The sequence below is a fragment of the Aliiroseovarius sp. YM-037 genome (assembly GCF_048060095.1).
Classification (GTDB): domain Bacteria; phylum Pseudomonadota; class Alphaproteobacteria; order Rhodobacterales; family Rhodobacteraceae; genus JBLUOA01.
In genome coordinates, this window is record NZ_JBLUOA010000002.1 from 1 (window position 1) to 111,644 (window position 111,644).

At 59.0% G+C, this 111,644-nt stretch carries 106 protein-coding genes, 1 tRNA gene and 1 pseudogene (1 of these 108 running past the window's edge); 47 read left to right on the forward strand and 61 right to left on the reverse strand.

Going from position 1 to position 111,644, the window contains the following annotated elements; all coding sequences use genetic code 11:
- Window positions 1–230: 230 nt before the first annotated feature.
- Entirely contained in the window at window positions 231–833 is a 603-nt protein-coding gene (locus tag ACEWPJ_RS10595; protein WP_416513039.1) for a thermonuclease family protein, read from the reverse strand.
- Window positions 834–1,561: 728 nt separating this feature from the next.
- Here ACEWPJ_RS10595 and ACEWPJ_RS10600 point away from each other — a divergent pair.
- From ACEWPJ_RS10600 to ACEWPJ_RS10615, 4 genes are read left to right on the forward strand one after another with little or no spacing between them, the layout of a single operon-like run.
- Window positions 1,562–2,824: an imelysin family protein gene (locus ACEWPJ_RS10600; RefSeq protein ID WP_416513040.1), complete on the forward strand. Its 1,263-nt coding sequence runs from the start codon at window positions 1,562–1,564 to the stop codon at window positions 2,822–2,824.
- A gap of 12 nt (window positions 2,825–2,836) precedes the next feature.
- Window positions 2,837–4,390 (forward strand): di-heme oxidoredictase family protein, encoded by a 1,554-nt coding sequence (locus ACEWPJ_RS10605; RefSeq protein WP_416513041.1) that lies wholly within the window; start codon window positions 2,837–2,839, stop codon window positions 4,388–4,390.
- Entirely contained in the window at window positions 4,390–5,376 is a 987-nt protein-coding gene (locus ACEWPJ_RS10610) for an imelysin family protein (RefSeq protein ID WP_416513042.1), read from the forward strand. Before ACEWPJ_RS10605 ends, ACEWPJ_RS10610 begins: the two co-directional genes overlap by 1 nt.
- Window positions 5,342–6,454 carry a DUF1513 domain-containing protein gene (locus tag ACEWPJ_RS10615; RefSeq protein WP_416513043.1) on the forward strand — a complete coding sequence of 371 codons (1,113 nt, stop codon included), beginning with the start codon at window positions 5,342–5,344 and terminating at the stop codon, window positions 6,452–6,454. The genes ACEWPJ_RS10610 and ACEWPJ_RS10615 overlap by 35 nt, the downstream gene beginning before the upstream one ends.
- 690 nt (window positions 6,455–7,144) lie before the next feature.
- Here the strand turns inward: ACEWPJ_RS10615 and ACEWPJ_RS10620 are convergent.
- The 5 genes from ACEWPJ_RS10620 to ACEWPJ_RS10640 form a co-directional block, all read right to left on the reverse strand.
- Window positions 7,145–7,918 carry a FadR/GntR family transcriptional regulator gene (locus ACEWPJ_RS10620; RefSeq protein ID WP_416513044.1) on the reverse strand — a complete coding sequence of 258 codons (774 nt, stop codon included), beginning with the start codon at window positions 7,916–7,918 and terminating at the stop codon, window positions 7,145–7,147.
- Window positions 7,878–8,834 carry an ABC transporter ATP-binding protein gene (locus ACEWPJ_RS10625; protein ID WP_416513045.1) on the reverse strand — a complete coding sequence of 319 codons (957 nt, stop codon included), beginning with the start codon at window positions 8,832–8,834 and terminating at the stop codon, window positions 7,878–7,880. Before ACEWPJ_RS10625 ends, ACEWPJ_RS10620 begins: the two co-directional genes overlap by 41 nt.
- Window positions 8,821–10,701 carry a dipeptide/oligopeptide/nickel ABC transporter permease/ATP-binding protein gene (locus ACEWPJ_RS10630; RefSeq protein ID WP_416513046.1) on the reverse strand — a complete coding sequence of 627 codons (1,881 nt, stop codon included), beginning with the start codon at window positions 10,699–10,701 and terminating at the stop codon, window positions 8,821–8,823. Before ACEWPJ_RS10630 ends, ACEWPJ_RS10625 begins: the two co-directional genes overlap by 14 nt.
- Window positions 10,698–11,645 (reverse strand): ABC transporter permease, encoded by a 948-nt coding sequence (locus ACEWPJ_RS10635; protein ID WP_416513047.1) that lies wholly within the window; start codon window positions 11,643–11,645, stop codon window positions 10,698–10,700. Before ACEWPJ_RS10635 ends, ACEWPJ_RS10630 begins: the two co-directional genes overlap by 4 nt.
- Before the next feature lie 61 nt (window positions 11,646–11,706).
- On the reverse strand, window positions 11,707–13,284 hold the full coding sequence (locus tag ACEWPJ_RS10640; RefSeq protein WP_416513048.1) for an ABC transporter substrate-binding protein: 1,578 nt from the start codon (window positions 13,282–13,284) through the stop codon (window positions 11,707–11,709).
- A 102-nt stretch (window positions 13,285–13,386) separates the two neighbouring features.
- On the opposite strand from ACEWPJ_RS10640, the gene ACEWPJ_RS10645 reads away from it, so the two are divergent.
- Both ACEWPJ_RS10645 and ACEWPJ_RS10650 read left to right on the forward strand, forming a co-directional pair.
- On the forward strand, window positions 13,387–14,049 hold the full coding sequence (locus ACEWPJ_RS10645; protein ID WP_416513049.1) for a DUF1028 domain-containing protein: 663 nt from the start codon (window positions 13,387–13,389) through the stop codon (window positions 14,047–14,049).
- On the forward strand, window positions 14,042–15,265 hold the full coding sequence (locus ACEWPJ_RS10650) for a M20 family metallo-hydrolase (protein WP_416513050.1): 1,224 nt from the start codon (window positions 14,042–14,044) through the stop codon (window positions 15,263–15,265). The genes ACEWPJ_RS10645 and ACEWPJ_RS10650 overlap by 8 nt, the downstream gene beginning before the upstream one ends.
- Before the next feature lie 563 nt (window positions 15,266–15,828).
- Here the strand turns inward: ACEWPJ_RS10650 and ACEWPJ_RS10655 are convergent.
- A pseudogene (locus ACEWPJ_RS10655) lies at window positions 15,829–16,307 on the reverse strand (IS3 family transposase); the annotation flags it as partial.
- 39 nt (window positions 16,308–16,346) lie between these two features.
- Window positions 16,347–17,231, reverse strand: a complete 885-nt coding sequence (locus ACEWPJ_RS10660; protein WP_416513051.1) for an MBL fold metallo-hydrolase — start codon at window positions 17,229–17,231, stop codon at window positions 16,347–16,349.
- A gap of 184 nt (window positions 17,232–17,415) precedes the next feature.
- Here ACEWPJ_RS10660 and ACEWPJ_RS10665 point away from each other — a divergent pair, with 184 nt between their 5' ends.
- The 5 genes from ACEWPJ_RS10665 to ACEWPJ_RS10685 are packed head-to-tail and all read left to right on the forward strand — an operon-like array spanning window position 17,416 to window position 22,278.
- Complete coding sequence (locus ACEWPJ_RS10665; RefSeq protein ID WP_416513052.1) at window positions 17,416–18,795, forward strand: 3-deoxy-D-manno-octulosonic acid transferase; 1,380 nt, start codon at window positions 17,416–17,418, stop codon at window positions 18,793–18,795.
- Window positions 18,792–19,838: a hypothetical protein gene (locus ACEWPJ_RS10670; protein WP_416513053.1), complete on the forward strand. Its 1,047-nt coding sequence runs from the start codon at window positions 18,792–18,794 to the stop codon at window positions 19,836–19,838. Before ACEWPJ_RS10665 ends, ACEWPJ_RS10670 begins: the two co-directional genes overlap by 4 nt.
- Window positions 19,838–20,884: an N-acetylneuraminate synthase family protein gene (locus tag ACEWPJ_RS10675; protein ID WP_416513054.1), complete on the forward strand. Its 1,047-nt coding sequence runs from the start codon at window positions 19,838–19,840 to the stop codon at window positions 20,882–20,884. Before ACEWPJ_RS10670 ends, ACEWPJ_RS10675 begins: the two co-directional genes overlap by 1 nt.
- Window positions 20,881–21,612: a WbqC family protein gene (locus ACEWPJ_RS10680; RefSeq protein WP_416513055.1), complete on the forward strand. Its 732-nt coding sequence runs from the start codon at window positions 20,881–20,883 to the stop codon at window positions 21,610–21,612. The genes ACEWPJ_RS10675 and ACEWPJ_RS10680 overlap by 4 nt, the downstream gene beginning before the upstream one ends.
- Before the next feature lie 33 nt (window positions 21,613–21,645).
- Window positions 21,646–22,278, forward strand: coding sequence for a class I SAM-dependent methyltransferase (locus tag ACEWPJ_RS10685; protein ID WP_416513056.1), 633 nt, complete (start codon window positions 21,646–21,648; stop codon window positions 22,276–22,278).
- A gap of 9 nt (window positions 22,279–22,287) precedes the next feature.
- Here the strand turns inward: ACEWPJ_RS10685 and pseF are convergent, their stop codons facing one another.
- From pseF to pseB, 3 genes are read right to left on the reverse strand one after another with little or no spacing between them, the layout of a single operon-like run.
- On the reverse strand, window positions 22,288–22,974 hold the full coding sequence (gene pseF, locus ACEWPJ_RS10690) for a pseudaminic acid cytidylyltransferase (RefSeq protein ID WP_416513057.1): 687 nt from the start codon (window positions 22,972–22,974) through the stop codon (window positions 22,288–22,290).
- On the reverse strand, window positions 22,971–24,116 hold the full coding sequence (gene pseC / locus ACEWPJ_RS10695) for a UDP-4-amino-4,6-dideoxy-N-acetyl-beta-L-altrosamine transaminase (protein ID WP_416513058.1): 1,146 nt from the start codon (window positions 24,114–24,116) through the stop codon (window positions 22,971–22,973). The genes pseF and pseC overlap by 4 nt, the downstream gene beginning before the upstream one ends.
- Window positions 24,113–25,111, reverse strand: a complete 999-nt coding sequence (gene pseB / locus ACEWPJ_RS10700) for a UDP-N-acetylglucosamine 4,6-dehydratase (inverting) (RefSeq protein ID WP_416513059.1) — start codon at window positions 25,109–25,111, stop codon at window positions 24,113–24,115. Before pseB ends, pseC begins: the two co-directional genes overlap by 4 nt.
- Before the next feature lie 204 nt (window positions 25,112–25,315).
- Between pseB and ACEWPJ_RS10705 the strand changes: the two genes are divergently transcribed.
- The 4 genes from ACEWPJ_RS10705 to ptsP all read left to right on the forward strand — a co-directional run bounded on the left by ACEWPJ_RS10705 (window position 25,316) and on the right by ptsP (window position 29,853).
- Window positions 25,316–25,786: an NUDIX hydrolase gene (locus ACEWPJ_RS10705; protein WP_416513060.1), complete on the forward strand. Its 471-nt coding sequence runs from the start codon at window positions 25,316–25,318 to the stop codon at window positions 25,784–25,786.
- Between the two features lie 64 nt (window positions 25,787–25,850).
- On the forward strand, window positions 25,851–26,285 hold the full coding sequence (locus ACEWPJ_RS10710; protein WP_416513061.1) for a DUF1178 family protein: 435 nt from the start codon (window positions 25,851–25,853) through the stop codon (window positions 26,283–26,285).
- A gap of 85 nt (window positions 26,286–26,370) precedes the next feature.
- On the forward strand, window positions 26,371–27,609 hold the full coding sequence (locus ACEWPJ_RS10715; RefSeq protein ID WP_416513562.1) for an aspartate kinase: 1,239 nt from the start codon (window positions 26,371–26,373) through the stop codon (window positions 27,607–27,609).
- A gap of 6 nt (window positions 27,610–27,615) precedes the next feature.
- Entirely contained in the window at window positions 27,616–29,853 is a 2,238-nt protein-coding gene (ptsP, locus tag ACEWPJ_RS10720) for a phosphoenolpyruvate--protein phosphotransferase (RefSeq protein ID WP_416513062.1), read from the forward strand.
- Here ptsP and ACEWPJ_RS10725 read toward each other — a convergent pair.
- On the reverse strand, window positions 29,848–30,357 hold the full coding sequence (locus tag ACEWPJ_RS10725; RefSeq protein ID WP_416513063.1) for a GNAT family N-acetyltransferase: 510 nt from the start codon (window positions 30,355–30,357) through the stop codon (window positions 29,848–29,850). The two genes, ptsP and ACEWPJ_RS10725, sit on opposite strands and share 6 nt — an antisense overlap.
- A 94-nt stretch (window positions 30,358–30,451) precedes the next feature.
- On the opposite strand from ACEWPJ_RS10725, the gene ACEWPJ_RS10730 reads away from it, so the two are divergent.
- The 3 genes from ACEWPJ_RS10730 (at window position 30,452) to ACEWPJ_RS10740 (ending at window position 32,558) form a co-directional block, all read left to right on the forward strand.
- A complete protein-coding gene (locus ACEWPJ_RS10730) occupies window positions 30,452–31,057 on the forward strand; it encodes a flavin reductase family protein (protein WP_416513064.1) in 606 nt (201 codons plus the stop codon).
- Between the two features lie 11 nt (window positions 31,058–31,068).
- A complete protein-coding gene (locus ACEWPJ_RS10735; protein ID WP_416513065.1) occupies window positions 31,069–31,941 on the forward strand; it encodes an S-methyl-5'-thioadenosine phosphorylase in 873 nt (290 codons plus the stop codon).
- 89 nt (window positions 31,942–32,030) lie between these two features.
- Window positions 32,031–32,558, forward strand: a complete 528-nt coding sequence (locus ACEWPJ_RS10740) for an adenine phosphoribosyltransferase (RefSeq protein ID WP_416513066.1) — start codon at window positions 32,031–32,033, stop codon at window positions 32,556–32,558.
- 116 nt (window positions 32,559–32,674) lie between these two features.
- Here ACEWPJ_RS10740 and ACEWPJ_RS10745 read toward each other — a convergent pair whose 3' ends face one another.
- The 10 genes from ACEWPJ_RS10745 to coxB form a co-directional block, all read right to left on the reverse strand.
- Complete coding sequence (locus ACEWPJ_RS10745; RefSeq protein ID WP_416513067.1) at window positions 32,675–34,096, reverse strand: FAD-binding oxidoreductase; 1,422 nt, start codon at window positions 34,094–34,096, stop codon at window positions 32,675–32,677.
- A gap of 30 nt (window positions 34,097–34,126) precedes the next feature.
- On the reverse strand, window positions 34,127–34,711 hold the full coding sequence (locus ACEWPJ_RS10750) for a GNAT family N-acetyltransferase (RefSeq protein WP_416513068.1): 585 nt from the start codon (window positions 34,709–34,711) through the stop codon (window positions 34,127–34,129).
- The gene (locus tag ACEWPJ_RS10755) at window positions 34,711–35,973 is read right to left on the reverse strand and encodes a M16 family metallopeptidase (protein WP_416513069.1); all 1,263 of its coding nucleotides are present in this window, start codon (window positions 35,971–35,973) and stop codon (window positions 34,711–34,713) included. Before ACEWPJ_RS10755 ends, ACEWPJ_RS10750 begins: the two co-directional genes overlap by 1 nt.
- Window positions 35,970–37,358: a threonine synthase gene (gene thrC / locus ACEWPJ_RS10760; RefSeq protein ID WP_416513070.1), complete on the reverse strand. Its 1,389-nt coding sequence runs from the start codon at window positions 37,356–37,358 to the stop codon at window positions 35,970–35,972. Before thrC ends, ACEWPJ_RS10755 begins: the two co-directional genes overlap by 4 nt.
- Window positions 37,359–37,371: 13 nt before the next feature.
- Window positions 37,372–38,049 carry an SURF1 family protein gene (locus ACEWPJ_RS10765; protein ID WP_416513071.1) on the reverse strand — a complete coding sequence of 226 codons (678 nt, stop codon included), beginning with the start codon at window positions 38,047–38,049 and terminating at the stop codon, window positions 37,372–37,374.
- 91 nt (window positions 38,050–38,140) lie between these two features.
- Window positions 38,141–38,941: a cytochrome c oxidase subunit 3 gene (locus ACEWPJ_RS10770; protein WP_416513072.1), complete on the reverse strand. Its 801-nt coding sequence runs from the start codon at window positions 38,939–38,941 to the stop codon at window positions 38,141–38,143.
- 23 nt (window positions 38,942–38,964) lie between these two features.
- On the reverse strand, window positions 38,965–39,543 hold the full coding sequence (locus tag ACEWPJ_RS10775) for a cytochrome c oxidase assembly protein (protein ID WP_416513073.1): 579 nt from the start codon (window positions 39,541–39,543) through the stop codon (window positions 38,965–38,967).
- Window positions 39,540–39,713, reverse strand: a complete 174-nt coding sequence (locus ACEWPJ_RS10780) for a hypothetical protein (protein ID WP_416513074.1) — start codon at window positions 39,711–39,713, stop codon at window positions 39,540–39,542. The genes ACEWPJ_RS10775 and ACEWPJ_RS10780 overlap by 4 nt, the downstream gene beginning before the upstream one ends.
- 2 nt (window positions 39,714–39,715) lie before the next feature.
- Complete coding sequence (cyoE, locus tag ACEWPJ_RS10785) at window positions 39,716–40,654, reverse strand: heme o synthase (RefSeq protein WP_416513075.1); 939 nt, start codon at window positions 40,652–40,654, stop codon at window positions 39,716–39,718.
- Window positions 40,655–40,705: 51 nt separating this feature from the next.
- Window positions 40,706–41,575 (reverse strand): cytochrome c oxidase subunit II, encoded by an 870-nt coding sequence (coxB, locus tag ACEWPJ_RS10790; protein WP_416513076.1) that lies wholly within the window; start codon window positions 41,573–41,575, stop codon window positions 40,706–40,708.
- 210 nt (window positions 41,576–41,785) lie between these two features.
- Here coxB and tldD point away from each other — a divergent pair, with 210 nt between their 5' ends.
- The 10 genes from tldD to ACEWPJ_RS10840 all read left to right on the forward strand — a co-directional run bounded on the left by tldD (window position 41,786) and on the right by ACEWPJ_RS10840 (window position 53,623).
- Window positions 41,786–43,207: a metalloprotease TldD gene (tldD, locus tag ACEWPJ_RS10795; protein ID WP_416513077.1), complete on the forward strand. Its 1,422-nt coding sequence runs from the start codon at window positions 41,786–41,788 to the stop codon at window positions 43,205–43,207.
- Window positions 43,208–43,273: 66 nt separating this feature from the next.
- A complete protein-coding gene (gene dprA / locus ACEWPJ_RS10800; protein ID WP_416513078.1) occupies window positions 43,274–44,416 on the forward strand; it encodes a DNA-processing protein DprA in 1,143 nt (380 codons plus the stop codon).
- Window positions 44,417–44,603: 187 nt separating this feature from the next.
- Window positions 44,604–47,138: a type I DNA topoisomerase gene (gene topA / locus ACEWPJ_RS10805; protein ID WP_416513079.1), complete on the forward strand. Its 2,535-nt coding sequence runs from the start codon at window positions 44,604–44,606 to the stop codon at window positions 47,136–47,138.
- A 129-nt stretch (window positions 47,139–47,267) separates the two neighbouring features.
- Window positions 47,268–47,963 carry a CoA transferase subunit A gene (locus ACEWPJ_RS10810; protein ID WP_416513080.1) on the forward strand — a complete coding sequence of 232 codons (696 nt, stop codon included), beginning with the start codon at window positions 47,268–47,270 and terminating at the stop codon, window positions 47,961–47,963.
- A 75-nt stretch (window positions 47,964–48,038) separates the two neighbouring features.
- A complete protein-coding gene (locus tag ACEWPJ_RS10815; RefSeq protein ID WP_416513081.1) occupies window positions 48,039–49,022 on the forward strand; it encodes a GSCFA domain-containing protein in 984 nt (327 codons plus the stop codon).
- Entirely contained in the window at window positions 49,019–49,798 is a 780-nt protein-coding gene (locus tag ACEWPJ_RS10820) for a hypothetical protein (protein ID WP_416513082.1), read from the forward strand. Before ACEWPJ_RS10815 ends, ACEWPJ_RS10820 begins: the two co-directional genes overlap by 4 nt.
- A gap of 37 nt (window positions 49,799–49,835) precedes the next feature.
- Complete coding sequence (locus ACEWPJ_RS10825) at window positions 49,836–50,462, forward strand: 3-oxoacid CoA-transferase subunit B (RefSeq protein ID WP_416513083.1); 627 nt, start codon at window positions 49,836–49,838, stop codon at window positions 50,460–50,462.
- Between the two features lie 128 nt (window positions 50,463–50,590).
- Entirely contained in the window at window positions 50,591–51,592 is a 1,002-nt protein-coding gene (locus tag ACEWPJ_RS10830) for a lysylphosphatidylglycerol synthase transmembrane domain-containing protein (protein ID WP_416513084.1), read from the forward strand.
- Window positions 51,576–52,889, forward strand: a complete 1,314-nt coding sequence (locus ACEWPJ_RS10835) for an FAD-binding oxidoreductase (RefSeq protein WP_416513085.1) — start codon at window positions 51,576–51,578, stop codon at window positions 52,887–52,889. The genes ACEWPJ_RS10830 and ACEWPJ_RS10835 overlap by 17 nt, the downstream gene beginning before the upstream one ends.
- Window positions 52,886–53,623: an SDR family NAD(P)-dependent oxidoreductase gene (locus tag ACEWPJ_RS10840; protein ID WP_416513086.1), complete on the forward strand. Its 738-nt coding sequence runs from the start codon at window positions 52,886–52,888 to the stop codon at window positions 53,621–53,623. The genes ACEWPJ_RS10835 and ACEWPJ_RS10840 overlap by 4 nt, the downstream gene beginning before the upstream one ends.
- A gap of 13 nt (window positions 53,624–53,636) precedes the next feature.
- Here the strand turns inward: ACEWPJ_RS10840 and ACEWPJ_RS10845 are convergent, their stop codons facing one another.
- Window positions 53,637–55,073, reverse strand: coding sequence for a UbiA family prenyltransferase (locus ACEWPJ_RS10845; RefSeq protein WP_416513087.1), 1,437 nt, complete (start codon window positions 55,071–55,073; stop codon window positions 53,637–53,639).
- Entirely contained in the window at window positions 55,066–55,962 is an 897-nt protein-coding gene (locus tag ACEWPJ_RS10850; RefSeq protein ID WP_416513088.1) for a lytic transglycosylase domain-containing protein, read from the reverse strand. Before ACEWPJ_RS10850 ends, ACEWPJ_RS10845 begins: the two co-directional genes overlap by 8 nt.
- A 349-nt stretch (window positions 55,963–56,311) precedes the next feature.
- Here ACEWPJ_RS10850 and ACEWPJ_RS10855 point away from each other — a divergent pair, with 349 nt between their 5' ends.
- From ACEWPJ_RS10855 to cpaB, 4 genes are all read left to right on the forward strand, one after another.
- Window positions 56,312–56,503, forward strand: coding sequence for a Flp family type IVb pilin (locus ACEWPJ_RS10855; RefSeq protein WP_416513089.1), 192 nt, complete (start codon window positions 56,312–56,314; stop codon window positions 56,501–56,503).
- Window positions 56,504–56,543: 40 nt separating this feature from the next.
- Window positions 56,544–56,729, forward strand: a complete 186-nt coding sequence (locus ACEWPJ_RS10860; RefSeq protein ID WP_416513090.1) for a Flp family type IVb pilin — start codon at window positions 56,544–56,546, stop codon at window positions 56,727–56,729.
- Between the two features lie 196 nt (window positions 56,730–56,925).
- Window positions 56,926–57,111 (forward strand): Flp family type IVb pilin, encoded by a 186-nt coding sequence (locus tag ACEWPJ_RS10865; RefSeq protein WP_416513091.1) that lies wholly within the window; start codon window positions 56,926–56,928, stop codon window positions 57,109–57,111.
- Window positions 57,112–57,273: 162 nt separating this feature from the next.
- Window positions 57,274–58,110 carry a Flp pilus assembly protein CpaB gene (gene cpaB / locus ACEWPJ_RS10870; protein WP_416513092.1) on the forward strand — a complete coding sequence of 279 codons (837 nt, stop codon included), beginning with the start codon at window positions 57,274–57,276 and terminating at the stop codon, window positions 58,108–58,110.
- A 72-nt stretch (window positions 58,111–58,182) separates the two neighbouring features.
- Here the strand turns inward: cpaB and ACEWPJ_RS10875 are convergent, their stop codons facing one another.
- The 4 genes from ACEWPJ_RS10875 to ACEWPJ_RS10890 all read right to left on the reverse strand — a co-directional run bounded on the left by ACEWPJ_RS10875 (window position 58,183) and on the right by ACEWPJ_RS10890 (window position 63,193).
- Window positions 58,183–60,069 carry an acyl-CoA synthetase gene (locus ACEWPJ_RS10875; RefSeq protein WP_416513093.1) on the reverse strand — a complete coding sequence of 629 codons (1,887 nt, stop codon included), beginning with the start codon at window positions 60,067–60,069 and terminating at the stop codon, window positions 58,183–58,185.
- Window positions 60,070–60,158: 89 nt separating this feature from the next.
- On the reverse strand, window positions 60,159–61,952 hold the full coding sequence (locus ACEWPJ_RS10880; RefSeq protein ID WP_416513094.1) for an ABC transporter transmembrane domain-containing protein: 1,794 nt from the start codon (window positions 61,950–61,952) through the stop codon (window positions 60,159–60,161).
- 84 nt (window positions 61,953–62,036) lie between these two features.
- Window positions 62,037–62,110: transfer RNA gene (locus ACEWPJ_RS10885), tRNA-Gly, on the reverse strand.
- Between the two features lie 165 nt (window positions 62,111–62,275).
- Window positions 62,276–63,193 carry a LysR substrate-binding domain-containing protein gene (locus ACEWPJ_RS10890; protein WP_416513095.1) on the reverse strand — a complete coding sequence of 306 codons (918 nt, stop codon included), beginning with the start codon at window positions 63,191–63,193 and terminating at the stop codon, window positions 62,276–62,278.
- A gap of 78 nt (window positions 63,194–63,271) precedes the next feature.
- Between ACEWPJ_RS10890 and ACEWPJ_RS10895 the strand changes: the two genes are divergently transcribed.
- Window positions 63,272–64,408: a hypothetical protein gene (locus ACEWPJ_RS10895; RefSeq protein ID WP_416513096.1), complete on the forward strand. Its 1,137-nt coding sequence runs from the start codon at window positions 63,272–63,274 to the stop codon at window positions 64,406–64,408.
- Here the strand turns inward: ACEWPJ_RS10895 and ACEWPJ_RS10900 are convergent.
- From ACEWPJ_RS10900 to ACEWPJ_RS10915, 4 genes are read right to left on the reverse strand one after another with little or no spacing between them, the layout of a single operon-like run.
- A complete protein-coding gene (locus ACEWPJ_RS10900) occupies window positions 64,391–65,263 on the reverse strand; it encodes an amino acid ABC transporter permease (RefSeq protein ID WP_416513097.1) in 873 nt (290 codons plus the stop codon). The two genes, ACEWPJ_RS10895 and ACEWPJ_RS10900, sit on opposite strands and share 18 nt — an antisense overlap.
- A 57-nt stretch (window positions 65,264–65,320) precedes the next feature.
- A complete protein-coding gene (locus tag ACEWPJ_RS10905) occupies window positions 65,321–66,157 on the reverse strand; it encodes a transporter substrate-binding domain-containing protein (RefSeq protein WP_416513098.1) in 837 nt (278 codons plus the stop codon).
- Between the two features lie 38 nt (window positions 66,158–66,195).
- Window positions 66,196–67,038: an amino acid ABC transporter permease gene (locus tag ACEWPJ_RS10910; protein WP_416513099.1), complete on the reverse strand. Its 843-nt coding sequence runs from the start codon at window positions 67,036–67,038 to the stop codon at window positions 66,196–66,198.
- A gap of 1 nt (window position 67,039) precedes the next feature.
- Window positions 67,040–67,786, reverse strand: a complete 747-nt coding sequence (locus ACEWPJ_RS10915; protein WP_416513100.1) for an amino acid ABC transporter ATP-binding protein — start codon at window positions 67,784–67,786, stop codon at window positions 67,040–67,042.
- A gap of 183 nt (window positions 67,787–67,969) precedes the next feature.
- Here ACEWPJ_RS10915 and ACEWPJ_RS10920 point away from each other — a divergent pair, with 183 nt between their 5' ends.
- From ACEWPJ_RS10920 to ACEWPJ_RS10930, 3 genes are read left to right on the forward strand one after another with little or no spacing between them, the layout of a single operon-like run.
- Entirely contained in the window at window positions 67,970–68,941 is a 972-nt protein-coding gene (locus ACEWPJ_RS10920) for a fatty acid desaturase family protein (RefSeq protein ID WP_416513101.1), read from the forward strand.
- Window positions 68,913–69,248, forward strand: coding sequence for a non-heme iron oxygenase ferredoxin subunit (locus tag ACEWPJ_RS10925; RefSeq protein ID WP_416513102.1), 336 nt, complete (start codon window positions 68,913–68,915; stop codon window positions 69,246–69,248). Before ACEWPJ_RS10920 ends, ACEWPJ_RS10925 begins: the two co-directional genes overlap by 29 nt.
- A gap of 29 nt (window positions 69,249–69,277) precedes the next feature.
- Window positions 69,278–69,859: a carboxymuconolactone decarboxylase family protein gene (locus ACEWPJ_RS10930; protein WP_416513103.1), complete on the forward strand. Its 582-nt coding sequence runs from the start codon at window positions 69,278–69,280 to the stop codon at window positions 69,857–69,859.
- On the opposite strand, the gene ACEWPJ_RS10935 is transcribed toward ACEWPJ_RS10930, so the two are convergent.
- From ACEWPJ_RS10935 to ACEWPJ_RS10975, 9 genes are all read right to left on the reverse strand, one after another.
- Window positions 69,856–70,947, reverse strand: a complete 1,092-nt coding sequence (locus tag ACEWPJ_RS10935) for an ABC transporter ATP-binding protein (RefSeq protein ID WP_416513104.1) — start codon at window positions 70,945–70,947, stop codon at window positions 69,856–69,858. The two genes, ACEWPJ_RS10930 and ACEWPJ_RS10935, sit on opposite strands and share 4 nt — an antisense overlap.
- Window positions 70,944–71,735, reverse strand: coding sequence for an ABC transporter permease (locus tag ACEWPJ_RS10940; RefSeq protein ID WP_416513105.1), 792 nt, complete (start codon window positions 71,733–71,735; stop codon window positions 70,944–70,946). Before ACEWPJ_RS10940 ends, ACEWPJ_RS10935 begins: the two co-directional genes overlap by 4 nt.
- Window positions 71,732–72,721, reverse strand: a complete 990-nt coding sequence (locus tag ACEWPJ_RS10945; RefSeq protein WP_416513106.1) for an ABC transporter permease — start codon at window positions 72,719–72,721, stop codon at window positions 71,732–71,734. Before ACEWPJ_RS10945 ends, ACEWPJ_RS10940 begins: the two co-directional genes overlap by 4 nt.
- Before the next feature lie 115 nt (window positions 72,722–72,836).
- Complete coding sequence (locus ACEWPJ_RS10950; protein WP_416513107.1) at window positions 72,837–73,943, reverse strand: ABC transporter substrate-binding protein; 1,107 nt, start codon at window positions 73,941–73,943, stop codon at window positions 72,837–72,839.
- 49 nt (window positions 73,944–73,992) lie between these two features.
- On the reverse strand, window positions 73,993–75,132 hold the full coding sequence (locus tag ACEWPJ_RS10955) for an NAD/NADP octopine/nopaline dehydrogenase family protein (RefSeq protein ID WP_416513108.1): 1,140 nt from the start codon (window positions 75,130–75,132) through the stop codon (window positions 73,993–73,995).
- On the reverse strand, window positions 75,129–75,722 hold the full coding sequence (locus ACEWPJ_RS10960) for a peroxidase-related enzyme (RefSeq protein ID WP_416513109.1): 594 nt from the start codon (window positions 75,720–75,722) through the stop codon (window positions 75,129–75,131). The genes ACEWPJ_RS10955 and ACEWPJ_RS10960 overlap by 4 nt, the downstream gene beginning before the upstream one ends.
- On the reverse strand, window positions 75,719–76,204 hold the full coding sequence (locus ACEWPJ_RS10965) for a CMD domain-containing protein (protein ID WP_416513110.1): 486 nt from the start codon (window positions 76,202–76,204) through the stop codon (window positions 75,719–75,721). The genes ACEWPJ_RS10960 and ACEWPJ_RS10965 overlap by 4 nt, the downstream gene beginning before the upstream one ends.
- Window positions 76,201–77,700: an NAD(P)-binding domain-containing protein gene (locus ACEWPJ_RS10970; protein ID WP_416513111.1), complete on the reverse strand. Its 1,500-nt coding sequence runs from the start codon at window positions 77,698–77,700 to the stop codon at window positions 76,201–76,203. The genes ACEWPJ_RS10965 and ACEWPJ_RS10970 overlap by 4 nt, the downstream gene beginning before the upstream one ends.
- A 60-nt stretch (window positions 77,701–77,760) precedes the next feature.
- Window positions 77,761–79,218 (reverse strand): aminotransferase class V-fold PLP-dependent enzyme, encoded by a 1,458-nt coding sequence (locus ACEWPJ_RS10975; RefSeq protein ID WP_416513112.1) that lies wholly within the window; start codon window positions 79,216–79,218, stop codon window positions 77,761–77,763.
- Between the two features lie 118 nt (window positions 79,219–79,336).
- Here ACEWPJ_RS10975 and ACEWPJ_RS10980 point away from each other — a divergent pair, with 118 nt between their 5' ends.
- Entirely contained in the window at window positions 79,337–79,810 is a 474-nt protein-coding gene (locus ACEWPJ_RS10980) for an Lrp/AsnC family transcriptional regulator (protein ID WP_416513113.1), read from the forward strand.
- Window positions 79,811–79,859: 49 nt separating this feature from the next.
- Here the strand turns inward: ACEWPJ_RS10980 and ACEWPJ_RS10985 are convergent, their stop codons facing one another.
- From ACEWPJ_RS10985 to ACEWPJ_RS11000, 4 genes are all read right to left on the reverse strand, one after another.
- Entirely contained in the window at window positions 79,860–81,107 is a 1,248-nt protein-coding gene (locus ACEWPJ_RS10985; RefSeq protein ID WP_416513114.1) for a glycosyltransferase family 4 protein, read from the reverse strand.
- Complete coding sequence (locus ACEWPJ_RS10990; protein WP_416513115.1) at window positions 81,100–82,122, reverse strand: NAD-dependent epimerase/dehydratase family protein; 1,023 nt, start codon at window positions 82,120–82,122, stop codon at window positions 81,100–81,102. The genes ACEWPJ_RS10985 and ACEWPJ_RS10990 overlap by 8 nt, the downstream gene beginning before the upstream one ends.
- Window positions 82,119–83,240, reverse strand: a complete 1,122-nt coding sequence (locus ACEWPJ_RS10995; RefSeq protein ID WP_416513116.1) for a Gfo/Idh/MocA family protein — start codon at window positions 83,238–83,240, stop codon at window positions 82,119–82,121. The genes ACEWPJ_RS10990 and ACEWPJ_RS10995 overlap by 4 nt, the downstream gene beginning before the upstream one ends.
- Window positions 83,241–83,442: 202 nt before the next feature.
- Window positions 83,443–84,585 (reverse strand): hypothetical protein, encoded by a 1,143-nt coding sequence (locus ACEWPJ_RS11000; protein WP_416513117.1) that lies wholly within the window; start codon window positions 84,583–84,585, stop codon window positions 83,443–83,445.
- Window positions 84,586–84,663: 78 nt separating this feature from the next.
- On the opposite strand from ACEWPJ_RS11000, the gene ACEWPJ_RS11005 reads away from it, so the two are divergent.
- From ACEWPJ_RS11005 to ACEWPJ_RS11020, 4 genes are all read left to right on the forward strand, one after another.
- Entirely contained in the window at window positions 84,664–85,680 is a 1,017-nt protein-coding gene (locus tag ACEWPJ_RS11005; RefSeq protein ID WP_416513118.1) for a glycosyltransferase family 2 protein, read from the forward strand.
- Window positions 85,677–86,609, forward strand: coding sequence for a glycosyltransferase (locus ACEWPJ_RS11010; protein WP_416513119.1), 933 nt, complete (start codon window positions 85,677–85,679; stop codon window positions 86,607–86,609). Before ACEWPJ_RS11005 ends, ACEWPJ_RS11010 begins: the two co-directional genes overlap by 4 nt.
- Window positions 86,606–88,564: a Wzz/FepE/Etk N-terminal domain-containing protein gene (locus ACEWPJ_RS11015; RefSeq protein WP_416513120.1), complete on the forward strand. Its 1,959-nt coding sequence runs from the start codon at window positions 86,606–86,608 to the stop codon at window positions 88,562–88,564. The genes ACEWPJ_RS11010 and ACEWPJ_RS11015 overlap by 4 nt, the downstream gene beginning before the upstream one ends.
- Before the next feature lie 160 nt (window positions 88,565–88,724).
- Complete coding sequence (locus ACEWPJ_RS11020) at window positions 88,725–88,952, forward strand: hypothetical protein (protein WP_416513121.1); 228 nt, start codon at window positions 88,725–88,727, stop codon at window positions 88,950–88,952.
- Window positions 88,953–88,960: 8 nt separating this feature from the next.
- On the opposite strand, the gene ACEWPJ_RS11025 is transcribed toward ACEWPJ_RS11020, so the two are convergent.
- Both ACEWPJ_RS11025 and ACEWPJ_RS11030 read right to left on the reverse strand, forming a co-directional pair.
- On the reverse strand, window positions 88,961–89,956 hold the full coding sequence (locus ACEWPJ_RS11025) for a glycosyltransferase family 2 protein (RefSeq protein WP_416513122.1): 996 nt from the start codon (window positions 89,954–89,956) through the stop codon (window positions 88,961–88,963).
- Complete coding sequence (locus tag ACEWPJ_RS11030) at window positions 89,957–91,324, reverse strand: glycosyltransferase family 2 protein (RefSeq protein WP_416513123.1); 1,368 nt, start codon at window positions 91,322–91,324, stop codon at window positions 89,957–89,959. It abuts the gene before it with no gap.
- A 165-nt stretch (window positions 91,325–91,489) separates the two neighbouring features.
- Between ACEWPJ_RS11030 and ACEWPJ_RS11035 the strand changes: the two genes are divergently transcribed.
- Together ACEWPJ_RS11035 and ACEWPJ_RS11040 are read left to right on the forward strand one after the other, a co-directional pair.
- Window positions 91,490–92,302, forward strand: coding sequence for a family 16 glycosylhydrolase (locus ACEWPJ_RS11035; protein ID WP_416513124.1), 813 nt, complete (start codon window positions 91,490–91,492; stop codon window positions 92,300–92,302).
- 43 nt (window positions 92,303–92,345) lie between these two features.
- Window positions 92,346–93,524, forward strand: a complete 1,179-nt coding sequence (locus ACEWPJ_RS11040; protein WP_416513125.1) for an O-antigen ligase family protein — start codon at window positions 92,346–92,348, stop codon at window positions 93,522–93,524.
- On the opposite strand, the gene ACEWPJ_RS11045 is transcribed toward ACEWPJ_RS11040, so the two are convergent.
- The 4 genes from ACEWPJ_RS11045 to ACEWPJ_RS11060 all read right to left on the reverse strand — a co-directional run bounded on the left by ACEWPJ_RS11045 (window position 93,521) and on the right by ACEWPJ_RS11060 (window position 97,985).
- A complete protein-coding gene (locus tag ACEWPJ_RS11045) occupies window positions 93,521–94,417 on the reverse strand; it encodes a polysaccharide pyruvyl transferase family protein (RefSeq protein ID WP_416513126.1) in 897 nt (298 codons plus the stop codon). The two genes, ACEWPJ_RS11040 and ACEWPJ_RS11045, sit on opposite strands and share 4 nt — an antisense overlap.
- On the reverse strand, window positions 94,414–95,919 hold the full coding sequence (locus tag ACEWPJ_RS11050) for a lipopolysaccharide biosynthesis protein (RefSeq protein ID WP_416513127.1): 1,506 nt from the start codon (window positions 95,917–95,919) through the stop codon (window positions 94,414–94,416). Before ACEWPJ_RS11050 ends, ACEWPJ_RS11045 begins: the two co-directional genes overlap by 4 nt.
- Before the next feature lie 23 nt (window positions 95,920–95,942).
- Window positions 95,943–96,635, reverse strand: coding sequence for a sugar transferase (locus tag ACEWPJ_RS11055; RefSeq protein WP_416513128.1), 693 nt, complete (start codon window positions 96,633–96,635; stop codon window positions 95,943–95,945).
- 327 nt (window positions 96,636–96,962) lie between these two features.
- Complete coding sequence (locus ACEWPJ_RS11060) at window positions 96,963–97,985, reverse strand: glycosyltransferase (protein WP_416513129.1); 1,023 nt, start codon at window positions 97,983–97,985, stop codon at window positions 96,963–96,965.
- 565 nt (window positions 97,986–98,550) lie between these two features.
- On the opposite strand from ACEWPJ_RS11060, the gene ACEWPJ_RS11065 reads away from it, so the two are divergent.
- Window positions 98,551–98,784 (forward strand): hypothetical protein, encoded by a 234-nt coding sequence (locus ACEWPJ_RS11065; protein WP_416513130.1) that lies wholly within the window; start codon window positions 98,551–98,553, stop codon window positions 98,782–98,784.
- Between the two features lie 140 nt (window positions 98,785–98,924).
- On the opposite strand, the gene ACEWPJ_RS11070 is transcribed toward ACEWPJ_RS11065, so the two are convergent.
- The 9 genes from ACEWPJ_RS11070 to ACEWPJ_RS11110 all read right to left on the reverse strand — a co-directional run bounded on the left by ACEWPJ_RS11070 (window position 98,925) and on the right by ACEWPJ_RS11110 (window position 107,327).
- Entirely contained in the window at window positions 98,925–99,944 is a 1,020-nt protein-coding gene (locus ACEWPJ_RS11070; protein WP_416513131.1) for an NAD-dependent epimerase/dehydratase family protein, read from the reverse strand.
- An 85-nt stretch (window positions 99,945–100,029) separates the two neighbouring features.
- The gene (locus ACEWPJ_RS11075; protein ID WP_416513132.1) at window positions 100,030–100,464 is read right to left on the reverse strand and encodes an ion channel; all 435 of its coding nucleotides are present in this window, start codon (window positions 100,462–100,464) and stop codon (window positions 100,030–100,032) included.
- 254 nt (window positions 100,465–100,718) lie between these two features.
- Window positions 100,719–101,504, reverse strand: a complete 786-nt coding sequence (locus ACEWPJ_RS11080; RefSeq protein WP_416513133.1) for an MBL fold metallo-hydrolase — start codon at window positions 101,502–101,504, stop codon at window positions 100,719–100,721.
- A gap of 116 nt (window positions 101,505–101,620) precedes the next feature.
- On the reverse strand, window positions 101,621–102,544 hold the full coding sequence (locus ACEWPJ_RS11085; RefSeq protein WP_416513134.1) for an HAD-IIA family hydrolase: 924 nt from the start codon (window positions 102,542–102,544) through the stop codon (window positions 101,621–101,623).
- Entirely contained in the window at window positions 102,508–103,323 is an 816-nt protein-coding gene (phnE, locus tag ACEWPJ_RS11090) for a phosphonate ABC transporter, permease protein PhnE (protein ID WP_416513135.1), read from the reverse strand. The genes ACEWPJ_RS11085 and phnE (ACEWPJ_RS11090) overlap by 37 nt, the downstream gene beginning before the upstream one ends.
- Before the next feature lies 1 nt (window position 103,324).
- The gene (gene phnE, locus ACEWPJ_RS11095; protein WP_416513136.1) at window positions 103,325–104,161 is read right to left on the reverse strand and encodes a phosphonate ABC transporter, permease protein PhnE; all 837 of its coding nucleotides are present in this window, start codon (window positions 104,159–104,161) and stop codon (window positions 103,325–103,327) included.
- Window positions 104,158–104,955, reverse strand: a complete 798-nt coding sequence (phnC, locus tag ACEWPJ_RS11100) for a phosphonate ABC transporter ATP-binding protein (protein WP_416513137.1) — start codon at window positions 104,953–104,955, stop codon at window positions 104,158–104,160. The genes phnE (ACEWPJ_RS11095) and phnC overlap by 4 nt, the downstream gene beginning before the upstream one ends.
- 85 nt (window positions 104,956–105,040) lie before the next feature.
- Window positions 105,041–106,012 (reverse strand): phosphate/phosphite/phosphonate ABC transporter substrate-binding protein, encoded by a 972-nt coding sequence (phnD, locus tag ACEWPJ_RS11105; RefSeq protein ID WP_416513138.1) that lies wholly within the window; start codon window positions 106,010–106,012, stop codon window positions 105,041–105,043.
- Window positions 106,013–106,214: 202 nt separating this feature from the next.
- Window positions 106,215–107,327, reverse strand: a complete 1,113-nt coding sequence (locus ACEWPJ_RS11110) for a hypothetical protein (protein ID WP_416513139.1) — start codon at window positions 107,325–107,327, stop codon at window positions 106,215–106,217.
- 334 nt (window positions 107,328–107,661) lie between these two features.
- On the opposite strand from ACEWPJ_RS11110, the gene ACEWPJ_RS11115 reads away from it, so the two are divergent.
- Complete coding sequence (locus ACEWPJ_RS11115; protein WP_416513140.1) at window positions 107,662–108,702, forward strand: trans-3-hydroxy-L-proline dehydratase; 1,041 nt, start codon at window positions 107,662–107,664, stop codon at window positions 108,700–108,702.
- Window positions 108,703–108,926: 224 nt separating this feature from the next.
- On the opposite strand, the gene ACEWPJ_RS11120 is transcribed toward ACEWPJ_RS11115, so the two are convergent.
- Window positions 108,927–109,346, reverse strand: coding sequence for a hypothetical protein (locus ACEWPJ_RS11120; RefSeq protein ID WP_416513141.1), 420 nt, complete (start codon window positions 109,344–109,346; stop codon window positions 108,927–108,929).
- Window positions 109,347–109,530: 184 nt separating this feature from the next.
- Here ACEWPJ_RS11120 and ACEWPJ_RS11125 point away from each other — a divergent pair, with 184 nt between their 5' ends.
- Complete coding sequence (locus ACEWPJ_RS11125) at window positions 109,531–110,514, forward strand: helix-turn-helix transcriptional regulator (protein ID WP_416513142.1); 984 nt, start codon at window positions 109,531–109,533, stop codon at window positions 110,512–110,514.
- Window positions 110,515–110,954: 440 nt separating this feature from the next.
- On the forward strand, window positions 110,955–111,644 hold the 5' portion of the coding sequence (locus ACEWPJ_RS11130; RefSeq protein WP_416513143.1) for a phytanoyl-CoA dioxygenase family protein. The gene runs 99 nt beyond the window's last position; only the first 690 of its 789 coding nucleotides appear in the window; the start codon lies at window positions 110,955–110,957; the stop codon falls past the right edge of the window.

A 111,644-nucleotide genomic window follows, 5' to 3' on the forward strand; every position in this document is an offset into this window, starting at 1 on the left:
CGAAGACCGGGGCCGACAAAACCAATCGAAGTCGGCGCCCAATGTCGTTCAATCAAGTACAGCCTGGCAAATCGCCCGGCATAGAGCGTTCCTCCGAAACACTCAGCTAAGAGTGGCCCAACACTACCAGTTCAATTCGCAACTGCAAGGTCTTGTACCGTCGTCGCTAGAAACCTTAAGCGGACATTGGTACTGGCTGCCAGAAACGTCTGCAAAGGACCGCTTTGCTCCTACTTGTTAAAAACGTGCATATGCCCCCGCTGCCTCGCGGCAGCTTTCCAGTGTTTCTTACGGGCATCATCCGGTTCCAAGTGCGAATACTTCCCACCGGAGAATTTCGGCCAATCAAGAGCTAACCCTCTTCGGACCATTTCCGCGCTGAGATCACGTCCGTCCGGTAGAAAGCACGTTGCAACCACACGATCATACGAAATCTCTGGCTCAATCTCGGCCGTGATGACTTGTCCTTTGCAAAGTCTGACCAATTCCCATTTCGCTTTTTGCCCCCAAGGGTGCTCAAGCTCCGGCGCATCGATTCCCGCCAGACGCAAGCTGACTTTGCCGATCCGAATAGTGTCCCCGTCTACGACATAGCACTTGCCCGTGAGCGTTGTTTCGAGCTGCGGGCTAGGCTGCGTTCGGGGATTAGTTACCGGTCGCTGAGGAGAGGCAGAACTTTGGGTTTGTCGTTTTAGAACACGGCGCTGGAAATCGGGCGTCACAATATTCGTTGACGGAGGTCGAATTTTTCTTTTGGGAGAAGCGCTACGGAAGAATACGCGGAAGATTAGCCTAAGCACTTTGATGCCCTCACGATTGAAATCGTGAGCCAACTTTCCCTCAAAAAGTGACTTTATTTAGGCGGAAATTTGATTGTGGGCTTTCTACCGGTAGCCCGCAACGTCAGGTACACTGGACTGCTGAAGAGTGTCTAAACATTCACCCTATGTTCCGGCCGGTTTCAGGTCGAATCTAAACACAAAGTATAATCAAATCAGCATTATACCTAGTCTTGCAAATCCGTGTACACCGGTTCGATTCCGGTACTCGCCTCCATTTACTTTCAACGAGTTCCGCCAGCCATTGCGCTGGGTGACCCACGCCAGTCTCATTTTAGTCTCTGTTCCGCTGTTTGCCAAAAGAGCGAAGCGGACTTCTGTGGCAGTTTGGTTCGACAAAGTACTCATTTTGAAAAGTTGAGTCGCAACGTTCAAGCTTTCGTCAGAGACAGCTCTCAAATGGTTAAGACAGCTCATCAGGCCCTAAACATGCGCCCGTCCATTCCGGAAACACTGCTCAAGAATGGCCCGTAGAAATGGGGCTGGACACCTTCTTCAGAGACGAAGTTTTTCATCATGAAATCGCGGTGCGGAGCGATACGTCGAGGCTCCATGGTTCCGCAATAACCTACTAAAATAATCGGAATTGACATACCTTACTTTTTCAGTCAGTTTTTCGGTGAGATTCTCAAGCCCCTCACGGGCCGCACTATTTTCCACTCACGGGCCCGCGTCACTCAACCCACCTGCTCCGACATCCAAACGCACCGAAAGGACTTTCTATGCCACGCACTCTACTGGCCGCATTAGCAACCACGGCGCTGACCGCCCTGCCCGCTTTCGCAGTTGAAAAGGCGGCCGTTCTAGACACTTACGCCGATATTGCAGAGGCGACCTATGGCGACAGTCTGACGACCGCAAAGGCGTTGCAAAAAGCCGTTGAGGCGTTGATTGGCGACCCGTCAGCTGAAAACCTCGAGTCGGCGAAACAGGCATGGCTGGCGGCCCGCGTGCCCTACCAGCAGACCGAAGTTTATCGCTTTGGCAACGCGATCGTCGATGATTGGGAGGGCAAGGTGAACGCCTGGCCGCTGGATGAGGGGCTGATCGACTATGTCGATGCGTCGTATGGCGGCGCGTCGGACGAAAACGAGTACGCGACGCTGAACGTTGTTGCGAACGCCACCTTCACCCTGTCGGGCGAAGAGGTTGACGCGGCAAATATCACGCCTGATCTACTGGAAGGCGCGCTTCACGAGGCGGATGAGGTCGAGTCGAACGTCGCCACCGGTTATCACGCGATCGAATTCCTTCTTTGGGGCCAAGACCTGAACGGCACCGAGCACGGCGCGGGCAACCGCCCCTGGACCGACTATGCGACCGGCGAGGATTGCACCAACGGCAACTGTGACCGGCGCGGGCAATACCTGAAGGCCGCGACGGAGCTTCTGGTCAGCGATTTGGAATGGATGGCCGCACAATGGGCCGAGGGTGGAGAGGCCCGTAGCATCGTGATGTCCGACGAAGGTGCCGGAATCAACGCAATCCTGACCGGGATGGGCAGCCTGTCATATGGCGAGCAGGCGGGCGAACGGATGAAACTGGGCATCATGCTGGACGACCCGGAAGAGGAGCATGACTGCTTTTCCGACAACACGCATAACAGCCACTATTACGATGGATTGGGAATGCGGAATGTCTATGTCGGCGAATATGTCCGAATTGATGGTTCTGTGGTCTCCGGCCCCTCACTCTCCGACCTGGTAGCCGCGGCTGATGCGGATGTTGATGCCGGGCTGACCGATGCGCTTAACGCGACGATGGTTGAACTCGGCCAGATCAAAACCGCGGCTGAGGTTGGGTTCAGCTACGACCAGATGCTCGCCCGTGACAGCGCCGAAGGCGAAGCGCTGATCATGTCCGCTGTCGATGCGCTTATTGCGCAGACACGCGGGATTGAGCGCGCGGTTTCAGCGCTCGGCCTTGATCAGATCGCGTTTGAGGGGTCCGACAGCCTCGACGATCCGAACGCTGTGTTCCAGTAGACGGCAAGGCAAATGGGCGTGAAACGGAGCTATCTACTCGGCGCGGCTTTAGTGATTTTGGGCGCGCCTGCCGCCTTGGCGGGGGCGGAACTTGACCTGCCGCATCTTAATGTCGTGCCCCGCACCGAGGCCGAGCAGGCGCGGATAGACACCGTTACGCAGCCAACCAGCAGTTTCGACACCGCCGAGCCGTTCGAAACCAACCCCGGTGGTGCCGCGACGGTGCCTGCCGGAACCGACACGAACGCCTTTTCGCATCCGTCAGCCAATATCTCGTTCGAGCGGGAATTGGACTTCAAGCTCGGCAACGGGTTGTTTCGCAAGCTTTGGGTGTCTTCGCCATCCTCTACGCTTGCCTCAGACGGACTCGGCCCGCTGTTCAATGCCCGGTCCTGCCAGCGGTGTCACCTGAAGGACGGGCGCGGCCATCCGCCTGAAGACCCGGACGACAGTACCGTGTCGATGTTCCTGCGAGTCTCCGTCCCCGCCTCAGCGGACGAGGCGATGAGCGAGATCGAAGCCTTTCTGTTATCCGTCGGAGACGACACACCCCGCAACCGCCCCGATCCAGTCTATGGCGGTCAGTTGCAGGATTTTGGCGTGCAAGGACACGCGGCGGAATATCGGTTGGGCATTGAATACGAAGAGGTTGAAATCGCCCTGTCAGACGGCGAGTTCGCCACGCTTCTGAAACCGACCTATACGGCGGAGAATTTAAGCTACGGCCCGCTGGCAGAGGGCGCGATGCTGTCGCCTCGCATCGCACCCCAGATGATCGGTCTGGGGCTGTTGGAGGCTATTCCAGCCGCCGACATCCTCGCGGCCGAAGACCCGGACGATGCGGATGGCGATGGCATATCCGGCCGCGCGCAGATCGTCTGGTCGTTCGAACATGACCGGCCAATGCTGGGTCGCTTTGGCCTGAAGGCCGGCGCACCGACCATTCGCGAACAATCCGCCGCTGCGTTCTCTGGCGATATTGGCATTTCGACCCCGATCTTCGGCGCCCCCTTCGGCGATTGCACGGATGCGCAGCCCGACTGCCGGGCCGGGCCGCATGGCGACGGCGACGTCCGGGTGACAGAGGTTGATGCCGAGGGGCTGGACCTCGTGACATTCTACAGCCGCAACCTTGCCGTGCCCGCCCGGCGTGATGTGGACAACCCGCAGGTCTTGCGCGGCAAAGAAGTATTTTACGATACCGGCTGCACCTCTTGCCACACGCCAAAATACGTCACCCATCGACTTGAGGACCAGCCAGAGCAGAGCTTTCAGTTGATCTGGCCCTATACCGACCTGCTACTGCACGACATGGGTGAAGGGCTGGCCGACAACCGACCCGAAGGTCGCGCGTCGGGTCGCGAATGGCGGACCGCGCCGCTTTGGGGGATCGGTTTAACCGAACAGGTGAACGGCCACACCCGGTTCCTGCACGATGGGCGCGCGCGCAATCTGCTTGAAGCGATCTTGTGGCATGGAGGAGAGGCCGAGGCCGCGAAATCCCTTGTGGTCGAGATGCCGAGAGAAGACCGTGACGCCATGATCCGATATCTGGAGAGCCTGTGATGCGAGTCCTCGCTGCTGCCCTGATTGCCCTTGCATCGCCCGCTGTTGCCGGAGTTGATGCTGTGATCGACGATCACATCCTGCCCGGTTATGCGCGTTTCGCGACCGAAGCTGCAACGCTCTCCGATGCCGCTGAACAGGATTGCACCGCCGAAGCCTTGCGGTCCGCGTTTCAATCCACCTTCGACGCTTGGATGGGCATCAGCCACATCCGTCTGGGTCCGGCGGAGGAAGGGGGCCGCGTGCTCGCCATCGCGTTTTGGCCCGACACGCGCGGCCTGACCGACAAGACCCTGCGCCGCCTGATCGCGGATCAAGACCCGGTTGTGGGCAGTGCGGAAACTTACGCCGATGTCTCCATTGCCGCCCAAGGGATGTTCGCGCTTGAACGCCTGCTTTATGACGAAACGCTGTCGAGCTATGCGGCTGGCAGCTACACCTGCACTCTGACCGCCGCCATCGCGGGCAATTTGGCCGAATTAGCCGGGGATATTCAATCGGAATGGCAGGACGGATTCGCCGAAACGCTCCGCGCCGCCGGAGACGCGGGCAACACCCGCTTCCTGACGGAGCGGGAAGCGGCGCAAGCGCTGTTCACCGCACTGACAACAGCTCTGGAATTCGATGCAGATCAACGGCTTGGCCGCCCCTTGGGCTCCTTCGACCGGCCTCGCTCAAAGCGTGCCGAGGCATGGCGATCTGGTCGGCCATTGCGCAACATCACCCTGTCGCTGGAGGCTTTGCGCGATCTCGCAGCGACTCTGACCGATGAGAAGCCGACCGCGACGCTCGCCGCATTCGACGCGGCGCTTGAGGCTGCGAACGCGTTGGACGATCCGATCTTTGCCGGCGTCGAAGACCCCCAAGGACGGCTTGAGGTTGAAATCCTGCAACAGCGCATTCAGGCGATCCGGCAGGCGGTGATTTCCGAAATCGGCCCGGCCCTGGGCGTTGCGGCTGGATTCAACTCCGCCGATGGGGATTGACGCGATGACGACCCGGCGCAGCTTCCTCGGCGGCGTTATCGCCGCCTCCGCCTTTCCGCAGGTGACGTGGGCCGATGCAGGCGGCCCTTCCTACCTTGCCGCTGCGCGGGAGGTCGACGGAAAATACGCCCTATTTGGCCTGTCTTCAGTCGGCGCAGATCTGTTTCGCATCCCCCTGCCCGACCGTGGACACGCCGCCGCCGCGCATCCCACCGCGCCCGAAGCGGTCGCCTTCGCCCGCCGCCCCGGCAGCTTTGCCCTCGTCATAGATTGCGTGCGTGGTCGCATAACGCATCGCCTCTACGCCCCAGACGGGCGGCATTTCTACGGCCACGGAACTTTTGTTGAGGGCGGTGAGCTTCTCTGCACCACGGAAAATGACATCGAAACCGGTGAAGGGCGCATCGGGTTTTGGTCCCGCTCCGCCGGATATGAGCGGGTGGGTGAAATTTCGTCCGGCGGGATCGGGCCGCATGACATCAAGACGCTGGCAGATGGCAACACACTTGTCGTGGCCAACGGTGGCATCCGAACGCATCCCAACTCCGGTCGCGACAAACTGAACCTCGATACGATGCGGCCAAACTTGTCTTACCTGACGATCGACGGAGCTATCGCCGATCAGGTAGAGCTTGCGCCCGACTTGCACCAAAACTCCATCCGCCACCTCGCGCTTGGTCCCAATGGCGTCACAGCCTTCGCGATGCAATGGCAGGGTGATCCCGCGGACGCGCCGCCGCTGTTGGGATTGCATCGGCGCGGAGAGTCTCCGCGCCTGCTATCCGCCACCCTTCCCGAACAGATCGCGATGGAAGGCTATGCCGGAAGCATCGCGATAGACAGCGCGGGCGAGACCGTCGCCATCACCTCCCCCCGTGGCGGGCGCGTGCATCTGTTCAATACCGTTGACGGTTTTCGCACCAGCCTGCCCCGCGCGGATGTCTGCGGGCTGGCGGTGGCAACCGAAGGGTTCATGGCAACCGACGGGCTCGGCGGAGTTTCGGTGATCGACGCCGCCCAAATGAAGCCCTTGGGCCGTCAGAGTCGGTCGTGGGACAATCATTTGATCGCTGTGTAACATCGGCGATCCACCTTAGACCCGCCAACGAGCCAGCTTGGGACTCCGTTCCGTGAATGCCCAAGCGGCGTGATTGAAAATTCGCGATCAGTCAATTGTCTTGTCGTCGCCATCGGAGCGAAGAAGTTAGCTGAGGTGAAGAACGTGTTGCGGCATTCAAACGGTTTCTAGAAACGCTTCGCCAAACGCGCGTCGCGTAGGCAATTACTCCGCTGCAGGACTGATTGGTTAGATTTTCCGAGAGATCGTGGATGCCCTCGCGGACGGAGCGGCTGCAGCAATGCCTGGCATGACCCATAAGCAGCACCCAAGGTTTCTCGTATTTCCCCCGCCACCGCCGCGCCGCCTTCAATACTGGGCGCGCGATTAAGCTGCCGGGAATAGGGTATCGGCAATCACTGTCCGCACCCCGAAAAACTAGACGCCAATTAACATGCGTAATTGAAACACCGGTGATCGATATGGATCGTCAGCAGTATTTGCTGCCGAGCGCGTCACAGCAGTAATTTCGCTGCGTGTCATAGTGAATTTGCAATTCATGATCATTATTCAAAACCCAAATACTCTCCGTATTGTCTGTCTCACATAGAAAAGCGGCGAGATATTGCTGGGATTGAGGCAGTTTTGGAAACAGTTTCCGACAGGGCGGTCATAAGCTGTGCGGTATCTGATTGGAGCGCAACACCAACCTCACTCCGAGATAAATCGGCGCAGCATCTCGGCCTCTTGGTCCTCCATCAGCTTTTGCGCGGTTTTCATGTGGTCTTGCATGATCTGCCGCGCCTCATCGGCTTTGCCATGGCGCAAGGCTTGTACAAGTCGCATCTGGTAGTCGCGACCCTTGGCCCAAAGCTGGATATTGGGAGGTGAATAAAGCCGTCGATAGACCGTCAGGTCGGAGAGAATATTCACCATGAAATCAATGAGAAAGGCGAGCAGGTCATTCTCCGACTGCGCCGCCAGAAGCGCGTGAAACCGAAGGGAGGAAATGTGCTGTTCCCGCTCCTCATCAAGCGTCTTGGCGGGTTCTGAGTAGGTTCCGATATTCGCCTCAAGCTGCGCCAGTACGTCATCGGGGAGCGTCCCAGCAAGCTGCGCTGCCAATTCAGGTTCAAGCACACGACGGAGCTGATAGATGTCGGCAATCGTCAGGTTCTTGAAGTAGAAGTAATTGGCCAACAGCGCCCGGGCCCGCTCCTTCGACACTTCATGCACAAAACTGCCGCCGCCGGGGCCGGTTCGGGTTTTAACAAGCCCCTGCGCTTCGAGAATGCGCATCGCCTCGCGGATCGTACCTTTGGCCATGCCAAAGCGTTCGATCATCTCAGGCTCGCTTGGCAGGCGATCTCCCATCTGCAAGCCTTGCTCAACAACCCAGTCTTTTATCGCTTCGGCGACACGGACAGGGCGGCTTTGTTTCGGTTCATTCTTCGATTGGGTTGTGGCAGGCAGCAAACTGGTCATCTCCCATCTGGGTCAGCTGTGGTTCGGTCGTCCGGCAGATATCCGTCGCGCTTGGACATCGGCCCGCGAAGGCGCAACCGGGGGGTGGGTTTAGCGGGTCGGGAAGCTCACTATCCTTCTGTTCCGGGGCTTTCAGCGCGCGTCCGACAACCGGGGCGCTGTCGGCAAGGAGCTTTGTATAGGGGTGTTTGGGGGATTTGAAAATCTCCTCTGCTTTACCGATCTCGACGACGGAGCCGAAGTAGAGCACGACAACGCGCTGGCTGACCGCCTCGACCACGGCAAGGTCGTGGCTGATGAACAGATAGGTGAGGTTGAATTCCCCTTTCAGCCGCGCGAGTAGATTCAGCACCTGCGCCTGTACGGACACGTCGAGAGCTGAGACGGGTTCGTCCAGCACGATGATCCGGGGGGCTGCGGCAAGAGCACGGGCGATCCCGATGCGCTGCGCCTGCCCGCCCGAAAATTCATGCGGGTAGCGCGTCAGGAAATCCTGCCGCAGATTGACGCTGTCGAAAATCTCCGCAATTCGCGCATCGCGGTTGTATTTTTTCATATTATACAGTAGTTTAAGCGGAGCTTCCACGACCTGCCGGATCGTCTTGCGGGGGTTCAGGCTGCTGATCGGGTCCTGAAACACATACTGGATCACTTTGCCGAATTCCGCCGGGTCGGCGTTGTCGAGCGCTTTGCCTTCAATTTCGATCTGCCCGGTCGTCGGCTCCAACAGCCCGACCAGCATCCGGGCAAAAGTGGATTTTCCGCAACCGGATTCACCGACCACGCCCAGCGTTTCTCCGGTCGCAACCTCGAACGACATCGGGCGCACGGCGCGCACGCCGTCCTGCGCCCTGCCGAACAGCGGCTTTTTCAGCGCGAAGGTCTTTGACAGGTTCTCGACCCTAAGCGCGGGCATGGGCCAAATCCTCTTCTGGGTAAAGACACCTGACGGCGCGGGGCGCTGTGCCGGCAAGCGGGACGGTCCCGGCACGGCAATCGTCCTGCGCCTTGTCGCAGCGCGGCGCGAAGGCGCAGCCGGGGGGCAGATCATCGACCGAAGGCGGCAAGCCGGGGATCGCCGCAAGCTCCCTCCGCCCCTGCCCGAGTTCCGGCACACAGGCGATCAGGCGCTTGGTGTAGGGATGGGCCGGTGCAACCAGAACCGCGTCGGTCGGTCCCTCTTCGACGATGCGTCCGGCATACATGACAGCAACCCTGTCGCATAGCTGCCCAACCACGCCGAAATCATGGGTGATGAAGATGATCGCCAGCCCCCGGTCCCGACGCAGGTCGTCAAGCAGCGACAGGATTTGCGCCTGAACGGTCACATCCAGCGCCGTCGTCGGCTCATCCGCGATGATGACATCCGGGTCATTCGCCAGTGCCATTGCAATTCCGACACGCTGACGCATCCCACCTGACATTTCATGCGGGTAATTCTCGATCCGGCTTTCGGCGTTCGGGATACGAACGGACTTGAACAACTCAACGGCCTTCGCGTGGGCGTCGGCTTTGCTGATCTTGTGGTGGCTCTGGATCGCTTCGATCAGTTGGTCGCCGACCTTGTAAAGCGGGTGCAGCGTCGACAGCGGATCTTGAAAGATATAGGCGACGCGGTCGCCGCGTTTCTGGCGCAGCACCTCGTAAGGCGCCCCGATCAGGTCATCGCCCTGAAACCGCACAGCCCCGCCGGTGATGACGCCGGGTGGCGACGCGACAAGACCCATGACCGATAGCGCGGTCACGGATTTACCGGACCCGCTTTCGCCGATCACGCCAAGACATTCGCCCGGCCTTACCGACAGGCTGACACCTCCGACGGCCTTGTAAATGCGCTTGCCGACATGGAACTGCGTTTCAAGGTCTTGGATCGCGAGCAGATCATCTGTTTCTGCCGGAACCTCTGCCGCACGATCCACCATGGTTGTCGCGCGCGGCCGGCTGAGCGCTCCGGAGCGCAAACGCGGATCAAGCGCGTCCCGCACCCCGTCGCCCAGCAGGTTGATCGACATCACGATCAGGAAAATCATCACCCCCGGCACGATGGAGGTGAAAGGATAAGTAATCAGCGCCGACCGCGCCTCGCCCAGCATCGAGCCGAGATCGGCCTGCGGCGGCTGGCTGCCAAGGCCGAGGAAACTCAGCCCCGCGGTCTCAAGGATCATCCAGCCAACCGTTGTGGACATGGCGATGATGATGACCGGCAGGACATTCGGCAAAAGTTCGGACAGGATGATCCGCGTGTGGCCCATCCCAGCAAGCTTTGCCGCGTCGATAAATTCGCGCCCGGCAAGGCCGACGGTGATACCGCGAATGTTGCGGGCAAAGAACGGCACGTTGACGGCGGCCACCGCAATCAGCGCGTTCATCAGGCCGGGACCAAGGGCGGCGACAATCGCCAGCGCGAGCAGGATATACGGAAACGCCATCAGCATATCGACACCGCGCATGATGATATTGTCGGTCCGCCCGCCGAAATACCCGGCGATGATCCCGATGGCCGACCCGATGGACCCCGCAATGATCGCCGCCGCAATCCCGACAGCAAGGCTAAGCCGCGTACCATGCAGCAATCGTGCCAGCAGGTCGCGGCCAAGGTGGTCGGTGCCAAGGACATGCCCTTCGGAGAACACCGGCTGAAAGCGGTCGGCGGTGTTGGTCACGTCGGGGTCTTGCAGCGGCAGGATCGGCGTCAGCAAGACCAGCAGCAAGATCGCGCCAAGCACCACCGCACCCAGCGCCGCAAGCCGGTTGCGGAACAGAAGTTTGAGGAACGTCGTCATGTCTTGATCCTCGGGTCAAGAAGGCTTTGCGCGACATCGACCATGATGTTGAACATGACGTAGCACGCGGCGACGAAGACGACGCCGCCCTGCACCAACAACAGGTCACGCTTCAGGATCGCGTCGACCAGCATCCGACCGACGCCGGGCCACTGGAACACGATCTCGATATAAACCGAGCCTGACAGCACAAACCCCGCCTGAATGCCCAGAACCGGGATAATGCTGACCATCGCGGCGCGCAGCGCGTGACCCATGATAACGCGACGCTCTGGTACTCCCTTGGCACGGGCGGTGCGGATGTAATCCTGACGCAGCACCTCAAGCATGGCCGAGCGGGACAGCCGGGCGATGACCCCGGTCGCTACGGCGGATAGCGCCAGCGCCGGCATAATCAGGTGCTTCAGCAGATCCCAAAGATCACCACCGCCATAGATCGCATACATGCCACTGACCGGCAGCCATTTCAGGTTTACCGCGAACAGCAGGATCATCATCATGCCAAGGAAAAATGACGGCACCGAAATCCCGATAAGAACAGTGAAGGTGATCGCCTTGTCGGCAAACCCATATTGACGCGCCGCCGACACGACCCCGGCGAGAACACCAAGCAGAGAGCACAGCACAAAGCTGACCCCGGCAAGGATCAGCGTGGCGCTGAACCGTTCGGTGATTTCATCAAGCACCGGGCGGTTCAGCGAATAGCTGCGCCCGAAATCTCCCGTCAGCATATTGCCAAGCCAGATGAAATACCGCGCCGCCGCCGGTTTATCGAGGCCGAGATCCCGGTTCAGCTTTTCGACATTCTCGGGCGTCGCGTAAGACCCGAGTATCGCCGTCGCCGGATCGCCGGGGATCATCGCCATGATCAGAAACACGATCACCGTGATGCCCAACAACACCGGAACCGCCGAGATCAGCCGTTTCAGAATGTAACTGCCCACGCGCGGCCCTTCATCTTTCCAGAAATATCCCGGGGGTCCGGGGGCAGCGCCCCCGGGGGTCTTAGTTTTTCACAACACCCTGAAGATGCAGCAGGAACGACGGCTCCAGGCCGAAATTCTCGACCCGGTCGCTCGTCACCGCGTTCTGTTTCCAGTTGGCGACAAACACCCAGGGCGCATCTTCCTGCACGATGGCCTGCATTTCCTGATAAAGCCGAGCGCGTTCATCCTGATCGGTCGCAGTGCGGGCGGACTCCAGCAATTCGTCCACCTTTGGGTTAGAGTAGTAGCCAGAGTTGAAGCCCCCCGCCTCTGGCCACGCATCTGTGCGCAGCGCGAGGTAAGGCAGCGTGTCGGGGTCGTTTGTCATCCACGCCATTTCGGCCATGTCGGCCTTACCTTCAAGACCGGGATTCACTTCACCAAGGAACGTGTTCCATTCGTAGGTTTCGATGGTGACGTTCAGCCCAACCGCGGCAAGGTCCGCCTGAATCGCCGTGCCCATCGCAATGGGGTCGAGCATTCCTGATCCACCCTCTGTGACGTAAAAGGTCAGCTCCGCTCCTTCGGCCCCCGCATCGGCCAGTAGTTCGCGGGCCTTGTCGGGATCGTAGGGATATGGGTCCAGATCGGCGTTGTAAGCCCATGCAAACGCAGGCGGCGTCGGTCCTGCGGCAACCTCAGCGGTACCTTCGAGGACGTCGTTCACGATCGCCTCTTTATTGATCGCGTAGTTCGCGGCTTGTCGCACGCGAACGTCGGCAAACGGGCCTTCCTTCGCGTTCAGGATCAGAAACCAGACATGCGGTCCAGCCTGTTCAGCCACTGCAAACCCATCGCCTTCAAACTGCGACAGCGATGTCGGTGGCACTTCGACCATCAGATCGATCCCACCGGCGAGCATTTCTGCGACACGGGTATTGGCATCGGTGATCGGGCGAAAGACGACCGCCTCTGTCCCGGCAGCCTCGCCCCAGTAATCGGCGTTGCGTTCGATCACTACAGCTTCGTTCGATCGCCACTCGGCAAAGGTAAACGGACCAGTGCCGGACGGGTTGCGCCCGAATTCCTTGCCGTGTTGTTCGACCGCTGCGGGCGATACGATCAGCCCGGTCGGATAGGCGAGGTTTGACAGGAATGGCGCATAAGGCGCGTTCAGCTTGAACTTGACCGTCATATCATCAACGACACTCGTTTCCTCGACGGCGCCGAAGAAGAACGAAAGCGGGAAAGGCCCAGTGTCGTGAAACGGGTGATTCTCGTCCAGCATCCGGTCAAAGTTGAACTTCACCGCCTCGGCGTTGAAGGGGGTGCCGTCGTGGAACGTTACGCCGGATTTTAGCGTAAAGGTGTATTCGGTGCCGTCATCGCTGATCGCCCAGCTTTCGGCAAGCGCCGGTTCGACCTCAAGCGTGCCGGATTTGTATCGGGTCAACCCTTCGTAAACATTCACAAGAATGCGGAAGTCATTGACCGCCGTAACGGCGGCCGGGTCCAGTGATTTCGGTTCAGCAATCTGTCCGACGATTAGAACCCCCGGCGGCGTTTGGGCAGCGGTTGGCAGCGTAACGGACCCAAGGGCCACCACAGCCCCGGCCGCAGCGAGAAGTCCGCGGCGCGTCCAATTCACGAGTTTCATTGTCGTGTCTCCCTGTTATCTGTGTAGTTCGTATTTATCATGATAAATTGCATTCGTCAATTTTTCATGATAAATAGATCAGGATATGCCAAAAGAGATGCCATGACCTTTTCGATTCTTGCGCGCGACCCGAACTCCGGCGCGATCGGTGGCGCCGCCGCGACCGGCAGCCTGTGCGTCGGTGGCTGGGTTCTTCGCGGCGATCCCCGCGCAGGGATGAGCGCGAGCCAAGGCGCCTCCCCCAGCACGATGTGGGGAGAGGACGCGTTGACCGCTCTGCGATCCGGACAGTCCGCAGGCGACGCGGTGCGCGGCGTCACAAATGCGGACGAGGGGCGCGCGCATCGTCAATTATCGGCGCTTGGCCTGTCCGGTCCCGGCGCGAGCTTTACGGGCGCGGCAAACACTCCGGCGATGGGAAGCCTTGACATTACGGAAGGGATCGTCGCCGGCAATATGCTGGCCAACGAAACGGTGCTAGACGCGATGGCCGAAGGGTATCTGGCCGCCAAAGGCCGTTTCGCCGACCGATTGCTGGCTTCGCTCCACACAGCAGAGAATGCAGGCAGCGACATGCGCGGGCTACAATCAGCGGCCCTTCTGATCATGTCACGAGACCAAGCGCCGCTGACGCTGCGCATCGACTTTGACGAAACCCCGCTTGACGCGCTCGACGCACTTTATGCCCGCGCGACCAGCGGAGATTACGCGGAATGGAGCCGTCAGGTGCCAACGCTAACGAACCCCGGACGTATCCTTGACTAATTGGGGGAAAATCGCGGCGGAGCGGCTGGCGCGGATCGCCGCAGCCTCCGCCCCCGGTCCAGGCGTGACCCGATTGCCGTTCACCACCGAACACAGGCAAGCCATCGACATTCTGACGGAATGGATGGAGCAGGCCGGGCTGCGTGTTCACCTTGACGCTGCCGGCACCCTGATCGGGCGCAAGGACGGGCCGGAGGGGGCCGGAACATTTTACATTGGATCGCATCAGGACAGCGTCCGCGAGGGCGGCGCGTTTGACGGGATCATGGGGGTCGTTCTGCCAATCCTCGCTATGCAGCGGCTGAAAGACGAGGGCACCGCCCTGCCCTTCGCGGTTGAGATTCTGGCCTTCGCGGATGAGGAAGGCGTGCGGTTTCCGACAGCCCTGATGGGGCCGCGTGCGCTAGCCGGGACGTTTGACCCGGCGGTGCTGGAAATGATCGACAAGGATAGGGTTTCATTGCGGCACGCGATGGAGGGTTTTGGATTGTCGCCGGATCAGATCGGCGGATTGCAACGCGACCCGGCGTTCGCGCTTGGCTATCTGGAGTGCCACATCGAACAAGGCCCGGTGCTGGAAGCGGCAGACCAGCCTCTTGGCGTTGTCACCGCCATCTGCGGCATCGAACGCCACCACATCACCCTGAGTGGAGAGACGGGCCACGCCGGAACCCTACCGATGGAGTCGCGCCGCGACGCGCTGGTCGGCGCCGCCAAGATTGTGTCAGAGGTCAACCAACTGGCAACTGCGACGCCCGATCTGCGTGGAACGGTGGGCGCGCTTCACGTCCATCCCAACGTGGTCAACGCCGTCCCGAAAGAAGTGCGGATGACCGTCGAACTCCGCTCACCGAACGATCCCGTGCGGGAACGCGCGGGCGATGCGTTGCGCACCTTCGCAGAGAGTGTCGCGCAGCGCCGCGCCCTCGACCTGTTGATCGACCGCACCTACGCGCAACCCGCACAGCCTTGCGACGAGGCGTTGGTCAGCCGGCTGGCCAACGCGGTTGAGGCGTGCTGCGGAAAGGCGGTAATGCTATCTTCCGGCGCGACACATGATGCATCGGCGATGGCCGACCTCTGCCCCATCGCAATGCTGTTCGTCCGCTGTCGGGGTGGCGTCAGCCATGTGCCGGATGAATACGCCAGCGCGGATGATCTTGGGGCTGCAATTGATGTGCTGTGCGGCTTTGTCGGGCAGGAGAATATCGGGTAAAACAACCACCTAGCCCGTGTATATCTCACTGTTCTCAAAACGTATCGTATACGTGCAAGACAATGTCGCGTCGGGTTCAAGATTTATGAGAGCACCGCCGTCAGCATCAATCTAGGTCGTGTCACCGAAGCGTCTCGGTATGTTGGTATGGTATTGATCGGTCGAACTAATAAGCCATCTAATCCAACATACATGACTTATCAGATTGAACGGCCGTTGATCGGATCGTGTCAATGCTGCGGCCGGTTCGCCACAGAAGACGGTGTGGATGGCTCCTGCTGCCCCGGCGTCGCAATGCGCCTTTAGACCCGAAAACTCTGCCGACGGACAAACCAACATCAGCCTCGCACTGAGCCAAAGCGGTGCTGTCGCGCCCTTCGCAGTCGTTATGTGTTTTTCCGCGACTGACCTGCGCCGGAGAAACGCTAGCTACGTTCCGGTCACCCTTTGAGATATTGAGCGACGAGCAAACAGCCCACCGGTCTCGCTGATGGGCGGCTCAGACATGCAAGACGTCACTTGAGCCCCAACCCTCGGAAACTCTCTGAGGTGCCCCTAGTTTCCTAGGCACTTGCATGGTTTAGTTTCTGCTGTCTGATTTCGAAGTCAACGGGTGACAGCATGCCGTTGTTCGTGTGCTTTCGTTTCGGGCTGTAGAACAGTTCGATGTATTCGAAGACATCCGCCTTGCGTCTTCACGGTTTGGATATGCCCGACGCCTGATCCGCTCGCACTTCAGCAACTGGAAGAAACTTTCGGCGACCGCATTGTCGTGACAATTGCCGCGTCGGCTCATGCTGGGTTCAAGGTTGTGCTGGCACAGGAACGATTGCCACTCCCGGCTGGTGAACTGGGAGCCCTGATCTGGGTGGACTGTTACCCTGCCGGTTGGCTTTCGCCGCCAGACAACCATCAGCAAAGCCTGTAGAGCCAAATCTGTTGTCATGCGCGATTAAGCCGACCAGCCGACAACACGGCGTGAGAACAGATCGATGACAACGCAGAGATACAGTCAGCCTTCATAGGTCTTGATGTAGCTAATGTGAAACCCAAACACGCAACTATCGCTCTGGCCAAGCCGTCAAAGCTTGTTAACCGGCACCTTCAGAACTGGGTTACCCTCGTCGTCGCAGGGCACCTCCCCTGCTCGCATGTTGACTTGCAGCGATGGGATGATCAGTTTCGGCATATCCAACGTTGCATCGCGTTCGGTGCGGAACCTGACGAAATCCTCTTTCGTTTTGCCGCCGCCGACGTGGATGTTGTGCGCTTTTTCTTCGGCCACAGTTGTCTCCCACGCAATATCGCGGCCATTGGGGCCATAGTCGTGGCAGATGAACAGGCGGGTTTCGTCGGGCAGTGACAGAACTTTCTGGATCGAGTCGTAAAGCTCCGCAGCCGAGCCTCCGGGGAAATCGGCGCGGGCGGAGCCTCCGTCGGGCATGAACAATGTGTCGCCGACAAACGCGGCATCACCGATGACATGCACCATGCAGGCGGGCGTATGGCCCGGCGTGTGCATCGCGAAAGCGGACATCGTGCCGATCGTGTAAGTGTCGCCATCCCTCAGCAGCAGATCGAACTGGCTGCCGTCACGCTGAAATTCCGTTCCCTCATTGAACACCTTGCCGAAGGTATCCTGAACGACGGTGATATTTTCGCCAATCGCGATCTTTCCACCGAGTTTTTCCTGAATGTAGGGCGCGGCAGACAGGTGATCCGCGTGAACATGGGTTTCGATCTGCCATTCAAGTTTCAGTTTGTTTTCAACGATATAAGCAATAATCTCATCCGCATGGGTCGAGGTGATGCGCCCGGCGGCGTAGTCGATATCCATCACGGAATCGACGACGGCGCAGGCGTCGGAGTCGGGGTCGCGCACGACATAGCTGATCGTATTGGTCGCAGGATCAAAGAACGCTTTGACATCCGGCTTGACGGTCAAATTGCTTGGATATGCACACATCTTCGATGCTCCCCTTCCCGGTTTGGGCGCGTGGTGCGGCGCCTTTGACACTCATACTTGCACACTATTCCATATAGGTATCATGCGGCAAAATACCGTAACACCCCGAAGCGGTTGTGAATTACGCTATGAACCGGTTTGGAAAATATGCTACCTCGCCCCGGAACCGGCCAACAGGGTGCAGATGACGAGCAATAATCCGCGAGATGACGGCCAAGCCTCGACCCTGCCGGTTTTTCCGTGGTCGATGCGGCTTCGCTTCGTATACGTCCTCTATCAAGTGCTACTGCACCTCGCGCTTCCTGCTCTGTTGCTTTTGCTGCTGATCAGATCAAAGCGCGAACCGTTATATCGCGCCAACCTTGCCCAACGCTTCGGCCGGGTGCGCCCGTTGACCGAAGGCCGCGTTCTGGTCTTTGCCGCATCGCTTGGCGAAACCCGCGCAGCGAGTCTTGTTGTGAAGGGTCTGCTTGATGAGGGTGTCAATATCCTGCTGACCCACAGCTCCCCCGCTGGGCTTCATGCCGGGCGGGCGCTGTTCGCGGATGACATTGCGTCTGGCCGCGTCGTGCAAAGCTATATTCCCGGTGATTTTTTCTGGGCCGTGCGCCGTTTCCTGCGCGATCACCGCCCGAGCCTTGGTGTGGTGGTTGAGGCAGAGCTTTGGCCCGGCCTGATGGCTGAGGCGGCGCAACGTAAGATTCCGATGGTCCAGATCAACGGAAATTACACCGAACGCGCCTTTGTCCGCGATACCGGGCCCTTTGGCCTGATGCGCGGGACGTTTTGGAAATTCTACAGCCGCATCATCACCAAGTCCGAAGAACGGGCCGACAGGTATCGTCGCGCCGGGGTCGATCCGGCCCGCATTTCAGTCGTTGGTGAGTTGAAGTTCGACCTGCCCATTCGCGATGACATGCGATCCGCCGCCAAAGCGGCCGGATCGCAACTGGGCCAGCGGCGGACGCTTACAATCGCCTCTTCTATCGAAGCGGAAGAGGAGGAGTTGATTGCCTTTATCGACCAGCTTCGCGCCGAGGTCTCCCCCCCGCCGCTAATCCTCTGGGTGCCGCGCAGCCCGCAGCGGTTTGACGCAGTGTTTGATAGGTTGCGCGAACGGGGACTCAACTGCGGCCGACGTTCCGATGTTTTTGATGACTCCCTGCGCGGCGGAGAAATTGTCAAAGACATCGACGTGCTGATCGGCGACTCTCTCGGCGAGATGGATTTTTATTACGCCCTCGCAGATATCGTCTTTGTCGGCGCGACGCTTGCGCCGATGGGTGGGCACAACATCATCGAACCGCTCGCCCTCGAACGCGCTGTGATTACGGGGCCGAGCCTATATGGCATCGCCTACCCCGCCTATGACGCCATCGAGGCGGGCGCGTTGATTTCGGCCGACAACGCACAAGAACTGGCGACAATTGCCGCCGCACATTTCAACAACCCCGCACGTTATGAGGCGTTCCAAAGCCGAACCAAAGGGTTCAACGATCAGCACAAAGGCGCAAGCGACCGGACCGTTGCGCTGCTTATGCCATATCTCGGGGGTGAGCGATGACCACCCCCGTTTTTGCCCTTCGCTATGACGTTTCGCCCGCAATCGGGCTTGGCCATCTTCGGCGGGCCTTCGCCTTGTCGGAGGAGCTTCACCACCGCGGCATACGCCATCTGCACGCGGTCACGCCCGAAGGGGCCAACGTTCTTGAGGCGGAGGGGTTTTCGACACCCGACACCATTGTTGTCGATGGCCAACGCGCGGATTGGATCAACGCAAATAGCAGCATCACCCACGTTCTGACCGACATCTGCCGCGCCGGAAACGGCGAGGCCGCCGCGCAGGAAATCGGCAACCTATCCAAATCCCCGGCGGTTGTCGGGGTCATCGACAGTATGCCCCCGGATCACTACGCCGGAACGGACACCCCGTCGCCCGATTTGCTGTTTACTCCTTACCTCAACGCAGATCGCTTCCATTCCACGCCCAACGCCGCGAATTGGCGCCACGGACCGAAATATGCCGTCATTTCAAGGGAATACGCAGCAATAGATTCAGGCAATGGCTGGACCGCTGGCCGCGTCCTCGTGACCTGTGGAGGTGCGGACCCGGACGAACTGTCGGTCAAGATTGCGCAGCAGTTGGCACAAGCAGACATCCCCGCCGATATTGTGGTCGGGCCGTTGTTTTCGGCTACGATCCGCGATGATCTAACGACGCTCGCGGCGGAGAATCCGAACTGGGCCTTGCATCACGCGCCGAAAAGCCTTGCCCATCTGATCGGTGGTGCTGCGTTCGTCGTCGGGCGTCTTGGCCTGACCCGCTACGAAGCCGCCGCCTTGGGGCGCAGCGGGCTTTATCTTTCGGCAGGAACAGCCTACCGCGCCTATCTTGAGGGGTTCGAAGCCGCGGGGCTTGCCCGGATATTTTTTGATGGCGACACAAACGGCACCGAACGCTTTCTGGCTGAAATCGCCGCCCTGAAAGACCCAGCAACCCGCAAGTCCCTTTTCCGCCCGAACCGGGCCGCGATGCAGGTGGTTGATGGCAATGGGGCCGCGAATATGATTGAAGAGATGTTGAACCAAGACCGGAATGCACGCTGATGACGCTAAACATCGAAGGCAAAGCCATCGGGCGGGATAAAAAGCCCCTGCTGATCGCTGAGGTCAGCGCAAATCACGACCGCGATTTGGACCAGGCGCTTGCCCTCGTCGATATCGCGGCTGAGGCGGGCTGGGATTGTCTGAAACTTCAGACCTACGACGCGGATTCGCTGACGATCCCCAGCAACCACCCGTCGATGAAAGTCGATCCAGTCTGGGGTAAGGAAAACCTTTACGAACTCTACCAATCCGCCGGAATGCCGATGGAGTTTCACGAACCCCTCTTTGCCAAGGCACGCGATCTGGGGCTATTGCCGTTCACCTCGATCTACGACCCGCGCGATCTCGATTTCATCGAAAAGCTCGGCTGTGAAATCTACAAGGTCGCGTCGTTCGAAATGACCTATGACGATCTGCTTGAGGCGGTGGCGTCGACCAAGAAACCGCTGATCCTGTCGACCGGCATGGCGAACCTCGCCGAAATAGATCACGCGCTTGAGGTGCTCGACAAGGCCGGATCGGGGGAGGTCGTGCTGCTGCATTGCTGTTCCAGCTACCCTGCCCCGATTGACCAGATAAACCTGAACGCAATGGTCACGATGGGCCAGCGCTATGATCGCATGGTCGGATTTTCCGACCACACGATCGGGTCAATCGGCCCGTTGACCGCCGCCGCAATGGGGGCCGTCGCGATTGAAAAGCACTACACGAACGATCCGACGCGGGAAGGGCCGGATCACCGGTTCTCGGCAACGCCCGAGATCATGAAAGACATCGCCGACGGTGTCCGCGATATCCACGCCCTCAAGGGAAGCGCGGAAAAGCAGACGACCGAGGCGGAGCAGACCTCCAAGGCGCTTGGCCGCCGCTCTGCGTTTGCAATTCGGGATCTGGCGGCGGGTCACACGATCACGCCGGACGATTTCCGATTTGTCCGGCCCGGCGCCGGCATTCCGCCGAACGACCGGGGTGGTGTCGTCGGGCGCACCCTTGCGCGATCCGTCTCGAAAGGGTCGCCCATCACCAGCGAAGATATTGCACCGTGACCACTGTCGCCATCATGCAACCGACCTTCCTGCCGTGGCTTGGATATTTCGCGCTGTTGGATAGCGTCGATCACTTCGTGTTTCTCGACGATGTGCAATTGTCAAAGCAAAGCTGGCAAACCCGCAACCGGATCAAGGGGCCTAACGGGCCGATCATGCTGTCCCTAGGCGTTGCGCGCAAACCGTCGAAACCGCTGATCTGCGAGGCGAAGCTGGCCGAAACCGGGTTTGAGGTGGCCCTGCTCAAGACCGTCACCGCCAATCTTGGCCGCGCGCCGCATTTCGATGTGGTCGAGGATATCTTGAAGCGGTCGTTTGAGACATCCGGCGCAACCGTCGCATCGCTTAACATCGCGATCATCGACAAAATTGCCGAGGTGTCGGGAATATCGACCCCACGCTACCGATCCTCGGATATGAAGGTGCAAAGCACCGGAACGCGATCCGGTCGGTTGATTGAGATATGCGAGTATTTTAACGCGGATACCTATTTGTCGCCCGTCGGCGCCCACGACTATCTGACAGAGGAAGGTGAATTCGCCAACGGCGCAACCGCGCTCTGCTTCTTGAATTACGACCATCCACCCCATCCGCAGCTTTTCGGCGCGTTTGAAAGCCACATGGCGGCGATCGACGCGTTGGCGCATGTCGGCCCGGACGCATTTCTTGACCTCGTCCGATCCGGCATCAAACCAGCCCTGTCTGCAGATGAGGTCGCAACCTCATGATCCTCACCAAGACCACGCCAAAGGACGCCCCCGATGTCGAATGATGAATTGATCCGGCACTATCAGTCCCTGCTTGAAAAACATGGGCCCGGCTCTCACGCGGTGCAGTATGCTGACCCCGAAAGCCATGAGGCGCGGTTCAAGGTGCTCCAGCAGGTTGCGACGCCGTTGACCTCGGTTCTGGATGTCGGATGCGGGCTGGCGCATTTCTATCACTTCCTGAAGGGTCAGGGATTTACTAATCGCTATCACGGCGTCGATATCGTGCCGGAGTTTGTCGACCTCGCCAATCAATCAATGGCCGATGACGACGGCGCGCAGGCATCGCTGATGCACGCGGCGGATGAACTGCCCTCGGGGTATGACTACGCAGTGCTGTCCGGCGTGTTCAACAACAGGATGGACGACAACAAGGCGTTCATGGAAAACACCCTTCGTCGCATGTTCGACGCGGCTGACGTTGGGATCGCGTTCAATGCCATGTCGACCTATGTCGATTACTTTGACGACGGCCTATACTACGTTGATCCGATGGAAGTTTTTGCGTTTTGCAAAACGGAACTCGGCGGTCATCCAGTCCTACGGCATGACTATGCGATCCGCGAAGGCGGGTTCCCATTTGAGTTCGCGATGTATGTTTATAAATCACCCACTTCTGTCGAATAGAAGCAGGTCTTAGTCGGCCAATCCCAAGGCGCGGAACATCGCTTCGGCCTGTTCCCAATCTTCCGGCGTGTCGATGTCCTGTACTCGCGAGCGCGGCAACACGAGCGGCTTGGTTCCCTCTCCAAATGGCGGAACGGCGTCGCGCCACGCATTGGTCTTGCCCCAGTAGAATTGCCCGGCGTCGTGATAGGCTTCTTCAAGGTCTTGCGACCGCGTTTTGTATTGGTCGGGGTCGAACATCGCCAAACGACCATTCGGCGTCAATTTGACTGCCCGCTGGATCGGAAAAGCGAAACTGGTAACGGGGATCACATAATCGGCGTCGGTCAGTAGATCGGCGGCGTCGCTAATATCCTCCGCCCGAACGAAGGGGGCGGTCGCGTAGAGACAGCACAGGGCATTGGGCGCCCCACCTTCCGCCTCCAACCACTCGATCGCGTGGTGGATCACGGCCTGCGTGGTCGCGAAGTCGTTTGCGAGTTCATCGGGCCGCATGAACGGCACTTCGGCCCCAAAGGTTTTGGCGACATCAGCGATCTCTGCGTCGTCGGTTGAGATGATGATGCGGTCAAAACAGCCGGCCCGGCGTGCGGCTTCAATCGACCACCCGATCATAGGTTTGCCGCAGAAGTCTTTGATATTCTTGCGTGGAATCCGTTTTGACCCACCACGGGCCGGGATCAAGCAAATGCTCATGCCAGCGCCTTTTCAATCGCCCCGACGACCGCTGCAAAATCATTGTCAGACAGACCGGGATAAAGCGGGATCGAAATCGTCTGAGAATAATAAGCCTCCGCCGCCGGAAACATCCCTTCGCGAAAGCCGAGCGCTTTGTAATAAGGCTGCAAATGGACCGGGATGTAGTGGACGTTGACGCCAATGCCGTCGCCGCGCAGCGCCTCAAACACCGCGCGCCGCTTTTCGGCGTCAACGCGGATGACGTAAAGGTGGAACGCCGACAGCGCGTCGGCCAGCCGTCCCGGACGTTTCAGCGGCAAATTTCCCAGCGCCGCATCATAGCGTTCGGCCAGTTGGTTGCGGCGATCAACGTATTCCGACAAACGATCCATCTGCGCGACGCCCAGCGCGGCCTGAAGTTCGGTCATGCGGTAGTTCAGACCAAGTTCGATCTGCTGGTAATACCAAGGTCCGTGGCTATCGCTGACCATCAGGTCGGGTTCGCGTGTGACACCGTGCGAGCGAAAGAGGTTCATCCGCTCCGCGAACGTGTCGTCATTCGTTGTGGCAACGCCGCCCTCGGCGGTTGTTACGATTTTGACCGGGTGAAAGCTGAACACCGCGATATCGGAATGCACGCAGGCACCGACCGGCTGGTTCTGGAATTGGCCGCCAATCGCGTGGCTCGCATCTTCAATGACGCGGACACCGTAGCGTTTCGCAAGGTCGCCGATGGCCTCCATATCGCAGGACTGTCCGCACATATGAACGGGCATCAGCACTTTCGGCAAACGCCCCGCCTTCTCAGCCGCGTCGAGCTTTCTCGCAAGCGCGTCGGCGCTCATGTTGAAAGTCTCGGGGTCGATATCGACGAAATCAACCTCGGCACCGCACAGCAAGCCGACATTGGCGCTGGCAACAAAGGTGATGGGCGAAGTCCAAAGCAGATCGCCCTTCCCCAATTTAAGCGCCAGACATGCGATATGAAGCGCGGAAGTGGCCGAATTGACGGCAACCGCATGTTTTGCACCCGCGGCGGAGGCCACAGCCCCCTCAAAAGCAGGCACCAGCGGCCCTTGCGTCAGGAAATCAGAAGTCAGGGCCGCGACAACGCTGTCGATATCCTCCTGCCGAATATCCTGACGACCGTAGGGGATCATTCGCTGACCTGCTCCACCATTTTCAAGAAACCCTCTTCGGACAGCCAATCCGTGTTGTTGCCGGAGTGATATTCGAACCCCTGTTCGACCGGTTCACCTTTTTCGTCCAAGCGATTGACCGTGAAATCGGACGGGTGGCTGAACTGAATTGTCGGCATGATGACGTAGTGATCATGGAACTCCAACGTCAGATGGCTGTCATCTGCAGGGCACATGATTTCGTGCAGTTTTTCGCCGGGGCGAATGCCGATCACCTTATGCGGCAGATCGGGCGCCAGCGCTTTGGCAAGGTCGACCATCTTCATCGAAGGGATCTTGGGAATGAAAATCTCTCCCCCCTGCATCCGGTGGAAGTTTTTCAAAACGAACTCAACCCCGTCGTCCAGCGTAATCATGAACCGGGTCATGTCGAGGTGAGTGATCGGGAGCTCTTTCGCACCGTCGGCGATCAACTTTTTGAAGAACGGCACGACCGATCCGCGCGACCCGGCGACGTTGCCGTATCGCACAACCGAAAAGCGGGTCGGGCGCGGGCCGACCATGTTATTCGCAGCGACGAACAGCTTGTCAGAGGCCAGTTTCGTCGCGCCATAAAGGTTGACCGGGTTCGCAGCCTTGTCCGTCGACAGCGCGATGACCTTCTGCACCCCATTCGCCAGCGCTGCCTGAATGACATTCTGCGCGCCGTGGATGTTGGTCTTGATACACTCCATCGGGTTGTATTCTGCCGCGGGCACCTGTTTCAGTGCAGCAGCATGGATGACATAATCGACCCCATCCATCGCTTCCTTCATCCGCGATTCATCCCGCACGTCACCGATGAAATACCGCATTTCGGGCGCGTTGTAGGTCTGAGCCATCTCAAACTGCTTCAACTCATCGCGCGAGAAGATGATGACTTTCTTCGGGGAGTATTGGGCCAGAATATGATCCACATACTTCTTACCGAAAGAGCCTGTGCCGCCCGTAATCAGAATAGTCTTGTCGTTGAACATTCGCCGAAACCTCTCATTCAGCCTGACGGCCTTGGCAACGATTACCCGCCTTGCGAGCGAACTTCCATCGCAAATTGGCCGCACGGCCACTCTGCAACATTGCCAATTGCGGGCGAAAACAGATGGTCTATAGTCAAGAAAAACGAGTTGAGGCGGGCCGATTTCGTTTTTCTTTTGGCCTATACGGGTAGATTTGACGTGACGATGGCAAGAACGACGCAAAGTCCGATAAGGCTGACGGCCGGTCAAAAACGCGGTGTCAGTAGCCAGTTTGGTGCGCTGTGTTACCGGATCAAGAACGGCAAAGTGCAGGTGCTATTGATCACGAGCCGGGGTGCCGGACGCTGGCTGATCCCGAAAGGGTGGCCGATGGACAATGCAACCCCCGTCGAAGCCGCCGCGCAGGAGGCGTTTGAGGAAGCAGGCGTTGAAGGCAAGGCGAGTTCCGTTTGTCTTGGCATTTATTCATACACCAAGGGGCTGGATGATGAGGATACACTGCCCTGTATCGTTGCGATCTTTCCGTTGAAGGTGAAGCGCCTGCTGAAATCGTACCCCGAGGCCGACCAGCGCAAACGAAAATGGTTCAGCCGAAAGAAGGCCGCGGCGCGGGTCAGCGACCCGGAACTTGGGCAGATTATCCGCAGTTTTGACCCGACGAGGCTACCGAAATAACGCCTCTCCCGTTGATTTCAGGTAAGATGCCATTAAGTCCAAATTATTCTTTGGGAATCGCGAAATGATCCGCTACGCGCTAAAATGTGCAAACGATCACAGCTTTGAAAGCTGGTTTCAATCCGCAGAAGGGTTTGACAAACTTCAGGCGGCGGGAATGGTTGCGTGCCCTGATTGCGGGCATACCGATGTTTCAAAGGCGATCATGGCACCCCGCGTCACCCCCGGCCGGGACAAAGTCTCAGAACCCGGCACGGGCGCGCTGACCACCCCGGACGATGAAAAACAAGCCGCGCTGGCGAAATTGAAGGCTGAGATCGAGGCGAACTCCGAATATGTCGGCATGAATTTCGCAACCGAAGCCCGCGCGATCCACGACGGCGATGCGCCGACCCGCGCCATCTATGGCGAAGCCAAGCCGGAAGAGGCGAAATCCCTTATCGAAGACGGCGTGCCGGTCGCACCTCTGCCCTTCACCCCAAATCGCAAGACCAACTAGCGCCTTCACAGTCGCCCCTATTGCCCTTGGCCCCATTCCCGCTTACAGACGCGGCTGATTGAATAACTGGGACATGGGCAGGTTGATGCCGCTGTTGGTGATGAAATTCGGGGGCACGTCTGTCGGCTCTCTTGATCGTATCCGCCGCGCGGCGAAGCGCGTGGGCGTTGAGGTGGCAAAAGGCTACGACGTGATCGTCATCGTGTCAGCCATGTCCGGCAAAACCAACGAACTTGTCGGCTGGGTCTCCGAAACGTCGGCCATGTTTGACGCGCGGGAATACGACGCGGTTGTCAGCTCTGGCGAAAACGTCACAGCCGGGCTGATGGCACTGACCTTGCAGGAAATGGATGTTCCGGCCCGCAGTTGGCAAGGTTGGCAAGTTCCGGTCAAAACGACGTCCGCGCACTCTTCTGCCCGGATTGAGGAAATCCCGACCGAACATCTGATGGCCAAGTTCGACGAAGGCATGCGGGTTGCTGTTGTCGCCGGGTTTCAGGGCGTCAGCCCCGAGGGGCGGATCACCACACTCGGGCGTGGCGGATCAGACACCACCGCCGTGGCCTTCGCCGCCGCCTTTGGTGCGGAGCGCTGCGATATCTATACTGATGTCGATGGCGTCTACACGACCGACCCCCGGATCAGCCCGAAGGCCCGGAAGCTCGAAAAAATCGCGTATGAGGAAATGCTGGAACTCGCGTCGCTGGGCGCGAAAGTTCTGCAAACCCGCTCTGTCGAGCTCGCAATGCGCTTTCACGTCAAGCTGCGTGTCTTGTCGAGCTTTGAGGAATACGACGAAAACGCTGGCACCCTAGTCTGTGCCGAGGAGGATATCATGGAATCCAATGTTGTCGCCGGCGTCGCCTATTCGCGTGACGAAGCGAAAGTGACGTTAATCTCGGTCGCTGACCGTCCGGGTATTGCCGCCGCCATCTTCGGTCCGCTGTCTGATGCGGGCGTAAACGTCGATATGATCGTTCAGAACATCGCCGAAGAAGGTCGCACCGATATGACCTTCTCCTGCCCCACCGATCAGGTGAAACGCGCGGAACGGGCGATGGAAGAAGCAAAGACATCCGGCGAAATCAACTATCATGACATCGTTGCCGATACCGATGTTGCGAAGATCTCTGTCGTTGGGATCGGGATGCGCAGCCAGTCCGGTATCGCCGCCCGGATGTTCGAAGTTTTGTCGAACGAGGGGATCAACATCAAGGTTATCACGACCTCTGAAATCAAGATTTCTGTTTTGATCGACCGAAAATATATGGAACTCGCCGTCCAAGCCCTGCATGATGCTTTCGAGTTGGAGAAAGCGGTTTAGGGGCCAATGGCCGAACAAACAGAAAGCGAAAGCCGCAAGCTTCTCGGGCGTCTGCGCGAAGCTTTGGCCGAAGATAGCGCGGGTCAGGAACGGCTCGATCGTATCACCCATCTGATCGCGGACTCCATGCAGACCGAGGTTTGCTCGATCTATCTGTTCCGCGACGATGAAACGCTGGAACTCTGCGCCACAGAGGGGCTGAACCGCGAATCCGTCCACCAAACACGCCTGAAAATCGGTGAAGGTCTGGTAGGCCGCGTCGCGCGCTTTGCGGTACCCGTGAACACAGCCAACGCGCCCAGCGAAAAGGGCTTTCGTTTTATGCCCGAAACGGGGGAGGAGATTTACTCCTCCTTCCTGGGCGTGCCGATCCAGCGTCTGGGCGAACGGCTTGGCGTTTTGGTCGTGCAGTCCAAAGTCGACCGCGAATATTCCGAGGATGAGGTTTACGCCCTCGAAGTCGTTGCGATGGTTCTGGCCGAAATGACCGAACTCGGCGCGTTTGTCGGCGAAGGCGCCGCGCTGTCCGCGCGCCACCAGCGACCGGTGATGATAAACGGGGCCGTCGCGCAGGAAGGCGTTGCCGAAGGGCATATCTACCTGCACGAACCGCGGGTCGTGATCACCAACCCCATCGCTGACGATCCGCACGCCGAGCTTGCCCGCCTGCAAGAAGCGGTTGAGGAGCTTCGCGTGTCCGTCGACGACATGCTGACAACGGCCAAGACCGGCGATAAAGAGCAATATCAAGTCCTTGAAGCCTACCGGATGTTCGCAAACTCCAAAGGCTGGATGCGCCGGATGGAGGAAGACATCGCCCGCGGGCTCTCCGCCGAAGCGGCTGTGGAAAAAGAACAATCATCGGCTCGTGCACGCATGTCGCAAGTGCCTGACGCCTATCTGCGCGACCGCCTGCACGACCTTGACGATCTGTCAAACCGCCTGCTGCGCATCCTGACCGGGCAAGGGTCGGATACGGGGGCCACGCTGCCCGATAATCCGATCCTCGTCGCCCGCAATATCGGCCCCGGAGAGTTGCTGGAATACGGGCGCAGCCTGAAGGGTATCGTGCTTGAGGAAGGCTCCGTCGGGTCGCACGCAACAATTGTCGCGCGGGCGCTGGCGATACCGCTGGTGATCCACGCCCAGCGCATCACGACCGAGGCGTTAAACGGCGATGTCGTGATGGTTGATGGCGAACAGGGCATCGTTCACCTCAGACCAGACGAAACAGTCGTCGCAGCCTTCCGCGACAAGATCGCGATGCAGGCCGAGGCGCAGGAACGCTACACCTCAATCCGCGAAAAACCCGCCGAAACGCTTTCGGGCGAAACGATTACGCTCACGATGAACGCGGGGCTGATGGCGGATCTTCCATCGCTCGAAAATTCGGGCGCCGAAGGCGTGGGCCTGTTTCGCACGGAACTTCAGTTCCTGATCCGCAGCAAAGTTCCCCGCCGGGGAGAGCTTGCCGCGCTTTATTCCCGCGTTCTGGATGCGGCCCACGGCAAGCCCGTCGTATTCCGAACCCTTGATATTGGGTCGGACAAGGTTCTGCCCTACATGACCCGGCAAGACGAACCAAACCCCGCACTTGGCTGGCGGGCGATCCGCGTCGGCCTTGATAAGCCGGGCGTCATGCGGATGCAGGCGCAGGCATTCCTGAGGGCCGCGCATGGTCGTCCGATTTCCATTATGTTTCCGATGGTTGCCCAGTTTGAGGAATTCAAAGCCGCCCGTGACCTGCTGCTGCGTGAGGTTGAGCGGGAGCGAGCACTTGGCCACATCTTGCCCGAAGACCTGAAAATCGGTGCGATGCTGGAAACACCCTCCCTCGCCTTCGCGCCGCGCCAGTTTTTTGAGATGGCGGATTTCATTTCAATCGGCGGTAATGACTTAAAGCAGTTCTTCTTCGCCGCCGACCGCGAAAACGAACTTGTCCGGCGGCGCTACGATACGCTGAATGTCAGCTTCCTGACGCTGATCGAACAAATCGTCGCGCGGTGCGCTGAAACCAACACTCCGGTTTCCTTCTGCGGTGAGGATGCCGGGCGACCGCTGGAAGCGCTTTGTTTTGCGGCGATGGGCCTTCGGTCCCTGTCGATGCGCCCGGCATCTATAGGCCCGGTCAAAAGCGTGCTGCGCCGCACTGACCTGACCGAACTGCGCAAAGTCATTGACGAAGCGCGGGAGCGTGGCGATCAATCCGTCAGAAAAGCCGTCCGCGCCTGGGTCCAGTCATAAATCCGGGCTGACTGCGGGTACGTCGAATTTCGTAACCGCTCCGCGCACGCCATCCCACCCGTCATCGGCCAGGCTGATCCCCAAAACACGGTCGCGGTTCGTCGGCGGCGGCATCTCCACCCCCTCCAGCCGTTTAAAGCCGTAGCGGCCGTAATAAGGCGCGTCGCCAACCAGCATAACGCGCGTCCAGCCAAGGTGTTTCGCCGCGTCAAGGCTATGCCGGATCAGTGATCCACCGACGCCTTCGCCCTGATGTGTCGGGTGGACAGCAACCGGACCAAGCAACAGCGCGGGCTGCCCGCCGACGCGGACCGGCCAGTATCGGATGGCCCCGGCGACGATCCCGCTTGGATCGCGCACGACGAAAGACAGGTCTGAAACGCAAGGCACGTCATCCCGCAGGCGATAAGACGACAACGCCTCTCGCCCCGGTGCGAAGCACAGATCATATAGCGCCTCGACCTCCCACCAGTCCTCGGCGGTTTCCTGACTTAGCTCAAACAACGCGGCCTGTCCCCTTACCGACGCCCCTGATCGGATTTCTGCTGGAAAGGGGCGTAGCACGGCGTTACCTGTTGGGCAAACATCAGGAGCCCGAATGTTCTACCGCCCCGAAGACGGACACAATCTGCCGCACAACCCGTTCAACGCAATCGTCACACCCCGGCCAATCGGCTGGATTTCAAGCCGTTCGGCGGATAGGTTGGACAATCTGGCGCCCTATTCGTTCTTCAACGCGGTCGCGTATGAGCCGCCGCAGGTCATGTTCGCCTCGACCAGCGCAAAGCCCGATCAGAACGGCACCAAGGACAGCGTCGCGAATATTCGCGAAACCGGGGCGTTCTGCGTCAACATCGTGGAATACGCCGCCCGCGACGTGATGAACGCGACCTCGGCCCCGAAACCTGCAGGCGTTGACGAATTCGCAACTGCGGGCATCACCAAAGCGGAATGCGAAACCATCGCCTGCGCCCGAGTCGCTGATGCGCCTGCATCGCTCGAATGCAAGCTGACGCAGATCGTGGAACTGCCCGGCACCGCAAATTTCGTCGTGTTCGGAGAGGTGACAGGCATCCACATGCGCGATGACTGCGTGAAGGACGGGATGTTCGGCATCACCACCTACCAGCCGCTCGCGCGGCTTGGCTATCACGACTACACCCGCGTGACAGAGATTTTCCCTCTGACGCGCCCGAAAGACTGAGGAGAACAGGCATGGACACGATGATCGGTGTAATCGGAGGCTCCGGCCTTTATGAGATCGACGGGCTGCAAGACGCAACGTGGCAAGCGGTTGAAACGCCTTGGGGCGCGCCCTCGGACGAAATCCTGACGGGTGAGGTTGATGGGGTGAAAATGGCGTTCCTGCCGCGCCACGGACGAGGGCACACTCATAGCCCAACGACAGTGCCCTACCGCGCGAATATCGACGCGCTGAAGCGGTTGGGTGTGACGGATGTGATCTCAGTCTCGGCCTGTGGGTCGTTCCGCGAAGAAATGGCACCCGGCGATTTCGTCATTGTGGATCAGTTCATCGACCGGACCTTCGCCCGCGAAAAATCATTCTTCGGCACGGGGTGCGTCGCCCACGTATCGGTCGCCAACCCGACTTGCCCACGCCTGTCCGCCGCTTGCCTGACGGCCGCCATCGACAGCGGCATTACCGTCCATGACGGCGGCACGTATCTGGCCATGGAAGGGCCGCAGTTTTCGACCCTCGCGGAATCCAAGATGTATCGCGAAAGCTGGGGCTGCGACGTGATCGGCATGACCAACATGCCCGAAGCGAAACTCGCCCGCGAGGCAGAGCTGTGCTACGCCTCGGTCGCGATGATCACCGACTACGACAGCTGGCACCCCGACCATGGCGAAGTGGACGTGACGCAGATCATCCAAACGCTGATGGGCAACGCAGACAAGGCGCGATCAATGGTGCAGCGCTTGCCGAATCTGCTGGGCGCAGACCGCACCCCCTGCCCGCACGGCTGCGACCGCGCGCTGGAATTTGCGGTCCTGACGCAACCCGATGCCCGTGACCCAGAGGTTGTTGCGAAACTGGACGCGGTGGCGGTACGAGTGCTGGGTTAGCCTGCGTCCTTGTCCGCCGATTTCCGCCTTTGCCTCAGCCGCAGACTGTTTTAGGTGTAAGGGCGGTCTGAATTTCCGCTGGAGCCCTCATGCAGGTCAAAGATTACATCCGCACCATCGTCGATTTCCCTCATGAAGGTATCATGTTTCGGGACGTGACCACGTTGTTCGCCGACGCGCGCGGTTTTCGGATGGCGATTGACCAAATGCTGCTGCCCTACGCGGGGGAGCGGATTGACAAAGTCGTCGGGCTTGAGGCGCGCGGGTTCATTCTTGGCGGCGCGATTGCGCACCAATTGTCGGTGGGCTTTGTGCCGATCCGCAAAAAGGGCAAACTGCCCGGCACGACGATCAGTCAGGACTATGCGCTTGAATATGGCGAGGCGATCATGGAGATCCATGACGACGCCTTGCAGCCCGGCGAAAAGATCTTGGTTGTCGACGACCTACTCGCCACCGGTGGCACGGCAGAGGCGGGTATCAAACTGATCGAACGCTTGGGCGCCGAAATTGTGGGTTGCGCCTTCATCATTGACCTGCCTGAACTTGGTGGCCGCGCCAAGCTGGAAACCCTCGGGATGGATGTATTTTCCCTCTGCGAATTCGAGGGCGCGTAAAGGTTCTGGTAACCCTTCCCGCCTATAGCTGAGGCGTCCGTTACCCACGGATGTTGCTTGCACACACGTAGCGAATTGGTCGCCCTGCCGGGGTTTCGGTGGGGCGACCAGACTGCTTAGTCCGGCACCGCCAGCACCGCCCCCGGATTCATAATTCCATTCGGATCGAGCGCCGCCTTGATCGTCCGCATCGCGGACAGCTTTGTCGGATCGCCATAGCGCTCCAGCTCCGCCCGTTTCAGACGACCCACGCCATGTTCAGCGCTGAAAGAGCCGCCGAAAGCGTGGACGAGGTCATGCACGGCCCGCTCAACCTCATCTTTTCTGTCGTAATAGCTTTCGCGCGCCTCACCCTTCGGCGGATAGACGTTGTAGTGTAGATTGCCGTCCCCGACATGCCCGAAACAATTGATGCGGAACGGGCCAATCGCCGCGATGCGCGCCCACCCTTGTGCAATGAACTCCGGCAACGCACCAAGCGGGACAGAGATATCGTGGCTAACCACCGCGCCGATGCGCTTGTTCGCCTCGGGGATCATTTCGCGGACGGTCCAAAATTCCGCCCGCTGCGCCTCCGACTGGGCGATCAGCCCGTCGGTGACAAGCCCCTGCTTAGCGCCATCCTCAAACAGATCGGTCAGCACGTCGGCAGCGGGTGTGCCGCCAGCCAGCCCCAATTCGACCAGCACCATCCATTCAGGCGGCGTGGGGAAAGGCTGGCGGGTTTCGGCAACGGTCTCGGTCAGGAACTCAAGCCCGGTCCGGTGGATCAGTTCAAACGCGCTAACGGCGCCGCCGACACGGGCTTGGGTCAACGACAGCATGGACAACGCGGCGGCAGGGTCGGGAACGACAAACAGCGCGGTTCCGACATTCGCCGGACGCGGAAACAGCTTGAGTGAGGCCGCCGTAATGACGCCAAGAGTGCCCTCGGCACCGATCAGCAGGTTCCGCAGGTCGTATCCGGTGTTGTCCTTCCGCAGCCTGCTTAGCCCGTGCCAGATTTCACCGGTTGGCAGCACCGCCTCAAGCCCCAGACACAAATCGCGGGCGTTCCCGTAGCGCAGTACGTTGACGCCGCCGGCATTGGTCGAAAGAACCCCGCCGACACGACAACTGCCCTCGGACGCGAGAGACAGCGGGAACAAGCGGTCAGCCTCCGCCGCCGCTGTCTGAACGTCGGAAAGGACGCCCCCCGCCTCAGCGATCATCACATTCTCGGCCGGGTAGGTCGCGCGGACCTTCGCCATACGCTCCAGCGACAGAACAACCGGGTCCGGTCCTTCGGACAAGACCTGCCCGCCAACCAAGCCCGTGCCTCCGCCATATGGGACAATGCCGACCTTTGCCGCGTTGCAAGCGCTGACAATCGCCGCGACCTCTTTAACCGTTCGTGGGGCGACGAGTATGCCGCCCGCCCCGCGAAAGCTGCGGCGCGGCTCTTCCAGATAGGCAGGGGTTAGCGGGCGAAAAACAGCCTCATCAACCACGCCAGCCAAGGTGCTGCGAAACGTATCATCGGCAGGGTTGAGCGGCATGAATGCTCCTTGCCTCGGTCAACTCAGCGATCAGCCGGTGGCCGTCTTGCCCCGGCGATCAAGGCGCAGATTGGCATAGAGAACGTGAGTGCGCCAGCGACCGTTGATCTGAAGATAGCTTTGCGCGACACCTTCGTATTTGAACCCGGTTTTCTCCAACACGCCGCGGGACGCCTTGTTTTCCGGCAGGCACGCGGCTTCGACCCGGCTGAGGTCGAGCGTGTTGAAAGCGTAGTGAACGACAGCCTCAATCGCCTCGCGCATATAGCCCTGCCGTGCATAGGGCGCGCCCGTCCAATAGCCCAAGGTTGCCGCCTGCGCCGGTCCGCGCCGGATCGTGTCGAGCGTCACCGCCCCAAGCAGCGCATCATCGCTGCGCCGGATCAGGAACAGCGGCACGGCGGTCCCACTGGTGATAGACCGCTGCGCCCAGTAGACCCGGTTGGTGAAGGATTTGCGGGTGAAATGGTCGTTTGCCCAGTTCGGCTCCCACGGGGTCAGGAAATCCGTGCTGTTTCGACGCAGATCAACCCAGCTTCGATGGTCGCCATGTGCCGGAGGGCGAAGCGTCATGCGCTCCGTCTCAATCCGAATTTTCCGGCGACGGCCAATCATCAGGCAACGAGCCTTTGCTTCAGGTCCGCGACCGAGGGCGCCCCTTCGATTGGGCCGTAAAGCGCAAGGCTCGGCTTTGCCTGCCCGGCGATCCGCGCCGCGTAATCGCGCACCATCGCGGTATCAACCGCGTCGATCTTCTCAACAACTTCCGGAATGCTCGGCACCCGCCCCCAGATCGCCGTCATCCTCGCCAAACGCTCCGCCCGGTTCGATGGGTTTTCAAGGCCCATCAGCAATCCGGCCTTCATCTGCGCACGGGCCCGCGCGGTTTCGGCGTCGGACATATCATCGGCCGCGCGCTTCAACTCATCCACGGTGATCGTCGAAAGCTCAGCTATCTGGTCAGCGCTCGTGCCCGCATAGATCGTCGTCATCCCGGTGTCGGCATAGGCTCCGGCTTGCGCGAAGATCGTGTAGCAAAGCCCTCTTTTCTCGCGAATTTCCTGAAACAAGCGCGACGACATTCCGCCACCCATCGCGCCCGCGTAGACCTGTGCGGTATAGATGTCCGGGTCGCGATAGCTGGCGCTTTCAAGGGCAAGGGCGAAGTGCGCCTGTTCAAGTCCCTTCACCTCTCGCCGCTCGCCACCGGTATATTTTGCCGGTTGGGCGTCGGTCGCGACGCCGCGTTTCAAATCGCTGAACAACACCTCCGCCCGGCGCACGATATCGTCGTGATCTACTGCGCCCGCCGCTGCAAGGATCATGCGTTCAGGGCCGTAGTGCCGCGCGACGAACTGCAACAATTCGGCGCGGGTGAAGGCGCTGACACGCTCTGCCGGGCCGAGGATGGTGCGCCCGATGGGTTGGTCGGGATACGCTTCTTCCTGCAACCAATCGAAGATTACGTCGTCTGGCGTGTCGAGCGATTGGCCGATCTCTTGCAAAATCACACCGCGCTCTGTTTCGATCTCATGGTCTTCGAAAGTGGGGTTGAGCAAAATGTCCGAGATCACATCAAGCGCGAGCGGCACGTCGTCTTTCAGAACGCGGGCGTAATAGGCTGTCGTCTCGCGGCTGGTGTAGGCGTTGATATGGCCGCCAACGTCCTCAATCGCTTCGGCAATATCGACGGAGCTGCGCGTGGTCGTTCCCTTGAACGCCATATGCTCAAGAAAATGGGCGATGCCGTTCTGTTCCGGCAATTCATCGCGGCCGCCGGCGGTGATCCAGATTCCAAGGGACGCGGACAGAAGGCCGGGCATGGGCTCCGTTACAATGCGGAACCCGTTTGAAAGGGTATGAAACTCAACACTCACTTAGACAATCGACCTTTTATCAATGTTTCCAGTTGCCTCAGGTCGTTTTCAACGACCGTCATGCGTTCTTCTTTGTCAAATAGGTCCGCCATATGCGGCGGAAGCGCAATGTGGGTGCCACAGGCCGCTTCGACCGCTTCGGGGAACTTCGCAGGGTGCGCGGTGGCGAGCGTTACCATGGGGGTTGCGCCAAGGTGATCGTCCGCCACCCGTGCGCCAATCGCAGAATGGGGGCAAAGCACCTGCCCCGTCCGCCGCTGAAAATCCTTGATCGCGGCGGAGGTTTCATCCTCAGACACGCGCCCCGACGCGAATTGTTCACGCAGCGCTTCTAGCGCGCCTTGGCTGACCGTGAACCGCCCCGTGGTTTTCAGGTCATCCATCTGCTGTGCCACCGCCGCGCCGTCGCCGCCATAAGCAAAGAACAGCGCCCGTTCGAAGTTTGAGCTGACCTGAATATCCATCGACGGGCTGATCGACGGCGTGACGCCTTGGGTTTCGTAAACGCCGGTTTCCATCGTGCGGTGCAGGATGTCGTTCTGGTTCGTCGCGATCACCAGCTTTTCAATCGGCAACCCCATGCGCCGCGCGATATAGCCTGCGAAAATGTCACCGAAATTACCGGTCGGCACAGTGAAATTCACGGCCCGCTCCGGAGCACCCAACGACACCGCAGACGTGAAGTAATACACGACCTGCGCCAGCACCCGCGCCCAGTTGATCGAATTGACACCAGCCAGCCCGACTTCGTCGCGAAACTCGAAATCGTTGAACATGTCCTTCAACTTGCCCTGGCAATCGTCAAAGTCACCCTTGAGGGCCAGTGCATGGACGTTACCCTCAACGGGGGTGGTCATCTGGCGGCGCTGAACGTCGCTGACGCGCCCCTCGGGGAACAGGATAAAGACATCGACGGCATCCAGCCCGCGAAACGCCTCAATCGCGGCAGAGCCGGTGTCGCCGGAGGTCGCGCCGACGATGGTCACATGCTGCCCGCGCTTGGTCAGTGATGCCTCAAATAGCTGGCCGATCAACTGCATCGCGAAGTCTTTGAAGGCGAGCGTCGGGCCGTGGAAAAGCTCTAGCAGGAAGTGGTTGGAACCAAGCTGAACCAGCGGCGCGCGGGCGTCGTGGGTGAAGCCCTCGTAGGCACGGGCGATGATCGCGCGAAATTCGTCGTCGGCGAAACTGTCACCGATGAACGGGCGCATAACGGTGAACGCGACCTCTTCGTAGCTTTGGCCGGCCATCGCCTTGATCTCACCGGCGCTGAATGTCGGGATCGTTTCCGGAACATACAGCCCGCCGTCCCGCGCGAGGCCTGTCAGCATCGCGTCTTCAAATCCAAGGACCGGGGCCGCCCCGCGTGTCGAGATATATCGCATTCGCTTTATGCCTTCACTGCGTTCGACGCCTGATACGCCAGACGATGGCGGCTGTCATCCCCAACCACACGACAGCGAGTGAAAACCACGTGATCGCATAGCCAAGATGGTCGTTTGGGATCACCGATGTGTCGACGGGCAAGGGTGTGACCGGTGCCGGATCTTCGGAGGTGTCGCTGGCGATCACGAACAGCCAGTGGGTTCCCAAGGCCTCCGCCATCGCGACCGGGTCGCGGGCATACCAGATGTTTGCGTCGAGGTCGGGGGGCGGCGTGAAGCTGTCGACCTCCTCCGGCTGGTGGAGGTTGCCTATGATCGTCGCCTCAACCGGCGGACGGGGGGCGTCTTTCTGGTCGGCCAGGACATAGCCCCGATCAACGAGGATGCGCTGCCCGCTATCCGTTTCGAATGCGCTAACGATGCGGTAGATCGCTCCGATCCGCTTGAGGCTCGCCAGCACATGCAATTCTTTGCCGGTGAAGCGCCCCGCGAGTTCAACCGGGGCGTAGTCGAGGTATTTAGGGTCCGTCGCATCTTGAAGCGTCATCGGTGCGTCGTTCAGACGCTCCTCAATAGTGGCAAGAACGCCCTCTTTCCATTGAAGCCGTTGCACCTGCCACACCCCAAGACCGATCAGAACTGCGGCCCCAAGCAGACCAAACAGAAGCGGTAATATTATCCGGCGTTCCACGTGCGGACCCTATCAACTGAAAACGCGAGGCCAATGGCCCCGCGCTTTGTTTTTCGTGTATTGCTCCGGTCTTTTCAACCGCGGATTGGGATTAGCTGCCCCAGATGTAGATCGCGGCGAACAGGAACAGCCAGACCACATCGACAAAGTGCCAATACCACGCCGCAGCCTCGAACCCGACGTGACGTTCGGGGGTAAAGTGGCCCTTCATCGCGCGAATGAGGCAGACTGTCAGGAAGATCGTCCCGATGAGCACATGCGCGCCGTGGAAACCGGTCGCCATGAAGAAGTTGGCGCCATAAATATTACCTGAGAAACCAAAGGCCGCGTGGCTGTATTCGTATATCTGGAAGAACGTGAAAAGAATGCCGAGCACGATGGCAAGACCAAGGCCATTGATCAGATCCCGGCGGTTGTTTTCATGGGCAAGCGCGTGGTGCGCCCACGTCGCCGCAGCGCCGGAACACAGCAGGATCAGCGTGTTGATCAGCGGCAGGTGGAACGGATCAAAGGTTTCGATGCCCGCAGGTGGCCAAACACCGTCAACCGCGGGTGATTCTGGCCCCATCGGATACATGGCATGCTTGAAGAAGCTCCAGAACCACGCGGCAAAGAACATGATCTCGGACATCACGAACATGATAAAGCCGTAGCGCAGGCCGATCCGCACCACCGGGGTGTGATCGCCAACCTGGCTTTCGTGCACCACGTCGGACCACCATGCGAACATGACGTAAAGCACGCCAGCCAGTCCGATCAGGAATATCCAGGGCCCGTTATCCGCGAACCACTGAACCGCGCCGAAGAGCATGACAAATGCCGCGACAGCGCCGAGGAACGGATTAATGGATGGCGGAAGAATATGATAGTCGTGGTTTTTTGCGTGAGCCATATGGGTTCCCTCGTTTTGAGGCCTTAGTTAACAGAGGTCGAAGTCGCGGTCGAGAGGTTCGCCGTGTCTTCGGGAAGGTCGGTTTCGTAGAACGTATAAGACAGCGTGATGTGCTGCACGTATTTTGCTTCGCGGTCGTCAACGATTTCAGGATCAACGTAGAATGTCACCGGCATCTGCACCCGCTCTCCGGGTTGCAGAACCTGCATTTCAAAGCAAAAACAGTCGATCTTGGTGAAGTAGCTGCCAGCGGCATAGGGTGCGACGTTATAGCTTGCCGTGCCAGCGATGGGGCGGTCGGTCGGGTTGTAAGCTTCGTAAAACGCCAACCCGGTTTCGCCGATCTTCAACTCCATCTCGCGGGCGACGGGCTTGAATTCCCACGCCATTTCGCGGTCGACCGAGGCGTCAAAGCGAACCTTGATGACTTGGTCGAGAACGGTGTCAGACCCAGCCGTTGCGGAGGCCGTGGTCCCGCCATATCCAGTCACCCGGCAGAACCAGTCGTATAGGGGGACCGCAGCCCAAGCGAGCGCGCCCATCGTGATCACCACCCCGACAAGGCCAAGCGCGGTTTTCGATGTGCCAGACATATCTTTCATTCCAAGGCGACCCCCGTGCTTTCGTCATAAGCGCTGCCGACGTCGATCACTTTGACCTTTACAACCGTCAGCCCGAATATGATCGCCACAAACGCGGCGAGTGCAATCCCCACCCCCGTGTTCCGGCCAGAGCGGCGCTTGTGAATTTCATGTTCCTTGCCAATCGCCATCGTCACCATCCGCCAAAACCGAAAGTGCGCAATCCGGCCTCAACCAGCAACGCGCCGAAGTGAAGGAACAGATAGAGCAGCGAAACCTTGAAGAAGGCGCGTTCGACGCGGTAGTTGTCACCCTCGGCCATCGCTTCATCGCGGCGCCAGATGTCGATCGCGCCCTTTATGAACCAGAGGTTCAGCAGAACCGCCGTCACCATATAAATCGGCCCGCCAATCGACGTGACGCCAATGCCAATCGTGATCGGGGCCAACAGCAGCGTGTAGACGAGTATATGCACCCGCGTCACCTTGCGGCCATGCGTAACTGTCAACATCGGCACGCCCGCGTCGTCGTAATCAGACTTCATAAATAGCGCCAGCGCCCAGAAATGCGGCGGCGTCCACATGAAGGTAATAAGGAACATCAGAACGCTTTCGACGGAAACTCCGCCCGTCGCCACGGCCCAGCCGATCATCGGGGGGAACGCACCAGCAGCCCCGCCGATCACGATATTCTGCGGGGTCCAGCGCTTTAGCCACATCGTATAGACGACGACGTAGAAAAAGATCGTGAAGGCAAGCAGCCCGGCGGCGATCCAGTTCGCGGCGAGGCCCAGCATGACAACGGACATTACCGAAAGGGTCATGCCAATGGCAAAGGCTTCTTCTTCGGTTACTTTGCCCGTGGGAATCGGGCGGCCCTTGGTGCGGCGCATGATCCGGTCGATATCGGCGTCCCACCACATGTTGAGCGCACCCGACGCCCCGCCTCCGATTGCGATAAACAGGATCGACGCGAAGCCGATCATCGGATGCACCGAAACCGGTGCCACCAGCAAACCGACCAATGCCGTAAACACCACCAATGACATCACGCGCGGCTTCAGTAGCGCGTAATAGTCGCCAAATCCGGCTTCGCCGGTTCGGGTGGTGCAATCAAGGCTCGTGTCGCTCATGGGCTAACCCCTTCTGCGCAAGGCCACCACGGCGGGCGGCCTGCTTGGGTGTCAGTCGTTCGCTGCGACGGTCAGCGGCTGGGTGATACCTGCGAATTCTTCCTTCGCGCGGCCAAGCCATGCGTCGTATTGCGCTTGGGTTACGACTTTGACCGTGATCGGCATATAGGCGTGATCCTTGCCGCAAAGCTCAGAACACTGACCGAAATAGATGCCCTCTTTGCCTTCGTCGACGTTGAACCAAAGCTCTGCCAGACGGCCTGGAACGGCGTCCTGCTTTACGCCAAAGGCGGGAATCGTCCAGCTGTGGATCACGTCTGCGGCTGTGACCTGCATCACGATGGTTTTGCCGGACGGCACGACGACGGCGTTGTCGGTCGCCAACAGGTATTCATCTTGGGTATAGCCCGCGGGCTCCAGCCCTTCGCGGCCAAGCATGAACGCCTCAAACCCAAATTCCTCATCAATGTATTCGTAGCCCCAATACCATTGGTAGCCCGTGACCTTGATGGTGATGTCGGCTTCGGGAATTTCCTGCTGCTTGAACAGAACCGGAAGGGAAAACGCGCCGATCACGATCAGAATCAGGATCGGACCAAGGGTCCACGCGACTTCGACCGGAGTATGGTGGCTGAAGCTGGCCGGAGTCTTGTTGGCGCGGCGGTTAAAACGCACAATCGCGTAGGCGAGAAGGCCCATCACGAAGATCACAATACCGGTGATGATGACGAGGATCAGATAGTCGAGCCATTGCAAATCACGCGCCAAATCGGTTGCGGCGGGCTGAAACCCGGTTCCGCCTTGGGTCGGTGCGCCAATGATCTCTAGCCCGTCGATCCCGTCTTGCGCACGGGCAGCGAGACCGCTGATTGCTGCGAGGGGAGCGGCCAGAAGACCCGTAAATTTGCTTTTGATTCGCATTTCAATTTCCTGTTCGCGTCGCGGTCGTGCCGCCTGTGATCCAGTAGCGTAGCCAAATTTCATGCGCCGTTCAAAAGACACAGCGCCTTTGTGCCACTATCCCATTGTGTCCGGCCCGGTTAAAACCATATTACAGGCGACGGAACAAGCTATTCATGCGCGGCAAACAGCCGCTTTTCATGATTTTTCCAGATCGCAGACGGAGCTGACATGGCGAACGCACCTTTCCGCCCCTTTGAAACCAATCTCGACAAGGACCGGGCGCTGGCCACACTAAGGACAGCGACCGACGGTGCCGACGACGGGGAACTGTTCCTTGAACGGCGGCGGTCAGAAGCGTTGGTGTTCGACGATGGCCGCGTCAGAAACGCGAGCTACGACGCGTCTGAAGGCTTCGGTTTGCGGGCTGTGCGGGGCGAAACCGCGGGCTACGCCCATTCGACGGATCTATCTGAAAAGGCGCTGGCCCGCGCGGTTGAAACAACCCACCTTGCGGTTGGCAGCGGTGGTGGAACCCTGGCCGATGCACCAACCGGAACGAACGCCCGGCTATACGGCGACCTCGATCCGATTTCAGAAATCAGCTTTCCGGCGAAACTGGACCTGTTGAAAGAGATTGACGATTTCCTTCGCGGCCTCGACCCGAAGGTCGTTCAGGTGTCGGCAACCGTCGCCGGATCGTTGCAAGAGGTTGAAATCCTGCGCCCCGAGGGCACACATCTGCGCGACGCGCGCCCCATGTCGCGGATCAATATCTCTGTCATCGTTGAAAAAGACGGCCGCCGCGAAAGCGGATCAATGGGCGGTGGCGGGCGTGCGGGATTTGCGGATCTGTTCGAACGCACCCATTGGGAAGGCGTCGCGCGGGAAGCGTTGCGGATCGCGCTTGTGAACCTTGATGCGGTCCCGGCCCCGGCGGGTGTGATGGACGTCGTGCTCGGCCCCGGCTGGCCCGGTATTCTGCTGCATGAGGCCGTGGGCCATGGGCTTGAGGGCGACTTCAACCGCAAGGGCAGCTCCGCATTCGCCGAATTGATGGGCCAGCAGGTCGCGGCAAAGGGTGTCACCGTGCTTGACGATGGCACGATCCCGGATCGGCGCGGGTCGCTGACGATTGATGACGAAGGCACGCCGTCGGCCCGGAATGTCCTGATCGAAGACGGCGTTCTGGTCGGCTACATGCAGGATCGCCAGAACGCGCGACTTATGGGGGTGGAACCGACCGGAAACGGGCGGCGCGAAAGCTATGCCCATACGCCGATGCCGCGGATGACCAACACCTACATGCTGGGCGGAAACGCCGCGCCCGACGCGATCCTAGCTGACCTAAAGGATGGCATCTACGCCGTCGGCTTTGGCGGCGGTCAGGTGGATATTACGAACGGCAAGTTCGTGTTTTCCTGCACTGAGGCTTATCGGGTTGAAAACGGCAAGGTCGGCGCGCCGGTCAAGGGCGCAACGTTGATTGGCGATGGCGCGACCGCGATGAAACAAATCCGCGCGGTCGGGAACGATTTGAAACTCGACCCCGGTATCGGGAACTGCGGCAAAGCCGGCCAGTGGGTGCCGGTTGGCGTTGGTCAACCGACGCTGATGATCGGCGGCCTGACAGTGGGCGGCGCGGCGGCCTGATACACGTAAACAGCCCGTTAACCATCAGCAGATCATAGTGGCGACGACCCGACGAAAAGGCGCCCTATGACCGACGATCTGTTCAACACCGACCAACGCATCAAACCACCCAACGGCAAAGACGAGCAACTCGCGTGGCTGCGCCTGATCCGGTCAAGGCGCGTCGGGGTCGCGACATTCTTTCGACTGATGCGCGACCACGGAACGGCGGAGCGTGCGTTGGAGGCACTGCCCGAAATTGCGAAAGCTGCGGGGGTGGAAAAGTACGAAACCTGCCCCATCGGTGTTGCGCAGGCAGAGATGAAAGCGGCGGCGCGGGTCGGTGCGCGGCTGCTTTGCTATGGCGCGCCTGACTACCCGAAACATCTGATGGATATCCCCGATGCGCCGCCGCTGCTTTGGGCCCGGGGTGATGTGGAGTTGCTGACCCGGCCAATGGTGGCGCTTGTCGGCGCGCGGAACGCCTCCAGCCTTGGCACACGCATGGCGCGGCGACTTGCCGCTGACCTGACCGAAGCGGGCTTTGCGGTCGTTTCTGGTCTGGCGCGGGGTATCGACGCGGCGGCACATAAGGCCAGCATTGAAACCGGAACGATTGCGGTTATCGCTGGCGGCATCGATACCATCTATCCCGCCGAAAACGCCGATCTCGCCGCGAAAATCCATAAATCCGGCCTGACTCTGTCTGAACAACCCGTTGGTATGCAGCCGATGGCCCGACACTTTCCGCTGCGAAACCGTATCATCTCCGGCGTGTCGCGCGGGGTCGTCGTGGTCGAAGCCGCGTTGAAGTCAGGCAGTTTGATCACCGCGCGAAACGCTCTCGATCAGGGACGGGAAGTGCTCGCCGTGCCGGGCCATCCGTTCGACGCACGCGCATCCGGTTGCAATGCCCTTATCCGCGACGGGGCGACGCTGGTGCGATCTGTGGAGGATATCGTCGAACAATTGGGCGGGGCCGCATTGCCTGCAGAAAGCGCCGTGAAGCCGCCCGCGCGCCAAGCCGAGGCACCCCCCAAACCCACGCCGGATGTATCGGACCTGCACCAGCAAATCCTATCGCGCCTTGGCCCCAGCCCGCTGGCAGAGGACCAGTTGATCCGCGACCTTGGTATTCCGGCGAAGACGGTGAACCCTGAACTGACGACGCTTGAACTTGATGGCCGGATCGAACGGAAGCATGGCGGGCTTTTGGCGCTGGTTGGTTGATGTGACGGGGAATCAAAGCGACGCGGCGCCGGCGGTTCGCACGCCAAATCGGGGGCGCCCCGGACGCCTCTTTTTCGCGCCCAAACCAGCACAACGCAGCCGCTCTGTTCGTGATGCCATTGACAATACCCGGCAACGGCCCACATCTTGCGCGGCCAAATGCGCTTGACGAGTCGGAAGGAATTTCATGCCCGTTGTTGTTGTCGAATCCCCGGCGAAAGCCAAAACAATCAACCAGTATCTTGGTGGCGACTACACGGTTTTGGCGTCCTATGGACACGTCCGCGACCTGCCGCCAAAGGACGGGTCGGTTGATCCAGATAACGGATTCGAAATGCAGTGGGAAATCGCGAGCGATTCCCGCAAGCACGTCAAAGCAATCGCGGATGCGCTGAAAGACGACAACGAACTGATCCTCGCAACTGACCCCGACCGCGAAGGCGAAGCGATCAGTTGGCACCTTCAGGAAGCGCTGACAAAACGCAAGGCGATCAAGAAGGACACGGACGTGAAACGCGTCGTATTCAACGCGATCACCAAATCCGCCGTGACCGAGGCGATGCAGAACCCGCGCGACGTCGATGCGCCGCTGGTTGAGGCATACCTTGCCCGTCGTGCGCTGGACTACCTCGTTGGGTTCAACCTTTCGCCTGTGCTTTGGCGCAAGCTGCCCGGATCGAAATCCGCTGGTCGCGTTCAGTCAGTGTGCCTGCGCCTGATCGTTGAACGCGAGATGGAGATCGAAGCGTTCGACGCCCGCGAATACTGGTCGGTCAAAGCGCAGCTGACGACCCCACGCGGTCAGGAATACGAGGCGCGCCTGACCGTCCTCGGCGGACAAAAGCTCGATAAATTCGATCTTGAGAATGAAACCGCGGCGGAGCTGGCGGTTCAGGCCATCACCTCTCGCGATCTGAGTGTGAAATCGGTTGAGGCAAAACCGGCCAGCCGCAACCCCTCTGCCCCGTTCATGACTTCGACCCTGCAACAGGAAGCCAGCCGCAAGTTCGGCTTTGGCGCGCGTCAGACGATGTCGACCGCGCAACGGCTGTATGAAGCGGGCTATATCACCTACATGCGGACCGACGGGATCGACATGGCGCCCGAAGCGGTCATGGCCGCGCGGGATGAGATCAAATCGCGCTACGGCGACAACTACGTGCCCTCCAGCCCTCGCATGTATAAAAACAAGGCGAAAAACGCGCAGGAAGCGCACGAATGTATCCGCCCGACAGATATGTCGGTGGATGCGGGCAAACTCTCCCGCCTCGAAGCGGATCAGCGCAAGCTTTACGACCTTATCTGGAAGCGCACGCTGTCCAGCCAGATGGAAGCCGCGCGGATGGAGCGCACGACCGTCGACGTGGCCAGTGCTGACGGTCAGGTGGAACTGCGCGCCTCCGGGCAGGTCGTTCTTTTCGACGGTTTCCTGAAGGTTTACGAGGAAGGCCGCGACGACAGCGTTGTCGATGACGACGACAAGCGCCTGCCCCAGATCGAAACCGGCGACAAAGCTGAAAAGGTCAGCGTCACACCGGATCAACATTTCACCCAGCCGCCGCCCCGCTATACCGAAGCGACGCTTGTTAAGCGGATGGAGGAGTTGGGCATCGGGCGGCCATCAACCTACGCCTCGGTCGTCACGACGATTCAGGATCGCGGCTATGTTGTGAAAGAAAAGAACCGACTGATCCCCGAGGATAAAGGGCGGTTGGTTACGGTGTTTCTGACCAACTACTTCCGCAAATACGTAGGCTATGAATTCACCGCCAATCTGGAGCAGGAACTTGATGAGGTGTCGGCAGGCGATGCCGATTACAAAGATGTCCTTAACCGGTTCTGGCGCGATTTTTCGGCGGCGATTGCCGAAACGTCCGAGCTTCGGATCACCGAGGTGCTTGAGAAAATCAACGAGGTGCTTGAGCCGCATATCTTCCCCGCAAAGGAAGACGGCAGCGACCCGCGCCTGTGCCCGAATTGCGGCGAAGGGCGGCTTTCCATGCGCACCGCGCGATCTGGTGGAGCGTTCATCGGCTGTTCGAACTACCCCGAATGCCGCTTTACCCGCCCCTTCGGCCCGCCGGGTGTTGAGGGCGAAGAGATTGGCCCCGACGGGAAATACCTTGGCGACGACAATGGCGACAAGATATCGCTCCGAAAAGGGCGCTTTGGCCCTTATGTGCAGCGCGGTGAGGCGACCGAGGAAGAACCGAAGCCACCACGCGCGTCGCTTCCGAAAGGATGGGCTGCCGAGGATATCGACCTTGAAAAAGCCGTTACGCTTCTAAGCTTGCCGCGTCAGGTCGGCCCACACCCAGACGACGGTGAGATGATCGAGGCCGGGATCGGCCGCTATGGACCGTTCGTCAAGCACGGGCGGATCTATGCGAACCTGCCAAATGTCGAGGAAGTGTTCGAGGTTGGCATGAACCGCGCCGTCGAACTGCTTGCGCAGAAGGCCGCCAAAGGCGGGCGTGGTGCTGCGGCGAAGCCGCTTGTTGAACTCGGCGAACACCCCGAATCCGGTGGCCCCGTCAATGTAATGGACGGGAAATACGGCCCCTACGTGAAGTGGGAAAAGATCAATGCGACGCTTCCGAAGGATGTTGAGCCGACGCAGGTCACGATGGACATGGCGGTGCAACTGATCGCGGAAAAAGCCGCGAAGAAGGGCACCCGCAAGAAACCCGCGGCAAAGAAAAAGGTCGCGGCGAAGAAGTAGCGGGCGTTTGGGCTTTGGGGTTGGCGGGCGACCGCCCCCACCGCCTTTATCCCGGCGCGGCGTCGCATTGACTCTTGCCGGGCGTTTCGCCATCAAAAGCTGGACAAAACCAATCTACGGGAGAGTGTGATGCAGAAGATCTATGGCTCAGCAGCTGAGGCGCTTGATGGCATCCTGAAAGACGGAATGTTTATCGCCGCTGGTGGGTTCGGACTTTGCGGTATCCCTGAACTTCTGTTGCAAGCGATCAAGGACTCCGGCGTCAAGGATCTGACCTTTGCGTCGAACAATGCGGGTGTTGATGATTTTGGCATCGGCATCCTTCTTCAGACCAAGCAGGTCAAAAAGATGATCAGCTCTTACGTCGGTGAAAACGCCGAATTCATGCGGCAATACCTGTCCGAAGAATTGGAACTTGAATTCAACCCCCAAGGCACGCTGGCCGAACGTATGCGGGCCGGTGGTGCTGGTATCCCCGGATTTTACACCAAGACCGGCGTTGGCACAGTGATTGCGGAAGGCAAGGAGCATAAGGATTTCGACGGCGAAACCTACATCCTTGAACGCGGCATCGTTGCGGACCTGTCCATCGTGAAAGCATGGAAGGCGGATGAGTCTGGCAACCTGATTTATCGCAAAACCGCCCGTAACTTTAACCCGCCAGCAGCGACCTGTGGCAAGATTTGCGTGGCCGAGGTGGAAGAAATCGTGCCGAAGGGCAGCCTTGATCCCGATGCGATCCACACGCCGGGCATCTATGTTCACCGTATCGTGCAGGGAGAGCACGAAAAGCGGATCGAACAGCGCACCGTTCAGGCGGCATAATCCATCGGCGGGAACGACAGCCAACGCCGGTCCCCCTATCGGGACCAGCCCGCGCGCGCCTTCTGGCGCAGCGCGGTGGCAGAGAGCGATCCGTTTGACCTGCCGGATATCTATGACCCGAAGTTTCGGATCACCCGCGATACCGCGCTTCTGACCGCTGGCAGTTGCTTTGCACAACATATCGGCGCGGCGCTTGGTGATGCAGGTTTCAACGTGATCGATACGGAGCCTGCGCCGGACGGCACGCCAGACGCTGCCCAGCGCCGGTTCGGCTACGGCCTTTATTCCGCGCGATACGGCAATATCTACACGCTGCGCCAGCTTCGCCAATTGGTCGAGGAAGCAGCGGGCGTTTTCACTCCGGCCATGCCGGTGTGGGAACGGGAAGGGCGGTATTTCGACGCGCAACGGCCGGGGGTTGAGCCGGACGGCCTTGGCGCGCCCGGCCTTGTCAGCGAAATGCGCCGTCGACATCTGGAGGCTGTGGCGAGTGCCTTCGCGAGCGCCGATGTCGTGGTCTACACGCTCGGCCTGACCGAAGCGTGGGAACATCGCGTTTCCGGCACAGTCTATCCCATCGCTCCCGGCACAATCGCCGGAGCCTATGATCCGCAGACATTTGCCCTCAGAAATTTCGGGATTGAGGAAACGCTGACCGATTTCGCGCGGGTCCACAGCTATCTGAGCGAACTTAACCCGGATATTCACTGGCTGCTGACCGTTTCGCCGGTGCCGTTGACCGCAACCGCGACCGATCAGCATGTTCTGGTCGCCTCAACCCAGTCCAAGGCGATCCTTCGAACCGCCGCAGGGATGATCGCGGCGGAGTATGATTGTGTCGATTACTTCCCGTCCTACGAACTCGTCACCAACCCAGCCGCAGCGGGCCGTGCCTTTACGGACAATTTGCGGAACCCAACGCCGGAAATGATCCGCGCCGTGATGCAGTGCTTCATGCAAGCGCATGGGGTTGAGGTAGCAACCGAACCAGCCCGCACGCAAGGCCAAGACCCGGACGACATCTGCGAAGAAGCGTTGCTTGAGGCGTTTCGGACGTGAAACGGATTCTGGTCATTGGAAACTCTCACATCGCGGCCCTTCGTGCGGCGAAGGATCGGATCGCGGACGCCTATCCTATGCTAGACATCACCTATTTCGGGGTGCCGGGAAACCGATTCAATGCGTCCGATGTTGGGCTTGATGGTGTTTTCAGAACCGCCGCGGACGACCCCAAAGCGCGGCGGATGGCGAAGAAAATCAACGGACAGGCGGATATCGACTTGCAGCAATTCGATAACGTGCTGGTCGTCGGCCCCCGGTTTCGGCTGACGCGGGTTCTGCGAATGACAGTCAGCACGGAAGTTGCCGAATGGGCCCGCAGCAATGGCGAAAGGCTGGTTTCGGAATCCTTCTTCAACGAGGGCCTGCGCCAACTGGCCCAAGACGGTGCCGACGAGGTCGCAGTTCAGTTTGCCACAAGCCATCCGATCACGGTCGCCGCCGCCGCCTTTCCGACCGCAGATGTATTGCCGGACGGGCCGCATCACGACCGCCTGCTTGCCCAAGTCTCAGGCCACATGCATTGCGGGCGGATATTCCGCCGCTATCAGAAAGCCATCCACGACGCCCTGTTGAACAACGGGTTGCGCTATCTGCCACAGCCTGTCGAAACGCTCGCCGGGGCGTTTCTGACCGATAGCGCGTTTGCCACCGAAGCGACAGATCTTAGGGATGGTGAGCGGTCGGTCGCAGACAAGCGCCATATGAACGCTGAGTATGGGTTCCTGCTGTTTCAAGCCTATGCTAAGGAATGCCTGAACCAACCCCGAACCTGACGGCTAGGTTAACGTATAGATGAGGTACAACTGAAAAATGTGGGATCGCAATCAGATGGCCGCGCGCGCGGCGCAGGAACTTCAGGACGGTATGTATGTAAACCTCGGGATCGGTATTCCGACGCTCGTGTCGAACTACATCCCTGAAGGTGTTGACGTGACCCTGCAGTCGGAAAACGGAATGCTGGGCATGGGCCCCTTCCCGACCGAAGACACGATCGACCCCGACCTGATCAACGCGGGCAAGCAGACGATTACCGAACTCAACCGGACATCCTATTTCAGCTCGGATCAAAGCTTTGCGATGATCCGGGGCGGCAAGATTGCGATGGCGATTCTGGGCGCGATGGAAGTTGCGGAAAACGGCGACCTCGCCAACTGGATGATCCCGAAAAAGCTGGTCAAAGGCATGGGCGGCGCGATGGATCTGGTCGCGGGCGTGAAACGTGTTGTCGTTGTGATGGATCACACCAACAAGGCGGGCGAGTCAAAACTGCTGAAAGAATGCACGCTGCCGCTGACCGGCAAACAGGTTGTCGACCGGATCATCACCAATCTGGGCGTGCTTGACGTTGTTGAAGGCGGCTTGAAGATTGTTGAGCTGGCCGATGGCGTGTCCGAGGATGAATTGCGCAAATCGACAGAAGCGACCATCGTCGGCTAAATGTCCGATACTTCAACTGTTTCCGGCTGCCTGCGTGATCCATTCACGCGGTGCGCCGGAACAGTTACATTTTCTGCCAAAGCATCATATTCTCGCCCAAATGTTTCGCTAGGTGGCGGGCAATGACAATGAGCAGTACCAATCCAACCCAGACAACCCTCCGCCCGTCGCGACGCTGGCGGGATGTTTTGGTGCTTGGCGGGTTGTTCGGATTGGTTCTGTTCGGCCTGATCGGATTGTCGGCCGCGACCGGTTGGGAAGAAACCAAAGCGCAGCTTGCGCGGATCGGACTGGCGCAGTTTGCATTGCTGCTGGTGCTGTCCTGCGCGAATTATCTGCTGCGCGGGGTGCGGTGGCACGTGTTTGCCCGCGCGCTTGGCCTGCAAACCGGGTTGATCCAGGATCTGCGCCACTTCCTCGGCGGTTTCGCGATGAGCGTGACACCCGGAAAGCTTGGCGAACTCATCCGAATGCGCTGGATTCGCCGCGAAACCGGATGGTCGCTGGAACGGAGCGCACCGCTGGCGTTGATTGACCGCGCATCTGATCTTGCCTCAATGGCCCTGATTCTTGGTCTTGCGGTGATGCTATCCGCTGCAGGGATTACCGGCGCGATCCCGGTGACGATCCTCGCCCTGCTTGGCGCGCTGGTCGCCACACGCCCGAAATTGCTGATGGCGTTTGTCACGATCACCTATCGGCTGTTCAACAGATGGCCGCGCAGTTTTGCACGTATCCGAACCTCGGCCCGTGGGCTCCACTACTTCTCCAACCCGAAAGTGCTGATCTCGACGCTGATCCTTGGGGCCGCTGGGTGGTTCGCCGAAGGCTATGCCTTTTACCTACTGCTCGGCTGGATGGGCGCGGATATCGGCCTTTGGTCATCGGTCGCAATCTTTGTGTTTTCAACGCTCGCGGGCGGACTGACGGGCGCACCGGGTGGCGTCGGTGGGGCCGAGGCGGCGATGGTCGCCCTTCTCAGCCTGCAAGGTGTCCCGCCCGAAGTCAGCCTACCGGCAACCGCTATTATCCGGGTCACAACCCTTTGGTTCGCAATCGGGATCGGGCTGCTGATCTTTCCGATTGCCGAACGTCAATCGCTCAAGGTGAAGAATGCGCTGGAAAACTGATAGCTACACGGGATGGGGCCGCGTTTTGTCCGCAACCGGCGACATCGCACGACCTGAGAGGGTTTCGGCGCTGACGAGCGTGATGAATGACACGCCCGCCCCCGCCATCGGAATGCTGCGATCCTACGGCGACGCCGCGCTGAACGACAACGGGCACGTGATCGACATGACCCGGATGGATCGTATCTTGGGCTTTGACAAGGCAACCGGCGTTGTTGAGGTTGAAGGCGGCTGCCAGATCGGCACGCTCGCCAAGATTTTCGCACAGCAAGGCTTGCTGCCAGCGGTCATGCCGGGCACCGGCTTTGCAACGGTCGCGGGCTGTATCGCGAACGATGTGCATGGCAAGAACCATCATCAGGTCGGCACCTTCGGGCAGCATGTCGAAAGCCTGACCCTGCTGACGCCGTCCGGCCGCAAACAGATCGGTCCAAGCCGATCCAAACGTCTGTTTGAGGCGACCGTCGGTGGCCTTGGCCAGACCGGCGTAATCGTGTCCGCCAAGCTTCGGATGATCCCATGCAAGGGCGACGTCATCATGGTGACAGAGCGTCGCGCGGACGGGTTTGACGATTTCATCGACCTGCTCGACCATTCGCAGGCGACCTATACGGTTGGTTGGATCGACGCGACCGCGAAGGGCGATGCCCTCGGGCGAGGTGTATTGGAAGAGGCTGAGACAGGCTCAGGCCTTGTCCCTGCCCCGAAACGCGCGAAGACCGTTCCGTTCAATGCGCCCGGTTGGGTGCTGGCAAAACCAATCGTGAAAGCCTTTAATGCGGCCTACTATCGCCGCGTCCCTAGCGCCGGGCGCACGTCGGTCAAGCCGATCAACGATTTCTTCTTTCCGTTGGATGCGATCCACGACTGGAACAAACTTTACGGCAAGCGCGGGTTTTACCAATTCCAATGCGTTGTCCCGACCGACCAAGTCGATGTCCTGCGCGAAATGCTTGGGCTGATCGCGGATTCAGGCCTCGCTTCACCTCTGGCCGTGCTGAAACGGATGGGACCGGGCGGCGCTGGCCACCTGTCCTTCCCGATCGAAGGTTATACGCTGGCCGTTGATTTTCGAAACCGCCCCCCTGCCCGCATTCTGATCGGACGGTTGGAAGAGATGACGGCGGAGGCTGGCGGGCGCATTTACTTTGCCAAGGACTCGCTCGCCTCTGCCACGCGGGTCAAGGCGATGTATCCGCAGCTTACTGACTGGCAGGACGAGGTCGCAAAGGTCGATCCAGACGGGCACTTGAAAACAGACCTAGTGCGCAGGCTAAAGCTGAGGGACGCATCATGATGCAGACATGGATCATCCTTGGCGCGACGTCCGCCATGGCCCGCGCCTTTGCCCGTCAAGTGGCCGAACGCAGCGATACCGTCATCCTGGCCGGACGCGACACCGAAGACATGGACCGCACCGCCGCCGATTGCGAAGGCCGCGGCGCACGCAAGGCGCTCTCCTTGCCCTTCGATGCGCGCAAACCCGAAAAGTTCGGCACGATCATCGACATGGCAGCCAAGGAAGAAGGCACGATCAACGTTGCGGTCTTCGTCGGCTCCATGCCGCCGCAGGAGGAGATTGACGCTGACCCCGCACTGATCGACGGAACTGTCATGGACAGCTTCACCGGCCCCGCGCAATTCTTGCAGAAGATCGCCCCGCTGATGGAAGATCGCGGCGATGGCACCGTTGTGGGTGTCGGGTCGGTCGCGGGCGACCGGGGGCGGATCGGGAACTACGTCTACGGCTCGGCCAAGGCTGGGTTTCATACCTACCTTGCCGGACTTCGCAATCGGCTGACACGATCTGGCGGGCATGTCGTGACCGTCAAACCCGGTTTTGTCGACACGGCGATGACGTGGGGGATCGAAGGCATGTTCCTTGTCGCCACACCGGACAAGATCGCGTCGGACATCCTGCGCGCCGTCGACAAGAAGAAAGACGTGATCTACACGCCGTTCTTCTGGCGCTATATCATGCTGATTATCAGGTCGATCCCTGAGCGGATTTTCAAAAAAATGTCGGTTTGATGGGTTCGGCGACTTAAAAGCCCAACCACTCCTGCCAGTATCCTGCTGCGTAGAACATCATCGACAGGGTGAACAGCAATAGCCCAAGCCCGCGCTTGTCCTTCAGCGCAAAGACAATCGGGTCGTAGTCCTGCTTGCCGTAATAGCCCAGCCGGATCATCCGGAACAGCCAAGCCGCAATCGGGATAAGCGCAAGCCACATGATCCATTGATCCGGATAAAGCGTCCGCGCCTGATCTGAAAAGCTGTAGAAGAAGAACACAAGCAGCGCGAAGAACATCCCAAGGCCCGAGACATTCAGCAAATCGCCCCGGTCCGGGCGGCCATAGCCCCGCCCCGGCAGCCGTTCATCGGACGTCGCAAGGGTCAGTTCCGTCATCCGTTTCACACAGCCAAGCGTGATGAAGACCGGGAAGATAAAGACCAGCATGAAGGCCGATGCTTCGACCTGACTTGCCGCTGCGCCCGCGATGACCCTCAGCGTATAGAGGCCCGCCAGCGTCGCGATGTCGACCCAGCGCATCCGTTTCAGCTTCAGCGAGTAGGACAAGGACAGCAGCATATAAAGGACGAGCACACCAAGGAATAACGGCCCTAGCGCCGTGCCCAGTCCGAACGATATCACAACGAGCGCCAGAAACGTCACCATGCCGACGCGGATCGGGACCGCCCCGCTTGCGAAGGGTCGGTTGCATTTCGTCGGGTGCAGCCTGTCCGCTTCAAGGTCCAGCAGATCGTTCACGATATAGATCGAGGACGCCGCCGCGGAGAACGCAGCAATGCCCAACACGACAAGAAGCAGCGTTTCCATGTCAAAACTGTGCGCCGCGATCATCGGCAGGAACAACAGTATGTTCTTGACCCACTGATGGGGCCGCAGCGCCCGGATCAAATCGCGTTTGCGCCATCCCGCAACAAATTGGGTAACGCTGTGCCCGCTTTCGGTCAGTGCTTTCGCCTCTGCCGGGCGATCGCCGACGATCAGCGCGTTTTCCGAATGCTCCCAGACGACGCGATCAACTGCGCTGTCGCCTGCATAGTCAAAACCACGATCCCCGAACTCAGCCACAAGCTGGGTGGCCTTGGCCGGCCCTTTAAGGTTGGTTTTCCCGTCCGAGGCGAAGACCCGACCGCTCAGCCCATAGGTTTCGGCAAGACCCGCGACATATTGCTTGTCAGAAGCCGAGGCCAAGACAACCTCCCGCCCCGAGCCGACGCCCTCGACGGCGAGCTGTGCGATATCCGGGTTGACCGGCATCAGATCCAGCCGGAGGTCGGCAAGCTCGGCCAGTTCGCGCTTCATCTCGGCAGGGCGGCGGATATTGCGCGCAATCACGCCGAGAGTGGCGATCGGCCGCTTCCCCAGCGCCGCCCAGAAGCTTTCAAACAGCAAATCGGTTTTCAGAAACGTACCGTCCACATCCAGGACGAGCGGGCCAATCTCAGCCATCCGCTGCAACCTGCTGTCCGGCAAAAACACACCCGTCCGACGCAAGTTCTGGCGGGGTCAGACACAGCCCACGCGCAACGGACCACGCCGCGAGAACCTTTGGAACATAGGCGCGGGTTTCTGCATAGGGCGGCACACCACCATGAGATTTCACGGCGTTTTCACCGGCATTATAACCCGCAAGGACCATGATCGGGTCACCTTCAAATTCTTTCATCAACCAATCCAGATACGCTACGCCGCCCTTGATATTCTCCGTGGCGACGGAACTGTCCGAAACACCGAACCGTTCTGCCGTCGCCGGCATCAACTGCATCAACCCCGTCGCCCCCGCGCTACTGACCGCATCTGTGCGCCCGGCGGATTCAACCGCGATAACGGCGAGGACCAGGGCCGGCGAGACCTCTTTCCCAATCGTCGCAAGCAGAATGTCACGGCCATGCGCGTTCGCCATGTTCTGAAGGGTCTGTAGTCGGGGGGCATAAACAGTTTCACCCTCCGGCGCGTCGCTTAGGAAATTGACCGCCTCAGCCAATCGATCCGGTCCGACATAGCCAAGCGCGGGTGAAACCCCGGCCCAATACCAATCCGTGCCGCCTGAGGTCGGCGCACGCGGACCATCCGCCGTGCCTTCGCTGGAGTCAGCTTCGGCGGCCTCAGCCGCGGCGGCGGCGCGTTTCGCCTCTGCAACGGCCTGTAAGGCGTCCCGGCGACGGGCTTGTTCGACGGGGTCAATCTGAACGGTGATGCGCCGGGTCGTGCTGCCTTGGGTCGGCACACTGATCCGGCGGAAGGTAAAATCGGTTTCGGGCGTTACGCCTTCAGCGAACGCCTGAGTGCCCATAGCCAGGACAACCAATGCCAATATTTTTCCGAAGCGCCGCTTCATGCGGTTCCTGCTCTGCCTCGTTATTGTTTTGACTCTTCTCGCAAAAAAAAGCGCACAAAGCCAGTTTTTAGAGACAATTCGCAGAAGAAGGTTCCTATCGTTCGCTAATTAGACACACCGGCGATAGATCGAAGTGGATCTCTATCGATATATTTCTTTATAACTCAAATAGTTAACACGTTTTTCGACATGAAGTTAACGAACTACAAAAATGTACGATGTGCGCCCAAGTGTTGCCCCATTCGGGGGGCTATATCGTCTCATGCCAAGGCGACATGGGTCAGCGAGAGCAACCTCTAGGGACGTCACGGTGAGTGGAAACGAGTTAGAGAACTACGAGGGAACTAAAATGAAACTGATCACATTCGCAAAGAACTTTGCAAAAGACGAATCCGGCGCAGTCACCGTTGACTGGGTTGTTCTGACCGCAGGCATCGTTGGCCTCGGCATCGCAATCATGGCGTCGGTTGGCCAGTCCACAGCGGACCTGGGCGACCTGATCTCGGGCGAACTGACGTCTGACCTGATCAACACCTACTAAGTCACACAGAAACACACACAGAGAATATACGGAGAATACAATGCTTAACTTTATCAAAAACTTCGCAAAAGACGAATCCGGCGCAGTCACGGTTGACTGGGTTGTTCTGACCGCAGGCATCGTTGGCCTCGGCATCGCAGTCATGGCTTCGGTTGGCCAGTCCACCGCAGACCTCGGCGACCTGATCTCGGGCGAGCTGACATCTGACCTGATCAACACCTACTAATCGGTCGGTCATACAAAACGGAAAGCCGCGCCCAAATGGGCGCGGCTTTTCGCTGCCGGCACGGCGCACAACCAGAAGTGTCAGCGTGGCGTCAGAATTCCGAATGATACCCAGACTTACTCCTTTTTATGACACAATTTCAAATCATTACGGTCTTAACGAGGGTGCCGGGGAAGCACGGCTAATGGAGAAGACAATGAACAAGATGTTTGCCAAGTTTCTGAAAGATGAAAGCGGCGCTGTAACAGTAGACTGGGTTATCCTGACGGCTGGGATCGTTGGCCTCGCCATCGCAGTCGCCGTTCCGATCGGTATGACGACCTCTGAGCGAGGCGATGATATCGGCAGCTACGTCGATAACGTGACGATTGCGACCTACTGATTTCGAAGCCTACCGATACAATTTGTTAACACATGCGGCAAAATCCACCCGAGAAACACTCTTTGATCACGGTTTCGCCGCAATCTTGTGCAAGATATTAATATGAGTGCAGCTGGGCCAAGCTAGAACAGGGTCGCTGCTGAGAATTTGAAAGGACGCGGGATGCGCTTGGTATTTGGTTTGGTGTTGATTGTCGGGATCGGCCTCGCCGGTTTCGCAGTCTATATGGCCAAGGGCTACATGGGGAATTATCGCGAGGAATTGGCACGGGAACGCGCGGCACGCGCGGCAATGGTCAAGACCGAAGATGTTTTTGTCGTCACGCGCCAGCTTCGCTACGGCGAACAACTGACCGCCGAAGACGTGCGTTTGGTGAAATGGCCCGAAGACGCCATTCCGGACGGTGCTTTCCAATCACTGGAAACCCTTTTTCCCGAGGGTCGCCCGAACTTCCGCACGATCACCCGGACAATGGAAATCGACGAAGCCGTTATGGCTCTTAAGGTGACGGAACCTGGTATGGACGCCGGCATCACTTCGCGCCTTGAGCGCGGTATGCGTGCTTTTGCAATCAAGGTTGACGTGACCAGCGGCGTGTCGGGCTTTTTGCGCCCTGGCGACCGCGTTGATGTTTATTGGACGGGGCAAAGCCTGGACCAAGAAGTAACCAAGCTTATTCAGACCGGCGTTCAACTGGTTGCAATTGACCAATCGGCTAATGACGATTTGGGCGAGGCGAGCGTCGCCCGCACCATCACGGTTCAGGTGACACCGCAGGAGGTCGCCTCTCTGGCCCAAGCGCAAGCCACCGGGCGCCTGACGCTGGCGCTTGTCGGGGCCGAGGATGACACCGTCGCCGAAGCGATTGAAGTCGACCAGAACATGCTACTTGGTATCGAACAGCGCCAGACGGTTGAGATTCAGCAGGAAGAGGTCTGCACGACCTGGACCCGCCGCGGCACCGAAAAGGTTGAAGTCCGTATCCCCTGCCCGAACTGAGGCAACGGATCTAACGATAAAAAGGGCGCCTCGATCGGGCGCCCTTCCTGACTCCACTGATTAGCCGCGGCGTTACTCGGCCCATTCCCACGGACGGGTGAAAGAGCCAAGGCAGGTGCCAACGGCATCATCAGAAACTTCGCCGGTCCGCTTCAACCGAGCGACGAGGCCGCGTTTCTTGCTTTCGATGACTTCCTCAACCTCCGCCGCCAAACCGGCATCGACCAACGCAGCATTATAGATCCGCGTGATCGCCATTTTCCGAAGGTCCGGCTTAAAGACTTTGCCAACGGCCGTTTTGGGAAGCTCTGCCAGGATCTCGACATGCTTTGGATGGGCCGCGCGTTCGTGGATTTTGTCCTTCGCGAACGCTCTCAGTTCGTCCTCTGAAACCTCTGCGCCTTCGACCAGTTCGACGTAGGCGCAGGGTAGTTCGCCCGCATGGGCGTCGGGTTGGCCGATTGCACCGACAAAGGCGACCGCTTCGTGCCCGGCAAGCGCTTCTTCAATCTCAGCCGGGTCGATGTTATGGCCGCCCCGGATAATCAAATCCTTGGCCCGCCCGGTGATCCATAAATACCCATCCTCATCAATCCGGCCAAGATCGCCGGTTCGCAGATAGATGTCGTGGTGGAACAGATCGTGGTTCTTATCGGTTTCTGTGTAGGTCGATCCGGCAAAAACACCGGGGTTATCAACGCAAATCTCACCCACTTCATCAACGCCGCACTCTTTCGGGCCCTCCGGCGTGTGGGTCAGGATCTTGACGTCCGTATGCGGAAACGGAAGGCCGACCGAACCAACTTTTTTCTGGCCGTCCGGGGGGTTGCAAGACACAAGGCATGTCGCCTCGGTCAGGCCATACCCTTCGACGATGGTTACACCGGTTGCGGATTCAAACCGTTTGAACAATTCAAGCGGCAACGGGGCAGAGCCGGAAAAAGCCGTCTTCAGGCTCGACACATCCGCGTCGACCGGGCGTTGCATCAAGGCGGAAATCGCGGTCGGGACGGTAATGACAAACGTCACCTTCCACCGTTCGACCAGCTTCCAGAAATTGTCGAACACACCATCCCCACGATACCCCGCAGGCGTCGGGAACACGACATGCGAGCCGGACGCAATCATCGACATCAGGATCGGATAAACCGCAAAGACATGGAACAGCGGTAGCGGACAGATGATCGTATCATCGGGTTCAAACAGCAGCCGATGCCCAAGCCAGCCGTTATAAACCATGCCGGAGTATTTGTGCTGCGCGACCTTCGGCATCCCGGTTGTGCCGCCCGTGTGAAAATAAGCAGCAACCCGGTCGCCATCGCTGTCGGGAAAATCGAGCGTTGTGTTCTGGCGCGACATCTCCGCCGCGAAATTCAGCACCCGTGCGGGATGGGTGATCGGATTTTTTGGCCGGATCAACGGCACGATCCAGCTTTTCGGCGGCGACAGGTAGCGTAGCAGATCGATCTCAAGCACCGTTTCGACATTAGGCGCCATGGCGACGGCCTCAACCGCCTTCTGCGCTACATCGGTTTTCGGGAAGCTGCGGAGGGTGACAAGAACCTTCGCACCCGTCTCCCGAAGGATCGCGGCGATCTGTTCGGCCTCAAGCAAAGGGTTGATCGGATTGACAATTCCCGCAACAGCCCCGCCAAGCAGCACGCTCACGGTTTCAGAGGCGTTCGGCAGCAGGTAAGCGACGACATCGGTTTCCCCGATCCCAAGGCTGCGAAACAGGTTCGCGGCTTTCGTGGTTTCCGCGTGGACCTCGGCCCAAGTCAGCGTTTCCGCCCTATCCGTCGGGCCGGACGTGATCTGATAGCTCAACGCGCGGTTTGAGCCGTATTTGTCGCGCGTGCCTGTCAGGAATTGATACAGCGTTTTCGGAAGGTCGCGATCTTCCCACGCGGCCTCTTGTTCAATGCGATCACGGTCAGCGACGTCGGCAAACTTGCCCATCCAGAATCCTCCCCTATGCCACTGCTGGGCATTTGGCGATCAGGATGGGGTCAAAACCGTATTTTCGCAAGCGTGACGCGGCGAAACAATTACTCCGCCGCCAAGCCTTCGGTGAACTGCAGTCGCGCGAGTCGGGCGTAAAGGCCACCCTCGGCGACCAAACCGTCATGCGTGCCGCTCGCCACGATTTGGCCCTTGTCGAAAACCAAGATGCGATCGGCTTTTTTGACGGTCGCGAGCCGATGCGCGACGATCAGTGTCGTGCGATCCTTCGACAGCGATTCAACCGCTTGCTGTACTGCCTGCTCGCTTTCGGAATCAAGCGCCGAGGTCGCCTCATCCAACAGCAGAACCGGAGCATCCCGCAGGATGGCCCGTGCGATTGCGATGCGCTGCTTTTGCCCACCGGACAGCATCACGCCCCGCTCGCCAAGGTAGCTGTCGTAACCTTCAGGCAGTGCGGTCAGGAACTCATGCGCCGCCGCAGCTTTTGCCGCCGCCTCAACCTCTGCATCCGTTGCATCCGGTCGACCAAAGCGGATGTTTTCCCGCGCCGTATCCGCGAAGATCACCGGATCTTGCGGCACGAGCGCTAGGTGGCGGCGGAACGCCTGCCGCGTGGTGTCGCGCAGATTGATACCATCCACCCGAACAACGCCGCTTTCCGGGTCATAAAACCGCAGCAGCAGATGCAAGATCGTTGATTTCCCTGCCCCCGACGGGCCGACCAGCGCGACGGTTTCACCGGGCGAGACGGTCAAGCTCACATCATTCAGCGCCGCGATGTCGGGGCGCGACGGATAGTGGAACGTCACCCTATCAAACACGATCTCACCCCGCACGGTGTCCGGCAAAGACACCGGGTTTTCGGGGTCGGTGATCTGATCTTCAGCGCCCAGCAATTCGACCAACCGCTCGGTTGCGCCAGCGGCGCGCTGCAACTCACCCCAAATTTCCGACAGGGCGGCGACGGCCCCGGCGACCATCACGGCGTAGATGACAAATTGCACAAGCGCACCTGCCGTCATCTCCCCTGCCCGGACATCCCGCGCCCCGATCCAAAGCACGCCAACGACGCCAGAGAAGATCAGGAAAATCACGATAACGGTCATCAGTGCACGCGTCCCGATCCGGGTTTTTGCCGTGCTGAACGCACGTTCCGTCACGGTCGAAAACGCCGCGCGGGATCGGGTTTCATGCGTGAAGGCCTGCACGGTCTGAACCGAAGAAAGCGCCTCGGACGCGGAGCCTGAGCTTTGCGCGATCCAATCCTGATTGGCACGGCTAAGAACACGCAAACGCCGGCCCAGCACGATGATCGGCACGATCACGGCAGGCACGATCAACAGCACAAGCGCAGAGAGCTTTGCGCTGGTCAGCAGCATCAAGATCATGCCACCGATGAAAATCAGAACATTGCGCAGCGCAACCGACACGGAAGAGCTTATGACCGAAAGGATCAGGGTCGTATCGGTAGTGATCCTGCTCAGCACCTCGCCGGTCATGATCTTTTCGTAAAACCCGGGGCTTAGCCCGATCACACGATCAAAAACGGCCTTGCGAATGTCGGCGACAACCCGTTCACCCAGCCGGGTCACAAAGAAATACCGCGCGCCCGTCCCAATGGCGAGCAATCCGGCAATCACCATCGCCGCGAAAAAATAGCGGTCTAGCAACGTCAGGTCGCCGGACCCAAACCCATCAATCACCCTGCGAACAGCGAGGGGCAGCGTCAGCGACAAACCCGCCGTCGCCACAAGCGCGATAAGCGTGATAACGACCTGCCCCTTATAGGGGGCAACGAAAGGAATAAGCCCGGCAATCGGGCCTACCTTCTTTGATTTTTCACGTTCTTCGGTCAGTTGCGTATTCGCGGATGCCATATGGTGCGCCCCTTGCAATGCGCCCCGCGTTTAGCGCCTTAAACCCGCGTGGGCAAGGCGACAGGATCACAATGTCAGGAGACGTGGAGCGGGTAGCGGGAATCGAACCCGCACCTTAAGCTTGGAAGGCTCTTATGATACCATTTCACCATACCCGCCCAGAGTTTTCCGTCCTATTTCATGGTCGTTTCGTCGTCAAGCGCAAGATGTTCGACGCGCCGAAACAGGTCGGCCCGGCTGCGCGTTCGGCGCAGGCTATCTGTTCCTGCTGACGCTCGGTGAGGTTGCATGACCTGCGTTAAATCACACGCGAACAGCTTGTGTTATGGAATGTCCGGCTGCGCCGCCACTTCCGCCCTTATCCACTCAAGAAAGACCCGCACTTTTTCCGTTTCCAGCGCCCGGTGCGGACAGACGAGCCAGTAGGCCAGCACCGATTGCGCAATTTGGGGAAATGGCCGTGCAAGGCGTCCGTCGACCAGCGCGTCGATCACCAAAGGTTCCCGCCCCAGCGCGACGCCGATACCCTCAATCGCCGCTTGGATCACCATATGCGCCTGCCCAAAGCGGCGGGATCGGGTCGAACGCGGCAGGGTGACGCCTGCCTCTTTCGCCCAAAACCCCCATGTCGATTGCGCACCGCCGAAATCGCCGAGTTCATCATGCAAGAGCGTCCGCCCGGCAAGGTCATCGACAGACCGCAACGCACGCTCACCCTCCAGCAACGCGGGCGCGCACACGGGAAAGACCCGCTCCCCCATCAAGCGTTCAACATGAAACCCCGGATTCCTGCCGAACCCATACCGAATACCAATATCCGCATCGGACCCGGAAAATGGCGAAGCACCCGTATCGGTCGCGATTGAAATCGAATACTGCGGATGGGCCAGATCGAACCGCAGAAGCCGCGGGAAAAGCCAGTTGAAGGCGAAACCCGGCAGGCAGCTGATGACAATCGTGTTGTCCGCCCTCTGCCGGTCACGCAGATCGCTGCACACATCTGATATGCGCCCCAACCCTTCGGTGATCGCACGGGCCAACTGCTCCCCCTCGCGCGTCGGCAGGGATTTTCGCGCCCCACGGGTCAACAGATCTTGCCCGAGCCATTCCTCCAGCGCCTTCACATGCTGGCTGACCGCGCTTTGGCTGACGCCAAGTTCCTTCGCCGCCTTGCTGAAGCTTTCCTGATCGACAACTTCGGCAAAAGCGCGGAGCGCGTTGTAGGGAAGATTCAAAAACATATTAGAAATACTAATCACTTGGATAAAGTAATTCAAATATTCATTAACTTAAGCGGACGATAATATCCCGTTATACTAATGAATATCAACGCACCCCCTCCCTCGCCCGAACGCGGCGCCAGAAACCTTCTTCTGAACTGTGCCGGAGCGCAGGCCGGGGAGCGGCTTTTGATCGCCTATGAACCGCCGCAGTTTGGGTATTTCGACAGCGATGCCGTCGCCCGCGTGACGGAGACGGCCGAGGCGATTGGGCTAGCGGTCGAAACGGTGGATGTCGGGTTTGATCCGACGACGCCACACCTTCCCGACGGTCTGCTGAAAAAGTTCGAGGATGCAGACATCATCCTGTTTCTCGCCCGGCTCGGTGATCAGCTTCGGTTTTCCGATATGCCGGGTGGCAAGCGTATTGTCGTGTGCTTCACCGTGAACGAAACGCTTCTCGGCTCTGGCTTTGGCAGCAGCCATCACCACGCGTTCCTGCGGATCAAGGAGTTGGCAAACAACACCCTTGCCAATGCCGACCACGTTCAGATCACCTGCCCCGCCGGAACCCACGTAACCGGCAAGCCTGAAATGAACCTGGCACCGTCCGGCGACACGACCGTTCACCGCTTTCCCATGTCAGTTTTCACACCGGTCCCGGCCCACAGCTTTTCCGGTCAGGTTGCGCTACCAGGGTTTCTGACCGGGACCGGATCGAAATACTACGACACTTACACGGTTGAGCTTGACGGCCCGACCCTTGCGCTGTTCCGCGATGGCCGCCTGACGGGGTTTCAGGGGGCAGAGTCCGACGTCGAACGCGCCAACGCGCATTACGACTATGTCGCTGAGTTGTTCAATATCGACCGGAACGCCATCCACTCATGGCACGCCGGTATCCACCCCGGCTGCGGCTTTCCGTGGGACATGCACGAAAACCTTGAACTCTGGGGCGGTGTGGCATTCGGCAATCCGCGTTTGATGCACTTTCACACCTGCGGTGCCTATGCACCGGGTGAGATTTCGTGGAACATTATTGACCCGACGATCATCGTTGATGGTGTGACGCTTTGGGACAACGGCGTGTTTCACGTCGACCGACTTGATGGCGCGGCTGAGGTGTTGGCGACCTACCCCTGCGCGGCAGCATTGTTTGAAGAGCCGGAAACCGACATCGGTCTGCCAGCCACTGATTGGCGGCGCCGGGATCAGTCGTTAACTGCTACGCTCTAGCCTGCGGAACAGCATCGACAACCCGAAGCACAGCACAAAGTAGAACGCGGCAGTCGTGATCCACGCCTCAAAAATCAGACGGGTGGAGGCGACGAGTTCCACCGTCTTATACGTCAGTTCCTGCACCGAGATCAGCGAGATGATGGAGCTGTCCTTGATAAGCGATATGAATTGATTGGCCAGCGGCGGCACCACTTTCTTCATCGCTTGCGGCAGAACGATATAGCGCATTTCCTGCAGGCGGCTCATCCCGATGGATCGGGCGGCTTCGCGTTGGCCCTTGCTGATTGACTGGATACCGGCGCGCACGATCTCGCCCACGAATGCGCTTTCGAATAGGGCCAGCACGATCACGCCAGAGATCAACGACGGGAAGCGGCGCATGTCCCCAAAGAAGAATTCCCAAACGCCCTTGTCTTCTTGCCGCGCAATGGTGCGGGCCCAAACTTCGAGGTTCAGCGCGTCGATCAATTGCTGTGACAGGAAAAAGAAGAAGATGAAGACGATAACGACTGGCGGGATATTCCTGAGAAACTCAAGATACGTTCGTGCCAGCATCCGTATCGTCAGATTGGCCGAACACCGCGCGATGCCAAGGATGGTGCCGAAGATCAGCGCAAGAATACTCGCGTAGATGCTTATGCGGATTGTGGCGGAAAGACCTTGCAGCAGCAGATTGGCAAACCATTCCTCCCGGCCTGTATGCCAGCGCAGGATGTAGTTCGGGATCTGCCCCCATCGCCATTTGTAGTTGAGCGTTCCGTCAATCGTGTACCAGATATAGCCAAAGAACCCGATCACCACCGCGAGGATCAGATAGTCCAGCCAATGTAGTTTTCTGAGAAATCCGAGCACGTTTACGCCTTAAATCAACGGATGATTGGGGGCAGACGGGCCGCCCCCAAAAATCGCTTACTCAGCCGCGACCTGATCCGCCCACTCATCGCCGGCGAACCAGTAATCGTGCCGTTCTTCCAGCCAGCCAGAACGCCATTGCTGCGCGATCCAGTTGTTGAAGAAGTTGAGCGCGTCAGGGTCGCCCTTGCGCATCGCGAACGCCTCACCCCGTTGGTCGTAAAGCGTTTCAAACGGAACCGACAGCGTTTCAGGGTAACGCGCGACCTCTCGGTTCGGGGTCGGCTGTGCGGCCATTGACGCGTGGGCGTTGCCGTTCAGCACTTCCTGCGTGGATGCGCCATCCTCATCAAACAGCAGCAGGTTCGCTTCGGGGAAGTTCGCGGCGATCACCACCGCAGGCGTGGCACCCCGCCGCGCGGCAAAGGTCACGTCAGGAGAGTTGAAATCCTCAAGCGACATGCCCTCCGTCATGCTTTTGTTGGCAAGGATTGCAAGGCCGGAATAGGCATACGGGTCGGTGAAGTTCACCGTCAGGTTCCGCTGCGCCGTCACCGACATCCCACTGATGATGACGTCGAAATTGCCCGACACCAGCGCCGGAATAATCCCATCCCAGGCTGTCGGGACAAATTCAACCTCAACACCCATGTCTTCGGCCAGCTTGCGACCCACGTCGAGCTCATACCCGATCAGATCGCCATTCACGTCGCGCATAGACCACGGCACGAACAACGAAAGACCGATGCGGATCACGCCTTCTTCCTTGATGCGTTCGATGACACTTTCGCTGGATAGCGACTGCGTTGCGTCCTGCGCCGAAGCAGGCAGCGCGAGGCTAGTCGCCGCGACAGCGGCCAGAGCGGCCCCTAGTATTCTTCGTGTTATTTTCATCGTCTCACTCCTTGTTGTTTATCGTCGTTATTGTTGGTCTATTGATCGACCGCGTATCTTTTTTCGAGATACGAAACGCCAACAGACAGGATCAGGGTCACCACCATGTAGACGGCAGCGATGGTGAACCAAATTTCAAAACTCATATACGTGTCAGAGATGATATTGCGGCCAATCGTCGTCAGTTCTGCTACCGCAATCACGCTGACAATGGCGGAGGATTTGATGAGGTGCACCAGCTCCCCCGTCATTGGCGGCAGCATGAAACGCACCGATTGCGGTAGGACGATATAGCGATACGTCTGGCCCGAGCTCATGCCAATTGATTTGGCGGCTTCCCATTGGCCAACCGCAACCGCGTTGATCCCCGCACGGAAGATCTCGGAGATCAGGGCAGAGTGGAAAACCGCAAGGCACAGAACGCTGGCCGAATACCGGTCAAAGCCAAAAATCGGGCCGAGCACGTAGTAGAACAGGTATAGCAGCACCAGCAGCGGAATATTCCGGATCAATTCAAGATACCCGATGGCGACGGCGGTGCCGACAACCAGCCCCGACAGCCGCATCAGCGCGACGATCAATCCAAGGACGGTGGCAAGCGCGAAGGCCGTAGCCGATAGCTTGATCGTCTTGGTGAGGCCGATCATGATCTCGCCCCACTGAAACCCGTCATCGGTGAAGCTGTAGAGGTATTGCGGCACCCGATACCATTGCCAGTTATACCCCATCGACTGCGCGCCCTTGAACGACCCATAGGCGATCACAAAGACGATAATGACGTAAAGAACGACAGATATGATACGGGAATCAAAGAATTGTTTTAGCGGGGATGGCTTTGGCAATTCCTGCCCCTTGAGGCCATCAGACTCAACAAAGCTCATCCTAATGCTCCAGAATCTGATCTAGGAACAATCGGCAGCGTTCGCTTGACGGGTTGGTAAAGAATGTCTCGGGCGGCGAGACTTCGACGATACGGCCCTCTTCCATGAAGACCATCGTATCCGCGACCTTCCGCGCAAATCCCATCTCGTGGGTGACGACCACCATCGTCATGCCCGTCCCCGCGAGTTCAACCATCACGTCGAGCACTTCGTTGATCATTTCGGGGTCGAGGGCCGAGGTCGGCTCATCAAACAGCATGATCCGCGTTTCCATACACAGCGACCGCGCAATCGCCACGCGCTGCTGCTGACCGCCGGAAAGTTGCGCTGGATATTTATCTGCCTGTTCTGGAATATGCACACGATCCAGATACTTACGCGCCGTTGCTTCAGCATCTTGCTTGGACAGTCTGCGCACCTTGATCGGCCCGATCATCAGGTTTTCAAGAACCGTCAGATGAGGAAACAGGTTGAACTGCTGAAACACCATCCCGACTTCCTGCCGCAGGGCACGGATGTCCTTAGACCCCTCAAACACCTCAACGCCGTCAACCACCAGCTTGCCAGAATTGTGGTTTTCCAAGCCGTTAAAGCATCTGATTAAAGTCGATTTACCTGACCCCGACGGGCCGCAGATCACCATCCGCTCTCCTTGGTGAACGGTCAGGTTGATATCTTTCAGTGCATGGAACGGCCCGTAAAACTTGTCGAGATGTTCGGCAGCAATGATCGGCTGTTTGGACACCATATAGTTTGGACCTAAATGCTAGACAGCGGCAATTCCGTCGAATTATGTATAGGCTTAATAGATTCGAACAGCATTAAATCACTGATTTTGCGATGTTGGGATCTATGGTGCGGAGCACTCCCGTCTCCGGCTCAGGTCAGCGCATAGCAAAGGAACCGCGCGCCTGATACTGCGAGGATCACCATGAACAAGGCAATCGTGACGCCCCTGACCCAGGCTTTGGCAGAGGGCAAGCTTTCGCGCGACGAACTCAAATCCTTCATGCAACGATCAAACGGACCCGCCGCCTGGCGCCTGCTGGTGTGGGTTCTGGTGCTGGCATCGACGGGTGGGTTGATCGCCCTTGCGTGGGACAGTTGGCTGATCTGGCCAGCGATGTTTTTGCACGGAATCGTCATCGTGCACCACTTTTCGCTACAACATGAATGTGTGCATTACACCGTGTTTCGAACCCGCTGGTTGAATGATCTGGTTGGAAATATCTGCGGTTTGATCCTGATCCTGCCGCACAAGCACTTTCGGTATGAACATTGCGACCACCACACCTTTACCCAGCTTGAAGGCGACGACCCCGAACTCGTCCCGATGCCGCAGACGTTCGGGCAATACCTCTATTACCTCTCGGCGCTTCCCTACTGGCGGGCAAAATTCACCGAGCTGTTTTCCCACGCCGCCGGACAGCTAACCGACGACGAAAAACGCTTCATCCCGTCGGTCGAATATTTGTCGGTGTTCCGAGAGGCACGCGTGATGGTAGCGGCTTACGCCACCCTGCTGGTCGTGATGATCGCAACCGGGTGGTGGGCGCCGCTTTGGTATTGGTTCATCCCCCTGATGATGGGTGAACCCGTGATGCGCTTCATTCGGATGACCGAACATGTCGGGCGACCAACCGTCCCGCAGATGCACGAAAACACCCGCACGAATATAGTGTCGCTGCCGTGGCGGTTCCTGTGCTGGAACATGAACTATCATGCCGAACATCACTATGTGGCCTCCGTGCCGTTCCACGCCCTGCCGCGGCTGCATGAGAAGTTGAAGGACCACATTTTTGTAGAGCCGAACGGATACCTCGGCGCACACAGGGATATTCTAGGCCAGCTATTCTCGGGTCACGGACCAGCCGTTGACGGGACATCAAACCGTGGCGGCTGAGCGTGAGTGGACGGATCTGATCGGCGTCGATGCACTTGAGCAGAACTGGGTGACGCGTGTTGATCTGGGACCGCGGCGGCTTGCCGTTTACGATACACCCAGCGGCATTTACGTATCACTCGCGCTTTGCAATCACGGCGGCGCCGATCTGTGTGACGGGTATTTCGACGGCCACGTCATCGAATGCCCGCTGCATCAAGGCGCGTTTGACGTGCGCAGCGGCAAGCCCGTCTCTGCCCCTGCTACGCGACCGATGAAGACCTTTGAAACACGGGTGCAAAACGGCACCGTCCAGATACTCACCTAGCCCACGAAGGGGCGTCAGAAGGAACAGCAATGTCAGCTTGGATAAAAATGATCCCGGACGAAGAGGCCGACGCGCCGTTGAAAAAGGCGCTTGATAACGCCCGCACCCCGCACGGAACGGTCGATAACGTGATGCGGGTTCATTCGCTGCGGCCCAGCACGATGAACGGGCACGTCACGCTATACCGCGCATGCCTGCATGATGACTCCAACACTATCCCGATGTGGTTTCAGGAGGTCATCAGTTCCTATGTCTCAACGCTCAACACCTGCCCCTATTCCTACGCCAATCACTGGGCAAACGCCCGGCATCTGATCGGGGATGACGAACGGGCGGACAAAATTGAACAGGCGATAAATGCCCATCAACCAGAAGACGCGTTCGACGGGGCTGAGCTTGCGCTGCTGCGCTACACCGAAAAACTGACGCTCCGCCCCGGTGAGATGGTGCAATTCGATGTTCAGGCGCTAAAGGATGCCGGCGTCGATGACGGAGAAATCTTGGAAGCAAACCAGATCATCGGCTATTTCAACTACGCGAACCGTCTGTTGAACGGCTTGGGCGTCACGACCGATGGCGATGTGGTCGGCTATTACGCCGGGAACGACTAGCCGTCCTGCAATACCGCCAGATGCGCGCTGTCCCAGCCGATCCAGACTTCGTCGCTCGGCAAAGCGCCGGCAACGGCCGGGTCGACATAGGCTTTCAGCGTCGCATCGCCCGCATCGGCCACCCGCACATCGACGGCGGTGCGGCTGCCTTTGAACAGGCGGTTTTCCACGCGCCCCTTCATCGCATTGCCTTGCTTGGGCTTTTCGTCATGCAGCGCGATCTTTTCAAGCCGTAGCGCGGCGGTCACATTACTGCCCTCGCTCGGCGTGTGATCGCGCGCGGTGCCGGTCACCGACACGCCGCGCCAATCAAACGTGATTTCCCTGTCCTTGCAGCTGCGCACCGTGCCTTCCAGCAGGTTGGTTTCGCCCACAAACTCCGCCACAAACCGGCTGCGAGGGCGCAGATATAGGTCTTCGGGCGTGCCGTCCTGCTCCACCCGGCCTTCGTTCATCACGACGACGCGGTCAGACATCGTCAGCGCCTCATCCTGATCGTGGGTCACGAAAAAGAAGGTCTTGCCGGTGCGTCGTTGGATGTCTTTCAACTCGACCTGCACCTGCGCCCGCAGCTTCGCGTCGAGCGCGCCAAGCGGTTCGTCGAGCAACAAAAGCTCCGGGTCCGGGGCAAGCGCACGGGCAAGGGCCACCCGCTGCCGCTGTCCGCCCGATAGCTGGTCGGGAAGCCGGTCGCCGAAGGTCGCAAGCTCAAGAAAAGACAGAAGCTCATCAATCCGCGCCTTGATTGCGGATTTACTTAGCCCTTTCAACTCCAGCCCGAAGGCAATGTTCTGGGCGACGGTCATGTGCGGAAACAGCGCATAATCCTGAAACACCATGTTCACGTTGCGCTTGTTCGGTGGCAGATCGGTCACGTCGTTGCCACGCAACAGCACTCGCCCCTCGTTCGGCGTTTCAAACCCGCCGAGGATGCGCAGCGTCGTCGACTTGCCGCAGCCGGATGGGCCGAGGAAAGTCACGAACTCCCCCGACGCGATCTTCATGTCGAGCTCTCTCAGCGCGACCGTTTCCCCAAACCGCTTGGTGATCTTGTCCAGATGCACAACCGTGTTGTCGGCGTCAGTCATGAGCGGGTTCCTTTATTCAACTTGCGCATCGAACGCTCTGCCCAAATGCCGAGCGCTGCGGTCATTATCAAAACGATCGTCGCGATCGCGTTTATCTCTGGCGACATACCCGACCGCAGCTTGGCGAAAATCAGCACCGGCAGCGTCGGCTTGTAACCGCCAAGGAAGAACGACCGCACGAAGTCATCAAAGCTAAGCAGCAGGCAAAAGATGCCAGCGCCGATCAGGGCTGGTTTGAGGTAAGGCAGCGTGATCCTGAGGAACGTGATCATCTCGTCCGCGCCAAGATCGCGAGCGGCCTCTCCGTAGCTTTTCGGTAGCGTGCTCAGCCGCGCCATGACGACCAGTGCGACGAACGGCACGTTGTGGACGGCGTGCGCCCAGATGATCGCGAACATCCCCGGATCGATGTCCAGAAGGCGTGCATAGATACGGAAGGAAATCGCCGAGATGATACCCGGAATAACCGCTGGTAGGATTGTGAGCGCCAAGATGACGACGCGGCCAAAGAACTTGCGATCCGTCAGCAACACCGCGATCCATGACCCGACGGCCAGCGATATCACCATGCTCGTCACGCCAATGATGGCCGAGTAGCCAAAGACCGACATCACCTCATCATCCGCGAAAACGCTGGTATACCAATCCATCGTCCACGACTTGATCGGGAAGCCGATGAAGTTTGAATCCTTGAACCCCATCACCACCATCAGCGCCAGCGGCACGAACAGGTAGATAACGAACGCCCAATAAAAGACTGACATCAATATGCGCGTGTTGCGGGTCATTTGACGTTCCCCTTACGCAGCGATCCCATGAATTTATTGAAGACTCCGGTCAGGGCCAGAGCGGTTATCAGCATGATGCAGGAAAACGCGGCCCCCGTCGGCCATTCGTTCCCGGCGACATGGAAGAACCCGGCGATGGTTTCGGCGAACACTGTCGTGCTTGGCCCGCCAAGCAGCACCGGTGTCGCGTAGTAACCGGTTGAGATCAGGAACACGAGGGTGCAGCCCGATGTGACGCCCTCAAGCGACAGGGGCAACGTTACCTTCCAGAACCGCCGCCACGGCCCGGCGCCAAGGTCCGCTGCCGCCTCGTGGTAGTTTGGCGGGATTTTCTCCAACGCCGAATAAAGCGGCATCAGCATGTAAAGCGAGGTCAGATAGACGATCCCGAGGCTCAGCGAAAAGCCGGTATACATGAACGGAATCGGGCGGTCGATCAGACCCAGCGCCTTTAGAAGCAGGTTCAACGCGCCGTTGTTTCCCAGCAGGATCATGATCGCGTAGGTGCGCACGATTTCCCCGACCCAGAAGGGGATCAGAAGGATCAGCAGCATAATCATCTGGTTCTGCCGTTTGACGTGCTTCGCCAGAAAATAGGCTACTGGATAAATTAGGATCAGCGTCGCAAAGGTCAGAACCGAGGCGAACGCGAGGGTGCGCAGGAAGGGTGTGGTAAAGATGCTTTTGCTGAAAAACACCGCCCAGTTGTCCAGCGTCAGTTGCGGTTCCTGCCCGGCGGAGGGCGGGTAGGCATCCAGAAAGCTGACCCAGAACATCTGCACAATCGGGCCAAGATGCGCGAATAAAACCCAGAAGATCGGGAACGAAACCAACAGCAGAAACTGGCGACGTTTGGATTTGAAGATGAAATCCGAAATTCCCTGATACGCGCCCGAATAAGCGATACGGCCCCAAAAAGGGCGTTTGTCGGATGCGGCCCGCGCTCCGTCGCCCTTGACGATTGGCTTTGATTGGTCCGAGGCCATGTGCGGCGTTCTCCTCCGTTCAGACGCGCCTACTTCGGGCATGGCGTCGTCTGCCGGTGCTTAGATGTTCTGTGGAAAGGGCCGCCCCCGATTGGCGGGCGGCCCTCAATCGCGATCAGGCGGCTTTGACTTCCTCAACCGCCGGATCAACAAGATTGTATTTCATCTCATTCGCCTCGGCGCGGAAGAACTGAAGGTTCTCAAGCTCTGCCTCGGTGAAGGACGCCGCCTGCTTTTCAAGATCGGACAGGTGCTGATCTGCGCCCGCGAAGGTCGAGATAAAGCCGGACGCCTGCGTCATCGCCGCCCCAACCTCAGAGCTGTTGAGAAGCGCATTGAGGAAGGTATAGGCATTGTCCACATTCGGCGCATTGTTCGCGACGTTCAGCGTGTAGACAAAGCCATACGACCCTTCCTGCGGGATTGTCATCGCAACCGGGAAGCCATCCATAATCAGCTTGGAAATCGGTCCGTTCCAAGCGTGTGCCAGCACAACATCCTGGTTGACCAGCATCTGCTGAATTTCAGCGCCGGAGTCGTAGTATTTCCGGACCAGTGGCTTCTTGTCGATCAGGAAATCACGCGCCTCTGCCACGATCTCGGCGGCGCGGTCGGGGTCGCCCATATATTCGACCATGTTCCCGTCATACCCTTTATAAAGCATGATGATCGACATCATATCCTGAATAATATAGGCGGTTTGGCCGCTGAACTCATCCGAGAACAGGATGTCCCAGCTTTTCGCCTGTTCGGGCGTGACAACTTCGGTGTTGTAGGCAAGGACTTCCGCACCTGACAAGATCGGCGCACCCCATTTGTTGCCGTTGATCGTGGCCCAATCGCTTTCGGAGAATACTGGATTAATATTGCCCCAGTTCGATAGGCGATCAGTGTCCATCGGCGCGATCAGTTCAGAGTCGATGAACTGCAGGAACCTATGTCCGGCGACGGTCACAATATCAACACTCGGCTCGGGCTGTTCAGCGGCCAGCAGGTTGAACTGCTTGCCCTGGTCATCAACAAGGCGGATGCGGACTTCGATGCCCGTTTCGCTTTCAAACTGCGCCTTGAATTCATCCGGCACGAAGTCGTTATAAGTCCAGATATTCACCACATTGGACTGCGCCGAAGCCGATCTGAGATAGGCAGGCGACGCCAAGACCGCCGATGCGGCAGCGGCGCTGCCAAGAAACCGACGACGACTGGTAATAAGCTTTTTCATGTGTCTATTCCCTTGTTGGTTCGGATAAATGCGGGCAAGCCGCGCTCGCTCAGTTCAGTGCGTGCCGTTCGGCATCATTGGCCTGTGTGTCAGGCAATTCGGAAAATCCGTTGCGTGCCGCGTATTTCACCTGATCAAGCGTCATGCTGTTTAGGTTCAACGCGTTCAATAATGTGTTTTCGGCAAAGAAGTCCCTGCCGTACATGGCCGAAAAAATCTCAACCCCCGCGCGGTGCAGTTTGGCCGGTTTCTCGGCGAGATCGCCAAGCAAAACCGTCATCACAAGGCCGTATGGAACGTCCTCTGTCACATATCGGCTGTCCGCTGTCGCAGGCCCGGTCCCACCATTTCCCTGCGCGTGCATTTCCTGATTCATCTCGGATATGCTGGCAATCGGAACGTGAAAGGACAAGTGGAAATGTTCAAAGATCGTCCGAACGGACAAGCCAAGTGCCTTCGCAATCCCCAACCGTTCCTGATCAAGTTCTTCAAGCAACCGCCCCACTTTTGGGGTCACGTTCTGGCCTTGGCTCCAGGTTTCGCCACGCTCCATCCGGGTAATATTGCCAAGTGCGATGCCCATGTGGTTTTGGGGGTTCAGGTTGCTGAGCGTGATCGCCAAAAGGCCATCGCGCAGAACAAACCGATCACCAAACAGCGCTTGGCAAAGCGCCAAGCCATCGTCGGCGGCCTCCTCGGGAACCGTGCAGATATCGACCTTGCTGCGGATCGTGTTGACCTGCGCGTGGGTGTAATCCGGTTGCCGCCCCGTCGTCATCGTCGTGCCCCACGCCACGATGGGCACCGAAACGCCACGCTGCGCCAACAGGCCGTTCAGATAAAGCGCGCCCAGCGACGCGTGAGAGCTTATGATGATCTTGTGCTGCGGCCCGATATGGGGTGCAAGCGCGTCCATCACAGCCTTATGCCCGTATCCCGGCAGTGCCAGCAGGATCACGTCATTCTCCACCGCCAAGGTCGCGGCATCGGGCGCAATGCGCGGGCGATACTCCCCGGTCAGCGCGCCGGTTGCGGTCAACGCTGCGCCCGCCGCCAGCTTTTCGGTGCGGGCGCCAGATGGCGACCACAACATCGGGTCGTGGCCGTCTTCCTGCAACAGCGCCGCATTGCCGAACGCAATCGCGCCTGCACCTGCAATTCCGACCCGCAAAGACTTGTTCGCGCTCAAGACGGCGCCTCCTTTTCCCGCTGAACAGGGTCGCCCAGCACGTGCATCAACCGGTTGGCCCAGCCGAATAGCGCGGATGACAGGATCAGGTCGATAATCTCCTCATCGCTCAGCCCGGCGTCGCGTAGCATGTTCATATCCGCCTCTGTCGCGTCCGAGGGGCTTTTCGCCAAGCGCAGGGCAAAGTTGAAAATCGCCTGATTGCGTGGGTCGAGCCGGGCGAACTCTCCGGCTGCAAAGATCACATCCATCAACTCATCCGACTTCTCAAGCTGGATATGCCGGGACGCGTGGACCGCAGCGCAATAGACGCATTTGTTGATGATCGACGCGGCGACCGCGCCAACCTCACGCTCCGCCCGCGACAGCCCACCCCGATCATACATGATCGCGTTGAACAGGGGGGAGCGGACCTTGAGCGTTTCAACATCATGCGCCAATACCAGAACGTAATCGGACACCTTTGTATTTGACGGTGTCACCTTCAGCGCATCGAGCTGGTCGCCGGTCGCCTCGTCCAACCTAACCGGCGTGACCCGTGGTCGCCATTCGGGGACAGTCTTGGTAAATTTGTGAATGACCTTGCTCATGCGGTTTTTTCCATCAGCGACAGCCCCGCCACAACCCGATACTGAAACGCTAGGAACGCCAGCAATTCACACAACCGGACGATGTCCGCGTCGCGAACGCCCGCTGTTTTCAGTTCGGCAATGTCGTCGGCCGCTGCATCACGCGGAGCCGTCGTGACTTTATCTGAAAAATTAAGAATGGCCTGCAACCTATTGTCATTGCTTTTGTATTCCGGATCGCAAATCGCACCCTCCGCGGCGACCATCGCGCCGTAGTGATGCGCCAGCGCAGCATGCTGGTTCAAGCGGCTTGCCCGCGTGGCGAGCGCGGCACGCAGATCATGGCTGATCCCGCCGGGGTCGTTGGGTTTCAGCGATGCCTGTTCTGCTGCATCAATCAGATCAACAACGTTCTTCCGCAATCCCAAGGCCGCATGGGTCGGCTTCTTAGGATCAAGCGCTGCGGCCTTGATGATGGTGTGCTGCTCCGCCGGCGCCGTCATTCGACGCCCTCCACATCAGTCGCAGTGCGGGCCGCGGCGTTCGGCATGTCGCTCGGCGCCCACTCATCCCCCAGCAGTTCTGGCGTGTCGTAGTCGAGCATATTTTGCCAGTGCTGTTCGATATCCTCACCGTAAAGCGTTGCGGCGATTGATGACGCGAGCCACCCGGCCCCTTCCGTGATCCCCGGAATATCGCCGCTGACCTTGCCCATGCTCGCCGCCGCGCCGTAGTTGAAGCAATAGACGTTCGACAGCCAATCGGCATCAACCCCATCACGCGCCCGGAACGAAAAATCCGGGTTGAGGTAAGGAAAATTCGCAAGGTCAGAATGTTGTTCGTCGGCAGGCGGCACGTAGACATCGCGCCAAAGCTCGATCTTGTCCGCGTTCTCTCCGAATTCCGTGCGCGCCATCGGGTCGGTGGTGAACCCGGTACCGAGGATCAGAAAATCCGCATCGATCGCGGTGCCGTCGGCGCACGTCACATGGACGACCCCACCGTTATCCTTAACGTCTTCAACCGCTTTGCCGAAATGGAAATACGCGTTCTTGTGTCGACTGACCCGCTGGGTCGATCCGCGCGGCGGCGGAGTTTGGGTCACGAAGGAATACCGCATCATCCGCCAGCGCCATTCGTCGGGCAGACGAGAGTATCCGCTTGTGAAGCCAAAGGATCCGATGCCCATCATCTTGTTGATCGTCGGCATTTCCTTGCGGCGGATCAGGTGGCGAACCTCGCTCGCCCCCGCCTCAAGCGCCTCGGCCGAGTTGTCAATCGCGGATGCTCCGACGCCGACAACCACGACCCGCTTGCCCTTGAGCGTCGAAAAATCAATCTCATCCGCCGAATGCGCCCAAAAGTCGCCCGGCACACCGTCCATGAACGCGGGGATATTCGGCTCTCCGGTCCCATCGCGCCCCGTTGCCATTACCAGCTTGCGCGTCAGGACCGATGCGGCGGGCGCGTTCGCCCCGCTCAGGTGAAGTCGCAGCAGATCGCCCTCCGGTTCGATCCGGTCGACGGACACTTCGTTCTGGACAGGCAATTCCAGAACATCACGATACCATTGCAGATAGTGCATCCACATCGGGCGCGGAATCTTATCAAGCGCCTGCCAAGCCGCTTCGCCATACTGCGCCCGATACCACGCGCGAAACGTCAGCGAGGCGTAGCCAAACGCCGGTCCGGTCAACTGCTTGGGGGAGCGCAGCGTTTCCATCCGCGCATAGGTCAGCCACGGGCCTTCCAACCCTTCAGGGCTGCGGTCGAAATGCGCAATGTTTCGCATCCCGCCCGAAATCAGCGCGTGATGCGCGACCAGCCCGCACATGCCGCCACCGATGATGATGACATCCAAAACATCCTGCCCAGCCACGGTCGTCGGCGGCACCCAGTTGGGTGCAGGAACGCAAAGGTCTACGCGATCCTGCCGCACGCGCTCTTCAAGCGCCCTGAGGCCTGCGAGGTTTGGCATATCGTGTCGTGCTTCGTTCATCTGTCGCTGTCGTCCTCAACGGGTTGGAGCGCTCGTTGGATGGATGGTGAGTGAGGCGACCTACGCCGCACCCTGATCCCCGACCAAAACTGGTCGGAACCGCGCGGTTGTCGGATCTCCGAGATACCCATCCTCGTATTTATCACACGAAGACGCCAGCTCATCCACCGCATTCACGATGAAATCAGCCTTGCCGTCGGAAAGAAGATAGCTGAAATTCAGCCGGACCCAACCGGGCTTGCACATCTCTTCGCCCCGGCTCAGGCGGGCGACGATATCGTCCGATTGCGCCTGATCGATGCCCAGCAAGGAATGCGCGTAAGACCCCGCGCAAGCGCACCCGCCGCGGGCCTGTATGCCGTAGCGGTCGCTTAACATCCGGGTAAAAAGCTGGTGATGAAACAGGCCGCCATCCGCACGCCGCACCCGGAACGCAAAGATCGGCAGGGTTTCGTCTGCCTCCAGATTGCCGAGCAATTCGATCCGTGGATTGCGACGCCAAACTGCAAGAGCTTTCTGTCGCAGTGCTTTGTTTTTGTTCGAAATGTAAGACTGGCCCATCGCCTCTTTGACCAACATCACCAGCGCCGCGCGAATGTCGCCGACAACGTTGGGCGTACCGGCTTCCTCCCGCGCGATGACGTTGGTGCTGTAATGATGCGACCATGGCGATACGAAGGATACGGTCCCGCCGCCGGATGTCGTGGGTGTATCCCGACGCACGATCGTATCGCGCAGGATAAGAACACCCGACGCCCCCGGCCCGCCCGGAAACTTGTGCGATGAATAGACGATGGCGTCTTTCTCCGCCGCGGCCTGCCCCATGTCGAACGGCATGTAGGGCGCGCCGCCCGCGTAGTCCCAGACCGAGATCGCCCCATGGCGCTTCAGTATCGTCGTGATCTGCTCCACCGGGGCGCAGATGCCGGTGACGTTTGACGCGGCGGAAAAACTGCCGACGATCAGGTCGGCATCGCGTCCCTCAATCAACGCCTGCTCAAGCAGCTGCGGATCGGGGCCGCCTGCGTTTGCCTCGGGGATTTCGATGACCTCTGCCCCGCATTCCCGCCACGGCAGCAGGTTTGAATGATGCTCGTAAGGGCCGAGGAATACTTTGACGGTATCACCCTGCGCGACACGATTCCGTATCGCCAACAGGTCGATGACCCGGTTGATACCCGCCGTTGCGCCGGCACCGCTGAAGACGACCGAACAATCCGGCCCTGCCCCGGCCATGCGCGCAATCTCTGCCCGCGCCTCAGCTCGAAGGCGGGTGCAAAACGCGCCGCAATACGACGCTTCGGTATGGCTGTTGGCGTAGTAGGGCAGCACCGATTGCATGATGAAGTTTTCAACCGGGAACAGCGCCCGACCGGAGGCGACATAATCCGCATAGATCAGCGGCTTCGGCCCAAACGGGCCGTCAATCTCGACCCCGTCGCCAATCACTTGTGTGCTTAGATACTCTGCCAGATTTGGTCGTTTCAGCGTGTGCGCGAAGTTCTGAAGGGGCGTCATTTTCGCCTTCCGATGGGGTGACTCTTGATATTCCAACCCCATCATTGACCCAAAACACGATCCATATTTTCGCAATTTTTGGCGTTGTAGATCAAAAATAATATCATATGATCGACATATGACGGAAAAGTTAGATCAATTTGATGTTCACATTCTGGAAGAACTTCAAAAAGACGCATCGCAATCGCAGCGCGCGCTTAGCCAGAAGGTCGGACTGTCCCAAAACGCCTGTTGGCGGCGGCTTCAACGCCTTCAGAAAAGCGGTGTCGTCCGTGGAAGCACACTTATCATTGATCGCGAAAAGGTCGGTGCGAACCTTGTCGTGTTTGCGATGATAAAAACCCGGCATCATTCCGAAGAATGGCTAAACCGCTTTCGCACCCATGTTTCGAACATCCCCGACGTCGTTGATTTTTTCCGCATCGGGGGAGAGTTCGATTACATGCTCAAGATCATCACGCAGGACATGGCGGCCTATGACGAAGTTTATCGCCGCCTGATTGAAAAGATCGACCTTGAAACCGTGACGTCCTTCTTCGCGATGGAGGCGATTGCAGAGCAGCGGCCGATCCGGTTAAGCGAAACGACCTAATCTTCGGCGTCAGAAGATTACGGTCGCCGACCTCGTGGCCTGAATACCCTCACCCCTCTCGGACTGGGCGCAGCGGCGGTTGTGTTCCGTTCTGATACTCCGCCAAAATCTGCGCAAGCCACGCGGTTTCGTGGGCGATGTTAAATTCTGCTGTAACCATTTCGCGCCCGGCGCGACCCATCTTGGCCCGCAAGTCGGCATCACCCAGCAACCCAGAAATCGCATCGGCGAGCGCCCCGGCGTCACCCGGCGGGGCGAGAACACCCGAAACGCCATTCTCAACAAGTTCAGGCACACCAGCGATCCGCGTCGTAACAACCGGAATGCCAGCCGCCATTGCCTCCATCAGCACGACGGGCACGCCTTCGGCAAAGCTTGGTAACACCAGCATATCCATCCGGCGGAGCGTCTCAGCGACCTCGGCTTGGGACTTGTAGCCAACAAAATCGACCATATCCGACAACGCCCGCGCTCGTTCCTCCAAGGCCGCGCGATCTGGACCGTCACCGATGATCGTGACATGCAAATCCGGGTGTTTTGGGTGCAGCGCCTCAAGCGCGTCGAACAGCACGGGCAAGCCCTTCACGGCGGCCAGACGCCCGACGAATAGCAAATTGCCGCCCGTCCGCTCCGACGCATCGTCATAGCGCCCCGGTTCGATCCCGCAGTGAACGATATGCAGCTTGGACCAATGCGACGGATCGCTGAACGCCATTGCCTGACTACGGCAGAAGTGGCTGATGCAAGCCACAAACTTCGCCCGCGCGATCTTTTCATCCAGCCGCCAGTGATGGGGTTCAAAGAAAATATCTGGCCCGTGGAGTGTGAAGCTGTAGGGTATCCCGCTCAGCTCGCTCATCAACATGGCGACTGTGCAGCTTGCCTTGGCGATGTGGTTGTGAAGGTGCGTCACGCCGTTCTGTTGAAGATGATCTGCAAGAACCGCAGCCTCTGCAAAATAGAACAACTGGTAAAGGCCCGCCTTCAATCCCGGCGGACGGGTACGAAGCGCGAGCGCAAGCGCCCTGAAATACCGCCCCGGCGATTTTCGCAGCGCCCGCGCGTGACATTTCAGCAGACGCAGGGGCGATTTCGCGGCATTGAGAATGTAGAATGTCTGTGCCGCCTCGGCGCGTTGCTCCTCTCCCACCAGATGCTCAACTCCGGTTTTGCGGATCGAGGTCGTGAAAACGTCGATGCCATTCGCGCGCAGGCCCGCAACCTCGCGCTGGATGAACGTATCCGTCGCGCGGGGATATTCGCCGGTCAGGTATGCGATAGGGCCAACATCAGCCATGGGTTTCACTTTCACTATCTTTCTCGGCGCGAAGGGACCGCTGCATCGCATCCTCAAACCCGATACTTGGTAAATCCCCTAACCGTTCCCGAAGACGGTCGGTGCCGTAGGTCAGCGGCTTCATCCGTGCATGGAGGACCGGGCGCCGCAGCAGACCCGGCGCGCGGTGCGCGAGGGGTGGGATACGCTCAACAACCGCGCCGACGGCTGACAATAGACGCCATGAGAAGGGGATGGAGAATTTCGGCCACCCACCCATGCGCAACGCGGTCAGAAAGCGCGCGCGGTCTGGCGGGTTTTCGTCGATGACGTTCAGGATGATCGGCTGCCCCGGCTCTGGCGGCATCTGGGCGGCTTTGACAATCGCAGAGGCGCAATTGTCGATGTAGGTCACCGGAACCTGCCCGTCGCCCGCCAATTGGATAAGGGCGGGGCCGATGCCGATCCCAAGGTGGCCGTTCCACACCCGTCCCGGCCCAAATATCGCACCGGGCCGTAGGATCGTCGCGCGGAGTTGATGGTCGTCAGCAGCCACTAAAACCAACGCCTCTTGCGCTAGCTTGGCGCGGCAATAAGCATCGCGCAGATTGGGGCGCTGCGCGATCGGCGTGGTTTCGTCCAAGCGCCCGCCGGGCGGAAGCCCCATCGCGCCATAGACGGAGAGCGAGCTTATCAGCACGAAATGTGGATGCTGCCCCGAATTTGTGATTGCGCCAAGCAGCGCAGCGGTCGGGCGAACGGTGGCTTCATCATGCACATCATCGCCCCCGGCCATCGCAGCGGCGGCATGGATGATCGCATCGACGTCGCTCACCGCAGCCGACAGCGCGTCACCGTCAGACAGCATGTCGCAACGAACAACCTCTACCCCGTCGTCAATCGCCCAGCTATCGGGAATAACGCTCGTCGGGCGGACGAGCGCCCGGACGGTCAGACCAGCCGACCGCGCCGTGGCAACAACATGGCGGCCCAGAAATCCGCTCGCCCCGGTGATGAGGATAGAGCCCGCCGTCATTGCGCCCAAGGCATCGGTTCGGGCAGGTCACACCGCGTCTTCATATCCTGCGGTCCGGTATCCTCGCCCGCATTCTGGATCGCCAGCGTCACCTCGTTCAAATGTAGCGCGAAGTCGGAGGACAGGCGGCATTCCCGCCCTTCGACAAGCGCATCCGCCATCTCTTTCGGGCCGAGTGCAAAGTTCATCGCAGCCGCCCCGCGGCGCGGCAGTTTCGGATGGGTCGCCCCTTTGGGCCTGATCCGTTTGCCGACCGGACTTTCCATCAACCGACGCCTTAACCGGAACCTTTTGTGGAACCGCACAGGCGCCGAATTGTCCCATGCCTTTTTGACAGCCAGCACACCTTTGTCGCCGATGATCCTGATTTGATGATCATGCGGCGCGACGATCGAACAGGTCAGCCGCGCAACCACACCGCTTTCAAAGAACAGCGACGCGACAGAGTAATCCGGGGTTTCCGTTTCGACCGTTTTGTCGGGGATCAGCGCGGCAGACGCCGCGACGACCCGACGGACCGGCCCGAAGATGGCAATCAGCCAGCTTAGATAATATCCCGCATGTTCAAGCGTGCAGCCGGTAATGAACTCATCCTTATACGGCCACGGCGCGCCGCTTTCGCTGAACCATTCGCGATAGGGCGCTTGCGGAACGAAGCCGTCATCAAGCTCTGCGTAGACCAGTCGCGGGGTGCCAGCGACGCCATCCCGCACCGCCTTCCCCATGACCTGCGCGCTTTCACCCAGCGAACTGCACGGCGCGGACATCAGCAACAGTCCCTTTTTCTTCGCCAACGTATGAAGCTTGTGCGCCTGGTCCATTTCGTTGGCCAGCGGTTTTTCGGAATAGACGTGGTGCCCAGCCTTCAGGCAGGTCTGCGACACCTCATAATGCGACGAAGGGTTGGTGAGGTTCAGAACGATACTTCCGGGCGCGAGGTCGCTAAGCAAATCTTCAAGCGAGTTGGCCGGAGTTGTTTTCCAGAACGCGCAAAACGCTTTCAGCCGTTCACTGTCTTGGTCGTAGACACGGCCAACCGACAGATCGGAAAAAGTCTCTAGCGATCGCATGTAGAGGTCGGACACAAATCCGCAACCAATGATGGACAGTGACGTCATCCAAACCCTTTATCGTCTCGTCATGCGCCCCAATGGGACAGAATCTATCTAAACTCGAAGGCCCAGCCCCGGAAAACCTGCCCAGCCTAACGCCAAAATCGGTTGATTTCCAGTCGCTTGTAGATTCGATGTCCGACCGAAATGCGGTCTAATCGGATCAAAGTCGTGGCATCGGCCACTAGTCCGCGGCGCCGCTTGTGGTTCAAGTTCTGAGCGCGAGCGGTTCGGTCTTGTGGATGGGACGCGAAGTCTCAATCAACGCGACATCGCGGCAAATTTTCCGCCAGTTTTCTTCAGCCTTGGACAGGTATGTCTCAGCATACCATTTTTGGGACCGACGCCCCAACAACGCTGCCCACTCTGCATCGTTCAACAAGCCTTCGACCGCATCCGCCAGCCGCCCCAAGCGGGCAGACCGCCGCAGGTCTTCCGGCAGCAACCCGCCCAGCCCGTAGCTATGTTCGCTAACAACAGGTGTGCCGACCGCCAGAGCGCCAACGATGCGCGGTGTTTCCAAGTGGTTTGACCGCAGCGAATGGATATTCAGACAGCAACGCGATTGCGCCGCGGCGTCTTCAAAAACCACATCTTGATGAGGGGAAACCGTGAACCCTCGCGCCTTTAGCGCGTCAACAACCAGACGTCGCCGTTCCGACATCCCTCCGACAAAGCAAACGTCGAAAGGGCGATCCGGAAACGGGATCGTGGCGGGCAGATTTTTCGGATGAACCGCGACATCAAAGCCCTGAACCGGCATATCCCACTGCCGCGCCAAAACGCGGGTCTGGGGCGGGTAGTAGTCAAGCAACACGTCATAAAGGTCGCTTTTTTCGTCCAACATCGCCCTTTTGCGCCGGATCATATGCCACCCGGCGCGCCCGATGCTGAGCGGGTTGCCCAAAATTTCGACGACGGAGAAATTGAGGTAGACGTAGCGGCATCGGGGCCGTCGCTGGTGGCGCTTGAAATTCTCGCCAATAACAAAAATGAGCGCCCCGTCAGAATAGGTCGCGTCGTCCAACTCAGGACAAACAATCAACTCTGCCACTTCGCCGAAGGTCTGCCGCAGCATCCGGTGGATGAACAACGCAACATTTCGGACATAGGCAAAGCTGACGTCCTGCACGATCAGGTAGACCTTGCCGCCCGCGTTTAGCGGCGGTGCACCGTTCCTATATGCAGTCTGCGATTTCAAACGATTGGGTCCGTCAACCTCAGCGATATGCCGCGCGCAGTTATAGTTGCCGCGGGGTTGCGCGAAAGGGATCGCCGCCGACAGCCCGCCAACCGCCCATTTCTTGCCGAAAATATCGCGCCCAACGGCGGCGAATAGCCGAGTTTGCAACCCCGTGCCCGATCTGGTGTGTGCGCCTTCTGAAATCGGCTAGGTGCGGTTCTGTCTCACAACCCTCAGGAGATTCGCGTGCACGCCGCTAACCAAGAAAGACTTACGGCCCCGGGGCCGTTGATTGTCATTCCCTGTTTGAACGAGGCGGCCCATATCGGCGGGCTTCTTGACCAGCTTAGCCCCGCAGCCGCGCGGCTTGGCGGGCAGATTGTGGTGGCCGACGGCGGCAGCGATGATGGCACCCGAAGGATTGTCCGCGATGCAGCGGCGCGCAACCCGGCGATCAAACTGCTCGACAATCCAGACCGCATCCAAAGCGCTGGCATCAACAAAGCCGTAGCAGCTTACGGGCAATATGCGCGTCACCTGATCCGAATTGACGCGCATTGCAGCTATCCCGACGATTTCTGCGACACGCTGCTAGCAGAGGTTAAGGCGACGAAAGCCGACAGCATTGTTGTCAGCATGATTGCCGAGGGCGGGCCGGTGATCCAACGGATCAACGCGGTTGCACAGAACTCTCCGGTTGGGAATGGCGGCTCCAAGCATCGGATGCGGGCGGCGGGCGAATATGTGGACCACGGGCATCACGCGCTGATCGACCTTGACGCATTCCGGGCAGTTGGAGGTTATGACCCGACCTTCACCCATAATGAAGATGCGGAGCTTGATTATCGCCTGCGCCGTTCCGGCTACGAGATTTGGCTGACCGCAGACACGGTCGTCACCTACTTCCCGCGAAGCAGCCTGCTCGCCCTAGCCCGGCAGTATTTCAACTATGGCAAGGGGCGCGCGCGCAACCTGCTGAAGCATCGCGTTGTGCCAAAGCTGCGTCAGGCGAAAGTCATGCTGGTGCTGCCCGCGTTGTTGCTTACCGCGCTGGCCGGACTGCACTGGATATTTGCCGTTCCTGCGTTGCTTTGGCTTTCCTATTGCCTTTTCGCGGGTGGGTTGGTCGCGCTGCGGGCACATGACATCACACTTGTCCTAACCATCATCGCCGCGATCCTGATGCATGTGTCATGGTCGTTCGGGTTCTGGCGCGAAGTGCTGACACCAAGGCGCGTAGCCGGTGCGAGGGCGTTGCCATGACCGTTAATCGCACCCTCGACATCTGCGTCTGCACGTTCCGACGGTCGCAGCTTAGCGAAACGCTCACCTCGCTCGCCAGGCTTCGATTGCCGCAAGGGTATGACATATCGATCATCGTTATCGATAACGACCATGAGCCGAGCGCGAAAGCGACCGTGGCGGACTTCGGCGCGACCTCTCCCCTACCCGTCCAGTATGTGCATTGTCCGGCGGGCAACATCTCAATCGCCCGCAACGGAGCGTTGGATGCCAGCGCGGCTCGATACCTCGCGTTCATTGACGACGACGAAACAGCCACGCGGGATTGGTTGATTAAGTTGACCGATATGCTGAAATCCGAACGATCCGACGTCGTGCTCGGGCCGGTTCAGGCGATCTATGACCGCCACGCCCCGGCGTGGATGCGCGCGCTTGATATCCATTCAACAATGCCGGTCTGGGTCGGCGACACAATCGAAACGGGCTATACCTGCAACGTCCTGATCGACCGGGACAGCCCCGCCACACGCGGATTGCGGTTTGATCTGGCGCTTGGGCAGTCGGGCGGGGAGGACACCAAGTTCTTTAGCCAACTGCATCGCGCGGGCGGAAAAATCGCCTTTGCCGAGGATGCAGTGGTCCTTGAACCCGTCCCGCCCAGTCGCAGCACTTTTGGCTGGCTTGCGCAGCGACGGTTTCGGATGGGGCAGACCCACGGACGGCTGATGGCGGATCAACACGGATGGCTGCGCCGCGCCAAGAACATCGGCACCGCATTGGCCAAGGTCATCTATTGCGCCGGTGCCGCGATCCTGCAAGCGCCCAGCGCACCGCGCCGCAACCACGCGATCTTGCGCGGCGCGATGCACCTTGGCACGGTTTCCGGCTTGATCGGCGTGCGCGCGCTTCGCCTTTACAAGACCGACCTTACGGAGGCTTCGGCGCAATGAAAGAACTTGGCATCAGACTCCGCGACACAGAACCGCAAAGCGTCGATACCGAACGGGACAGCGCGCCAGCAACGCTCGCCAGCTTGCTGGCTGCCTTGCGTCGGCAGATTGCGCCCATTGTCATCTGCACGCTGATCGGGCTGGGGATCGGGATCATCCACTACGCGACGACCCCGCCGGAATACCATGCCTCCGCCCGGGTGCTGGTCGATGACCGGCTTAGCGAGATGGCCGAAGAAATTACCGCCAACATTCCGATGGTGCGCAACGATACCGCCCTGCTGAACGAAATTCAGGTGTTACAGTCGCTTGGACTGGCGAAGGAAGTCACGCGCCTGACAGAGCTTCACAAAAACCCGAATTACTCCAACCCGCCAACATCGCTTGCCCATCGCATCACCTCGACGCTCAAACGGGTCGTAAAGGCTGTGATGCCATCACCGACCCGACCCGTAGACGGAGAGCCACTCTCGACCCAAGATCAAAACGCGGCAGAGATTGAAGCGACCGCGCTGTCCCTGATGCGGGACGTCAAGATTGAACGGGTGGGCGAAAGCTTTTCAATCTCAATCAGTTTCGCGTCGCACGATCCCAATCTGGTCGCCTTGGTCGTCAACACCTATGCCGAGGCGTATCTGGCCGATCATCTGAACGCGAACCTTGATGCGACCAACCGCACCGCCGACTGGATGCAAACCCGGCTTGAAGAATTGCAATCCAGCGCCGCCGAAGCCGTCCGCGAACTGGAAGCCTTCAAGGCAGAGTTCGGCGTCAGCGACATCCAAGGCCTGCGCGAACGCGAGCAGCGCGCGGAAACGCTGAACGCGCTCCACAAAACCCTGTCGGAGAGGTATGAGCAGATCGCCATTCAGGGGACATTCCCGGTGACGAACGGGCGGATTCTGACAAGCGCGGTGGTGCCGAAAGACCCTGCTGCACCGAAGGCATGGCAGGCGCTGTCGATCCCCGCGATCCTCGGGTTGATGATCGGCTATCTGATCGCGATGTGGCGGGAATATCGGGAACGGGCATTCCGAACCGGGGATGATGTGCGCGACGTGCTGGAAAAGCCCTTTCTCGGCTATCTGCCGACGTTCAAACCGGCAAGCCTTCGGCGGATGAAGCTGCCGCAGGACGGTGGTGCCGACAAAACCCTGATGCTCACGAACCGCTTACCCGGCATGATCGCCGCCGAGGCGGGCCGCCTGATTGGCGTCAGGAAGGGCAGCAAACAGCCCGCCCTGCCTGCGCCGCAGTTCTTTCTGCCGGTGATCGACCCTTATTCGCTTTATTGTGAAACCCTGCGCAATATCCACGCGACCTTGGACCTGACCCTGCCAGACATGGAATGCCGGGTGATCGCAATGTCATCCGTTTTGCCGAACGAAGGGAAAACTACACTGTCGGCCAATTTCGCCAATATGGTGGCGAACCTCGGCGGTCGGACATTGCTGATCGACGCCGACCTGCGCAGATCGACCCTTAGCCACGCGTTACAAAACACCGGCGGCCCCGGCTTGGCAGAAGTCTTACAGCGTAAAGTGGGGCTATCGGACGCCGTGCAAACCCTACCTTATACGGGGCTAGAGTTTTGCCCCTGCGCATCCGACCCCGCGCAGATTTATCCAAGCCGCATCTTTTACCAGCAGGACATCGCCGCGCTGATACAGGAACTGCGGCAGCACTACGACTACGTCATCCTCGACCTGCCAGCCGCAGGACCGACCGTTGATACCAAGGTGCTTCTGTCGCAACTCGACAGGCTCATCTTCACCTGTGAATGGGGCGCGACGCCGCGAAATCTGGTGCAGGAGTTTATGACCCGCGAACCCGACATCGCTAGGAAGGTGCTTGGTGTCGTGCTGAACAACGTCGATCTGAAGGCGCTCGCGAGATACGGGCAGCAGGACGGGACCGAAAGCTACCTTCGGCAATACGCGCAGGCGTATAACTGACGCCTGCATCGGCGTTTCACCCCATCGTCAAACGCGTTGACTCGGCACGGGGCTGACGGCGATACTTGACCGCGCCAGACGGAAGGAGGCGTGGTTTTCGGCAATCGCCTTTCAGAACCACAACGCGTTTGATTTGAAACTATTGATTTTCATATTTTTGATGCTCTGTGCCGCCGCTGCGATCGGTATCTGGTCCGCTGCGACCGGTGCGACCTTTTCGACCACGATCATCCGTATCGTCATTACGCTGGTCGCCTTCCAGCTTGCCTATTTCGCGGTGCTGATGGTGGTCGGCTTTCTGCCCAGCCGAACATCCGAGGATGCCGAGCCGACAACAGACGCGCCGCAAGGATCAACCGCCAAGGTCGTCGCTGAGAATAACGACTGACCAGCTGCTTATGCCGCCCGCCCGCCCCGCGCGTTGATGAAGGGTTCAAGCCCCGGCTCCGGTCGCCCGAACAGCCGAATGATGCTGCCCCGCACCGCAAGCCGCAGCTTCTCTGTCAGTGACAACACGTTCCCGACGCCAAGCCGAATGTGGGATTTAACCAACCCCCGCGCCCGCATTTCGGCAGGAACCGCGAAGGCGGGATGGTTGAGGAAGCTCCTTCGATCCGCCGATCTGGCCGTTTGCCACGCCCGTTGCTGCAAAATACGGACGGAGCGTTTCAGCGCCAGTTCGCTGCGCAGATACCCCGCGCGGGCTCCCAGATCGCGCAGCGTTCCCTCGCCGTTTTCGGCCCAGACGGCAAGCGGCTCCATCGCGACATAGATCGGCTCTTCGATAGCGAAGGTGCGCATGTATTCCTGCAAGGTCGCGCTGCAATCATAGTGGATTTCGAGGTCGGACCGCGCCTTGCGAGACCAGAACAGCCCGCCATTCGACACGCCGATATCAGACAGCAAAGTCATGCGGAACAGGTCGGGATCGTAGCGCATTTCGACTAACTTCCTGTCGAGTATTCCCGCAGCGCTAAGTTCGGCAGACCGCGTGCCGCTTGCGTATTCGATCAGTTGATTGCGCAGAACAATCTCAACATCGTGTTGTTCGCAGCAGGCGATATTGTCCGCCATGAAATTCGGCAGAACGAAGTTATCGTCCTCAACCACGCAGAAATAATCCGCCTGCCGGGGATTGGAGCGGGCAAAGCACTGGTCGATGTTTTTTGAGGCAAAGCGCTGCGGCGCATTCTGCACGAACGTGATGCGCGGATCGTTCATCCCCTCGACCGTCGCGCGGGCAGATCCTTTGGGATCATCGTCAAAAACATCGCAAACCCAGTTTGTGTGGCTTTGCATCTGCAAACTTTCCAAACATCGCCCAAGCGCTTCGGGCCGGCGGTATGTCGGGGTGCGGACGTGGACCAGCGGGGATGTTTCGTGTCCGATCATTCAGGGCCTCATCTGCGCGTTATCTGCCTGCGTTCCGGTGTCGGCGGCTTGATCCCGCTGTCTGGCGGGCCGCTCAACATCTTCCAAGCGAACGATCTTTCCGCCCGGCCCGGCGTCGGACACCTGACTGCCGTGTAGGCTTGCCAGTTTCCGCGCTGCATCCGGCCATGCGCCGTCTTCTGGCAGCAAATGGGCGACGTTCCAGTCCGGCAAAAAGCCCAGCGCGAATACACCCGCTTCGCCTTGCGCGAAAACCGATGCGGGATTCGACGATGCGGTGACGCGGGCCCAGTCTTCTGCATCCCAACTTTCGCCCGCGCGGGGAACCGCGATCTGCCTTGCCTGACGCGCGGCGCTCGGAAAATCGTCAATTCGCTGGCCCTCCGCCAGCAGAACGACATTCTTCGGCAGATCCGCCCCACCGTCGCCATTCATCCGGCGTTTCGCCACATGCTCTTTCACCGACCGGGCGAGCTTGGCTGTCAGCGTCGGTTTGCGCCCGAGCTTCGCCAGCGCGCCGGTGTAGCGGCGATTCTTCAAGTCCTGCACGACCTTTTCATAGGCCAGCGACTTGTTCAGCAGACGCGCGCGCGACTCCATCAGCGCTGTCAGCTCGTGATCCATGTCGGGATAGCCCTGTTTCAGATCATCCTGCACCCGGATCATCCCCTCCACGTCATCCGGTGTGAAACGATGCGAAACGGACTGCCCGTGACGGCGATAAAGGTAGTAGGACTGCCGCAGCACCCGCAGCCGCCCGCCGTTCAACAGGAACCGCAGGTAAAGATCGTGATCTTCGCCGATGCGGATATCTTCGCGATACCTCAGGGCTTCGAGGTGGTCGCGCCGCAAGATCGGCTTCAGATATCCAAAGGGCGGCTGCGATCCATTCTGAGTATCGACCATCTGGGCGGCCGTCACTTCGAACGATCCCTTCGGGAACTGCTGACCAAGCAAAGTTTCCGGCCGGTAGCCGGGCGTTTCGCGAAAGTAAATCAGATCGTCGGCAACGCCCGTGTAGTTCATATCGTGGGCGGCCTCTATGAGCCGCTCGAATCTCTGCGGATGAAGAATGTCGTCAGCATCGACGATCGCGATCCACTCTCCGATTGCGACATCTAGCGCGCGATTCCTGGCCGCCGCTGGACCGCCATTGGCCGTCGCCTCGACAAGCCGAAGGCGGGGGTCCCGCTTCATCATGCGTTCAACGATTGCGACGCTCTCGTCGGAGGAGCCATCGTCAGATACGATCAGCTCCAGATCGGGCATCGACTGCACCAAAACAGACGAAATCGCAGCCCCAATATGGGCCGCGCCGTTGTAGTTCGCCATGATGACCGAAACGCGGGGTTTGGCTGCTGCGGACATTACTGAATTTTCCCTATAGTTGCGGCAAAGAAATAACAGAACATCCCGAATTTCCAACAATACTTGCCGATAGGCGGCGCGTTACGGCGAGGATATGCCGAACATAGCGATCAACCTTGAATTGCTTTCCATCTGACGCGCGAACAGTGCATTTACGGTGCGAAAATGACACAAGGAAAAGGCAAAACTGTGGCGTTTCAGAAACAGGCAAAACAATTGATCGGGGCGGCGGCGCTTTCGCTGCTTCTGTCACCGATGGTCACCGCCGCCGAGTTGCCCCGTGGCACGACGTTTTTTGACGATTTCGACCACCTTGATCGCGGTATTTGGGGCGTTTCGGATGGATGGGTGAACGGCGACTGGCAGAACTGCGAATGGGCGCGCGATGCGGTGGCATTCAACGACGGCGTGCTCAGCCTGACTTTCGCCGCCGCTGACGCCGTGTCTCGCGATTATACCTGCGGCGAAATCCAATCGCGCCACACCTATGGCCATGGAGCTTATGAGGCCCGTATCAAAACGGCTCACGGCTCCGGCCTCAACGCCGCGTTTTTCACCTATATCGGCCCGCACCACGGCAGACCGCATGATGAGATCGACTTTGAAGTTCTGACCCGCGACACTTCTCACGTCAGCCTCAACACATACGTCAGTGGCAAGCCAGTCAATGGCAGCTCTGTCGCCCTGCCCGCCCCATCCGACGACGGCTTCCAGACTTACTCGTTCATCTGGGCCGAGGATGGGATCAAATGGTATGTCGATGGCGTCTTGGTCCACGAAACCGCGCCCGGCACGCCGCTTCCAACCAATCCGCAGAAAATCTACGCGAGCTTCTGGGGCAGTGAGACTTACGATGACTGGATGGGGCCGTTTGTCGACCCCGATACCCCCATAGCGATGGAGATCGACTGGATCGCATTCACCGAACAGGGAGATGGTTGTCAGTTCCCCGGCTCCGTCCTCTGTGCGTTGGAATGACATCGTGACCCACGCGGAACACCCTCACCGACCGGCGGAGCAGATGGTTATCACCGTTTCGCCGGATATCGCCCTGAGCCTCCTCGCGCTCGGGGCGCTGGTGTTCGTTCCGGTCAGCGGCAAACTTGGTGCGGTCGGCTTTCTGGCCGCTGGTGGCCTGCTGATCCTGCGGCGACCTGCGACGATTGCAGCGGATTGCCTGCGGTATTGGTATATCATGGCTTTGCCGGTTTACTGCGTGATGTCAGCGCTTTGGTCGCAATACCCGCCGGAGTCCTTCCGTTTTGGCGCGCAACTGATCGTCACTGTGGCCATCGCTGTTGCCATCGCAACCCGGCTATCGCCGCGCGCGTTTTGCAGGGCGCTGTTTATGCTGCTCGGCATTGCCATGCTAGCCAGCATCGCCTTCGGGAATGTCCGCAACGACACCGGTGCCTGGCTTGGCATATTCGGCAGCAAGAACGCCTTGGCGGCGGCGGCGGCGACATTCGTCATCATCTCGGTCGCGCAGATGATCGACCGACGGAATTCCGCCCGATTTCGCGGCGCAGCGCTGGCTGGGGCGTTCGTCGGCTGTGGCATTTTACTTGCCGCGCAATCGACCGGCGCTGTGATGAGCGTTCCGCCGATCCTTGCCCTTCTGCTGGCGCTTACCTTGATGCACCGCCTGTCTGCTGTTCAAAAGGCGGGCATCGTCATCTTCGCGATCCTTTTGGCAGGGCTGATCGGCCTGCTCATAACCGCGAATTATGACGCGCTGGTCGCCTTGCTACTTGATAAAACCGGGAAGGACATGACCCTGACCGGGCGGACAGAGCTTTGGGAGATCGCGCTTGATTTCATCCGAGAACGCCCCCTGTTCGGGATGGGCTATCAGGCGTTCTGGGTGAGGGGCCATCAACCCGCCGAGGCGCTTTGGTTCATGTTCGGCATCGACAGCCGGGGCGGGTTTAACTTCCACAACACCTATCTGTCGAACGCGGTCGAAATCGGGCTGGTCGGCGTCACACTTCAGGTCTTTATCCTTTACGGCGCGGCGATCCTGACCGGGCGTTGGGCGCTTCGGACCCGGAACGCCGACGCGACGTTGCTATTCGGCCTCGTCATGCTTGTCGTTTTGATCAGCTTCGTCGAAGTCCCGGTCTTCTTCCAGTTCAGCCTGCGAACGGTCATCATCCTCTGCGCCTTTATCTTCGCGATCAAAGCGCGGAGGGCGACCTAGGCCGCGTCACGCGAATACTTCCGAACGAGTCCGTCTACCGCTTCGACCGCCCGGCCCGTCGCGCGTTCAACCTCGCTATCAGCGCTTAGCTGTGGGTCGATTTTCGCCAGATTTTGCATACTCCGCGCCGCAATATGATGGCACGCGACGTTCAAAGGTCTGGCGAGAGGCCCGCCCAAAAACGCACGCGCCTTCGGCCCGGAACCGGATCGCCCCGTGGTCGCGGCCCATCCTTCGCGGCCGTTTGACGGAAACAGAAAGGCGGGCCGATAGTCGATGTTCAGCGACCGGGTGAAGTCATACCACTTGAACCGATGCACTTGGTTCATCGTCCGCACCCCGATCCACGGCGTGCGCAAGGCATCCGCGACAATCGCGCCGTGCATCGCCTCCGCAATCAACAGATCCGCACCGAGAATTTCGGAAATCACCTGCTCCGGCGGCTTTGACGGATCGATGAAATGCACACCGGCCAATTCACAGACCCTCTGCCAATCGCCACGTTCGATGCTTTCGTAATGGGGCATGAAGGCGACGCCAATCCCGTCAGCGGGTGTTGGCAATGGTGTCTCGCGCAGCAGGATCGCGGAGTCCGCAATCGCCAGCGCGGGGTCGAGGCCCAGCATCTCCGCCGTTTGGGGGCCGCGGACAAAGCTGAATTCCCACATACCGTCGCTGATATCAGGCATCGGGGTATAGCCGCCATAGCCCGACCCAACGACGATCTTGCGCGCCGCTTTCGGATAGATGTTCTGGATCAACGACCCGACGCCGACGAATAGCGTGGACTCATCCTCGTCCAGAAACCCGTCGGGCAGAAAGTGCTGCCACATCGTCTTGTTCAACTCGTCCCCGAAATTCGGCGGATCGCCCTGGAAGTAGGTGAGTTTCATGCGGCGGACCTTTCCGGTTTGCGAAGAATTGCCAGCACGCGCCCTACGCGGCGGTGCGAGAGTGTGAAGAGGGTTGCGGCATAAACGACAGCCCCCACCAAGATTTGAAACGGCAGGGTCACGGCGGGCGCGACGTCGACCGCCGCCACACCGAGGACGGCCGCGGACATCACGACCGTCGCGAGGATCGGATCGCGGAACTCAGACAAATAGGCCAGCGGTTTGCAGTCGAGCAGCGCGGTCGTCATCCAGACCGAAACCGGCCAAACAATCAGCGATTTCAAGACCAGCGCCGTCATCATCGTGGTCAATCCGTAATGGAACGTCAGCATGATCGTCAGCACCGTCGTACCCTGCTGCAAAAGCTGATAGTAGAACCACCAGTTCGCGTGGCCCTGACTTTTGATCAGTGCGCCTTGGATCACGCCAATGCTCGCCAGCACGCCCAGCGCGCAGAACGCCTGAATGGGAAACGCCGCGCCGCCCCATTTGGGGTCGAGCAATTGCGCGAGCACATCGTCGATGACCAGCGCGACCCCGGCAAACATCGGCAGGCTGACCGCAGTTGACGCGAACGATGCGATCATGAACGCCTGTCGCGCCTTGTCACGATCGCCCTGTAAGGTCGACAGCAAGGCGTGTGTGACCGATGACAACGCCCCCGACACCAGTTGGATCAGGATCATGAAGCACCGCTGCGCAAAGAAGTAGAGGCCGAGTATTTGTGTTCCCGCCAGCGCGCCAAGAACGATGTGATCAAGGCGGATCGTGTCGAGCATTCGGTTGCCGGACGCAAAGACCCCGTAGCGGGCAAGCTCTCTGACGGCGCCAAGGCGGAACGCCCTGCCCGGTCGCCAGCGTGTAACCCAAAACGCCATCGCGCAGATCACGAAACTGGCCGAAACCTGACTGACGACAAGCGCCCAGTAGCCGTATCCGGCAAACAACATGGCGAGCGAGATCGTAATGCTGACCAAGCTCGCGACCGACGTGCGCAGGGCCAGCAGCTTGAATCGCATGGACCTGACAATCAACGCATTCGGCACGGCGGCGGAGAGTTCCAGCGGAATCCGCAGCGCCAATACCGGCAGCAGGAAGGCCAATGCAGGCTCCTCCATCCACGTGGCGATCAGCGATCCGCCGAAAACGAACGGCTGCATTGCGATCAAGCCGAAGCCGACGGTCAGCCAGAACACGCTGTCCGCGTGGTCCTTCGTCATCAACTCCCGCTGGATCAATGCCTCTCCAAACGCGAGCGGTGAAAACGCGATGGCAACGGAAACCAGCGCGGTCGCCAGACCGATCAGGCCAAAGTCTGACGGCGACAGAAAATACGCGCCGATTACAAAGACGACGGCAGAACTGATCGTCGGCAGCAAGGTATGCAGCGATGACCAAAGCACGCCAATAACGGCCGCGCGGGACCGTCCGCGTGACATATGCGGGTGGTAGCCGCGAGGTTCAGCACCGGACGTGCTGTCTGCTGCGGTGGCTTGGCCCATCTCTGTCCTCGACCCCTCGCGCGTCAGTATGACCCTCGCGCGGCGACGACGGCCGGGACGGTTTTCAGGATGATCAGGCAATCCGTTCCAAACGACCAATTGCGCACATACGAAGAATCAAGCGCGACCCGCTGGTCGTAGTCGACATCACTGCGCCCGCTGATCTGCCAAAGTCCCGTGATACCGGGGCGCGTGTTAAGATAGTGCATGGCGTCGGTGCCATAATTCTCCAGCTCATCCCGAACGACGGGGCGCGGGCCGACAAAGCTCATGTCACCACGCAGGACGTTCAGAAGTTGCGGCAGTTCATCGACGCTATAGGCGCGCAGCACGGCACCTAGTTTCGTAACACGGGGGTCTTCGCGCAGCTTGCGGTTCACCTCCCATTCCCGCCGATCTTCGGGATGGGATTTGAAATGCGCCTCAAGCACCTCGTCACCATTGCTGACCATCGACCGAAACTTCCAGCAGCGGAACGTGCGGCCCCGAAACCCGATCCGGCTGTGCCCGTAAAGCACCGGGCCGGATGAGGTCAGCTTGACCGCCAGCGCGACCAACGCGAACAGCGGCAGAAGAACGATCAAGCCAAGCGCGGCGAGCGATATGTCAAGCAACCGCTTTACCCGCCCCCCAACCGCGACGCGGCGGTTCTTGACCGGATAGGCGATGGGTTTTCTATCGAACGCAATCGTGCTGCCACTGTCCAGACTCGACATCGTTGTGCTCCCGAAGATCTGATGAGAATTACCGCATCTACTTATCGCGAGCCTTTGTCGAAGGGCAGCACACTAACGTCAGACGCGCACGAAAAGGCGATAACTCGCGTATATGGTGAGTGAGTGGGGATGCGTTGAAACGGCGGGCCGGAAGGGCGATCAAGGCACAACCCCAGTTTATCGCGATTTTCAGCGCGTCAAAGCGGTGTTTTCCGGTCGGCAATTTTCTGCATTTCAAAGCGGGGAAATAGGCCGATCAAATGGGTGCCGCGCGATCCCGCAGGCATGAAATCGCCACTTGCCGTTACGGTAAGCCGTTCGATTCACCTACGGGCGCGGCAACACCGGGCGCAACGCGGCGTCGATGTCTTCGGGGCGCAGGCGAAAATCCTCATCCGGTTTCGCAAGGATCGCCGCGGACAGCGCTTCGATATCCTGACGGGACAACATGCGTAGCGCTTGCACGAGGTCATCCGCGCTTGGCGCTGGAATCGCGATGCCCAACCCATCGGCCTTCACCCGCCGCCCGGTTTCAGTATCGGCAACCGCAATCGACGGACAGCCAAACCAGCTTGCCTCATATATCCGATTGGGCAGCAACCAGTCGGAATTCGCCCCCCGCTGCCAAAGATCTTGCGCCCAGACGAGGTCACAAGACGCATATATCCGGGCGAGATCATCGGGGTAGGAATAAGCCCCGTGGTAGGTGACATTATCCCGCTCTGCCACCGCCTGATCGAAACCGGGAAGCGCATGGTGATGCACATTCCCGTGAATCGCGATCTGCACATCCGGACCCATCTGGTCAGCCGCTCTCATCAGGATATCGAGGCTTGGTTTGCAGCGGATCGATCCGACCCAGCCGAGGGTCAGCGGTTCGCCGTCGGCCTTGGACGACGCGCTCGACGGCCTAGGCGCAGGTGCCCCATCAAACCACAGCTTGTTTTCGATGATCGATACCGGCCCCCGATACCCCTGCACGGCATCAAAGTAATGCGAGACAAATCCCGGTGACGACACGATCAATAGCTGCGTTGACGCCAACAACCGCCGTTCGCACCAGCGCATCACCGCGCCGACGGTATCAGAGCGCGTGAACAACCCATGTATGTCGAGGCATTCATAAACCAACGGCGTTTTCCGCCGCCGCAGCACCCGTCGCGCCGCCCACGCGATCAGCAACAAATCGAAGTTGCGCGCGATGATGACGTCACACTTTCGCACACCATTAGGCGCGCTGAGTATCCGGCGCAACCCGCCAACAAGCTTGATCAGCCGCTTTCCAAAACTGCGGTTTTCGACATGGCCAAGGTCGACATTCGGCCAGTCCGGCGCGAAATCCGCGTTCATGTTCGACCGCCTGAAAGAAGCGCTGCTGACTGCGTGGCCAAGCGTCTGCAAACTGCGTATCCGCCGGATCTGCGAGGCTTCGGTCAGGTCGAAGGCAAAGACGAAGATACGGGCGATGGTCCTGCTCCTTCTGACTGCTGAAGCTTATCGGAGAGTAGATGGAAGACGCCACATGAACGCCGGTCCCGATAGGTTTGGTTGGTTTTCCGATTGGGGTATTGATCCCCGCCCTCAACCGCAACACCGCTGTGCAGTTGGCCCGTCGACCGGGCGTAAATCCGCAGACGCTGATGCAAGCGAAGCTTCCGACTCAGCCGACACATCGAGAGTTTGACGGCAACGAAATGCGAACCGCACCGACTCCATAAACAGTTCAGCGCCGACACCCAAAACTGTTGAAACGAACTGTGGCAACAATGTGACCATTTTGGGGCCAGCCCGTCCGCATCGCGCCTCATCAAGTGAATTTAACACTTCCATTCAACGGGATACGGACGCCCTCCGTCGCCACAATTTAGGACTAGTCTAAAAGGACAACTACAGCGAACACCCGCCCGGTGGTCTGTTGAATTTGGAACAGCAACAAGAGGTTCGGCAAGTGACTTACGAGTATAGCTACACCGATAGGCAGCGCCCTGAAGAGGATCAGCGCCGCACATTTGATATCGGAGTTGTCGTACTCGTCGGGGCCGTCCTCGTCTGCGTTCTCCTGTTGGGATATTCGCTTTTTGTTGGCATCATGTACGAAAGTACAGCCAGCGAATTGGCGACGATCTCGGCGGGATCAGGTGACGGCTGAACCGTATTTTCGGCGCAACCGTGTAACAAGTACGTATTGATTTTAAGTAAGCCCCTGCCGTCATTGCTGCCCCAATCGGCGGGGGTTTTTTTAATTACGCCAATCGATGCGTCATCCCCTTTGAATTTGGCCTGCCCGCCCTACCCCAACAATAATGCTTCCTGCTGGGCAGTCATTCCGCCCATAAGGGCGATATGCCGACGCCCTCGATCCCATTCGAGCAAGCGCGTCAGCGTGTCCTCAATCGGCCGACACGTCAGCCCCGCTGTTCGCGCCTTCGTTGTGCTAACCTCAAGGAAATATCTAAAAGCCGGGTTTATCGGGGCCATCATTGGCACATCAACCCAAGGGGTGATGTCGGCATCAACAAAGGCAGCCTCTTCAACCCAAACCAGTTCAGCGCTGGAGCCGCTGACATTCGAAATTGCGTTCAGCACATCGGAAAACGATTGCGGTGGGCTTGTGACGTTCCAAATACCGGGCATCTCATTTTCGGCACAGCGGAGGGCAAACTCCGCGACGTCCCTGACATCGATTAGTTGAAGCGGTCGGTTTTTCGGTGCAGGGGCCGGAACCTTTCGCCGGGCCCCGATGGCTTCATCAATACGCCTGACCCACCACGTCAGCCGATCCGTGTAGTCGCCCGCCCCAACCAGCAGCCCGACCCGCAAGGCTGTCGCCCGGTCGCCCAGCATCTCTTCCGCCTTGATTTCGCAGGCTCGTTTCAACGGACCATAGGACGCGCCGTAGGCAAACGCGGATGTGCGGTCCTCGGGCGATAAACTGGCCGCGACTTCGAAGTCTTCCGCTGTTGCGTCTGGCACGGCCGCGGTTTCGTCCAAGTTTCGCTGCGTGAATTCGCCATATGCGGAAATGGAGGAGATCATGACATATCTGCTGATACTGCCGCTAATCGCTGTCAGCAGCGTTTCAACGGCGTCGGGAGAATACGCACATGAGTCGAACACCCAGTCGAACGTCTGCCCTTTCAAAGCACTGAGGTCGCCGTAGCGATCAGCGTGGATGATTTTCAGACCGGCGGCCAATTCTCGGTCAGTTTCTCCGCGCGTCAGCGTCGCAACCGAATGACCTTCGGCAACCAGCGTGTCGGCGATCGCCCCGCCCAAGAATCCTGTTCCACCGACGACCAAACAGCGCATTGATCCGAACCTCCTGCGTGTCAGGTTAGGTTCCCTCCGGCGCAACGGCAACGGGGTCTGTTCAACAGAAGGCGTCGTTCAAATCCTAATCCCTCAGATTATGTTGCACCCGGCGGACATGGCGGAGCGTATCGGTCAGCAACGCGGTCATAAGCCCGAACATCAGAAACCCGTTCGCGCCGGTCATGCCGCCCAGCAGGCGTTGTTCTACGGGCACGACAACATCGCCCAGCCCCAACGTCGTGTAAGCGACGAGAGAAAAGTAGACCGCCTCCTCAAGCGAGCCGAAGACCGACATTTGCTGAAATACGATGGCCCAAAGCCACACCCCGAATGTCATCATCGCCATGGTGGAAAACACCGCCATCAGGATGACCACGAACGATTTGACGGGACGGGGCGGGCGTTGAAGCCACGGCTCCATCTTCTCAAGCGTTTCGTTGAGAATCCACCACAGAACGGCGCCCCCAACCAGTGATACAAGCGTAATCGCGGAGCCGAGTAGAAGTTGGGAAAGCATCGTTCAACTTTTCAATTCAATGCTGGGGTGCCTGTTTGCATGATTAAAGCCTAAGGAGTTTTCGGCAAGGTTAATCGCTGCCGAAGCCTTTATCGGCCCCGGCCAGATATGGCGTAAGCCACCGATCACTGATCTCCGGCCACATTCCCGCGTTTGCAGCGCGGCCGAAGCTCATCGCGGCAAGCGCGCAAAAGCACAGAAAAATCTCGGATGGCCCCCCCTAAACAGACGATCCTAGTGGGACGCCGCGAGGATTACCCCAGCGTCCCATTATACCAGTCGTGCATCACCACTTCGCTGCCCGCGCCGGCAGCCGCCAGCAGGTCCGCGAACTCAGCCGGGTTTTGCGTGCCGCCATCGCGGCCTCGGTAGTGATAGGGAATGACCAAGGTTGGGGCGAACTCTGCCACCGCTTCGGCGGCTTGCTGAGCGCCCATGGTAAACGGCAAGTTCATGCAGACAAACGCCACGTCGATATCCTCAAGCGCGCGCATTTCCGGCACGCCTTCGGTGTCGCCTGAGATATAGATTCGGGCACCGCCGACGGTCATGACGTATCCGTTGTCCCGGCCTTGCGGGTGAAACTTCAGGCGATCTTCGGTGATGTTGTAGGCCGGGATCGCATCGATCCCGAGGTCCATCACCGCCGTAGACTCTCCGTTGCCAATCGCGGTCGCGCGGGATTTCAGGCCATCGGGCAGCATGTCGAACACAGCCGGGTTCGTCAGGATCGGTGCCTCGCCGCCGATTTCGGCAAGCAGTTCAGCGTTGTAGTGATCGCCATGCTCATGCGTGATCAGGATCAAATCGGGTGCGGGCATGTCGGCATAGGCCGATGCCTCGCCCACCGTGTCGACGTAAACGACGCCGGATGGCGTCTCCATCACGAAAGAGGCGTGGCTGATCGGGTGAACCGTCACCTGCCCGTCCGCAAGGCTAAGCGCGCCGGAATGCCCGGCGCCGGTCGCCGCGTAGGGAAGCACGGTGATGGCCCCCACAGTCGCGGCGGTTTGGGTTAGGAATTTCCGTCTGGTAGGCATGGCATCCCCCTGTTGAGCTATATTGAGTGATGGGAATGATACCCGCCGAAGTTGTGAAACGCCAAATTGTTTGGACGAACGGTATTTTCGGGCAGGGTCTCGCCCGTTCCACCGACTTACGTCGAAGTCAAAACGTGGTCGGGCCGGATTCCACTTTCGTCGATGGCGACGTCAACATCCGCAGACCGCAACAATCCGTGTGACACGATCAGAGCCGTCGCCGTCCCCGCCACCTGCCCGCCTAGGATGTCGGTGTGCAGGCTGTCCCCCACCATTACGGCCCGCCGTCCGGGCGCTTTTTCAAGGCGGGCGAAGGCAAGATCGTATATGCCCCTGTAGGGTTTTCCATGAAAAACAGGCTCCACCCCCGTTCTGTCGGCAAGGCGATGGGCCCAATGCCCCGGTTCGCGCGATGGTCCGTCTTCGCGGGGGGCGGCGATGTCGGGATTGCCGATGTGGACGGGGCGTGGATGGGTGCGTAGCGCGTCTTCCAACAGCATCTGCCTGTGCTCGGTCCACGCCGCGCTTCCGATCAGAAGAAAGCCTTGGACGGAGCCGTAAAGGGCCGGATCGTCTTCGAGAAAGTCGAACGGCAGCCCCTCAAGGTCTTCGCGACCCAGTTCCGGATTCGCCATCACGCCCCAATAGGTGCTGTCGCGTCCGAGTGCGGCCAAAAGCGCCTTGCGGCTGGTGATCACGTCGTCCGGGGCGAAATCGTAGCCAAGGCGTGCGTATTTCTCCATCAGCTTGCTATGCGGGAACCCCGCCGCGTTGGAGACGACAAGAACGCGCTTACCTGCCGCTTGCAGGTCAGCGATCCGTTCGGGCGCGCCCGGAATGGCGGTTTCGCCGATGTTGAGGACGCCGAACGCGTCGAGCAGGAAAACATCGTAAAGGTCTGCGATCTCTGACAAATCCCGCGCGGGCGTGCAATGCCCACCGGGACCGGCATCGGGCAAACGGTGGCGCACCGCCTCATAGCCGTCAAAGATCGGTCCGTGGGTCAGATGATCGCTCCGCGCACCTTGGCTGACACCCACTCCGAGATGACAACGGCGGCAAGGATGACGATCAGGATCAGGGACACCTGCGGCCACGCCAGCGTGTTCAGCGACGCCTGTAGTTGCAGCCCGATCCCGCCGGCCCCTACCAGCCCCAGAACGGTCGACTCGCGGATGTTAATATCCCAGCGGAACACGGCGATCCCGGCGAAGGCGGGCATGATCTGTGGCACGATGCCGTAAGCCATCACCTGCCAGCGGGATGCGCCGGTCGCGGTGATCGCCTCAACCTGACTATGGTCGATTTCCTCAATCGCTTCGTAGAGAAGTTTTGCGCAGAACCCGATGGAGCGGATCGCTATGGCGACGATGCCCGCAAAAACCCCCGGCCCGATGATCGCGATAAGCAGCAGCGCCCAGATCAGTGAGTTGATCGAACGGGTCGACACGATAATCAGAAGCGCGACAGGCCGGATGAACATCCTTGACGGGGTCGTATTGCGGGCGGCCAGAAAAGCAACCGGGACTGCGAGGATCAACGCGCCAATCGTGCCAAGGGTCGCGATGTTCAGCGTGTCCCAGATCGGCAGCCAGAGGCGGTCGATATAAGACCAGCGCGGCGGAGTTGCGCGGCCCAGAATATCGCTCGCGATATTGGGAGCGTCCCAAACGAAAAACCACGTCGTCGCGTCCGATATACGACTCCAGCACCAAAGGAAAATCGCCAGGCCAAGCAGCCAGACGAACCACTGCGTCAGCGTTTCACGCCGGTTGCGCAGGCGCCAGATCGGGCCTTCGGCCGTGTCGATGACGGGCATCTTATTGCACCCGCGCGCGGATCACGCCGCTGATATATTCAAGGGCCATGACGATGCCGATTATGATCAAAAGGATCGCCGCCGCTGTGTCGTATTCGTAGCGGTCAAAGGCGGTGTTCAACGTCGCCCCAATACCGCCCGCCCCAACAAGGCCAAGGATCGCGCTTTCGCGGAAATTGATATCGACGCGGTAGATCGACAAACCGATCAGGCGCGGGATCACCTGCGGTTTCACCCCGTAGTCGATCCATTGCGACCAACGCGCACCGGTCGCGCGCACGGCTTCGGCCTGTGACCGATCCATGCTTTCGATATCCTCAGCCAGCAGTTTTGACAGGAACCCGATGGTCGCGAAAGACAGCGTCAAAAACCCCGCGAGCGGACCAAAGCCAAAGATCGCGACCAACAGGATCGCGACGATGATTTCCTGCAACGCGCGCGAAACGGCGATGATCCCACGACAGATTAGGTAGATTGGCAAGGGCGCGATATTGCGCGCAGCGCCAAGCGCGATGGGAATCGAAATCAGGATGCCAACGACAGACGAAGCGACCGTCATGACAATGCTTTCGACAATACCGTCCCAGATCGCATCGGCGCGGCTGACGATGTCCGGCTGGGCAAACGCCATGACGAACGCCGCACCGCGGTCTAGCCCCTCATAGACGCGGGACCAGTTCACCTCGACGCTGGCAATCGCGGCGACAAGATAAATCGCGAACCCGATCAGCAACGTCCACCGCAGCCAAACCCGCTTTACCAGCGGCGGTCGCCGCCAGCCGGTGCCGAGCATGTCGTCGAGTTCACGGAGGGTTTCGCCCTCGGCAAAACTGCTCATTCGGCGGCCTCAATTGAGTCGTCGTCATCATCGACGGTTTCGATGGTCGCCTCCCAATCCTCTTCGCCGTAAATTTCGGTCAGCTGTTCCGGGGTCAGGCCGTCCGGGGCGCCGTCATAGACAATCTCGCCAAAGCGCAGGCCGATGACACGCGCGACGAACATCTGGGCAAGCGCCACATCGTGAATATTGATAATCGCGGCCAGGTCGCGCTCAGCGCACAGCTCGCAAATCAGGCGCATTATCTGGCGCGACGTCTTTGGGTCGAGCGACGCCGTCGGCTCATCAACCAGCAGCAGGGCCGGGTCCTGGATCAGCGCCCGGCAGATCCCGACACGTTGCCGTTGCCCGCCCGACAATTGGTCCGCCCGCTTGTCGGCCATGTGCAAAAGCCCCACCCGGTCAAGCAGGCGAAACGCTTCATCAACGTCTGTTTGCGGAAACCGGCGGGTCAAGGCACGCCAGAACCCGACATAACCAAGCCGACCGGACAGGACGTTTTCCATCACCGTCAGACGCTCCACCAGCGCGTATTCCTGAAAGATCATCCCCATGCGCCGCCGTTCCCGACGCAGCGCAGCGGGCTTTAGGCTGGTTAGGTTCACATCACCCAGCATCACCTCGCCCGAGGTCGGTTCGACCAGCCGGTTGATACAGCGGATCAGCGTGGACTTCCCCGCGCCGGAGGGGCCAATCAGGGCGATCACCTGACCGGATGGCACGCTCAGATCAACGGCTGTCAGTGCCTTATCGCCCGTCTTATAGGTCTTTGTCAGTGCATCGAGCCGCAGCATTAGTGTTCCTTCGATATACCGACGGACGGCAGCCAAGGCCGCCGCCCGCCAAAACGTCAGCCGGAGATCACCCCGACCTTGCCTGTTACGAACACTCGTATGAGACGCCGTTGGCCTCATCAATGGTGCGAATAACGGACCAGAAGTCCTGATAAGTCATCTCAAGGAACTGCGCTTCGCCGTTCTTCTCAAACTCCTCCTCAAGCGATGTGCCTTCCCATTCGAACGAGAAAAACGCATCGCGGATTTTCTGCTGCAGTTCCGGCGTCAGATTGTGCGCCGTGCCGTAGCCTGTCGTCGGGAAGGTCTGGGATTTGTAGATCGAGACAAGCTGATCTTCAGAAACCACATCACGCTCCAACATCCGCGCCAGCACCGAATTCGCGATGGCCGCCGCCGGATAGTCTTGATTGGCAACACCAAGGATGGAGTTGTCGTGCTTGCCCGAGAAGACCGGTTCGAAATCGTCGCCCGCGCTCATCCCAAACTCGGACGCGAGGATTGCCGATGGTGCCTTGAAGCCCGAATTGGAGGTTTCAGAGGTAAATGCCATCTGGCCGCCACGAATATCCTCAACCTTCTCGATGCCGGAGTCCGGGTGGGTCAGGATTTCCATTTCGTAGCCAAACGACCCATCTTCGCCCGCCATGATCGTGAACGGACGGAAACCCGCGCAATTAACCGCAAGCGGATTGGACCCCGTGTTAAAGCCCGCAATATGCAGGCGCCCGGACCGCATCGCCTCAATCTGGGCTGCGTTGTTCTGAACCGGGAAGAACACGACCTCTTTCCCTGTTGCCTCCTCCAGATGGGTCAAAAAATCGGCCCATGCGGTTTCATAGACCGCCGGGTCTTCGACCGGCGTATAGGCAAAGATCAGAGTGTCGGGGTCAATCAGGTCCGCTGGATCTGTCGGAATATCTGCGATCAAATCGCCGTCCGCATCGCAATAGCGGTCATCCAGATCGCCCCGCGGGCAGTCTTGGGCCACCGACGGCAGTGCTGAGAATGTCAACGCGGCCACAGCAGCAGCGCCGAGAATATGTATCTTGTTCATTTTTCTAACTCCCTAATGAAAACAGCGGCCAAGCCGCTAATCCCCCTCTCGCGGACGGACTCACTGCCTTGCATCTGATCGATTTACACCGCCTATGGCTACCCAATTCTTCGCGGCACCGCAGCATAGGGGTGGCGCGTTACGACGGCTTTCGGAAGGTTTCGCCGGGCGGTGGAACGACCTCCGTTCTCTGTTGCGGAGTTCAAACCTTATAAGTTCGGTAGAGTTGTTCGACCGCCCATTGTGATATTGCAACCAAGCGAAACTCACCCTTTTTGGTCTGGCAGTAGATCGCGACTGTCGTTGAAAAAACCCACGGAACAAAAAGTCGGTCATAGTCGGCCGGTTCAATCTCAATCTTGGTTTCTTCCTTGTCGATGCGCGTCGTGGATTCTTCTAACACGTTACGAATACTGAAATCGCTTTCCAGCTTAGCGGCGACCCGTTGACCGCTGATTTTATCCGACGCTTCCGCTTCAAGCGATGTCTTGATCGAGAGATTGGTTTCCAGTGTCGAATGGATCGTCGATACCACTTCGGCATAGCGCATCGTCGTTTTGCGAACGCCAGCCGGAACAGGCTCGGTCGCGCGAGGGTTGGTATTGATCGAATAAACCGGAACGGCAAAGTAACGATCGACGTAACTCTGTTTCGCGTAGTTATTGCTGTACACGCTATCCCCGACGCCGGGCCAGTCCGATTTCTCAATCTCAGCGATTTCGCCGCGCGCGATAAAGAATTCCTTGGGCGGATACATATATTTATCCGGCATCGCGGCTGCGGCATCGAACTGATCGACTTCCTCGAGCGCTTCAAGTTCGGACCAATTCTGGAAGAGGAGGTTCGAGGCAAGTTCCATTTCCATGTAACGAACGTAGTCGGCGTCTTCCTCGTCTTCCCGAAGAGTATCGTCTCGTTCGACCTGCAAGGCGCCCATCATCGCGGTGATCGTTACGTTCCTGGTGAAGCTGCTCGATTTCTTTTCCAGGGGCGTCCATCCCTCTTGGCTATAGAGGCCAGAGGTATTGAAAATACCTGATGAGTTCCCGACGTAAGGCACATCGACATATATCGACACCGCGCCATAAGATGGTTTGGTTTTGTCAAGCCAAGTGCACGAACACTCATAGCCGGTCCAAGTGCCGCGCGACGCGCGGATACCCAGCGCATAGGCCGTCTCCCCAGGTGCGATGCTCACCGGCTTCTTATCGTCGGTGTTGTCCGTGTACCACCAGCCCCATTTCAGGTCCGGCGCACTAACTGTCAGTTCCCTGTCAGTACCGTTGGTCACATTCAATCTGAGGGCCCAAACCATAATATACTCCATCTGTAATTCAGTTGAAATTGCACAGCAGTCTTTACACTCGTTGCTCGCCCATAGTCGGGCCAGCAATCAGAATACGATTTACCAATACCTGCCACGCGGGATGAATTCCGATAATGTCGCGGCCATTGCGAAGCCTGACCCATCTACAACTTTCGGGCGAAAAAGTCACCGCATTGTTGCGGTTCCACCATCAAGAACAGCTTGATCCAATGGGCGATTGGCCCCGATCCAACATCACATCAGATCGAAAGCCGGCCATTGACTTCGCCGCGCGCCGTGGCTCTGTTCGACGCAGGGTTTCTTTCATCAGACAGGTTCGCCAATGCGGAGCATCAAGACAATTCACGTCGTTTCCTGCCATGCAGAGGGCGAAGTGGGGGACGTCATCGTGGGCGGCGTCGCGCCCCCGCCCGGCGAAACGCTATGGGAGCAGCGCAATTGGATCGCCAAAGATCAGACCCTGCGCAATTTCGTTCTGAATGAACCAAGGGGCGGAGTGTTTCGCCACGTCAACCTGCTCGTCCCACCAAAGCATCCGGACGCGCAAATGGGCTGGATTATCATGGAGCCGGAGGACACCCCGCCAATGTCTGGGTCAAACTCCATCTGCGTTGCGACCGTGTTGCTGGATAGCGGCATTATTCCAATGGAGGAGCCTGTGACCGAGCTGGTCCTCGAAGCGCCCGGCGGCCTGATCCGCGTCCGCGCCGAATGCCGCGACGGGAAAGCGCAGAGTATAACGGTGCAAAACCTACCGTCCTTCACCGGAGAAATTGGGGCTACTCTGGACGTTCCCGGCCTAGGCAGGCTCTCCGTCGATACGGCCTATGGCGGGGATAGCTGTGTCGTGGTGGACGCGGAATCACTTGGCTTCGATCTAATCGCGCATGAGGCCGGGCAACTCGCGGAACTTGGCGTTCGGATCACCAACGCCGCGAACCGGCAGCTACGATTTCACCACCCGGAAAACCCGGAATGGGCGCATTTTTCGTTCTGCCTTTTCGCTGGCCCGTTAGAACGTCAGGGCGCCCACCTCACGACCAAAGCTGCCGTCGCGATCCAGCCCGGAAAGATTGATCGGTCACCAACCGGCACGGCAGGATCTGCCCGCATGGCCCTGCTGCACGCCTCCGGTTTGATGGAGGTCGGAGAGACCCTCACCATCCGCTCAATCATCGACTCCGAATTTCAGGGCAAGATCGTAGATACTGCGATGGTCGGTGATACGCCCGCGATTATTCCGGAAATTACCGGGCGCGGATGGATCACGGGAACACACCAGCACATGCTTGACCCGGATGATCCGTGGCCAGAGGGCTACCGGTTGTCTGATACTTGGCCGAATTATGGATCATCGTCCTAAAGCCGCTGTTGCGGGCCGAAACCGCACACTTTGGGAACGGTCCCTATCGGATCGCGGATAGGCGGGTCTATATCTACCTCACGGCGAATGCAGGAGGTCTTGGGATAACTATGAGCCTCAGCCAGCTAACACTTTACGGAATGGCGAGTTACCTCATCGCAAGCGTGCAAATGTGAACTGCCAAGACCGGAGGGGTTACATCGCCCCGGTCTTGGTGCGTTTCATCACTGCGCAAAGAAGTTCAAAACGGCATCTACTATCATATCGTGCTTAGCCGCCCGTTGCTCACCACCATTCATACAAATGATTTCGTCGCCGGGCTCTTCCTTCGCCAATGCCCCCGCGAACCACGCTTGGTTTAGCGCATTGCCGAACATTCCGTGCGACAGGACCACTAACGGGAAAGCTCCCTCCGCCACGTCGGCATCTTTGACCACGCGCGTTCCAGCCCAGACCTCGCTTTCGAAATCATAGGTCAGCGGCCCCTCGGCATCCGTCGGATACCAAAGGAAGCCCTCAAGATTCCGGTCGCCATCAGGGTCGGCGATTTCAAGGGCGGTCATGGCGGATTGGTAGGTTTCGGCCTGTGCCGAAACAGTGAATGCGGCAGCAACCGCGGCAACTACGAAGGGAAAGTGTTTCATCGAACGCTCCGACTTTTTTGATTTCTGACCCTTCCGAACCTGTGCGGCAAACCGAATTGAAACAACGGGTTGCGCTGCCTATACCTGTCCTTGATCCTGATGCAGGACAGATCCGGACAGAAAGAGGACAGATGGACGGCCCCACACTGGTCAATTTTCCACTGCCAATGATTACCGCATTGCTATGCGGCGTGGTCGCGGTGCTGGTTTGGCGGTTGGAACTGGGAACCATCCGGGCGAGCAGTTGTTCTCGGCGCTGTTTGTCCTTTGCGCTGTCGAGGCACTGTTGGTGGGTCTGCGCTTTGGCTACGGCGTTGAGGCGTTGATCCCACTCCAGCGCACGCTCCCGCTATTCCTTGGGCCTCTAATGTATCTCGGCTTTGCCGCAATGACAGTCGGGAAACGCGGATTGCTGAAACGCGCCCTGTTCCACCTCGGGGCACCAGTCTTGGTCATGACGTTGTTCTGGCTTTTGGTAGAAGACCTGCGCCACCTCGATTGGGTCATCAGCGGCAGCTATTTGTCCTACGTCATCGCGCTATTTCAGCTTTGGCGAAAAGGGCCCGATGCGCTGATCTACGCCCGGATCGACGTCACGCGCAGCTTGTCCAGTTGGATCGTGCGGGGGATGGGCCTGTTTGTCTTCATACTGGTTCTCGACAGCGCAATCGCGCTTGATTTTGCAATGAACCGCGGTGCCAATGCAACTGCGCTAATCTCCTACGGCACGGTTCCGTTGATCCTTGTTCTGCTTGCTATCGTCATCGCATTGCCGCCGATGCTTGCCCGATCCGGTTCATCTGCGCCCCCAGCACCGGAGTCCGGCACAGATGACGCGCAGATCGAAGCGAAGGTGCGCACGCTGATGGATGAGGATCAGCTATTCCTCGACCCAAACCTCACCGTTCAACGGCTCGCCAAACGCTTGCACCTCCCCGCGCGGAGCGTATCCGGCGCGATCAACAGAGCGCGCGGGATGAATGTTTCACAATATGTGAATGAGTTTCGGCTGGCGCACGCATCCGACCTACTTGTCACCAGCGGCGAGAGTGTCACCAAAATCGCCGAGCAATCCGGATTTATGGCGCGGTCCAATTTTTACCGAGAATTTCAGCGCGTCTACGGGCAGTCCCCCATCGAATACAGGAACGCCTGCCAGACCGAATGAAGGACCCTGTTCATCGTAGCGCCAGGAACGGACTGGTGAGAGGTGACTCATCAGACCAGATGAGACGGAGCAGGATCCTGTTGCAGGTTCCCGCAATGTCCATACTTGTACTTACCGTAATGACCGGCCCTTTCCTGACCTTGGAAATCGGAAAGCGCTGCAGCGCGGCTTCACCAGACCGGCCATTCACCACATTTGTAAATTCTTGGTTTAGATGAATTTACGCTTCGCGGGATTATGCAGGCATTCTCTACCCGCATTTCTATGTAGGATAATAGGGATATCATGCGCTGTTTCGTCGATTTGATACTCCAAAAAATGCATGCAAACGAAACAAGGTCAGCAGAAAAGCGGGCAGGACTTCGCCCCGACATAGAATTAGTTTGCCAAATCGACATTTCGCAGATCAGTTTTGATATGCTTCCGGAGAAGAGGATGCCATGCACGAGAAACTGATTAAGAACGTCAAAGACCTGCGCAATGACTATCAGCGCGATGGAGTCGTGGTGATCCGCAAGGCTCTAACAGACCATTGGATAGAGATTTTGCGTTCCGCGATTGAATTGCAGGTCGCCAAAGGTATCCGCTATTTCGCCAATCGCAACATGCGTACCGAGCCTGGTGGATTTCAGGACTTCTGTCTGCATTCGGGTATCGGTCGGATAGTGGCGGATCTGGTCGACTCCCCCTTCACTTCACTGGTGTTTGACCAGATGTTTGTGAAGGAACCGGGCACCAAAACCCAAACCGGCTGGCACACCGATCAGCCCTACTGGCCCATCGCCGGCCCCATCATGAGCACCTGGATCGCGCTGGATCACGTAGATGCCGATAATGGTGCAATGGAGTTCATTCCCGGCAGTCACGCATGGGGCAAGAAATATCGTCCCTTTTTAACTGACCAAAATGGCGGGTTCAAAGAATACCTCAACATCGACGACCCGCAGTATTCCGACATGCCCGATTTTGAGGCTGAACGGGATCAACATCGGATTGTATCCTGGGATATGGAACCTGGCGATATGTTAGCCTTCGACGGTTTTATTGTGCATTCTGCCAAGGGCAATCGAACATCCACACGCCGGCGCCGCGCCTATGCAGTGCGCTATGCGACCAAGGGCGCAGTCTAC

What these genes read in the sequence shown, in the direction of transcription:
- ACEWPJ_RS10995 (WP_416513116.1), bottom strand. Translation starts at nt 83,240, where the DNA reads ATGACGTCACTGTCCATCATTGGTTGCGGATTTGTGTCCGACCTCTAC.
- ACEWPJ_RS10780 (WP_416513074.1), bottom strand. Translation starts at nt 39,713, where the DNA reads ATGGCGATTGGCAAGGAACATGAAATTCACAAGCGCCGCTCTGGCCGG.
- ACEWPJ_RS10935 (WP_416513104.1), bottom strand. Translation starts at nt 70,947, where the DNA reads ATGACTGACGCCGACAACACGGTTGTGCATCTGGACAAGATCACCAAG.
- ACEWPJ_RS10670 (WP_416513053.1), top strand. Translation starts at nt 18,792, where the DNA reads ATGACCACCCCCGTTTTTGCCCTTCGCTATGACGTTTCGCCCGCAATC.
- ACEWPJ_RS10665 (WP_416513052.1), top strand. Translation starts at nt 17,416, where the DNA reads ATGACGAGCAATAATCCGCGAGATGACGGCCAAGCCTCGACCCTGCCG.
- ACEWPJ_RS11120 (WP_416513141.1), bottom strand. Translation starts at nt 109,346, where the DNA reads ATGAAACACTTTCCCTTCGTAGTTGCCGCGGTTGCTGCCGCATTCACT.
- ACEWPJ_RS10860 (WP_416513090.1), top strand. Translation starts at nt 56,544, where the DNA reads ATGCTTAACTTTATCAAAAACTTCGCAAAAGACGAATCCGGCGCAGTC.
- thrC (WP_416513070.1), bottom strand. Translation starts at nt 37,358, where the DNA reads ATGCGATATATCTCGACACGCGGGGCGGCCCCGGTCCTTGGATTTGAA.
- ACEWPJ_RS11055 (WP_416513128.1), bottom strand. Translation starts at nt 96,635, where the DNA reads ATGTCGAGTCTGGACAGTGGCAGCACGATTGCGTTCGATAGAAAACCC.
- ACEWPJ_RS10640 (WP_416513048.1), bottom strand. Translation starts at nt 13,284, where the DNA reads ATGAAACTCGTGAATTGGACGCGCCGCGGACTTCTCGCTGCGGCCGGG.
- ACEWPJ_RS10610 (WP_416513042.1), top strand. Translation starts at nt 4,390, where the DNA reads ATGCGAGTCCTCGCTGCTGCCCTGATTGCCCTTGCATCGCCCGCTGTT.
- ACEWPJ_RS10775 (WP_416513073.1), bottom strand. Translation starts at nt 39,543, where the DNA reads ATGAAAGATATGTCTGGCACATCGAAAACCGCGCTTGGCCTTGTCGGG.
- ACEWPJ_RS11050 (WP_416513127.1), bottom strand. Translation starts at nt 95,919, where the DNA reads ATGGGCCAAGCCACCGCAGCAGACAGCACGTCCGGTGCTGAACCTCGC.
- ACEWPJ_RS11075 (WP_416513132.1), bottom strand. Translation starts at nt 100,464, where the DNA reads ATGCTTTCCCAACTTCTACTCGGCTCCGCGATTACGCTTGTATCACTG.
- ACEWPJ_RS10710 (WP_416513061.1), top strand. Translation starts at nt 25,851, where the DNA reads ATGATCCGCTACGCGCTAAAATGTGCAAACGATCACAGCTTTGAAAGC.
- ACEWPJ_RS10735 (WP_416513065.1), top strand. Translation starts at nt 31,069, where the DNA reads ATGGACACGATGATCGGTGTAATCGGAGGCTCCGGCCTTTATGAGATC.
- ACEWPJ_RS10940 (WP_416513105.1), bottom strand. Translation starts at nt 71,735, where the DNA reads ATGACCCGCAACACGCGCATATTGATGTCAGTCTTTTATTGGGCGTTC.
- ACEWPJ_RS10975 (WP_416513112.1), bottom strand. Translation starts at nt 79,218, where the DNA reads ATGACGCCCCTTCAGAACTTCGCGCACACGCTGAAACGACCAAATCTG.
- cyoE (WP_416513075.1), bottom strand. Translation starts at nt 40,654, where the DNA reads ATGAGCGACACGAGCCTTGATTGCACCACCCGAACCGGCGAAGCCGGA.
- ACEWPJ_RS10945 (WP_416513106.1), bottom strand. Translation starts at nt 72,721, where the DNA reads ATGGCCTCGGACCAATCAAAGCCAATCGTCAAGGGCGACGGAGCGCGG.
- ACEWPJ_RS10810 (WP_416513080.1), top strand. Translation starts at nt 47,268, where the DNA reads ATGCAGAAGATCTATGGCTCAGCAGCTGAGGCGCTTGATGGCATCCTG.
- ACEWPJ_RS10990 (WP_416513115.1), bottom strand. Translation starts at nt 82,122, where the DNA reads ATGACGGCGGGCTCTATCCTCATCACCGGGGCGAGCGGATTTCTGGGC.
- ACEWPJ_RS10985 (WP_416513114.1), bottom strand. Translation starts at nt 81,107, where the DNA reads ATGGCTGATGTTGGCCCTATCGCATACCTGACCGGCGAATATCCCCGC.
- ACEWPJ_RS11110 (WP_416513139.1), bottom strand. Translation starts at nt 107,327, where the DNA reads ATGGTTTGGGCCCTCAGATTGAATGTGACCAACGGTACTGACAGGGAA.
- ACEWPJ_RS10685 (WP_416513056.1), top strand. Translation starts at nt 21,646, where the DNA reads ATGTCGAATGATGAATTGATCCGGCACTATCAGTCCCTGCTTGAAAAA.
- ACEWPJ_RS10705 (WP_416513060.1), top strand. Translation starts at nt 25,316, where the DNA reads ATGGCAAGAACGACGCAAAGTCCGATAAGGCTGACGGCCGGTCAAAAA.
- pseB (WP_416513059.1), bottom strand. Translation starts at nt 25,111, where the DNA reads ATGTTCAACGACAAGACTATTCTGATTACGGGCGGCACAGGCTCTTTC.
- ACEWPJ_RS10950 (WP_416513107.1), bottom strand. Translation starts at nt 73,943, where the DNA reads ATGAAAAAGCTTATTACCAGTCGTCGTCGGTTTCTTGGCAGCGCCGCT.
- ACEWPJ_RS10770 (WP_416513072.1), bottom strand. Translation starts at nt 38,941, where the DNA reads ATGGCTCACGCAAAAAACCACGACTATCATATTCTTCCGCCATCCATT.
- ptsP (WP_416513062.1), top strand. Translation starts at nt 27,616, where the DNA reads ATGGCCGAACAAACAGAAAGCGAAAGCCGCAAGCTTCTCGGGCGTCTG.
- ACEWPJ_RS10965 (WP_416513110.1), bottom strand. Translation starts at nt 76,204, where the DNA reads ATGACGGCGCCGGCGGAGCAGCACACCATCATCAAGGCCGCAGCGCTT.
- ACEWPJ_RS10750 (WP_416513068.1), bottom strand. Translation starts at nt 34,711, where the DNA reads ATGATTGGCCGTCGCCGGAAAATTCGGATTGAGACGGAGCGCATGACG.
- ACEWPJ_RS10910 (WP_416513099.1), bottom strand. Translation starts at nt 67,038, where the DNA reads ATGAGCTTTGTTGAGTCTGATGGCCTCAAGGGGCAGGAATTGCCAAAG.
- phnC (WP_416513137.1), bottom strand. Translation starts at nt 104,955, where the DNA reads ATGCTGCGGCTCGATGCACTGACAAAGACCTATAAGACGGGCGATAAG.
- ACEWPJ_RS10745 (WP_416513067.1), bottom strand. Translation starts at nt 34,096, where the DNA reads ATGCCGCTCAACCCTGCCGATGATACGTTTCGCAGCACCTTGGCTGGC.
- ACEWPJ_RS11010 (WP_416513119.1), top strand. Translation starts at nt 85,677, where the DNA reads ATGACCGTTAATCGCACCCTCGACATCTGCGTCTGCACGTTCCGACGG.
- ACEWPJ_RS11030 (WP_416513123.1), bottom strand. Translation starts at nt 91,324, where the DNA reads ATGTCCGCAGCAGCCAAACCCCGCGTTTCGGTCATCATGGCGAACTAC.
- ACEWPJ_RS11115 (WP_416513140.1), top strand. Translation starts at nt 107,662, where the DNA reads ATGCGGAGCATCAAGACAATTCACGTCGTTTCCTGCCATGCAGAGGGC.
- ACEWPJ_RS10740 (WP_416513066.1), top strand. Translation starts at nt 32,031, where the DNA reads ATGCAGGTCAAAGATTACATCCGCACCATCGTCGATTTCCCTCATGAA.
- ACEWPJ_RS10730 (WP_416513064.1), top strand. Translation starts at nt 30,452, where the DNA reads ATGTTCTACCGCCCCGAAGACGGACACAATCTGCCGCACAACCCGTTC.
- ACEWPJ_RS10830 (WP_416513084.1), top strand. Translation starts at nt 50,591, where the DNA reads ATGAGCAGTACCAATCCAACCCAGACAACCCTCCGCCCGTCGCGACGC.
- ACEWPJ_RS11070 (WP_416513131.1), bottom strand. Translation starts at nt 99,944, where the DNA reads ATGCGCTGTTTGGTCGTCGGTGGAACAGGATTCTTGGGCGGGGCGATC.
- ACEWPJ_RS10880 (WP_416513094.1), bottom strand. Translation starts at nt 61,952, where the DNA reads ATGGCATCCGCGAATACGCAACTGACCGAAGAACGTGAAAAATCAAAG.
- ACEWPJ_RS10895 (WP_416513096.1), top strand. Translation starts at nt 63,272, where the DNA reads ATGAATATCAACGCACCCCCTCCCTCGCCCGAACGCGGCGCCAGAAAC.
- ACEWPJ_RS11025 (WP_416513122.1), bottom strand. Translation starts at nt 89,956, where the DNA reads ATGATCGGACACGAAACATCCCCGCTGGTCCACGTCCGCACCCCGACA.
- ACEWPJ_RS10625 (WP_416513045.1), bottom strand. Translation starts at nt 8,834, where the DNA reads ATGCCCGCGCTTAGGGTCGAGAACCTGTCAAAGACCTTCGCGCTGAAA.
- ACEWPJ_RS10930 (WP_416513103.1), top strand. Translation starts at nt 69,278, where the DNA reads ATGTCAGCTTGGATAAAAATGATCCCGGACGAAGAGGCCGACGCGCCG.
- ACEWPJ_RS10645 (WP_416513049.1), top strand. Translation starts at nt 13,387, where the DNA reads ATGACCTTTTCGATTCTTGCGCGCGACCCGAACTCCGGCGCGATCGGT.
- ACEWPJ_RS10845 (WP_416513087.1), bottom strand. Translation starts at nt 55,073, where the DNA reads ATGGCTGAGATTGGCCCGCTCGTCCTGGATGTGGACGGTACGTTTCTG.
- ACEWPJ_RS10825 (WP_416513083.1), top strand. Translation starts at nt 49,836, where the DNA reads ATGTGGGATCGCAATCAGATGGCCGCGCGCGCGGCGCAGGAACTTCAG.
- ACEWPJ_RS10980 (WP_416513113.1), top strand. Translation starts at nt 79,337, where the DNA reads ATGACGGAAAAGTTAGATCAATTTGATGTTCACATTCTGGAAGAACTT.
- dprA (WP_416513078.1), top strand. Translation starts at nt 43,274, where the DNA reads ATGACCGACGATCTGTTCAACACCGACCAACGCATCAAACCACCCAAC.
- ACEWPJ_RS10620 (WP_416513044.1), bottom strand. Translation starts at nt 7,918, where the DNA reads ATGACCAGTTTGCTGCCTGCCACAACCCAATCGAAGAATGAACCGAAA.
- ACEWPJ_RS11040 (WP_416513125.1), top strand. Translation starts at nt 92,346, where the DNA reads ATGGTTATCACCGTTTCGCCGGATATCGCCCTGAGCCTCCTCGCGCTC.
- ACEWPJ_RS10660 (WP_416513051.1), bottom strand. Translation starts at nt 17,231, where the DNA reads ATGTGTGCATATCCAAGCAATTTGACCGTCAAGCCGGATGTCAAAGCG.
- ACEWPJ_RS10835 (WP_416513085.1), top strand. Translation starts at nt 51,576, where the DNA reads ATGCGCTGGAAAACTGATAGCTACACGGGATGGGGCCGCGTTTTGTCC.
- ACEWPJ_RS11125 (WP_416513142.1), top strand. Translation starts at nt 109,531, where the DNA reads ATGCGGCGTGGTCGCGGTGCTGGTTTGGCGGTTGGAACTGGGAACCAT.
- phnE (WP_416513135.1), bottom strand. Translation starts at nt 103,323, where the DNA reads ATGCCCGTCATCGACACGGCCGAAGGCCCGATCTGGCGCCTGCGCAAC.
- ACEWPJ_RS10840 (WP_416513086.1), top strand. Translation starts at nt 52,886, where the DNA reads ATGATGCAGACATGGATCATCCTTGGCGCGACGTCCGCCATGGCCCGC.
- ACEWPJ_RS10890 (WP_416513095.1), bottom strand. Translation starts at nt 63,193, where the DNA reads ATGTTTTTGAATCTTCCCTACAACGCGCTCCGCGCTTTTGCCGAAGTT.
- ACEWPJ_RS10715 (WP_416513562.1), top strand. Translation starts at nt 26,371, where the DNA reads ATGCCGCTGTTGGTGATGAAATTCGGGGGCACGTCTGTCGGCTCTCTT.
- tldD (WP_416513077.1), top strand. Translation starts at nt 41,786, where the DNA reads ATGGCGAACGCACCTTTCCGCCCCTTTGAAACCAATCTCGACAAGGAC.
- ACEWPJ_RS10605 (WP_416513041.1), top strand. Translation starts at nt 2,837, where the DNA reads ATGGGCGTGAAACGGAGCTATCTACTCGGCGCGGCTTTAGTGATTTTG.
- ACEWPJ_RS11060 (WP_416513129.1), bottom strand. Translation starts at nt 97,985, where the DNA reads ATGAACGCGGATTTCGCGCCGGACTGGCCGAATGTCGACCTTGGCCAT.
- pseF (WP_416513057.1), bottom strand. Translation starts at nt 22,974, where the DNA reads ATGAGCATTTGCTTGATCCCGGCCCGTGGTGGGTCAAAACGGATTCCA.
- ACEWPJ_RS10920 (WP_416513101.1), top strand. Translation starts at nt 67,970, where the DNA reads ATGAACAAGGCAATCGTGACGCCCCTGACCCAGGCTTTGGCAGAGGGC.
- ACEWPJ_RS10630 (WP_416513046.1), bottom strand. Translation starts at nt 10,701, where the DNA reads ATGACGACGTTCCTCAAACTTCTGTTCCGCAACCGGCTTGCGGCGCTG.
- ACEWPJ_RS10865 (WP_416513091.1), top strand. Translation starts at nt 56,926, where the DNA reads ATGAACAAGATGTTTGCCAAGTTTCTGAAAGATGAAAGCGGCGCTGTA.
- pseC (WP_416513058.1), bottom strand. Translation starts at nt 24,116, where the DNA reads ATGATCCCCTACGGTCGTCAGGATATTCGGCAGGAGGATATCGACAGC.
- ACEWPJ_RS10960 (WP_416513109.1), bottom strand. Translation starts at nt 75,722, where the DNA reads ATGAGCAAGGTCATTCACAAATTTACCAAGACTGTCCCCGAATGGCGA.
- phnE (WP_416513136.1), bottom strand. Translation starts at nt 104,161, where the DNA reads ATGAGCAGTTTTGCCGAGGGCGAAACCCTCCGTGAACTCGACGACATG.
- ACEWPJ_RS10875 (WP_416513093.1), bottom strand. Translation starts at nt 60,069, where the DNA reads ATGGGCAAGTTTGCCGACGTCGCTGACCGTGATCGCATTGAACAAGAG.
- ACEWPJ_RS10855 (WP_416513089.1), top strand. Translation starts at nt 56,312, where the DNA reads ATGAAACTGATCACATTCGCAAAGAACTTTGCAAAAGACGAATCCGGC.
- ACEWPJ_RS11015 (WP_416513120.1), top strand. Translation starts at nt 86,606, where the DNA reads ATGAAAGAACTTGGCATCAGACTCCGCGACACAGAACCGCAAAGCGTC.
- ACEWPJ_RS10915 (WP_416513100.1), bottom strand. Translation starts at nt 67,786, where the DNA reads ATGGTGTCCAAACAGCCGATCATTGCTGCCGAACATCTCGACAAGTTT.
- ACEWPJ_RS11080 (WP_416513133.1), bottom strand. Translation starts at nt 101,504, where the DNA reads ATGCCTACCAGACGGAAATTCCTAACCCAAACCGCCGCGACTGTGGGG.
- ACEWPJ_RS10600 (WP_416513040.1), top strand. Translation starts at nt 1,562, where the DNA reads ATGCCACGCACTCTACTGGCCGCATTAGCAACCACGGCGCTGACCGCC.
- ACEWPJ_RS10675 (WP_416513054.1), top strand. Translation starts at nt 19,838, where the DNA reads ATGACGCTAAACATCGAAGGCAAAGCCATCGGGCGGGATAAAAAGCCC.
- ACEWPJ_RS10850 (WP_416513088.1), bottom strand. Translation starts at nt 55,962, where the DNA reads ATGAAGCGGCGCTTCGGAAAAATATTGGCATTGGTTGTCCTGGCTATG.
- topA (WP_416513079.1), top strand. Translation starts at nt 44,604, where the DNA reads ATGCCCGTTGTTGTTGTCGAATCCCCGGCGAAAGCCAAAACAATCAAC.
- ACEWPJ_RS11045 (WP_416513126.1), bottom strand. Translation starts at nt 94,417, where the DNA reads ATGAAACTCACCTACTTCCAGGGCGATCCGCCGAATTTCGGGGACGAG.
- cpaB (WP_416513092.1), top strand. Translation starts at nt 57,274, where the DNA reads ATGCGCTTGGTATTTGGTTTGGTGTTGATTGTCGGGATCGGCCTCGCC.
- ACEWPJ_RS10905 (WP_416513098.1), bottom strand. Translation starts at nt 66,157, where the DNA reads ATGAAAATAACACGAAGAATACTAGGGGCCGCTCTGGCCGCTGTCGCG.
- phnD (WP_416513138.1), bottom strand. Translation starts at nt 106,012, where the DNA reads ATGAACAAGATACATATTCTCGGCGCTGCTGCTGTGGCCGCGTTGACA.
- coxB (WP_416513076.1), bottom strand. Translation starts at nt 41,575, where the DNA reads ATGCGAATCAAAAGCAAATTTACGGGTCTTCTGGCCGCTCCCCTCGCA.
- ACEWPJ_RS11020 (WP_416513121.1), top strand. Translation starts at nt 88,725, where the DNA reads ATGCTCTGTGCCGCCGCTGCGATCGGTATCTGGTCCGCTGCGACCGGT.
- ACEWPJ_RS11035 (WP_416513124.1), top strand. Translation starts at nt 91,490, where the DNA reads ATGACACAAGGAAAAGGCAAAACTGTGGCGTTTCAGAAACAGGCAAAA.
- ACEWPJ_RS10970 (WP_416513111.1), bottom strand. Translation starts at nt 77,700, where the DNA reads ATGAACGAAGCACGACACGATATGCCAAACCTCGCAGGCCTCAGGGCG.